The 89,017-nt window shown below is 63.8% G+C and carries 81 protein-coding genes, 1 tRNA gene and 2 pseudogenes (1 of these 84 cut by a window edge); 28 read left to right on the top strand and 56 right to left on the bottom strand.

Annotation, left to right across the window (positions count from 1 at the left end):
* The coding region (locus PEP31012_RS13835; RefSeq protein ID WP_425494961.1) for an electron transfer flavoprotein subunit beta/FixA family protein at window positions 1-218 on the bottom strand (218 nt) is incomplete at its 3' end.
* A gap of 369 nt (window positions 219-587) precedes the next feature.
* On the opposite strand from PEP31012_RS13835, the gene PEP31012_RS13830 reads away from it, so the two are divergent.
* A complete protein-coding gene (locus tag PEP31012_RS13830) occupies window positions 588-1,493 on the top strand; it encodes an alpha/beta hydrolase (RefSeq protein WP_174978237.1) in 906 nt (301 codons plus the stop codon).
* A 164-nt stretch (window positions 1,494-1,657) separates the two neighbouring features.
* Window positions 1,658-2,440: a ferredoxin--NADP reductase gene (locus PEP31012_RS13825; protein ID WP_150589894.1), complete on the top strand. Its 783-nt coding sequence runs from the start codon at window positions 1,658-1,660 to the stop codon at window positions 2,438-2,440.
* A 115-nt stretch (window positions 2,441-2,555) separates the two neighbouring features.
* Here PEP31012_RS13825 and PEP31012_RS13820 read toward each other — a convergent pair whose 3' ends face one another.
* Both PEP31012_RS13820 and PEP31012_RS13815 read right to left on the bottom strand, forming a co-directional pair.
* Entirely contained in the window at window positions 2,556-3,380 is an 825-nt protein-coding gene (locus PEP31012_RS13820) for an enoyl-CoA hydratase (RefSeq protein WP_150589893.1), read from the bottom strand.
* A gap of 59 nt (window positions 3,381-3,439) precedes the next feature.
* A complete protein-coding gene (locus PEP31012_RS13815) occupies window positions 3,440-4,363 on the bottom strand; it encodes a histone deacetylase family protein (protein ID WP_150589892.1) in 924 nt (307 codons plus the stop codon).
* 429 nt (window positions 4,364-4,792) lie between these two features.
* On the opposite strand from PEP31012_RS13815, the gene mltB reads away from it, so the two are divergent.
* Window positions 4,793-6,022, top strand: a complete 1,230-nt coding sequence (gene mltB / locus PEP31012_RS13810) for a lytic murein transglycosylase B (RefSeq protein WP_246171286.1) — start codon at window positions 4,793-4,795, stop codon at window positions 6,020-6,022.
* A 102-nt stretch (window positions 6,023-6,124) separates the two neighbouring features.
* Here the strand turns inward: mltB and cysM are convergent, their stop codons facing one another.
* The 23 genes and pseudogenes from cysM to gyrA form a co-directional block, all read right to left on the bottom strand.
* Complete coding sequence (cysM, locus tag PEP31012_RS13805) at window positions 6,125-7,027, bottom strand: cysteine synthase CysM (protein WP_150589891.1); 903 nt, start codon at window positions 7,025-7,027, stop codon at window positions 6,125-6,127.
* Between the two features lie 224 nt (window positions 7,028-7,251).
* A pseudogene (locus tag PEP31012_RS13800) lies at window positions 7,252-7,941 on the bottom strand (ComEA family DNA-binding protein); the annotation flags it as partial.
* Window positions 7,942-8,156: 215 nt separating this feature from the next.
* Entirely contained in the window at window positions 8,157-9,161 is a 1,005-nt protein-coding gene (gene rfaD, locus PEP31012_RS13795) for an ADP-glyceromanno-heptose 6-epimerase (protein ID WP_150589889.1), read from the bottom strand.
* Window positions 9,158-10,147, bottom strand: coding sequence for a D-glycero-beta-D-manno-heptose-7-phosphate kinase (rfaE1, locus tag PEP31012_RS13790; RefSeq protein WP_150589888.1), 990 nt, complete (start codon window positions 10,145-10,147; stop codon window positions 9,158-9,160). Before rfaE1 ends, rfaD begins: the two co-directional genes overlap by 4 nt.
* A gap of 17 nt (window positions 10,148-10,164) precedes the next feature.
* Window positions 10,165-11,538, bottom strand: coding sequence for a UDP-glucose dehydrogenase family protein (locus PEP31012_RS13785; protein WP_150589887.1), 1,374 nt, complete (start codon window positions 11,536-11,538; stop codon window positions 10,165-10,167).
* Between the two features lie 21 nt (window positions 11,539-11,559).
* A complete protein-coding gene (gene lapB, locus PEP31012_RS13780) occupies window positions 11,560-12,735 on the bottom strand; it encodes a lipopolysaccharide assembly protein LapB (RefSeq protein WP_150589886.1) in 1,176 nt (391 codons plus the stop codon).
* A 64-nt stretch (window positions 12,736-12,799) separates the two neighbouring features.
* Window positions 12,800-13,093 (bottom strand): LapA family protein, encoded by a 294-nt coding sequence (locus PEP31012_RS13775; RefSeq protein ID WP_017232086.1) that lies wholly within the window; start codon window positions 13,091-13,093, stop codon window positions 12,800-12,802.
* A gap of 243 nt (window positions 13,094-13,336) precedes the next feature.
* Window positions 13,337-13,630: an integration host factor subunit beta gene (locus tag PEP31012_RS13770; protein ID WP_017232087.1), complete on the bottom strand. Its 294-nt coding sequence runs from the start codon at window positions 13,628-13,630 to the stop codon at window positions 13,337-13,339.
* Between the two features lie 12 nt (window positions 13,631-13,642).
* A complete protein-coding gene (gene rpsA, locus PEP31012_RS13765) occupies window positions 13,643-15,346 on the bottom strand; it encodes a 30S ribosomal protein S1 (protein ID WP_150589885.1) in 1,704 nt (567 codons plus the stop codon).
* Between the two features lie 114 nt (window positions 15,347-15,460).
* Window positions 15,461-16,141, bottom strand: a complete 681-nt coding sequence (gene cmk / locus PEP31012_RS13760) for a (d)CMP kinase (protein ID WP_217427133.1) — start codon at window positions 16,139-16,141, stop codon at window positions 15,461-15,463.
* A 569-nt stretch (window positions 16,142-16,710) separates the two neighbouring features.
* Entirely contained in the window at window positions 16,711-18,048 is a 1,338-nt protein-coding gene (locus PEP31012_RS13755) for a sigma-54-dependent transcriptional regulator (RefSeq protein WP_217427136.1), read from the bottom strand.
* The gene (locus PEP31012_RS13750) at window positions 18,048-19,943 is read right to left on the bottom strand and encodes a sensor histidine kinase (RefSeq protein WP_150589882.1); all 1,896 of its coding nucleotides are present in this window, start codon (window positions 19,941-19,943) and stop codon (window positions 18,048-18,050) included. The genes PEP31012_RS13755 and PEP31012_RS13750 overlap by 1 nt, the downstream gene beginning before the upstream one ends.
* Before the next feature lie 126 nt (window positions 19,944-20,069).
* Window positions 20,070-20,777 carry an ABC transporter ATP-binding protein gene (locus PEP31012_RS13745; protein WP_246171285.1) on the bottom strand — a complete coding sequence of 236 codons (708 nt, stop codon included), beginning with the start codon at window positions 20,775-20,777 and terminating at the stop codon, window positions 20,070-20,072.
* Window positions 20,774-21,481 (bottom strand): ABC transporter ATP-binding protein, encoded by a 708-nt coding sequence (locus tag PEP31012_RS13740; protein ID WP_150589881.1) that lies wholly within the window; start codon window positions 21,479-21,481, stop codon window positions 20,774-20,776. The genes PEP31012_RS13745 and PEP31012_RS13740 overlap by 4 nt, the downstream gene beginning before the upstream one ends.
* On the bottom strand, window positions 21,471-22,427 hold the full coding sequence (locus PEP31012_RS13735; RefSeq protein ID WP_217427132.1) for a branched-chain amino acid ABC transporter permease: 957 nt from the start codon (window positions 22,425-22,427) through the stop codon (window positions 21,471-21,473). Before PEP31012_RS13735 ends, PEP31012_RS13740 begins: the two co-directional genes overlap by 11 nt.
* Window positions 22,420-23,301 (bottom strand): branched-chain amino acid ABC transporter permease, encoded by an 882-nt coding sequence (locus tag PEP31012_RS13730; protein ID WP_150589880.1) that lies wholly within the window; start codon window positions 23,299-23,301, stop codon window positions 22,420-22,422. Before PEP31012_RS13730 ends, PEP31012_RS13735 begins: the two co-directional genes overlap by 8 nt.
* An 84-nt stretch (window positions 23,302-23,385) precedes the next feature.
* Window positions 23,386-24,645 (bottom strand): amino acid ABC transporter substrate-binding protein, encoded by a 1,260-nt coding sequence (locus tag PEP31012_RS13725; protein WP_150589879.1) that lies wholly within the window; start codon window positions 24,643-24,645, stop codon window positions 23,386-23,388.
* Between the two features lie 856 nt (window positions 24,646-25,501).
* Complete coding sequence (gene aroA, locus PEP31012_RS13720; protein ID WP_150589878.1) at window positions 25,502-26,824, bottom strand: 3-phosphoshikimate 1-carboxyvinyltransferase; 1,323 nt, start codon at window positions 26,822-26,824, stop codon at window positions 25,502-25,504.
* Window positions 26,824-27,696, bottom strand: coding sequence for a prephenate dehydrogenase (locus tag PEP31012_RS13715; protein ID WP_150589877.1), 873 nt, complete (start codon window positions 27,694-27,696; stop codon window positions 26,824-26,826). The genes aroA and PEP31012_RS13715 overlap by 1 nt, the downstream gene beginning before the upstream one ends.
* Window positions 27,697-27,717: 21 nt before the next feature.
* Window positions 27,718-28,800, bottom strand: coding sequence for a prephenate dehydratase (pheA, locus tag PEP31012_RS13710; protein ID WP_150589876.1), 1,083 nt, complete (start codon window positions 28,798-28,800; stop codon window positions 27,718-27,720).
* 68 nt (window positions 28,801-28,868) lie between these two features.
* Window positions 28,869-29,984, bottom strand: coding sequence for a 3-phosphoserine/phosphohydroxythreonine transaminase (serC, locus tag PEP31012_RS13705; RefSeq protein WP_246171284.1), 1,116 nt, complete (start codon window positions 29,982-29,984; stop codon window positions 28,869-28,871).
* 284 nt (window positions 29,985-30,268) lie between these two features.
* Window positions 30,269-30,856, bottom strand: coding sequence for a DUF2059 domain-containing protein (locus PEP31012_RS13700; protein WP_150589875.1), 588 nt, complete (start codon window positions 30,854-30,856; stop codon window positions 30,269-30,271).
* A gap of 139 nt (window positions 30,857-30,995) precedes the next feature.
* Entirely contained in the window at window positions 30,996-33,623 is a 2,628-nt protein-coding gene (gyrA, locus tag PEP31012_RS13695; protein WP_150589874.1) for a DNA gyrase subunit A, read from the bottom strand.
* 411 nt (window positions 33,624-34,034) lie between these two features.
* On the opposite strand from gyrA, the gene ompA reads away from it, so the two are divergent.
* The gene (gene ompA / locus PEP31012_RS13690) at window positions 34,035-34,700 is read left to right on the top strand and encodes an outer membrane protein OmpA (RefSeq protein WP_150589873.1); all 666 of its coding nucleotides are present in this window, start codon (window positions 34,035-34,037) and stop codon (window positions 34,698-34,700) included.
* A gap of 98 nt (window positions 34,701-34,798) precedes the next feature.
* Here the strand turns inward: ompA and PEP31012_RS13685 are convergent, their stop codons facing one another.
* Window positions 34,799-35,587 (bottom strand): hypothetical protein, encoded by a 789-nt coding sequence (locus PEP31012_RS13685; protein ID WP_150589872.1) that lies wholly within the window; start codon window positions 35,585-35,587, stop codon window positions 34,799-34,801.
* 287 nt (window positions 35,588-35,874) lie between these two features.
* Between PEP31012_RS13685 and PEP31012_RS13680 the strand changes: the two genes are divergently transcribed.
* Window positions 35,875-36,345, top strand: coding sequence for an EVE domain-containing protein (locus PEP31012_RS13680; RefSeq protein WP_150589871.1), 471 nt, complete (start codon window positions 35,875-35,877; stop codon window positions 36,343-36,345).
* Window positions 36,346-36,531: 186 nt separating this feature from the next.
* A complete protein-coding gene (locus PEP31012_RS13675; protein WP_150589870.1) occupies window positions 36,532-37,239 on the top strand; it encodes an SIMPL domain-containing protein in 708 nt (235 codons plus the stop codon).
* Between the two features lie 147 nt (window positions 37,240-37,386).
* Here the strand turns inward: PEP31012_RS13675 and PEP31012_RS13670 are convergent, their stop codons facing one another.
* The 6 genes from PEP31012_RS13670 to dctP form a co-directional block, all read right to left on the bottom strand.
* Entirely contained in the window at window positions 37,387-38,919 is a 1,533-nt protein-coding gene (locus PEP31012_RS13670; protein WP_150589869.1) for a malonate--CoA ligase, read from the bottom strand.
* Between the two features lie 76 nt (window positions 38,920-38,995).
* Window positions 38,996-39,775 carry an enoyl-CoA hydratase/isomerase family protein gene (locus PEP31012_RS13665; RefSeq protein ID WP_150589919.1) on the bottom strand — a complete coding sequence of 260 codons (780 nt, stop codon included), beginning with the start codon at window positions 39,773-39,775 and terminating at the stop codon, window positions 38,996-38,998.
* Window positions 39,776-39,845: 70 nt separating this feature from the next.
* A complete protein-coding gene (locus PEP31012_RS13660; RefSeq protein WP_246171283.1) occupies window positions 39,846-41,426 on the bottom strand; it encodes a malonyl-CoA decarboxylase domain-containing protein in 1,581 nt (526 codons plus the stop codon).
* 114 nt (window positions 41,427-41,540) lie between these two features.
* The gene (locus tag PEP31012_RS13655; RefSeq protein WP_150589868.1) at window positions 41,541-42,884 is read right to left on the bottom strand and encodes a TRAP transporter large permease; all 1,344 of its coding nucleotides are present in this window, start codon (window positions 42,882-42,884) and stop codon (window positions 41,541-41,543) included.
* The gene (locus tag PEP31012_RS13650) at window positions 42,881-43,471 is read right to left on the bottom strand and encodes a TRAP transporter small permease (RefSeq protein ID WP_150589867.1); all 591 of its coding nucleotides are present in this window, start codon (window positions 43,469-43,471) and stop codon (window positions 42,881-42,883) included. Before PEP31012_RS13650 ends, PEP31012_RS13655 begins: the two co-directional genes overlap by 4 nt.
* Window positions 43,468-44,514: a TRAP transporter substrate-binding protein DctP gene (gene dctP, locus PEP31012_RS13645; protein WP_425494960.1), complete on the bottom strand. Its 1,047-nt coding sequence runs from the start codon at window positions 44,512-44,514 to the stop codon at window positions 43,468-43,470. The genes PEP31012_RS13650 and dctP overlap by 4 nt, the downstream gene beginning before the upstream one ends.
* A 340-nt stretch (window positions 44,515-44,854) precedes the next feature.
* On the opposite strand from dctP, the gene PEP31012_RS13640 reads away from it, so the two are divergent.
* Complete coding sequence (locus tag PEP31012_RS13640) at window positions 44,855-45,526, top strand: GntR family transcriptional regulator (protein WP_150589866.1); 672 nt, start codon at window positions 44,855-44,857, stop codon at window positions 45,524-45,526.
* A gap of 114 nt (window positions 45,527-45,640) precedes the next feature.
* Here PEP31012_RS13640 and lgt read toward each other — a convergent pair whose 3' ends face one another.
* Together lgt and PEP31012_RS13630 are read right to left on the bottom strand one after the other, a co-directional pair.
* The gene (lgt, locus tag PEP31012_RS13635; RefSeq protein ID WP_150589865.1) at window positions 45,641-46,531 is read right to left on the bottom strand and encodes a prolipoprotein diacylglyceryl transferase; all 891 of its coding nucleotides are present in this window, start codon (window positions 46,529-46,531) and stop codon (window positions 45,641-45,643) included.
* Between the two features lie 199 nt (window positions 46,532-46,730).
* Window positions 46,731-47,678: a LysR family transcriptional regulator gene (locus PEP31012_RS13630; RefSeq protein ID WP_150589864.1), complete on the bottom strand. Its 948-nt coding sequence runs from the start codon at window positions 47,676-47,678 to the stop codon at window positions 46,731-46,733.
* Window positions 47,679-47,906: 228 nt separating this feature from the next.
* On the opposite strand from PEP31012_RS13630, the gene ilvD (PEP31012_RS13625) reads away from it, so the two are divergent.
* From ilvD (PEP31012_RS13625) to PEP31012_RS13615, 3 genes are all read left to right on the top strand, one after another.
* The gene (ilvD, locus tag PEP31012_RS13625; RefSeq protein WP_150589863.1) at window positions 47,907-49,775 is read left to right on the top strand and encodes a dihydroxy-acid dehydratase; all 1,869 of its coding nucleotides are present in this window, start codon (window positions 47,907-47,909) and stop codon (window positions 49,773-49,775) included.
* 257 nt (window positions 49,776-50,032) lie between these two features.
* Window positions 50,033-51,706: a dihydroxy-acid dehydratase gene (gene ilvD / locus PEP31012_RS13620; protein ID WP_150589862.1), complete on the top strand. Its 1,674-nt coding sequence runs from the start codon at window positions 50,033-50,035 to the stop codon at window positions 51,704-51,706.
* Between the two features lie 198 nt (window positions 51,707-51,904).
* Window positions 51,905-52,285: a c-type cytochrome gene (locus PEP31012_RS13615; protein WP_246171282.1), complete on the top strand. Its 381-nt coding sequence runs from the start codon at window positions 51,905-51,907 to the stop codon at window positions 52,283-52,285.
* Window positions 52,286-52,373: 88 nt separating this feature from the next.
* Here PEP31012_RS13615 and PEP31012_RS13610 read toward each other — a convergent pair whose 3' ends face one another.
* From PEP31012_RS13610 to PEP31012_RS13600, 3 genes are read right to left on the bottom strand one after another with little or no spacing between them, the layout of a single operon-like run.
* A complete protein-coding gene (locus PEP31012_RS13610; protein WP_150589861.1) occupies window positions 52,374-52,730 on the bottom strand; it encodes a DUF2486 family protein in 357 nt (118 codons plus the stop codon).
* Entirely contained in the window at window positions 52,730-53,146 is a 417-nt protein-coding gene (locus PEP31012_RS13605; RefSeq protein ID WP_150589860.1) for a DNA polymerase III subunit chi, read from the bottom strand. Before PEP31012_RS13605 ends, PEP31012_RS13610 begins: the two co-directional genes overlap by 1 nt.
* The gene (locus PEP31012_RS13600) at window positions 53,143-54,654 is read right to left on the bottom strand and encodes a leucyl aminopeptidase (RefSeq protein WP_150589859.1); all 1,512 of its coding nucleotides are present in this window, start codon (window positions 54,652-54,654) and stop codon (window positions 53,143-53,145) included. Before PEP31012_RS13600 ends, PEP31012_RS13605 begins: the two co-directional genes overlap by 4 nt.
* Window positions 54,655-54,745: 91 nt before the next feature.
* Here PEP31012_RS13600 and lptF point away from each other — a divergent pair, with 91 nt between their 5' ends.
* Genes lptF through PEP31012_RS13585 form a run of 3 tightly spaced genes read left to right on the top strand, consistent with a single transcriptional unit; the run spans window position 54,746 to window position 57,403 of the window.
* Window positions 54,746-55,873, top strand: coding sequence for an LPS export ABC transporter permease LptF (gene lptF / locus PEP31012_RS13595; protein WP_150589858.1), 1,128 nt, complete (start codon window positions 54,746-54,748; stop codon window positions 55,871-55,873).
* The gene (gene lptG, locus PEP31012_RS13590) at window positions 55,873-57,012 is read left to right on the top strand and encodes an LPS export ABC transporter permease LptG (RefSeq protein WP_150589857.1); all 1,140 of its coding nucleotides are present in this window, start codon (window positions 55,873-55,875) and stop codon (window positions 57,010-57,012) included. Before lptF ends, lptG begins: the two co-directional genes overlap by 1 nt.
* A gap of 10 nt (window positions 57,013-57,022) precedes the next feature.
* Window positions 57,023-57,403, top strand: a complete 381-nt coding sequence (locus tag PEP31012_RS13585; protein WP_150589856.1) for a sirohydrochlorin chelatase — start codon at window positions 57,023-57,025, stop codon at window positions 57,401-57,403.
* A 184-nt stretch (window positions 57,404-57,587) separates the two neighbouring features.
* Here PEP31012_RS13585 and cobA read toward each other — a convergent pair whose 3' ends face one another.
* The 5 genes from cobA to PEP31012_RS13560 form a co-directional block, all read right to left on the bottom strand.
* On the bottom strand, window positions 57,588-58,376 hold the full coding sequence (gene cobA, locus PEP31012_RS13580) for a uroporphyrinogen-III C-methyltransferase (RefSeq protein WP_150589855.1): 789 nt from the start codon (window positions 58,374-58,376) through the stop codon (window positions 57,588-57,590).
* A 91-nt stretch (window positions 58,377-58,467) separates the two neighbouring features.
* Complete coding sequence (locus PEP31012_RS13575; protein WP_150589854.1) at window positions 58,468-59,769, bottom strand: sulfate adenylyltransferase subunit 1; 1,302 nt, start codon at window positions 59,767-59,769, stop codon at window positions 58,468-58,470.
* Between the two features lie 103 nt (window positions 59,770-59,872).
* Window positions 59,873-60,820, bottom strand: coding sequence for a sulfate adenylyltransferase subunit CysD (gene cysD / locus PEP31012_RS13570; protein WP_150589853.1), 948 nt, complete (start codon window positions 60,818-60,820; stop codon window positions 59,873-59,875).
* Window positions 60,821-60,942: 122 nt separating this feature from the next.
* Window positions 60,943-61,659 carry a phosphoadenylyl-sulfate reductase gene (locus PEP31012_RS13565; protein ID WP_150589915.1) on the bottom strand — a complete coding sequence of 239 codons (717 nt, stop codon included), beginning with the start codon at window positions 61,657-61,659 and terminating at the stop codon, window positions 60,943-60,945.
* Window positions 61,660-61,765: 106 nt separating this feature from the next.
* Window positions 61,766-62,542 carry a sulfite exporter TauE/SafE family protein gene (locus PEP31012_RS13560; protein WP_150589852.1) on the bottom strand — a complete coding sequence of 259 codons (777 nt, stop codon included), beginning with the start codon at window positions 62,540-62,542 and terminating at the stop codon, window positions 61,766-61,768.
* Window positions 62,543-62,674: 132 nt separating this feature from the next.
* Between PEP31012_RS13560 and PEP31012_RS13555 the strand changes: the two genes are divergently transcribed.
* From PEP31012_RS13555 to PEP31012_RS13540, 4 genes are all read left to right on the top strand, one after another.
* Window positions 62,675-63,616, top strand: coding sequence for a CysB family HTH-type transcriptional regulator (locus tag PEP31012_RS13555; protein WP_150589851.1), 942 nt, complete (start codon window positions 62,675-62,677; stop codon window positions 63,614-63,616).
* A gap of 155 nt (window positions 63,617-63,771) precedes the next feature.
* Window positions 63,772-64,941 (top strand): ABC transporter substrate-binding protein, encoded by a 1,170-nt coding sequence (locus PEP31012_RS13550; protein ID WP_150589850.1) that lies wholly within the window; start codon window positions 63,772-63,774, stop codon window positions 64,939-64,941.
* Between the two features lie 7 nt (window positions 64,942-64,948).
* Window positions 64,949-65,833, top strand: coding sequence for an NAD(P)-dependent oxidoreductase (locus PEP31012_RS13545; protein ID WP_150589849.1), 885 nt, complete (start codon window positions 64,949-64,951; stop codon window positions 65,831-65,833).
* A 120-nt stretch (window positions 65,834-65,953) separates the two neighbouring features.
* A tRNA-Leu gene (locus PEP31012_RS13540) sits at window positions 65,954-66,038 on the top strand.
* Window positions 66,039-66,325: 287 nt separating this feature from the next.
* Here the strand turns inward: PEP31012_RS13540 and PEP31012_RS13530 are convergent.
* A complete protein-coding gene (locus PEP31012_RS13530; RefSeq protein WP_150589848.1) occupies window positions 66,326-66,634 on the bottom strand; it encodes a hypothetical protein in 309 nt (102 codons plus the stop codon).
* A gap of 274 nt (window positions 66,635-66,908) precedes the next feature.
* On the opposite strand from PEP31012_RS13530, the gene PEP31012_RS13525 reads away from it, so the two are divergent.
* From PEP31012_RS13525 to PEP31012_RS13515, 3 genes are all read left to right on the top strand, one after another.
* Window positions 66,909-67,106 (top strand): type II toxin-antitoxin system VapB family antitoxin, encoded by a 198-nt coding sequence (locus PEP31012_RS13525; RefSeq protein ID WP_150552341.1) that lies wholly within the window; start codon window positions 66,909-66,911, stop codon window positions 67,104-67,106.
* Window positions 67,103-67,474 (top strand): type II toxin-antitoxin system VapC family toxin, encoded by a 372-nt coding sequence (locus PEP31012_RS13520; protein ID WP_150589847.1) that lies wholly within the window; start codon window positions 67,103-67,105, stop codon window positions 67,472-67,474. Before PEP31012_RS13525 ends, PEP31012_RS13520 begins: the two co-directional genes overlap by 4 nt.
* Before the next feature lie 877 nt (window positions 67,475-68,351).
* Complete coding sequence (locus tag PEP31012_RS13515; protein WP_150589846.1) at window positions 68,352-68,861, top strand: DUF2726 domain-containing protein; 510 nt, start codon at window positions 68,352-68,354, stop codon at window positions 68,859-68,861.
* 327 nt (window positions 68,862-69,188) lie between these two features.
* Here PEP31012_RS13515 and PEP31012_RS13510 read toward each other — a convergent pair whose 3' ends face one another.
* Window positions 69,189-70,151 (bottom strand): 2-hydroxyacid dehydrogenase, encoded by a 963-nt coding sequence (locus PEP31012_RS13510; RefSeq protein WP_150589845.1) that lies wholly within the window; start codon window positions 70,149-70,151, stop codon window positions 69,189-69,191.
* 274 nt (window positions 70,152-70,425) lie between these two features.
* On the opposite strand from PEP31012_RS13510, the gene PEP31012_RS13505 reads away from it, so the two are divergent.
* The 4 genes from PEP31012_RS13505 (at window position 70,426) to PEP31012_RS13490 (ending at window position 74,327) form a co-directional block, all read left to right on the top strand.
* Window positions 70,426-71,184, top strand: a complete 759-nt coding sequence (locus PEP31012_RS13505) for an SDR family oxidoreductase (RefSeq protein ID WP_150589914.1) — start codon at window positions 70,426-70,428, stop codon at window positions 71,182-71,184.
* 57 nt (window positions 71,185-71,241) lie between these two features.
* Window positions 71,242-72,564 carry an MFS transporter gene (locus PEP31012_RS13500; RefSeq protein WP_150589844.1) on the top strand — a complete coding sequence of 441 codons (1,323 nt, stop codon included), beginning with the start codon at window positions 71,242-71,244 and terminating at the stop codon, window positions 72,562-72,564.
* 26 nt (window positions 72,565-72,590) lie between these two features.
* On the top strand, window positions 72,591-72,983 hold the full coding sequence (locus PEP31012_RS13495; protein ID WP_150589843.1) for a VOC family protein: 393 nt from the start codon (window positions 72,591-72,593) through the stop codon (window positions 72,981-72,983).
* Window positions 72,984-73,082: 99 nt separating this feature from the next.
* Window positions 73,083-74,327, top strand: coding sequence for a citrate synthase (locus PEP31012_RS13490; protein WP_150589842.1), 1,245 nt, complete (start codon window positions 73,083-73,085; stop codon window positions 74,325-74,327).
* A 191-nt stretch (window positions 74,328-74,518) separates the two neighbouring features.
* Here PEP31012_RS13490 and PEP31012_RS24005 read toward each other — a convergent pair whose 3' ends face one another.
* The gene (locus PEP31012_RS24005) at window positions 74,519-74,773 is read right to left on the bottom strand and encodes a hypothetical protein (protein WP_246171281.1); all 255 of its coding nucleotides are present in this window, start codon (window positions 74,771-74,773) and stop codon (window positions 74,519-74,521) included.
* Between PEP31012_RS24005 and PEP31012_RS13485 the strand changes: the two genes are divergently transcribed.
* The 3 genes from PEP31012_RS13485 (at window position 74,772) to PEP31012_RS24250 (ending at window position 77,785) form a co-directional block, all read left to right on the top strand.
* Window positions 74,772-76,700: a TonB-dependent siderophore receptor gene (locus tag PEP31012_RS13485; RefSeq protein WP_246171280.1), complete on the top strand. Its 1,929-nt coding sequence runs from the start codon at window positions 74,772-74,774 to the stop codon at window positions 76,698-76,700. The genes PEP31012_RS24005 and PEP31012_RS13485 overlap by 2 nt on opposite strands.
* A gap of 357 nt (window positions 76,701-77,057) precedes the next feature.
* Entirely contained in the window at window positions 77,058-77,333 is a 276-nt protein-coding gene (locus tag PEP31012_RS13480) for a hypothetical protein (RefSeq protein ID WP_246171279.1), read from the top strand.
* 107 nt (window positions 77,334-77,440) lie between these two features.
* Complete coding sequence (locus PEP31012_RS24250) at window positions 77,441-77,785, top strand: hypothetical protein (RefSeq protein ID WP_150589839.1); 345 nt, start codon at window positions 77,441-77,443, stop codon at window positions 77,783-77,785.
* 54 nt (window positions 77,786-77,839) lie between these two features.
* On the opposite strand, the gene PEP31012_RS13470 is transcribed toward PEP31012_RS24250, so the two are convergent.
* From PEP31012_RS13470 to PEP31012_RS13460, 4 genes and pseudogenes are all read right to left on the bottom strand, one after another.
* Window positions 77,840-78,709, bottom strand: a complete 870-nt coding sequence (locus tag PEP31012_RS13470; protein WP_150589838.1) for an alpha/beta hydrolase — start codon at window positions 78,707-78,709, stop codon at window positions 77,840-77,842.
* Window positions 78,710-78,731: 22 nt separating this feature from the next.
* A complete protein-coding gene (locus PEP31012_RS24245) occupies window positions 78,732-79,913 on the bottom strand; it encodes a tetratricopeptide repeat protein (protein ID WP_425494962.1) in 1,182 nt (393 codons plus the stop codon).
* A 249-nt stretch (window positions 79,914-80,162) separates the two neighbouring features.
* A pseudogene (locus tag PEP31012_RS24240) lies at window positions 80,163-80,834 on the bottom strand (tetratricopeptide repeat protein); the annotation flags it as partial.
* A 140-nt stretch (window positions 80,835-80,974) separates the two neighbouring features.
* Window positions 80,975-83,710 (bottom strand): autotransporter domain-containing protein, encoded by a 2,736-nt coding sequence (locus PEP31012_RS13460; protein ID WP_150589913.1) that lies wholly within the window; start codon window positions 83,708-83,710, stop codon window positions 80,975-80,977.
* A 434-nt stretch (window positions 83,711-84,144) separates the two neighbouring features.
* Between PEP31012_RS13460 and PEP31012_RS13455 the strand changes: the two genes are divergently transcribed.
* Window positions 84,145-84,690, top strand: a complete 546-nt coding sequence (locus PEP31012_RS13455) for a glutathione peroxidase (RefSeq protein ID WP_150589912.1) — start codon at window positions 84,145-84,147, stop codon at window positions 84,688-84,690.
* A 227-nt stretch (window positions 84,691-84,917) separates the two neighbouring features.
* Here PEP31012_RS13455 and PEP31012_RS13450 read toward each other — a convergent pair whose 3' ends face one another.
* The 6 genes from PEP31012_RS13450 to PEP31012_RS13425 all read right to left on the bottom strand — a co-directional run.
* Complete coding sequence (locus PEP31012_RS13450) at window positions 84,918-85,889, bottom strand: VOC family protein (protein ID WP_150589836.1); 972 nt, start codon at window positions 85,887-85,889, stop codon at window positions 84,918-84,920.
* Between the two features lie 34 nt (window positions 85,890-85,923).
* Complete coding sequence (locus PEP31012_RS13445; protein ID WP_150589835.1) at window positions 85,924-86,889, bottom strand: PDR/VanB family oxidoreductase; 966 nt, start codon at window positions 86,887-86,889, stop codon at window positions 85,924-85,926.
* A 44-nt stretch (window positions 86,890-86,933) separates the two neighbouring features.
* On the bottom strand, window positions 86,934-87,380 hold the full coding sequence (locus tag PEP31012_RS13440; RefSeq protein ID WP_150589834.1) for a Rid family hydrolase: 447 nt from the start codon (window positions 87,378-87,380) through the stop codon (window positions 86,934-86,936).
* Window positions 87,381-87,397: 17 nt separating this feature from the next.
* The gene (locus PEP31012_RS13435; protein ID WP_150589833.1) at window positions 87,398-88,429 is read right to left on the bottom strand and encodes an aromatic ring-hydroxylating oxygenase subunit alpha; all 1,032 of its coding nucleotides are present in this window, start codon (window positions 88,427-88,429) and stop codon (window positions 87,398-87,400) included.
* Window positions 88,430-88,493: 64 nt separating this feature from the next.
* Window positions 88,494-88,712: a recombinase-like helix-turn-helix domain-containing protein gene (locus PEP31012_RS13430; protein ID WP_197088135.1), complete on the bottom strand. Its 219-nt coding sequence runs from the start codon at window positions 88,710-88,712 to the stop codon at window positions 88,494-88,496.
* Window positions 88,712-89,017 carry the 3' portion of a hypothetical protein gene (locus tag PEP31012_RS13425; RefSeq protein WP_150589832.1) on the bottom strand. 48 nt of this gene lie beyond the right edge of the window, so 306 of the gene's 354 nt are visible here — the last part of the coding sequence; its start codon lies beyond the right edge, outside the window; its stop codon occupies window positions 88,712-88,714. The genes PEP31012_RS13430 and PEP31012_RS13425 overlap by 1 nt, the downstream gene beginning before the upstream one ends.

The following is an 89,017-nucleotide window of genomic DNA, read 5'->3' as shown; positions in this document are numbered from 1 at the left end:
CGCAGCGTCTCCTGCGATTGCGCCACGCCCGCCGACACCGCGATCACTTCTGTCGCCACGCCCGCTTCCTTCAGGCGCACCGCCTCTTCCACCGCGATTTCGTCGAACGGATTCATCGACATCTTCACGTTCGCGATGTCGACGCCACTGCCGTCGCTCTTCACCCGAACTTTTACGTTGTAATCCACTACCCGTTTGACCGGTACCAGGATCTTCATGAACTCGCTCCAAAGTTACGTAAACGTCAATCCGCTGTCATTATAACCACACAGCGAGTGACGTTATTTTTGCCAATTTGACGCATTTTGCGGCGCCACTGCGTCGTGTCCCGCTGATTCGTCGCCAACGCATGATTCTCTGGGTTACTGCGCCGAAACCTCTCCGGTACGCGTCTTCCCGCAAACGCCCGACCACGAACGATCGTGCTATTTTTATGTAAATCGCGACGGGCAGCCAGTCTCCGTGTGGTGCATTTCCTCTAGAGAAATCGCCCCACCGCGTGAGCGCCTATGATCGAATGGCGCACCCCACATTCGCTGCGCCATCGCATGCGCGGCGGCCATCCGGCCAACGCGCCAGGAGGAGACATGACGACGTATTCCGAATCGCGCCTGCAAGCCAGCGACGGTCTTTCCCTGCACGTCCATTGCTGGTTGCCCGATACCGGCAGGGAACGATCACGCGCGGTGGTGGCCATCGTCCACGGGATGGGCGAGCACGGCGGGCGTTACGCGCGACTGGCCGAACACTTCGCGACGCACGGCCTGGCCACCGTCGCCTACGACCTTCGCGGGCACGGCCGCTCGGGCGGCGCACGCGTCTTTGTGAAGCATTTCGACGAGTACCTCGACGATACCGAAATCGTCCTCACGCACGTGCGCACCCAGTTCGGCCCCACGCCGCTGTTCCTGCTCGGCCACAGCATGGGGGGCGCCATTGCGGCGTTGTACACCATCACCCGGGCGCCGGCGAGCGTGCGCGCGCTGATGCTGAGCAGCCCGGCACTCGCGCCGGGCGAGCCCGTTGCCCCGTGGATGATAAAAGCCGGGCGCTGGGTGTCGCGATGGCTGCCGAAGGTGCCCGTCTTCAAGATCGATCCGGCCATGATCGCGCGCGACAAGGCCGTAGTGGCTGCCGCGAAGCAGGATCCGCTCAACGCCTATCGCGGCACACCGGCACGCACCGCCGCCGAGCTGCTCGACGCGATGGCGCGCATTCACGCCAATGCCGACGCCCTGCATCTGCCGCTCTACATCTTCCATGGCACAGCCGACCGACTCACCGCCCCGTGGGCAAGCGAGCAGTTTCACGGCAACGCCGGCTCGCAGGACAAGACGCTGCGGCTCTATCCCGGGCACTTTCACGAAACGCTCAACGACCTCGATCGCGAAAAGGTCATCGACGAGCTGACGCAGTGGCTGCTGCAACACCTGCCCGAAACGCCTTCGGCACCACGGGTGCAACCGGAATTCGGCACGCACGGCAGCCTCTGAGCGTGTGAGGGTCTGAGGGTCTGAGGGTCTGAGGGTCTGAGCGTCCATGTGCTCGCCCCCAATCAGCCAAACGCCCTGAACCCTGCATGCGAGCAGGGTCTCGCCACGCTAGCTGTCACTGCGCGCTACACTGAAGACATGTGGAACTGCGAGGAGCCTCAGGCATGCAAGCGCAGACGAAATACTCACCGCAAACGGTCACCGGAATGCATTTCTGGACGCCGACGATCTTCAGCATCAAGACCACGCGACCGCCCGGCCTGCAATTTGCGGCGGGACAGTTTGTGCGAATTGGGCTTCCCGAGGGGGACAGCGAAGGGGCCGAGATGATCTGGCGACCTTTTTCGTTGGTGAGTTCCCCCGCCGAGGATACATTGGAGTTCTACGCAATCACGATTCCCGAAGGGAAGCTCACGCCGCGTCTGGCGCAGCTCAAGGTCGGTGACACGCTGTTCGTCGATCACACCGCCTACGGCTTCCTGACGCTCGACCGTTTCACCGGCGGGGAGGATCTCTGGCTGCTCGCCACCGGCACCGGCCTCGCGCCCTTCATGTCGATCCTGCGCGACCCGGCGGTATGGCATCGATTCAAACGTCTCTTTGTCGTGCACAGCGTGCGATGGGAGCACGACCTCGCTTATTACGACGAGCTGAAGCACTTCTCGCATCCCGACGTCGATCCGTCGCTGGTCGAGAAACTGCATTTCGCCATAAGCGTGACACGCGAGCAAACGCCCGGCGCGCTGCACGGACGTTTGACGTCGCTGTTGGCGTCAGGCGAACTGGAGAAGGCGATGGGCGCGACGCTCGACCCGGCCACGTCGCGCATCATGGTTTGCGGCAATCCGGACATGATCAAGGAGCTGCGCGCCTGGTTCACCGACAAGGGGTACGCCGTGAGCCGCACGGCAATGCCCGGGCCGCTCGTGCTGGAAAAGCAGTGGTGAGGCGTGAGAGACGCCAGAAGGTCTGAAGTGGGCGTTCGACGTCCGTAACTCATCGTAACCCATCGGGGAGGCTGGACGCTTCGGGCGCATCGGAGGCGTCGTTGTGCCGCCCCCGTCAGTCGAACCGCTTCGCCCAGTCAGGGACGCGCTTCTCGAGGAACGCTTGCACACCCTCGAGCGCACAGTCGTCCATCATGTTGCAGGCCATCGTCTGCCCCGCCATCTGGTACGCGGCCTCGATGCCGGTCTCGACCTGCCGGTAGAACAACCCCTTGCCCGCCGCCACCGCCGCTGCGGGCTTTGCCAGGATCGAGCCGCATAGCGCCGCCACTTCCGCGTCGAGGCGCTCCATCGGCACTACACGATTGACGAGACCGCGCTCGCGGGCCGTCTGCGCGTCGATGAAATCGCCCGTGAGCAGCATCTCCATCGCCTGCTTGCGTGAGAGGTTGCGCGAGAGTGCCACGCCCGGCGTCGCGCAGAAGAGGCCGACGTTGATGCCGGAGACCGCGAAGCGCGCCGCCGACGTCGCCACCGCCAGATCGCACATCGCGACCAACTGACATCCCGCCGCCGTCGCAAGGCCATGCACGCGAGCAATGACCGGCTGCGGCATACGCTGCATCGTCATCATCACACGCGTGCATTGATTGAACAGCGCGCGGTAACCGTCGAGCGACGGATCGGCGCGCATTTCCTTGAGATCGTGCCCGGCACAGAACGCCGGGCCGGCGGCGCCCAGCACGACCACACGCGCGTCGGCATCGCGGGCGATGTCGTCGAGCGCGCATTGCAGCGCGTCGAGCATCGCGCTCGAGAGCGCGTTGAAATGCCGCGGGCGATTCAGTGTCAGTGTGACCACACCGGCCTGTGCGCCCTCGCCTCGCGTGACGAGGACCAGCGGCTCAGGCGTTGAGGTCGTCGCATCGGATGCCGTCATGGTCGTCTCCTGTGCCGCGTCGATTCGCGCGGCATCGCACCGTTCTCAAGCGTGGAATTTCAAACGTCGGCGAGCACCTTCAGATGCGCCACGACACTGCGGCCAAGCGCCGAGAGGTTGTAGCCGCCTTCCAGGCAGCTCACGATGCGCCCCTTCGCGTGACGATCCGCCACCGCTTTGACGCGCTCGGTGATCCAGGCGAAGTCCGCCTCGGTCAGGCCGAGATTGCCGAGATCGTCTTCGCGGTGTGCATCGAAGCCCGCCGAGAAGAAGATCATTTCAGGACGGAAGGCATCGAGTTGACCCAGCCAGCCGTAGTCGATCGCCTCACGGACCTGCATGCCCGAGGTACGCGCGGCGAGCGGAATGTTGAGCATGTTCGGCGCCGGATCGACCGCACCGGAGAACGGGTAGAACGGATGCTGGAAAATGCCGCACATCAGCACGCGTTCATCGTTACCGAAGGCCGCTTCCGTGCCGTTGCCATGATGCACGTCGAAGTCGACGATCGCCACCCGCGAGAGGCCATGCACTTCGAGCGCGTGCGCGGCGGCAATCGCCACGTTGTTGAACAGACAAAAGCCCATGGCGCGCGTGGGCGTGGCGTGATGGCCCGGCGGGCGCACGCTGCAAAAGGCGTTGTCGAGTTCGCCGCGAAGCACGGCATCGGTCGCGGCGATCGCCGCCCCGGCCGCACGCGTGGCCGCGCGCCACGAATACGGATTGAGCAGCGTGTCGGGATCGATCGGGAAATAGCCCGACTCGGGGATGTTGTCGCGAATGAAGTCGATGTGATCCTGCGTGTGCACGAGTCGCAGGCTGGCCTCGTCGGCGGCCGGGGCTTCACGGCGCTCGAGCAGGCCGTCGATGCGTCCGGCAATCAATTGGTCCTCGATGGCGCGCAGCCGTTCAGGACATTCCGGATGCCACTCGCCCATTTCGTGACGGATGCAATCGGGGTGCGTATAAAACCCGGTAGCCATTCGTTGTGTCGCCTATCGCGTCAAATCGTTATCGTGGGACGGGCGGGGGATGCCCGCCGTGCCGTGCGCCTCGCGCCCGGTAGCGGCCGGACGGAGTGCGCGGCTGCGGTGCCGTACGGCACTGGCACACGCATGCCGATGGCCGGCATCCCCCATGAGTCCTGTCAGGGACAGTGCTCAGGCCTTAAGGTATCACAGGTGCACTCGGTTATACTGCCAAGCAGTCTCCCAGCAGACCCGTGTCAGCCGGCAAGCGCCGTTCCCCCAAAATTCGGGACGGCAGGAACCGGCATGAATGGTTGACGCTCTCGACAGCGGCGCGCATCGGGCACCACCGGCGCGCACTGACGCGAGCCTCAACGTGACTAACGCGACGGCGGCCCACGGGGCGGCGTTGCCTACGGACTTCATACAGGCCTGACAGACAGCATGACATCACCGGTACGGATGTACGATTCGCTCCCGACGGCGCACACGCGCCCGACCCATCGACCGGACACTGACCGCCTTTGCGCGGCTGCCCTGCGCAAACGTGCCGCCCCCCCTCCCCGCTCACGACTGTCGCGGCTCGCCCATGCGCTCGGCGTTGTGCTGTGCGTCGGCACGTTCGCGCTGACCTGCGCCGGCGCGCACGCACAGGCCCGCGCCAAAAAGGTCGCGCAGGCAGAGTTCGAGGAAGAGGTTGTGCCGCAACGCTACGCGGCGAACCCCGACGTCGATGCGTTCATCAACGACATCGCGGCACGCGACGGGTTCGATCGCACGGAACTGCAGCGGGTCTTCTCGCGCGTGCTGTTCTCGCAGACGGCTGCGCGTCTGGCCGCGCCGCCCACCACGCCCACCCAGAAGAACTGGACACGGTACGAGCGAAATTTTCTCGACAACACGCGCATCAACGGCGGCGTGCGTTTCTGGAACCAGAACGCAGCCGCACTCGCGCGCGCAGCAAAGCAATATGGGGTTCCCGAGGAGATCATCGTCGCCATCATCGGTGTCGAGACGATCTACGGGCGCCATATGGGCAACTTCCGCACCATCGACGCGCTCACCACGCTGGCGTTCGACTATCCGCCTGCCCGCAACCGATCGGAGCGCATGGCGCTGTTTCGCAATGAGCTGGAAAACCTGTTGCTCTACGCACGCGAGCGCGGCATCGATCCGTTCTCCCTCTATGGTTCGTACGCGGGCGCCATCGGTATTGCGCAGTTCATGCCGTCCTCGATCCGCAACTATGCGGTCGATTTCACCGGCGACGGCAAGATCAATCTGACGAACAATGTGGATGATGCCATCGGCAGCGTTGCCAACTTCCTCAAGCTGCACGGCTGGCAGGCGAAACAACCGATCGTCTGGAACATCGCCGGGGATCGCGGCAGTCAGGGGCTGGCCGAAGCTGGCGCCGACGGGCAACCGGAGCCACATTGGAAGCTCGGCGACTTCATCAAGGCCGGGATGCTGATGAACGAGCCGCGGCTCGACGTGGGGGCATCGCTCGACACGCCGGTGCTCATCGTCGATCTGCCCACGCCGGGACAGGCGACCGAGTACCGCATGGGTCTGACCAACTTCTACGTGCTCACACGCTACAACCGCAGCTTCTTCTACGCGATGGCGGTGTACGACCTGGCCGACGCGATCAAGGCCGCACGCGCGCCGTGAGGCGGGTGACGGCGCAGCGCTCACCATGAACAACGGGACCCAATGGGTCCCGTTGTTCATGGGGCGTGCCGTCACGGGCGCGGTGCCGGGCACCGCGGCGCGTCACGCCGGGAACACCCCGGTCGACAAATAACGGTCGCCGCGATCGCACACGACGAACACGATGGTCGCGTTCTCGACTTCACGCGCCAGATTCAACGCGATCTGGCAGGCGCCGGCGGCCGAGATGCCGCAGAAAATACCCTCTTCCGCCGCAAGACGGCGCGCCATGACTTCCGCTTCCGCCTGTGTCACGGAGATCGTGCGATCCACGCGCGCACGGTCGAAAATTTTTGGCAGATAGGCTTCCGGCCATTTCCGAATGCCCGGGATGCGCGAACCTTCGGCCGGCTCGGCACCGATAATCTGAACGGCTTCGTTCTGCTCTTTCAGGTACTGGGACACGCCCATGATCGTGCCCGTCGTGCCCATCGCGGACACAAAGTGCGTGATGCGGCCTTCGGTGTCGCGCCAGATCTCGGGGCCAGTGCTCTCGTAGTGCGCGAGCGGGTTGTCGGGGTTGGCGAACTGGTCGAGGATGATGCCGCGGCCATCGCGCTGCATCTGCTCGGCGAGGTCGCGCGCGTATTCCATGCCCCCCTTGACCGGCGTGAGGATGATCTCGGCCCCATAGGCGCCCATGCTCTGACGGCGCTCGACGGAGAGGTCTTCCGGCATGAGCAGGATCATCTTGTAGCCGCGAATGGCCGCGGCCATCGCCAGGGCGATGCCGGTATTGCCCGAGGTGGCTTCAATGAGCGTATCGCCGGGCTTGATGCGGCCCCGCAATTCCGCATGCTTGATCATCGACAGCGCCGGACGATCTTTCACCGATCCCGCCGGGTTGTTGCCCTCGAGCTTGCCGAGAATCACGTTGTTGCGCCGCCGGATGTCGTCGTCGGGCAAACGCATCAGTTGTACCAGCGGTGTATTGCCGATGGTGTCTTCGATAGTCTTGTAGGCCATTGCGCTAAGCTTTTTCGGTCGGGAATCGAAACATTCTAATCCACCGGCCATGACCGCGCTCACGCAGGGGTTTCGGCCGGGCATTGCGATAGTCAATGCCCAGCCCCCTTCCGATGTCAGCCCTTCGGTGCGCTGGCCGCTGCCGGTGTCTTGGCCTTCTTGGATTTGGACGGCTTTGCCGGCGCCGCCGTGGGGGCCGCGTTGGGGGCCGCCGTCGAGGCGGATGCTGCAGACGTTGCCGCGTCGGCCTTTGCCGCCTTGCCATGCTTCGACTTGCTCGCCTTGCCAGCCTTGTTTGACCCGGTGGCCTTCGCGTCCGAGGCGCCTGCGGACGCCGCCGCCGGGGCCGGTGGTACGGACTTGGGCGACATGGCGGCAGCACCGGCCGCCGCGGGCTTCATCATCGAGCCAGCGGCAGGTGCCGGGGCGGGGGCCTTTTGCGCAGCCGTCGACGGCACGGGTGCCGCAGGCGTCACGGGTTTGGCGGACTTGGCCGGTGTTGCGGGTGCAGCCGGCGCCGGTACCGCAGGCGCTTGCGCGGCAGGCGGCATCGGCTTGGCCGGTGACACCGGGGTCTGCGCGGCCGGCGCGGTGGCGGGCGGTGATTTTGCCGCTGGCGCGGGCGCAGGTGCCGGTGCCGCGGCCCCGCCCTGCCCGTTGATCGTCATGCCTTCGGATTGCAGCGTCGAGACGGACTTGGTGCCCAGCCCCTTGACGCGTTTGGCCACATCCGCGGCATCCTTGTAGGGGCCGTGGGCGTTACGCTCGTCGATGATGGCTTTGGATTTGACCGGCCCGATGCCCTTGAGCGACTCGAGCTGCGCCTGGTCGGCGGTATTGATGTCGACGGCGGCCATGGCCAGGCCGCACAGGGTGAAAAAGGCAACAACCGCCAGCAAGAGCTTGCGAAGCATGATGTGTTCCTTATGAAGTCACTCGGGCCGATATCGAGGATATCGTGGATCTCCTCGACACCCCCGATGATTCCTTAACGCCCAAGAACGACTACGGATGACATTGCCCGCGCTCGGCCCCCAACAAAACGGGGAGCCATCTGGCTCCCCGTCGGTCTGGCGCGACCCGTCTTCGCCAGTCCTTGTCGATCTCTGCCCGTCTCAGGCCATCGCCCTTACTGTGCGAGCAACCACCGCACATAGCGCGAGACGCCCTCGCCCACCGTGTAGAAAGGCTGCTGATAAGCGCCCGATTGGCGGAGATGATCGATGTTCGCCTGCGTAAAGCATTGATACTTGCCGCGCAGCGCGTCCGGGAAGGGGATGTACTCGACGAGTCCCTGCTTGACCAGTTCGTCGAGCGACAGCGCCGGCTCACCCGCTTCGGCGCGAAGCGTGTTGATCACGGCCACGGCGATATCGTTGAACGGCTGCGCACGACCCGTGCCCAGGTTGAAGATGCCGCTTCGCTCTGGATGATCGAAAAAGTGCAGGTTCACCTTCACCACGTCTTCCACGGACACAAAGTCCCGGCTTTGCGTACCCGCAGCGTAGCCGTTGTATTCGCCGAAAAGCTTCACACGCCCATTGGCACGGAATTCGTTGAAGTTGTGGAACGCCACCGAGGCCATGCGACCTTTGTGCGCCTCACGCGGGCCATAGACGTTGAAGTAGCGAAAACCGGCCACCTGACTCGGGAGCTTGCCGCCGGCCTCGCGCATCGCCCGGCGCACGATCTGGTCGAACAGAAACTTCGAGTAACCATAAACGTTCAGCGGCTTCTCGAATTCACGCGTCTCCACGAAGGTTTCCGACGCACCGTACGTCGCCGCGGACGACGCGTAGAGGAACGGCACGGTCTGCGCCTGGCACGCCTCGAACAACGCGCGCGTATAGCGGAAGTTGTTCTCCATCATGTAGCGGCCGTCAGTCTCCATGGTGTCGGAGCAGGCGCCTTCGTGGAAAATCGCGCGCACACGACCAAATTCGCGGCGCTGGAAGCGCGCGACGAAGTCGGTCTTGTCGAGGTAATCGCTGATCTCGCAATCGACCAGGTTTCGGAACTTGTCGGCGCGCGTAAGATTGTCGACCGCCACGATGTCGGTCTCGCCGCGCTCGTTGAGGGCCTTGACGAGGTTGGCGCCGATGAAGCCTGCGGCACCGGTCACGATGATGGTCATGTCAGTTCGGAAAAGAGTTCGGTGTAGTCCACGGTCGCCGTGCCCAGCTTGCCGACGACGATGCTGCCCGCACGGTTGGCGAGCACGACGGCCTGCGCGAGCGGCAGACCGGCGGAAAGCGAGGCGGCGAGCGTTGCGATCACGGTGTCGCCCGCGCCTGAAACATCATACACTTCGCGTGCCTGCGCCGGCACGTGCAGCGCGCCGCCCGCAGTGAAGAGCGTCATGCCTTCTTCCGAGCGCGTGAGCAGCAACGCCTCGAGACTCAGCGACTCGCGCAGGTTCTGCGCGCGGGCCGTCAGATCGTCTTCCGAGCGCCATTCGCCCACGACCTGCTGCAACTCCGAGCGGTTCGGCGTCAGGATCGTGGCGCCGCGATAGCGCTCGTAGTCGCTGCCCTTCGGATCGACGAGCACCAATTTGCCTGCGGCGCGCGCCGCTTCGATCATCGGCTGCACGTGGGTCAGACCGCCCTTGGCGTAATCCGAGAGCAGCACGACGTCGTAGCTGTCGAGCAGTTGACGATACTGATCGAGCACCGCCAGCAGCACTTCCCGCGCCGGTTGATTCTCGAAATCGATACGCAGCAATTGCTGCTGGCGCGACACGATGCGCAGCTTGATCGTCGTTGCCAGATCGGCGTCGCGCGTCACGAACGCCGTCACACCGCTCTCGTCGAGCAGGTCGACCACCCGCTCGCCCGGTTCGTCTTCCCCGAGCACGCAAAGCAGGCCCGCCTGCGCGCCCAGCGACGCGGCGCCCAGCGCCACGTTCGCCGCACCGCCCAGCCGCTCTTCGTTGCGCTTGACGTGCACCACGGGCACCGGCGCTTCCGGCGAAATGCGATTGACGTCGCCGAACCAGTAGCGATCGAGCATCACGTCGCCGACGATCAGCACGCGCGCACGGCTGAATGCCGCGCGGGGCACGGTGGGCACGCCGGGTGCCTGCACCGTGCGCGTGAGCGAAGTTGCCGTCAAAGTCATTCGTCGCTCCTCGTGACTCAGGCCGGCTCGTGCAGCCCGCGGCCGATGCCGTGGTACTCGATGCCCAGCGCCTGCATGGCGTCCGGTTCGTACAGATTCCGGCCGTCGAAAATCAGCGGCAGCGAGAGCGCCGCCTTCACGCGCGCAAAGTCCGGGCTGCGGAACGCCTTCCACTCCGTGACGATGACGAGCGCGTCGGCCCCTGTCAGCGTGTCGTTCTGCGTCGCACAGAACTCGATGCGGGCGTGCGCCTGGGCATCCTCCGCGAAGTCGAGGGCCACCACGCGGCGCGCCTCGTCCAGCGCCACCGGATCGTAAGCGCGCACGCGCGCGCCACGACGCACCAGTTCGGTGATGACACGGCGGCTCGGGGCCTCGCGCATGTCATCCGTGTTCGGCTTGAACGCCAGCCCCCACAGGGCGAACGTCTTGTCGGACAGATCGTCACCGAGGCGGCTCACGATCTTCTCGATCAACACCGTCTTCTGCGTTTCATTGACGGCTTCCACCGCGTTGAGAATCCGCAACGGCAAGCCATAGTCCTCGGCGGTACGCACGAGCGCCTGCACGTCCTTCGGGAAGCACGAACCGCCGTAGCCGCAGCCGGAATACAGGAAGTGGTAACCGATACGCGGGTCCGAACCGATGCCCCTGCGCACGTCTTCGATATCCACGCCGACGCGATCGGCCAGATTGGCCATCTCGTTCATGAACGAGATGCGCGTGGCGAGCATCGCGTTGGCCGCGTATTTGGTGAATTCCGCCGAACGCACGTCCATGTAAAGGGTGCGCTCGTGATTGCGGTTGAACGGCGAATACAGGCCCTTCATCATGGCACGCGCCTGCTGGCCGTAGGTGTCGTCGTCCACGCCGATCACAATGCGGTCCGGACGCATGAAATCGTCCACGGCCGCCCCTTCCTTCAGAAATTCGGGGTTCGAGACGACGGAGAACGCCGTGTTTTGGCCGCGCTTGGCAAGCTCGTCGGCCACGGCCGCACGCACCTTGTCGGCTGTGCCGACCGGCACCGTCGATTTGTCGACGATCACCTTGAAGCTCTTGGCATAGCGGCCGATGTTGCGTGCCGCGGCCACGACATACTGAAGGTCGGCCGAGCCGTCTTCGTCGGGGGGCGTACCCACCGCGATGAACTGGACGTCGCCGTGCGCGACCGAGGCCTCGACATCCGTCGAGAATTGCAGACGGCCGGCGGCGCGGTTGCGCGCAATGACTTCCTGCAGGCCGGGTTCGTGAATCGGCACGCCGCCGTTGTTCAGGATGTCGATCTTGCGCGGATCGACGTCGAGGCAGAACACGTCGTTGCCGACGTCCGCCAGACAAGCCCCGGTGACAAGGCCAACGTATCCGGAACCGATGATGGTGACTTTCATGATTGCGCGAACTAAGAGAAATTAGGAGGCCGCCGGCACGTCGACACGTCGCGGCGTATAGGTCTCCCAGCCGTTACAGCCGGGGCATTGCCAATAGAACAATCGCGCGCGGAAGCCGCACTGGTCGCAGACGTACCGAGGCAACGACTTGGTACGCTGCGTGATGAGCTTGCCCATGAGTTGCAGATCCGTCTGCGTGTCGCCGTGCGCGGTGGCGGCATTCGCTTCGAGCAGACGCACCATGCCGGGCGCGCTCGGCGCGCGTTGCATCTGTTCGCGCATGAGCTTGAGTGCCGCGTCCGGGCCTTCGAGGGCGGTCGTCTTCTCGTAGACGATCTCAAGCAGGTCGTCCGACGGATTCTTGCGCAGCGCGTCACGCAGCACGGCAAGGCCTTCCGGTGCCCGGCCCAATGCCTCATACGCTCGCATCAGACGCTTGGCCGCCAGACCGAGATACACCGGATTCTGCTGCTCGATGGTGCGAAGTACGCGCAACGCGCCTTCGGCGTCGCCGGCCGCAAGCAACATGTCGCCGCGCAGCAGCGGTGCACGCACATTGGCGGGATTCACGGCGAGCGCGGCGTCCAGCGCTTGCGTCACGGCGTCGGCGTCCTTGCGTTGCAGCGCTTCCTGCGCCAACTCGCAGTGGAACTGCGCGATCTCCTTGCGGTACGACACCGCGGGGTCGAGGTCACTCAGCGCCTCAGCCTCGGTCAGCGCCTTGTGCCATTCCTTCTCGATCTGGTAGATCGTGAGCTTCGCATGCTGCGCCGCCTTGGCGTAAGCGCCCGTGTGCAGTCGGCCGAACGCGTCTTCGGCACGATCCAGCAGACCGGCCTTGAGAAAATCGTGGCCGAGTTCGTAGAGCGCGCGCTCATGATCGGCTTGCGGCAGGTCGTGGCGTGAGAGCAGGTTCTGATGCACGCGAATGGCGCGCTCCGTCTCGCCACGACGGCGAAACAGACTGCCCAGCGCGAAGTGCAGCTCGGTGGTCTCGGGGTCGAGCTTGGCGACCTCGATGAAGGCGTCGATCGCCTTGTCCGGCTGCTCGTTGAGCAGGAAGTTCAGACCGCGAAAATAGGACGCCGGCAGATTGCGACTCTCGGAGAGCAGGCTGCGCAGATCCAGGCGTGCGGCTACCCAGCCGCAGCCGAATATCACGGGGATGGCCAATAGCCACCAGACCTCGAATTCCATGAATGCGTGTTGTCGTTGAAACAGTCGATGAGGATGGCGAGTGTCGCGCGCTGGGTCGCCGGACTTAGACCGGCGGCAGCATCGGTGGCTGATCGCCTGCCTCGGGGTCACGTTGCGCACGGGCCAGATCGCGCCGCGTACGGCGCAACTCCAGACGCTGACGCATCAGGCTTGGCAGCGTGGCGAGCACGCCGATGACGCCACCCACCACGAAGAACGCCAGGCCGATCATGATGAGCGGTGCCGTCCACGTATGTCCCAGAAACAGGTTCAACGTGACTTCGCCCGTGTTGGCGAGCGCGAGACACAGCAACACCACAAACACGATAAGACGAACGATCCAAACAATCAGCTTCATGCCGAAAGGCTCCCGCGGCAGGATTGCCGTATGTTTTGCGACTTGAGCGGCCCCCAGGGCAGTCGGCGTCGACGCCGTCACCACGCGCTGGGCCGGCACGTGGCCGTATTGTACCGGATGTGTTCTATCAGGCGTGATGCGCACCGCAGGCTTCACATTCGCGCCGAATGGCACACTCAGGCTCGCCAGATGCAAAAAAAGCGCCCGAAGGCGCTTTTCTTGCGTAGTAGATCCCAAAGGGCCTTATTGGTCCGACGCCTTGTGATCAACCCGCTCTCGCAACTCCTTGCCGGGCTTGAAGTGCGGCACGAATTTCTCCGGCACCATCACTTTCTCACCCGACTTCGGATTGCGGCCGACGCGCGGTGGCCGACGGTTGAGCCCAAAGCTACCGAAACCGCGGATCTCGATTCGATGACCCCGCGCAAGCGCGTCTGCCATCGCATCGAGAATGGTCTTCACCGCGAAATCGGCATCCTTGAGCACCAACTGGGGAAACCGCGCCGCCAACTGGTTGACCAATTCAGACTTGGTCATAGGCCTTGGACCTTACTGATTCTGGCTGTCCAGCTTGGCCTTGAGCAGGGCACCGAGGTTCGTGGTGCCGCTCGCTGCCGAGCTATCCGACGACATCTTGCTGATCGCCTCTTGCTGTTCCGCCGAATCCTTGGCCTTGATCGACAGGTTGATGTTGCGCGACTTGCGATCGATGTTGACGATCATCGCATTGACGGCTTCACCTTCCTTGAGCACGTTACGGGCATCTTCCACACGGTCGTGCGAGATTTCCGAAGCGCGCAGGTAGCCTTCGACGTCTTCACCCAGCGACACGACGGCACCCTTCGGGTCGACGGCCTTGATGGTACCGTCAACGATCGAGCCCTTGTCGTGGATGGCCACGAACGTGTTGAACGGATCGCCTTCGAGCTGCTTGATACCCAGCGAGATGCGTTCCTTCTCGACGTCGATACCCAGAACCACGGCTTCGACTTCATCGCCCTTCTTGTACTTGCGCACGGCGTCTTCGCCGGTTTCGCTCCACGACAGGTCCGACAGGTGAACCAGGCCGTCGATACCGCCCGGCAGACCAATGAACACGCCAAAGTCGGTGATCGACTTGATGCCGCCCTTGATCTTGTCGCCCTTCTTGAAGTTGCGCGAGAAGTCATCCCACGGGTTCGGCTTGCACTGCTTCATGCCGAGGCTGATACGACGACGATCTTCGTCGATCTCGAGCACCATGACTTCGACTTCGTCGCCCAGCTGGACAACCTTGGTCGGGGCAACGTTCTTGTTGGTCCAGTCCATTTCCGACACGTGAACCAGGCCTTCGATGCCCGATTCCACTTCGACGAATGCGCCGTAGTCGGTGATGTTGGTGACCTTGCCGAACAGGCGGGTGCCTTGCGGGTAACGGCGAGCGATGCCTTCCCACGGATCTTCGCCGAGTTGCTTGACGCCCAGCGAGACACGGCCCTTCTCTTGGTCGAACTTGAGGATCTTGGCGGTGACTTCCTGGCCAACCGACAGCACTTCGCTCGGGTGACGCACACGACGCCAGGCGATGTCGGTGATGTGCAGCAGGCCGTCGATACCGCCGAGGTCGACGAATGCGCCGTAGTCGGTGATGTTCTTGACCACGCCCTTGACGATCGCGCCTTCCTTGAGCGTCTCGAGCAGCTTGGCGCGCTCTTCACCCTGGGTGGCTTCGATCACGGCACGACGCGACAGCACAACGTTGTTGCGCTTGCGATCGAGCTTGATCACGCGGAATTCGAGGGTCTTGCCTTCGTACGGGGTCGTGTCCTTGACCGGACGCGTGTCCACCAGCGAACCCGGCAGGAATGCGCGGATGCCATTGACCATCACGGTCAGGCCGCCCTTGACCTTGCCGGTGATCGTGCCGGTGACGAGTTCGCCCGATTCGAGGGCCTTTTCCAGTTGCAGCCACGAGGCCAGACGCTTGGCCTTGTCGCGCGACAGCACGGTGTCGCCGTAGCCGTTTTCCAGGGCGTCGATCGCCACGGAAACAAAGTCGCCGGCCTGAACTTCGACCTCGCCCTGATCATTCAGGAATTCTTCGATGGGGATGTACGCTTCGGACTTGAGCCCGGCGTTGACGACCACGAAGTTGTGGTCGACCCGAACGACTTCCGCGCTGATGACTTCACCAGCACGCATGTCTTGACGGGAGAGCGACTCTTCGAAGAGCGCCGCGAATGATTCGTTAGTCGAGGTTTGCAGGTCGGACATAAATGTGGATTACGCCGCTGACGTCCGTCTCCCGAAGGGGGGCTTGACGATCACGCACAACGGTTGGGTTAAAGGTTGACAAAGCCACGACGGGTGACTGCATGAAACACCCGGTCAGGCGCCTTGCGGATACTGCACTTGCGCGAACCATTCGAGCACCTGAGCCACCGCCTGATCGACGTTGAGCCCCGATGTGTCGAGTACCCGCGCACCCTCTGCCGGCCGTAGCGGTGCTTCGGCACGGGTACGATCCCGTGCATCGCGCGCTTCAAGATCCAGCATCAGACTGTCTATGTTAGCAGAAAATCCTTTTTCTATCAATTGCTTATATCGCCTCTCGGCACGGGCCTGCGGCGTGGCCGTCAAAAACACCTTCAAATCGGCCTCCGGAAAGATCACCGTCCCCATGTCGCGACCGTCAGCAACCAGGCCCGGCGCGGTCTTGAACGCCCGCTGAAGCGCCACGAGGGCCTGGCGAACCGCCTTGTGCACGGCAATGCGCGAGGCCTGATTGCCGATCGCCTCGGCCCGGATTGCGTCAGTGACGTCCTCTCCTGCCAGCCAGATGCGCTCATCCCTGAAGCGCACATCGAGCGTCTCGGCGAGCACGGTCAACGCCCCGACATCGTCGGGATCGATCCCATGGCGGGCACTCGCCAGTGCGGTGAGCCTGTATAGCGCGCCGCTGTCGAGATAGTGATAGCCCAGCGCATCGGCCACACGGTGTGCCACCGTCCCTTTGCCGGATGCCGTCGGGCCATCCACCGTAATGACCGGAATCGAGTCGTCCACCATCGTGAAATCAGGCATCCCTTCGTCTCTGTATGTTCAAACCATCAAAAATGAAATCTTGCGCACAAATAGTCATGATTACCATTTGAAAGCAGGTGCTATCGGCAACGTCCGGCAGGTGGACGGCCATGCGAAGCCGCGATTATCCCTTAGCCCGTCCGAATGGGGGATGCCACCCGCGCGGCACGTCAACACACCGCGCCACCCGCCGCGATGAATGGCGCTCGCGAGCAGGCGCATCACAGTCGGTGACGCGGCGTCAGGCACATCATCAGGGGCGGACATCCGAACACGCTGCTGCGCGTCGTCCTACGCCCAGGCGGGATCGGGGTGTGGCGGCAACGGGTAGTTCGCGCGCGTCGGTGTGCTGAGCGGGTGCGACTTCGCGCAACGCTCACGTGACCAGTATAGCCGTCGCGCCTCGCGGGTGGCTGAGCGCCGGCCATCCATGCTGCTGCGCGGCAACGGCCGCAACGGCGGTAAACCGCGGCAAACGGAGGCAAACGGCGGTAAGCGGCGGTAAGCGGCGGTAAGCGGCCGGTCCATGGATCCTAGCGCCGGCCGTTGCGTTTTCACTTGAAATCGTCGGATGCGATGCCGAGGCGCCGCATCTTGTCGTACAAGGTCTTTCGGGGTACGCCCAGCTTCTCGCAGGCCAGCGACGCCCGTCCGGCGCACGCCCGCAACGCCTCCTCGATGAAACGCCGCTCGAACAGGTTCATCTGCGCTTCCAGCGTGAGCGGCGTGCCCTGTGGGTCGTCGTCCGGATCGCCGGTCCCAAGTCCGAGCGTATAGCGCTCGGCCACGTTGCACAGTTCGCGCACGTTACCGGGCCATGGGCGCGCCATCAGCCGATTCAGACGCTCCGTGCCGATCTCCGGCACCGGACGACCGTACGCCGCCGCCGCCCGAAGCACAAAGTGCTCAAACAGCAGGGGAATGTCTTCGCGACGCTCCCGCAGCGAGGGGATCTCGAGCACGATCACCCCGAGCCGATAGTAGAGATCGTCGCGAAACCGCTGCTGGCGTGAGAGGTCGAGCAGGTCCGACTTCGTCGCGGCGATGATCCGGCAACGCATCGGCAGCAGTTCGTTCGAGCCAATCCGCTCGAACTGGCGCTCCTGAAGCACCCGCAGGAACTTGACCTGAAGCGCCATCTGCATCGTCTCGATCTCGTCGAGAAAGAGCGTGCCGTCCTGCGCATATTCGAGCTTGCCGATGCGACGTTTCAGCGCCCCCGTGAACGAGCCCGCCTCATGGCCGAACACTTCGCTCTCGAACAGCGATTCGGGCAGGCCCGCGCAGTTCAGCGCGGCAAAGGGTTTGTCGCGTCGCGGACCGAAGTCGTGCAGACAGCGCGCCACGAGTTCCTTGCCGGTGCCCGTCTCGCCGAACACCAACACGTTCGCATCGGTATTGGCGAGTTCGAGGATCAGCTTGCGCAAACGCTCCATGGGTCGCGAATGCCCGAGAATCCGCGCATCGATGCCGTCGCGGCTCTCGAGCTGCCTGCGCACGGCCGTCAGTTCAAGTGTCAGCCGCCGTTGTTCGAGCGCACGTCGCACCAGTTCGACGATCCGCTCCGATGCAAACGGCTTTTCAACGAAATCGTAAGCGCCGAGGCGCATGGCCTGCACTGCCATCGCGATGTCGCCGTGACCGGTCACGAGAATAACCGGCATGGACGCGCTCATCACCCTCACGCGCTCGAGCAATGTCAGCCCGTCCATACCGGGCAGGCGCACATCGCTGACGACGATGCCCGGGAAATCACCGTCGATGTGTTCGAGCGCCTCCTCGGCGCTTCCAAACGCGTCGACCTCGATGTCGGCGAGCTGCAGTGCCTGGACGGTACCGAGCCTCACGGCTGCGTCGTCCTCGACGAGCAGCACGCGCAAGCTGTCTGGGATCACGGGTTGCCCTCCCTATAGGTCCGTAGATAAATACTGAACTCGGCACCGCCCTCGGATCGGTCGGCGGCCCTCAGCGAACCGCTGAACTCGCGCACGATGCCGTCAGAGATCGCCAGGCCCAGCCCCAACCCCGTGCCCTGCTCCTTCGTCGTGAAGAACGGCTCGAAGAGCCGCGCGCGGACCGACTCGGAAAGGCCCGTGCCGGTGTCGCGCACGCGAATCACGGTCGTGTCGCCCTCGGCATCAACCTTCACTTCGAGTCGGCGCACCGTCGCGTCGGCCATGGCGTCGAGCGCATTCGCAAACAGGTTCACGAGCACCTGCTCGAGCCGATTCGCGTCGGCGAGCACGCGCACACTCGCCAATTGGGGGTCGAAGGTGAGTTCGACCCGTTCCTTGCGCAGGCGCTGCCCGACCAGAAACAACGCGTTGTTGATCGCCTCCGCCGCAACGACCGGCTGCAGTTGTGTCGGCGCCTTGCGGGCGAAGCGCTTCAATTGCGACGTGATCCGGCCCATGCGCTCGATCAACTCGCCGATCATCCGCAGGTTGGCCTCGGCGTGACTCGTCCGGCCTCGTTCAAGGAAGGTCAGCGCGTTGTCAGACAGCGTACGCAACGCCGCAAGCGGCTGATTCAGCTCGTGTGTGACGCCTGCGGCCATCTGCCCGAGGGCGGCCATCTTCCCCGCCTGCACCAGTTCCTCGAATGCGGCCTTGAGCTGGGCTTCGGTTTCTCTGTGCATCGCCACCTCATGCTCCAGATTGCGGTTAGCGCGGCTCAACGCGGCCGTACGGCGCGCCACCTTGCGCTCGAGATCCTCGTTCAATTGCTGCAGCACCTCGCGCAGCGCAAGTCGTTGCGCAACGATGCGCCGCCGCTGCCACACGGTCAACGCCAGCACGGCGACGAACGCAAGGCCCAGCGCGGCCGACTGGGCCAACGAGCGCGCCACCGCTCTCGCGGGCGCGAGATTCGACAACACGACGATATGCCAGTCGGTGCCCGACACGGGCCGGGAAACGACCAGAAACTCGGTGGGGAACGGGTGTGGTGTCGGCAGGCTGGCGGCGAGCGGATTGTCGCGCGCCACCGACTCGATCCACACATTCGGCGCAAGCGTGTGATTGATCGTGAAACCTGCTGGCATCAGCGCTCCTGGCGCATCGTACTGGTGCGTGCGAAGGATCTCGGCGTGTGCATCCGCCGACAGCGGGCGCAGCGTCCGGTATTTGAGCCCCGGCACCGACGACAGCATGATCACGCCATGCGAATCGATGGCGAACACGGGCTCGGCGCCCTGCCGCCAGACGGACTCGATGCGATCGAGATTGACCTTGAGCGTCACGACGCCGAGCACACGGTGCGCGTCGTCGTCAATCCGTTCAGCCAGAAAATAGCCGGCCTGCTTGCTCACGGTGCCCAGACCGTAGAATCGGCCGTGGCCGTCACGCATGGCGCCGATAAAGTAAGGGCGGAACGAGAAGTTCGACCCGACGAACGTCATCGGCAGGTTCCAGTTGCTCGCCGCGAGCGTGTTGCCCTGCTTGTCCATCACGTAGAACGCACTGGAGCCGGCATCAGCGTTGACGGTCTGCAGATAGGCATTGACCCGCGCGACCAGGTCGCGATCGGCCGGATGGCGCAGCATCGCAAGCACGTCGGCATTCAAGCTCGCGAGCGACGGCAGATAGCTGTAGTGCCGAACCTCGCTCGTGAGCGCATTCTCGTAACCATCGAGGCGGTGTGCGGCGGTTTCGCGCAGCGTGTCGATCTCCACCTGCTCCGCGTAACGATAGGCCGCCCACGCCCCCACCACCATCAGCAAGGCGAACGCAAACACCAGCGCGAGCAGTACGCGCGTGCGACGCGACGTTGCACGTAAGAACTTCACGACCGGCACCCCGCAACCCCACGCCCCGAGGGCTTCCGAACGACCATTGCCCACCGCCCCATCGCACCGTCTCCTTCGAAGCCCTCATTCTAACGGCGTGGCACGCTGCGGCTACCGGGACGCGCCTTACAACCCGAAATAGGTCTCGCGCACCGCATCGCTCGCTTCCAGCTCTGCGCGCGAGCCCGATACGCGCACCTTGCCGTGATCGAGCAGATAGCCGCGATCGGCGAGATCGAGAAACGCAATATTCTGCTCGGCGATCAACAGGGACGTGCCGTCGCCAATCGCCGTGCGCAGCGCATCGATCACATGCTTGACGAACACCGGCGCAAGGCCCGAGGACGGCTCGTCCATCAGCAGTAGGCGCGGCTCGGCGATGAGCACCTTCGCGATGCCGAGCATCTTGCGCTGGCCGCCCGACAGACTCGCCGCGGCGGCGCGCCGCTTCGCCGCCAGCGCAGGGAAAAGCGCGAACAATACCTCCTTGCGCTGGCGAATTTTCGCGTCAGACATGAAATAGCCGCCGAGCGCGATGTTCTCGTCGATCGACAGCGTCGGAAACACGCCAAGCTCCGACATGAACGCGATGCCGCGCCGAATCCGCTGGTCAGGCCGCAGCGTGTCAATGCGCTCTCCGTCGAGCGTGATGCGCCCCCCCCCGCATGGCAACAGCCCGATCAACGTGCGCAACAGTGTCGTCTTGCCTGCGCTGTTCGCGCCGAGCAACAGCACGGTTTGTCCCGGCTCGACCTGCATATCGACGCCCCAAAGCACCTGCATGTCGCCATAGCCGGCCTCCACGCCTTCAATTACCAGGGATGCCGTCATCATGCCGCTCCAATGAATGCAGCGATCACCTCAGGGTCGCGCGAGGCTGACGCGAGCGGCCCCTCGAACAGCATGCGCCCGGCGCCGAGCACGATCACCCGTTCGGTGATGCGGTTGAGAAAGTCGAGCAAGTGCTCGACCACGATCATCGCAATGCCGCGTGCTGACAGTCGTTGCAACAGTTCGGCGATCACGTGCAATTCGGCGGGGTTGAGCCCCGCGCCAATCTCATCGACGAGCAGCAGCTTCGGCCGTGTGGCGAGCGCCCGTCCGAGATCGAGGAGTTTCTGCTGATTCACGGTCAGCGATCCCGCGACACGCGACGCCACGCTGGCAAGGCCGATATCTTCAAGAATCGGCTCGATCTCGCGCGGGTCCAGACGCACGCTGCGCGCCGCGACTTCGACGTTCTCGCGCACGGTCATGTCCCGGAACACCTTCGGCACCTGAAACGTGCGGTTGATGCCGAGGTGCACACGTTTGTACATCGGCAAGCGGTTAATCTTGTGCCCGAGGAAATCGACCGTGCCGTCGTCCGCCTGCAGCAGTCCCGAGATCACGTTGATGGTCGTCGTCTTGCCGGAGCCGTTCGGGCCGACCAGGCCAACGATCTCGCCAGGCACCACAGCAAAATTCACATCGTTGAGCACGACCTGCGCGCCAAAGCGCTTGTTGACACCCGCCAGTTGCAGCAATTCAGAAGACATGGATACCCCGACGTTGCAGCAGCGACAGGAGGCCACCCGGCAGAAACAGCACGAGCAGCACGATGAGACCGCCATAGATGAACTGGAAGTACTGCGGCGTCGAAATGCCGATCGCCGCATACAGGATGTAGAGCACTGCCGCGCCGACGATCGGCCCGATGACCGTGCCCACACCGCCGAACAACGCGAACACGATGGCGAAGACCGAGAACTGCAACGTAAATACCGCGTCCGGATAGAACACCGAGATGCCCCACGCATACGTGCCGCCCGCGAGGCCGGCGATCAGCGCCGACACCAGCCATGCGACAAGACGCGCCTTCACGACGTTGACGCCCGCCATCGCCGCGCTCACCGGATCCTGCTTGACCGCACGCAACGCCATGCCAAAGCCGGACAGTCGGAAGTACGACGCAAACGCACACGCGACGAGCAGCACGCCGAGCATGCAGGCGTAGCTCGCGCCCGGACTGTAGACCTGCTCGATCTTGAGTCCGTAAGGGCCACCGGTGATGTCGGACAGGTTAGGGTTCGACACGACGAAGTAGATGATTTGCGACGCGGCCAGATTCGCAATCGAAAAGTACGCCCCCGAGAGCCGCAGCAGCGGCCCAAGCACGAGTCCCAGCAGTGCCGCGGCAAGCCCGCCGCCCGCGACGCACACGAGGACGGGCAAGTGCGTATGCATGACGAGCAGCGATGTGGCATAGGCACCGCTGCCGAAAAACCCCACATAGCCGAATGGCAAATAGCCGGTGAAGCCGTACAGCAGGTTCAGCCCCTGCGCCAGCACGATAAACGTCATGATCGTGAACAGCAGCGACTGGTTGCTGTACAGCCGCGGGGCCACGAGGAAGATTGCCGCTACCACCACGAGCAGGATGGCCGGGGCGCGCCAGCGTCGCGGCGCCGGCAGTCCGGTTGAATTCAAAGTGGAATCAAGCAAGACGCACCGCCTTTCCGAGCAAGCCCGAGGGACGAATGAGCACGATGATCAACAGCAGCGCATACGGCACCACGTTCGACCACGACGAATAATACGTTTGCATCAGCATCGTGCCGAGACCGAACACGAGCCCGCCAGCGATCGTGCCGAGCGGATTGCCGAGTGAACCGATGACCACGATCGCGAATGCGGTCGTGGTGAGGTTGTCGCCGAGATCGGGCGACACGGAGCCGAGAAGATAGGGCACGAACACGCCAGCGATGCTCGCAAGCGCGAGGCCTGCGACGAATGCGATCGTCGACACGCGGCGCACGTCGATACCGGTGGCGACGGCCTCGTCGCGATTGGCCATCACCGCGCGGGTCGCATAGCCGAAGCGGGTGCGCGAGAAATACAGCCACAGCAAGACCAGCGCGGCAACGCTGATGCCGGCCGCCCACCACCAGCTATCGGGAAACTGCTGGCCGAACACCCCCAGACTGCCGCTGCCGAGGGCATCGTCGGGCAGCGAGCGCTGGTCTGCGCCGAACAGTAGTACCGTCAGCGCCTCGAGCATCTGGCCAATGCCGAAGAACAGGATGAACGAGAGCATCTCCGGGTCGTCGCTGCGCTGCAGTCGCGGCACGACGGCCCGATACATCGGCCAGCCGATGAGCGTTGCCCCGGCCACCGACAGGGGAATGGCCCACAAGGGATTCAGGCCGAAATGATGCGAGACCAACCAGGCGGCATAGCTGCCCAGCACGATGAACTGCCCGTGCGCGAGATTGATGATTCGCATCACGCCGAACACGAGGTTGAGCCCCAGGCCGACCAGCGTGAAGAAAATACCGTACAGAATGCCGCCCACGACGGCATAAGCAAGAAGTTCCACGTTCGTCCCTTCGCAAGCGAGGATAGCGTCGCCGGCGCCGTCTGCGGCGCCGGCCGGTTCCTGATCAGACGATGCGGCTGGCGATCAGTGCGTCGGCGCCGGAAACACCGGCTTGCCGGTCGCATGCGCTTCGGGATACACGACGACGAACTTCAGCCCCTTGTTGCCGTCCGGCACCATCTGGGCTACCGGGAACGGTTGTCCGAGCTGCGCCCCATTCGCGTTGATCTTGAACGGCCCAAGCAGCGTCGTCGTCTTTCCGGACATGTCCATCAATGCCTGGTGGAAGGCGCCTTGCGCAAACGTCGGCGCATCGCCGAGCATCTTCTCCATGACAATGCCCGTGTTGTAGCCGGCAGAGTCGAGGAAGGTCGGATCTTTGTGTTGCGCGGCCTGGAATGCCTGCGAGAACTGTGCGGTATTCATGCCGTACGTGACGGTGTCGTACTTGACCAGTGGCGGCGTGGGGTAGGTATACGTGTACGCGAGCGCGTCGACACCCGCGTTCTTCGTGAGCAGTTTCAGCAGTTGCCCCGGGAAGATCGTGAACGTCATGTCGAAGTGCAGGCCGCTTTGCGACAGCGCGCGCAGAAACGCGATGTCGTTCGGCGCATAGCCGAATTCGAGCAACGCCTGCGGATTGGCCGCCTTCGCCGTGTGCAGCAGCACGTTGTAGTTCGATTCCGTCGTGGGCACGCTGTGATAGAACACCGGCGTCACGCCCCCCTTCGCCAGTTCCGCCTTCATCGTCTCGGCTTGCGACGCATCGAAATCGTTCGCGCCGTAGACAATCGCCACGCGCTTGATCTTCTGCTTGAGGAGGAAGTTGGCAAGCGGCACCGGCCACACCGTTGACGACGGAATGCTCACGTCGGCGAGGTAATCGGTCTTTTGCGTGAAGAAGTTCGCGCCCGAGCCGGTCGGGTCGATCAGCAGCATATGGTGTTCCGCTGCAAGCGGCACGGCCACCGACGTGAGCACCGACCCGAAGTCGGCGACGAGGATGTCGACCTTGTCCTGCGTGATCAACTGGTTGTAGAGCGTAGTGGCGGTCGACGTGGAACTCTGGTCGTCGTACGCGACGATCTTCACCGGAATCTTCTTGCCGAATGCCTTGACGAATACGCCGCCCTGCTTGTTGACGGTGTCGGCCCAGAACGTCAGCCCTTCGTATTGCCCTTGGGAAGCCACCGCGAACGGTCCAGTGCTCGCGTAGAGCGTACCGATACTGATCTGTGCTGGCGCCTGTGCGGCTTGCGCCCCCAGACTGGCGAACGCGCAGGCAATCGCGGCGGCCGTCATTTTCAGCGAGCTAGCAGTTTTGCGGGTCAGTCGTGTGTGCATCGAAATCTCCTCTGGATCGTTTTGACATCAAGATCTGTCCACGCCGCACGGCGACAGCCGTAATGACGCACGTGGCCAGGGGTCTGCTACGTGGGAAGCGAATGGGAAACGACAGCGTGAGGCCGGGCCGTTTGGGCCCGGCGCGTCAGCGAGTGGGGGAACGGGTGAAGGTCATGGCATGTCTCCGGATGATTGAAATTTGATTGTTTGGAGAACGTGATGCAAATCGCGTGCCAATCGCGTCGACGCCGGCACTGGCTTGATCCATCGCGGTTCCGGCCCGTCGCGACGCGCAGGCTGCGCGAAAATCCGCACAAACGCGCCGGCGGGTGGCCGGAAAAAGTGACGCTCCGGATGGCTCAAGTCGCGAGCCGCGAGCCGCGATGCGAGCGGGTGATAACGACATTGCGTCGAGCGGCGTCGCCGCGTTGGTGAATCGTTAGGCGGGTAGGCGTATGCCCGGCGCACGTATCCCAAGCCAAGCAGCATGTGGGGTTATCGACGCAGGGGGGTATCTGACGGAAGGGGAATCCGGCGGAAGGGGAATCCGGCGGAAGGGGAATCCGGCGGAAGGGGAATCCGGCGGAAGGGGAATCTGGCGGAAGGGGAATCTGGCGGAAGGGGAATCTGGCGGAGGGGGTATTTGGCGGAGGGGGTATTTGGCGGGGGGGTGAATCTGCCAGAAAGGGGATCTGGTGGACCGGGCGAGCGGTCACAGGGCGGCGGCCCGCCCCGGTTCCGCGAGCGGCGCCGCATCGTTCCCCGAGTGCTCCGGCGATTCGGGGAACGATGCGCGTGCGAGCCGCCGGTGCGGTCCGCTCAGCAGCGGCGCGTGAGCAAAAATCCGTAATGCACGCTACGACGCAACGCGGGCGAATTCAGCGAAATACGTCGGGAACGTCTTGGCAACGCACTTCGGATCGTTGATCGTCACCGGCACGCCGCCCAGACTCACGAGCGAGAAGCACATTGCCATACGGTGATCGTCGTAGGTGTCGATGGCCGCGTTCGGTGTGAGCGCGACCGGCGGCGTGACACGCAGATAATCCGCGCCCTCTTCCACCGTTGCCCCCACCTTGCGGAGTTCGATCGCCATGGCGGCCAGGCGATCCGTCTCCTTCACGCGCCAGCTTGCGATATTGCGCAGCGTGGTCGTGCCGTCCGCGAAGAGTGCGGCCACGGCAATCGTCATGGCCGCATCGGGAATGTGATTGAAGTCCATGTCGAGCGCGCGCAGCTTGCCGCTCGGCGTGTCGACCCCCTGCACTTCGATGGCATCGTCGAGCAATGTAACGCGCGCGCCCATCGCCGCGAGCGCATCCACGAAACGCACATCGCCCTGAATGCTGTCGTGGCCAACGCCTTCCACGCGCAGCGGACCGCCGCCGATGGCCCCAGCCGCGAGAAAGTAGGACGCCGACGACGCATCGCCTTCGACCCGGATCTCGCCCGGGCTCCGATACTTCGCGCCAGCGGCGTCCGCCGCCGGCAACGTGAAGCGCGACCAGCCGTCCTGCCGCACGTCGATACCGAAGCGTCGCAGCAGGCGCAGCGTGATGTCGATATACGGCTTGGAAATCAGCTCGCCCTCGACGTCGACAACGATCTCGCCCGATGGCGAAGGCAGCAGCGGCAACGTGAGCAGCAACGCCGTGAGGAACTGGCTCGACACGTCGCCGCGCACGCGAATCGGCGAGGACGGGGCAGCGACATCGGCCGGCTTGATATGCAGCGGGGGATAGCCGGCGTTGCCCAGGTAGTCGATATGGGCGCCAAGCTGGCGCAAGCCTTCGACCAGATCGCCGATCGGGCGCTCGTGCATGCGCGCCACGCCGGAAACCTCGTAGTCGCCGTGGCTCAGCGAGAGTGCCGCCGTCAGCGGGCGAATGGCCGTACCGGCGTTGCCCATGAACAGCTTGGCCGTCTTGACGGGAAACACACCGCCGCAGCCCTCGACGATGAAATCGCGCGAGTCGCCGACTTGCGTGCATTTGACGCCAAGCGTCGACAAGGCATCGAGCATGACCTTCGTGTCGTCCGACGCCAGCAGATCGCGCACGCGGGTGGTGCCGTGCGAGAGTGCGGCGAGCAGCAGTACGCGGTTCGAGATGCTTTTTGAGCCAGGCAGGCGCAGCGTGCCTTCGGCGTGGCCGTATGGTCCGAGATCGAGCGTTTCCATTACTTTTCCTGTTGCTTGGCCCAGTCCGTGCGCGCCCGGCTGGTGCGCGCGAACACGGCCTCGAGACCGGCGCCGTCACCGGCATCGATCAATTGACGCAGCGAGCCTAGCGTCGCGATGTAACCGTCGAGTTCGGCAAGCAGCGCGTCGCGATTGGCCACACAGATATCGCGCCACATTTCGGGATTGGAGGCGGCGATGCGGGTGAAGTCACGAAAACCGCCGCCCGCAAAACCGAATTTCGACGCGGCGTCAGGGGCGTCGAGAATCTGCGCAATGAGCGCGTAGGACAGCACGTGCGGCAGGTGGCTGACCGAGGCGAATACGCGATCGTGCTGCGTCTCGGACATTTCCGACACGCGTGCCCCGGTCGCCTCCCACATGGCGCGTACCCGTGCGACGTCCGCCTGGCGATTGTTGGCCTGCGGACAAAGTACGACACGGCGGTCGCGATACAAATCGGCCTTCGCGGCATCGACACCGGACAGTTCTGCCCCCGCAATGGGGTGTCCCGGCACGAAGCGCCAGACCTCGTCGCCCAGCGCCGCCCTCGCGGCGGTCACGGCGTCGGTCTTGGTACTGCCCGCATCGGTCACGATCGTATCGCCATCAAGAAATGGACGGATCGCGGCGAGCAGCGCAGGCGTTTGCGCCACCGGCGCGGCGAGCACGACGACATCGGCCCCCGCCACGGCCTCGGCCATCGACACGGCCGCCCGGTCGATCACGCCGAGTTCGCACGCCCGCGCCAGCGACGCCTCGCTGCGCCCGACGCCGACCACTTCCTTCACGGCGCCCGCCGCCTTGAGCGCCCGCGCGAGGGAACCACCGATCAGGCCCACGCCGCAGATGACGAGTTTGTTCAGACTCATGGTGTATCGCCCGCCGCCCCGTTATGCGGCGCGCGGGTATGACCCGAGCACTTTGCAATAGGCCGCGTTCTGACGCAGCGCATCGAGCGCCTTGGCGACATTGGGATCGTCGCGATGGCCTTCGAAATCGACGTAGAAGTAGTACTCCCACGCACCGCTCTTGGCCGGACGCGACTCAAAACGGGTCATCGACACACCGTTGTTCGCGAGCGGTTCGAGCAGTGCCACCACGGCGCCGGCCCGATTCGGCACCGAGAGAATCAGCGACGTTTGATCGTGGCCGCTCGGTGCCGGGTCCTGCGTACCGACGACGACGAAACGCGTACGGTTGTGCGGGTCGTCCTGCACGTGCGCGTAGGCCACTTGCAGCCCGTACTGGGTCGCCGCAGACTCGCCGGCAATCGCGGCGAGGGTCGGATCGGCGGCCGCCATGCGCGCCGCTTCGGCATTGCTCGACACTGCCTGACGCTCCAGCCGCGGGAAGTGTGCCGTGAGCCAGTGCTGACATTGGGCGAGCGACTGCGCATGCGAGCAGATGCGCGTCACACCGTCAAGTGTGCCCGACAGCGACATCAGATTGTGATGAATCGGCAAGGCCACTTCGCCGCTGATGGTCAACGGACTTTGCAGCAACAGATCCAGCGTGCGCGACACGACGCCCTCGGTCGAATTTTCCACCGGCACGACACCGAAGTCCGCCCCTCCGGCCTCAACGGCGCGGAATACCTCGTCGAGCGACGGGCACGGCAAGCCCTTCACACTCTGGCCAAAGTAGGCAAACGCCGCTTGTTCGCTGTAGGTGCCGGCCGGCCCCAGGTAGGCGACGGTCATGACCTTCTCCAGCGCACGGCTGGCCGACATGATCTCGCGCCAGATCGACGCCAGGTTGTCGCCATACAGCGGGCCGTCGTTGGTCTGTTGCAGGCGCGAAATCACCTGCAACTCGCGCTCGGGCCGAAACACCTGCGCGCCGAAACGCTTCTTGACCTCGCCGACTTCCAGGGCGATGGCCGCGCGTTGATTGAGCAGTTTCAGAAGCTGCGCGTCGATGTCATCGATTTTCTCCCGCAGGGGGCGCAGCAATGCGTTCAGATCGTCTTCCATGGAACGTTTTGTCTTCATGCGGTGGGACAGGGCCGGACGGCGCGGCAGTGCGTAGCCGCTCGCCCGCGTCAGCCGTGGCTGCGCTCGAATTCGCGCAGATAGTCGACCAGCGCCTCGACGCCGGCCAGCGGCATCGCGTTGTAAATGGAGGCGCGCATGCCTCCCACGGACTTGTGGCCCTTGAGTTGCAGCAGGCCGCGCTCGCGAGCGCCGGTCAGGAAGGTCTCATTCAATGCCTCGTCATGCAGGAAAAACGGCACGTTCATGCGCGAGCGACAATCCTTGGCGACGGGCGTGCGGTAAAAATCGCTGCTGTCCAGATAGCCATACAGGCACTCGGCCTTGGCCTTGTTCTGCGCTTCCATGGCCACCAGGCCGCCTTGGCGCTTGAGCCACTGGAACACCAGCCCGGCGATGTAGATCGCGTAGGTCGGCGGCGTGTTGAACATCGAGTCGTTCTCGGCAACGATCTTCCAGTCGAACGCGCTGGGCGTGACCGGCAACGCGCGCCCGAGCAGGTCATCGCGTACGATCACCACCGTCAGCCCCGACGGACCGATATTCTTCTGCGCACCGCCATACATCACGCCGAACTTCGACACATCCATCGGACGCGACAGAATGTGCGACGAGACATCCGCCACGAGCGGCACATTCGGCAGGCCGGCGGCGCCCAGATCGGGCGTCCAGAAGTACTCGACGCCATGAATGGTCTCGTTCGTGCAGATATGCACGTAAGCCGGATCCTTCGACAATTGCCACTCGTCCATCGCCGGCAGCCGGGTGAACTGCTCGGCTTCGGTGCTCGCGGCGATGTTGACATCGCAATACTTGCGCGCCTCCTTCTGCGACTTCACCGACCACGAGCCGGTGACGACGTAATCCGCCGTACGACGCTCGCTCGCCCGCTCACCACCCAGCAGGTTCATCGGGATAAGGGCGTTTTCGGCAAGCGCGCCGCCCTGCATGAACAGGATGCGGTAGTTGTCAGGCACCGCAAGCAACTCACGCAGATCGGCCTGCGCCTGCGCCAGAATACTCATGAACTCACGACCGCGATGGCTCATCTCCATCACGCCCATGCCGGCCCCATGCCAATCGAGCATTTCCTCGGCAGCCTGCGCCAGCACCTCGGCTGGCAGCGCCGCCGGACCGGCGGAAAAATTGAATGCGCGCGTCATCATCGTTTTGCTGCAATAAAAGTGAAACGCAAGCCGGCGGACAGGGACCCGTGCGGCTTGCGTTTCACGTCTGGCGATGCATTCGGTTGCGCGGCGGCGGCAAAGACCCACTATACCGCCAGTTGCCCTTGACGTGCGGGTATCCACCGCAATTCCGGCGCGGGACCCTGACTTTGCCGGAAAAATCCGAGCAGAACCTGCCGATTTACGCCATCAATGCAAAATGGCCGTTTGCGATCGCTCGCAAACGGCCATTATCGGTCAATCCTGGTCGGACTGGCCGAAATTTACTTCTTGGCCGGTGCCTTCGGTGCCGACTTGGCGGCCGCGGCGATCTCGGCGTCAGCTTGCTTGCTGGTGGCTTCGATCGATTGCGGCATGTACTTCTGCATCAGGCCACCGACGACTTCCTGGCCCACCTGGTCCTGCACCTTGATGTACTTCTGGCCGACCGGGCTCTTGTAGAACGCCGTCAGACCCTTGATTTCTTCGGTGGTGTAGAACTTGCCATACGCCGCGTATTGGGCTTGGACAGCATCGTTCTTGAACGCGTCGGAAGTGAAGACCTTGCCGGCACCGTCGACGAGCTTTTGCACCGAGTTCGCCTGCAGCGTCGGCACGATGGCCTGCTTCTGCGCATCGCTCATCGTCTTGTTGGCGACCAGTTGGCGCTCAAGCACTTGCGGGGCCAATTGCTTGGCTTGCTCCTGCGCGCCGCCGCCAATGGCGGAGACGAGCTTGTTCGAGTCGATGGCGTCGAGCAGGTCCTTGATGGCGGCCTTCTTGTCGGCGTCGAGCGGGGCGCTCTGTTGAGCCATCGCCATTGCCGGCGCTGCGAGCAGCAGCCACATCCACTTCTTGACGTTATGTTGCATAGTAATAGTCACTCCAAAGTTCGCCGGCTTTGTCCGGCGATAAATAGATGCATCCTCGCCTGGGCACTTCACTGCATCGAGCCAGATTCTACTGACTTTTTGGGGCAATGCACCGGTAGCTTACATCGCGTTACGCCCGTCACGACGCCGTGACATCCGCTTCCGGCGTCTCGTCGCCATCGGGCGCGTCGCCGCCGTTCTCGGCGATTTCGACATCGGTTTCGACAATGCGTTGCAGGCCCGAAAGCGTCGTGCCTTCGTCCAGGCTGATCAGCGTCACCCCCTGCGTGGCCCGACCCATTTCGCGAATCTCCGACACGCGCGTACGGATCAGCACCCCGCCGGTCGTGATCAGCATGATCTCGTCATCCGGCTCGACCAGCGTCGCCGCGACCACCCGGCCGTTGCGCTCGCTTGTCTGGATCGCAATCATACCCTTAGTCCCACGGCCGTGGCGCGTATATTCCGTGATCGACGTACGTTTCCCGTACCCGTTCTCGGTTGCCGTAAGCACCGACTGCTGCTCGTTCTCGGCGACCAGCAGCGCGATGACCGTCTGAGCGTCTTCGAGCTGCATTCCACGCACGCCACGTGCTTCACGCCCCATCGGACGCACGTCGTTCTCATCGAAGCGCACCGCCTTGCCGGCGTCGGAGAACAGCATGACGTCATGGGCGCCGTCGGTGATGGCCGCGCCGATCAGTACGTCGCCGTCGTCGAGATTCACCGCGATGATGCCCTTCTTGAGCGGACGGCTGAAGGCGGCCAGCGGCGTCTTCTTGACCGTGCCCAGGCTCGTTGCCATGAACACGAAGCGATCTTCCGTGTACTCCTTGACCGGCAGTACCACGTTGATCTTCTCGCCGTCCTGCAGCGGGAACATATTGACGATCGGACGCCCGCGCGAGTTACGTGACCCCTGCGGTACTTCATAAACCTTGATCCAGTACACACGGCCGCGGTTCGAGAAGCAAAGAATCGTGTCGTGCGTATTGGCGATGAACAGCGTGTCGATCCAGTCGTCGTCCTTGGTCGCGGCGGCCTGCTTGCCGCGCCCGCCGCGCTTTTGCGCACGGTATTCGGACAGTGGCATCGACTTGATGTACCCGGAGTGCGAGAGCGTGACCACCATGTCCTGCGGCGTGATCAGGTCTTCCGTATCGAGTTCGGTGGCGTTGTGTTCGATGGTCGAACGACGCGCGTCGCCGAACTCGGCGCGCACGGCCGTCAGTTCTTCGCTGATGATCGCCGTCACACGTTCAGGACGCGCCAGAATGTCGAGCAGGTCGGCGATCTGCGCCATCACTTCCTTGTACTCGGAGACGATCTTGTCTTGTTCCAGACCGGTCAGGCGCTGCAGACGCATCTGCAGAATTTCCTGCGCCTGCGTCTCCGACAGCCGGTAGAGCCCGTCGGCCTGCATGCCCACGGCGGCGTCGAGCCCTTCCGGACGGTAGGCCGCGCGGCCGCCCTGCGTATCGCTCTCGGCACGCGAGAGCATGTCGCGCACGACCGACGAATCCCACGCCTTTTCCATCAACGCGGCCTTCGCGATCGGCGGCGTCGGTGCCGCCTTGATAATCGCGATGAAGTCATCGATGTTGGCGAGCGCTACCGCCAGACCCTCGAGCACATGGCCACGCTCACGGGCACGGCGCAATTCGTAGATCGTGCGGCGAGTAATCACTTCGCGGCGGTGCGCCAGGAAGTGCACCAGCATTTCACGCAGGTTCAGCAGCTTGGGCTGGCCGTCGACCAGCGCCACCATGTTCATACCGAACGTATCCTGCAGCTGCGTGTGCTTGTAGAGATTGTTGAGGACGACCTCGGGCACTTCGCCGCGCTTGAGCTCGATCACCACACGCATGCCGCTCTTGTCGGACTCGTCGCGAATGTCGGAAATGCCTTCCAGACGCTTCTCGTTGACCAGTTCCGCAATCCGCTCGAGCAGTGAGCGCTTGTTTACCTGGTACGGCAGCTCGTCGACGATGATCGCCACGCGCTGGCCGCGATCGATGTCTTCGAAGTGAGTCTTCGCTCGCATCACTACACGGCCGCGGCCGGTGCGATAGCCTTCGCGCACGCCGGAGATGCCATAGATGATGCCGGCCGTCGGGAAGTCCGGGGCCGGGATGATCTCGATGAGTTCGTCGATGGTGGCCTCCGGGTGCTTGAGCACGTGCAGGCACCCTTCGACGACTTCGTTGAGATTGTGCGGCGGGATGTTCGTGGCCATGCCGACCGCAATCCCCGACGACCCGTTGAGCAGCAGGTTCGGGATGCGCGCCGGCAGGATCAGCGGCTCTTTTTCGCTACCGTCGTAGTTCGGACCGAAGTCGACGGTTTCCTTGTCGATGTCCGCGAGCAGCTCATGGCCGATCTTGGCCATGCGCACTTCGGTGTATCGCATGGCGGCGGCGTTGTCGCCGTCGACCGAGCCGAAGTTTCCCTGCCCGTCGACCAGCATGTAACGCAGCGAAAACGGCTGCGCCATACGGACGATGGTGTCGTATACAGAGGCGTCGCCGTGCGGGTGGTACTTACCGATGACGTCACCGACGATACGTGCCGATTTCTTGTACGCACGGTTCCAGTCGTTGTTCAACTCGTGCATGGCGAACAGCGCGCGGCGGTGAACCGGCTTCAGGCCGTCGCGCACGTCCGGCAATGCGCGGCCGACGATCACGCTCATGGCGTAATCGAGATACGACCGCCGCATTTCTTCTTCAAGCGAAATCGGGAGAGTTTCTTTGGCGAACTGATCCATTATTCGTGTCTATCAAACCCTAATCGCGATAGGCGGCTGCCGGCGATATGATCGTAAGATTCTAACATGCCCGTCATTGGCATCCGAAACGAGCGTGATGCAACGCACAAGACATGTCTGGCATGCCAAAACGACGGACGACGACCACGAATGAAACGGTTGGGGAGGGGCCTCAAAAGGTGTTGCGCTCACACCACAACTGCGCCACGACGGGCGGCAAACTTGGGGTTTTGCTCACGGGTGGCGGAAGCGCTATGGCAAAATGCCGTGGCATAAGTTAGACATTATTCGAAGTGCATGGGCGGTGCTTTGTCCCAAACGCCGATGTTATACTTCGAGCGATGTAAGACTTTGGTACCGTCGTCTAGGCTCGCAGTAACCCTGCGGTAATCTCATTTCGAGAGGAGAAATATGAATAAATTCGCTAAGCTCGCGATCGTTGCAGCTACCGCAGTGATGGCTGCTTCGGCTATGGCTCAAAATTATGTCCAGACCGCTCCGGGCCCGATCGCGGCCTCGAAACAAGCAGTCAACGACAACTGGGTTAACGGCAGCGGCGAGTGGGTTTGGAAGAACGGCTCGGACGAACTGTGCTGGCGCGATGCCTACTGGACCCCGGCCACGGCCAATGCCAAGTGCGATGGCTCGATCATCGCCCAGGCACCGGCCCCGGCACCGGCTCCGGTTCCGGCAGCTCCGGTCTCGCAAAAGGTGACGTACCAAGCTGACGCCCTGTTCGATTTCGACAAGGCCATCCTGAAGCCGGAAGGCAAGGCCAAGCTGGACGACCTGGCTGGCAAGGTTCAAGCGCTGAACCTGGAAGTCGTGGTTGCCACGGGCTACACCGACCGTATCGGTTCGGACAAGTACAACGACCGTCTGTCGCTGCGTCGCGCTCAAGCTGTGAAGGCCTACCTGGTCAGCAAGGGCGTTGAAGCCAACCGTGTCTACACGGAAGGCAAGGGCAAGCGCAACCCGGTCACGACCGGTTGCAACCAGAAGAACCGCGGCCAACTGATCAAGTGCCTGGCACCGGATCGCCGCGTGGAAGTCGAAGTCGTCGGCACGAACAAGTAATACGGTTCGCCGACTACGAAAAACCCCGCCTCGGCGGGGTTTTTTTCCGCCTGTCACCGGCGCCGTCGCCGTGCGCGTGCGACCGGCAACGGGTGACGTCAGGCCTCGCTGCCCAACTGCGGATATTGCCGCCTCACCATAAAGGTCAACAGCGCCTTGACCGGACGGTCTCGCCACCAGGACCCGGTCTCCAGCGGCTTGAACATCATGCGCGTGGCCGCCTCGACGGGCATGTACTGCTTCATGACATCGCCCGACATGGCGAGGAAGGCGTCCCAGGTCATCGTCTCGAAGGGCGGCGGTGTTAACCAGAATCGATTGAGCGGCTCGAACGCGAACGCAATGTCCTCGTCGCGCACCAGCTCACTGCGCGCCACCATGGTTCGCAACCGCCGGATCACCCCGCGTCGTTCCACCGCGTTGTAGCGGTCGAATGTCTTGCGGAAATAACGATAGTGGCCGACCTCTTCATTGCTCAGCTTGTGCATCATCTGCTTGAGTTCCTCCACCGGCATATAGGACTCCAGGCAGCGATAGATCATGGCCGTTTGCGTCTCGGTAACACAGCGCGAGAGCGCCTCGAGCGCCAGCGACGGCCGCATGTACTGCACGTCGCATCGCGGCTTGTAGCGAGCGAGAAACGCATCATAAGCCGGAGCCCAGTCGAATTCGGGCCACACGCGCGCGATATAGTCCTTGGCAAGACGCCCGTGCTCGACTTCTTCGGGCAGCCAGGTATCGCGCAGCCACGTTCTCATCTCATCGTCATCGCCATACATCTCGTTGAGCGTCGCGACAAACTCAGGCACGCTGGTTTCGATGAACGACACGGTGGCGAGGGAATAAAAGATGAACGCATTGGTTCGAACAGACGGCTCTGCTGCCATGACACACTCTCCTATCGTCATAGGGATGGAACATGCATCGCTCAAGCACGTACGCGCGACCTGCATGCGTGGCGGATTGACGAACGCACGGCGCGCTGCACCCTGCGGCATCGGACAGGATCGGCATCCGACGGTTCATATCAAGCGTCACACGAAGATCACAAACGCATAGTATAGGATTTCACCAACGCTCACAGCGTGGCAACCTACGCATCGCAAACACGTCGGCCTTTGACTCACTTGAGCGATGTTTGCTACCGTTAAACCAATTTTGACAGCAAAATGGCATGACACAACGTTATTGGTTGATGAAATCCGAGCCCGAGGAGGCGAGCATCGACGATCTCGCCGGCGCGAAGCACCAGACCCTGGCCTGGACCGGCGTGCGCAACTACCAGGCGCGAAACTTCATGCGCGACGAGATGCGCATAGGCGACGGCGTGCTGTTCTATCACTCGAGCTGCGCGGTGCCCGGCATCGCCGGACTCGCGACGGTGGCGTCGACGCCCTATCCCGACCCTACCCAGTTTGACCCCAAGAGTCCCTATTTCGATCCCAAGTCGACACCGGAATCGCCGCGTTGGCTATTGGTCGACGTGAAGCTCGATCGCAAGACGCGTCTCGTGCCGCTCACGGAAATGCGCCAGACGCCGGAACTGGACGGCATGCTGGTCCTCGCACGTGGCAACCGGCTCTCGATCACCCCCGTGTCGCCCAAACACTGGGCGTTCATCACCCAACACTTACTTGAAGCCTGAAGGTCTTGGGGGAACCAACCTTGCTGCGATAGCGTCTGTAACAAGCTGCGGGCACAGGCATAGCCTGTCGCCATTAGCGCATGCGATCCCGCCCTTTCGCGGGCATCGTGTCGCGAAGGCCGTGCGGGCGACCGGGCAAACGTTCGCCCTGCACAGGCGAACTTACCTTCGAAAAAGGACAATACGATGCGCAAATCCCTCGCCGCGGCACTTCTGATCGCTACCGCCGCCAATGCGGCCTATGCCCAGTCGGGTGACGATACCAACCGCCAGCTCTCAGGTGTGCTGGGCCTCGAAGCTCATGCCACGAAGGAAGTCGAGCAGGACACCGTTCACATCACGATGTCCGCGCAGGAGCAAGGCGCCGATGCCGCCACGGTGTCGCGCAACCTCACGCAGAAGGCCAACAGCGCGATGTCCGTGGCCAAGGGCCAGAATGCCGTACAGGTCCAGACCGGTAGCGTCTCGCTCTATCCCACGACCAACCGCGACGGCAAGATCACCGCATGGCGTGGGCGCACCGAGCTGCAAATGACGTCGAAGGATTTTGGTGCCGCATCGCGTCTCGCCAGCCAGATCTCGAACCAGATGCAGATGGATGGGGTGTCGTTCTCGCTCTCGCGTGAAGCGCAGGAGAAGACCCAGGCCGAGCTGACGCAACAGGCCATCCAGGCGTTCCGCGACCAGGCGCAGAGCAACACGAAGGCCTTCGGCTACAGTAGCTACACCATCCGCCAGGTGCAGGTCGGTGCGAACGCGCCGATGATGCCGCGCCCGTATGCGATGAAGGCCATGGCCATGAGCCCGGCCGCCGATGCCGCCCCGCCGATGCAGCTCGAAGGCGGCAAAACGCAAGTGACCGTGACGGTCTCGGGCACGGTGCAGATGAAGTAAGTCGCGCCGGCCGGCACAATGCTGTCATGCCGGCCCCTGCCCCCAATGACAATGCCGCCCCATCGAGGGCGGCATTGGTTTGTGCTCGATGCCCGCAACACGGACACGCTGCCGCATCACCTCGCGCGACACCGCGCCGCAACGCGCTTACTTGAAGCGCTCGCGCAGCAGGTTCTTCTGGACCTTGCCCATCGTGTTGCGCGGCAATTCGGCGACCAGATGCACGCGCTTCGGGACTTTGAAATTGGCGATGCGCCGCTTGAGTGCGTCGATGACGGTGCGCTCGTCGGGGGCCTGTGCCCCGGCGCGCGGCACGATGACGGCCACCACCGCCTCGCCAAAATCCGGGTGCGGCACACCGATCACGGCCGACTCGGCCACGCCGTCCATCTCGTCGATGAACCCTTCGATCTCCTTCGGATAGACGTTGTAGCCGCCCGAGATGATGAGGTCCTTCGAGCGGCCGACGATGTGCACATAGCCGTCCTCGTCGAACTTGCCGACGTCGCCCGTCTTGAAGAAGCCGTCGCCGGTGAACTCTTCGGCGGTCTTCTCCGGCATGCGCCAGTAGCCGGCAAACACATTCGGCCCCTTGACCTGGATGTGGCCGATCTCGCCGGGCCGACTTGGCTGCCCGTCGTCGCCGACCACCCGGACCTTCACCTCCGGCAGCGGCACGCCGACCGTGCCCGCGCGACGCACGCTCGCGGCGTCGCCGTGATACGGGTTCGAGATCAGCATCACCGTCTCGGACATGCCGTAACGCTCCAGAATCGTGTGGCCGGTGCGCTCGCGGAAAGCGTCGAACGTCTCGCTCAACAGCGGCGCCGAGCCCGAGATGAACAAACGCATGTTGCGACACACCTCGCGATCGAGCCCCGCCTCCGCCAGCAGCCGGACGTAATACGTCGGCACGCCCATGAACACCGTGGCACGCGGCAGTTGATGCAGCACTTCGCGGGCATCGAACTTCGTCAGCCAGATCATCTTGCTGCCGGAATACAGGGCTGCATGGCTCGCGACGAACAACCCGTGCACGTGGAAAATCGGCAGCGCATGCAGCAGCACGTCGCCGCCCTCTCGCTCGCCCCATCCCCAGAATTCGTGCAGCACACGCGCGTTGCTCGCGAGGTTGCCGTGCGAGAGCATGGCGCCCTTGCTGCGCCCGGTCGTGCCCGAGGTGTACAGGATGGCGGCGAGATCGTCGGGCGCACGCGGCACCGTCGTGAAGGTGTCCTCGAACCATGCGGCGCGCTCCAGCAGCGAGCCGGTACGATCGTCGCCCAAGGTGTAGACGTGCTTCGCGCCGTGGGTGAACGCAATTTTCGAGACCCAGCCGAAGTTCGCCGGACTGCACACCACCACGTCCGGCGCGGCGTTCTCGACGAAGTACGCGATCTCGCCGTCGCGGTAGGCCGTATTGAGCGGCAGATAGACGAACCCCGCGCGCAGGGTGGCGAGATACAGCAGCAGCGCTTCGGGCGACTTCTCGACCTGCACGGCAATGCGTGCGCCGGGCGTCAGGTCGAGACTCGCGAGCAGGTTCGCCATGCGTGCGCTCGCATGCTCGATGTCGTCCCAACTGTAATAGAGCCCGTCGGGCGTCTCGATCGCGCACGCCGTTTTATCAGCGGGAAAGCGCTCGGCAAAAACTCGGTAGAGGTTGGTGTCTTGCGTCATAAACAGAAACGGATTTGAAACCGTGGAGATATCGGCTGAAAAAAGTGAAAATAGGCAAGGTGGGGCGCGGCGTCGCTCAGCGCCCCTGAAAGTCAGGTGGCCGCTTCTCCAGGAATGCCGCCACTCCTTCGCGGTGATCGTGCGAGTCCCAGTACGAGAAGGCATTTTGCCATTCTGCCTCGGACAACGGCGGCACGGTCGGCGCCAGCCGGGCGATCAACCACTTGTTCAGTTGTGCGGCGAGGGGCGCACCGGCCGCGAGACGTCGCGCACAGGCGTAGCCTTCAACTTCCACCGCTTCGTCGGCAACCACCCGCGTGAGGAGTCCCTTCTCTCGCGCCTCGGCCGCGCCGAAGACGCGTCCCTCGAGCAGGATTTCAAGCGTCGTCGAGCGTCCCGCCAAGGCGAGCACGCCGCGCAGTTCGCCAGGCGCCATCGGGAAGCCCAGCTTGTTGATCGGCACCCCGAAACGAGCGCCCTCCCCGGCAATGCGCAAATCGCAATGCGCCGCGATCTCCAGGCCGCCGCCCACGCAGACCCCCTCGATCAGCGCGACGCTCGGATGCCGGCAGTGTGCCAGTGCGTCGAGCGTCGGCCCGATGACCTCGCCGTGATAGCGACGCAGCGCGTCGTAGCTGCCGCGCTCGACGGGAAACTCCTCAATATCGGCGCCGGCCGCGAAGTGACCGTGGGCCCCGCGAATGACAATGGCTCGCACGCGCGTGTCCTCGTCGAGCGCTTGCAGATGCGTGCGCAGGGCGCGCCACATGGCGACCGAAATCGCGTTGAGCTTACCGGGATTCGACAGCGTCAAGGTCACCCATCCGTTGTCCAGCGAACCGTCGTCGCGCAGCACTTCACTCACGCGTTCCTCCCTGCGGTTGATAGGTGTGCTTAGGGGTTGGCATACCGGGACGTCCTTATGTTCATAGCAGGCGCGCCACGGCGCGTCCGAGCGCGGGTTCGCCGTCGATGAGGCGTTGCAGATTGGCGTCGAGTTCGTCGGGTTCGTAAAGATAATTCACCATCATCGCGCACGACTGCTTTGCGCCCTTCTTCGAGAGATCGGCGTGCCAGTTGATGCGCTCGACGCGCGCGCCGTTGCCCAGATGAAAACGGGCGACCGGATCTCGCGGCTGTCCGCGCACCGTTTCGCGCGCCAGATAGTGCGCGGCCAACGCTTCGCCAAGGCTGCGCTGCAATGCCTGCACGGCCTTGCGCTCGGCGCTAGACTGCAACCACATCATCATCTGCGCGCCGGAAGCATCGGACGCCAGCGACGCCTCCTGCGCCAGCAGCTTTGCCCGCTTCGGGCCAAGCACTTGCGCCAGCGCCTGCGCCGAGAGCGACTTGAGCCAGTCGTTGAAACCGGGGATCGGTGAGAGCGTCGCAAAATTGCGCAGCTTCGGAAAATCGACTTGCAGCTCGTCGATCACGCGCTTGAGCAGGAAGTTACCGAAGCTCACGCCGCGCAGCCCGGGCTGCGTGTTCGAGATCGAATAGAAGATAGCCCAGCGCACGCGGCGCAGGTCTTCGAGCGGCGCCTTCTCGTCGAGCAGCGAATGCACGTCGGCCGCCATCTCGGGCACGAACGCCACTTCGACGAAGATCAGCGGCTCGCGCGGCATGCGCGGATGGAAGAACGCGTAGCAACGGCGGTCGGAATCGAGCCGGTTGCGCAGATCGGCCCACGACGAAATCTCGTGGACCGCTTCGTAGCGCATGAGCTTTTCGAGCAGCGACGCCGGCGAATCCCACGTGATCGGATGCAACTCCAGCAGACCGACGTCGAACCATGTCGAAAACAGACTGCCGAGATCTTCCTCGAGGGCCGCAAGCCCGGGCAACGCCGCGCGGTGTTCCAGCATGTCCGCGCGCCAGCGCACCAGAAACGGCAGACCATCGGGCAATGCATTGAAGCGCTTGAGAAAGCGCACACGCGCACTGCCCAGGGCCCCCGCCAAGCCGCCGCCGGGCGCGCGCTTGGCACTCGCGCCAGCGCCGGCGCCGTCGCCGTCCTTGCCGGCCTCGGCGCCCGGATTACCGTCGCTCGCACAGGTCTCGGCGACGACCGCGAGCAATGCCAGTTGCATGTCGGGCGACGCCGCCGCGTAGCGCGTCATGAAGTCGCGCGCGGCGTCGTTAGCGGCGGAGTCCGTCAGCCGCGCCGACAGGCACTGCGTCAACTGCCGCCGCAGCGCGCTTTGCGCCCGCGGCGACAGGGTGGCCGGCGCAACCTTGGCGTCCTTGCCATCCTTTGGCCCACCGCCCGGCCCACCCGACTTGCCGGCGCCGCGGCCGAACCATTGGCCCAGCCGCGCCCCCAGCGATGGCTTGGGCGACGGTACCGGTGCGCTCACGTCGGCCACACTCTCGGGCGCACCGCGCCCGGGCGAGGAAGATGACGAGGAAGCGGAAGCGGAAGCAGACGCTGACGTCGACGCCCCGGCCATCGTCGCGTCCATCAGCGACGGACTCAACGATACGGGATCGGACATGGCTGACATGATCGGCTCATCCTTCATGGCTTCCTCGCAATGCCCCCTGACAGGCAAATAACTCCGGCTCAACAGGCATGACACATCGCCCGGCACGCAATGCCCCAGTGCATCGAAGTGCCCTCATCCCATCAATCGATCCGGCAGCCACAGCGACAGCCCGGGCAGCGCACAGATGAGGACGACGGCCAGCACCATCAGCACCACGAACGGCATCACGCCCCAGACGATGTCACGCAGCGCGATATCGGGTGCCGTGTTCTTGATGACGAAGATGTTGAGTCCTACGGGCGGATGAATCAAGCCCAATTCCATGACGATCGTCATCACCACGCCAAACCACACCAGATTGAAGCCCGCGGCCCGCAGCGGCGGCAGGATGATTGGCGCGGTCATCAGAATGATACTTACCGGTGGCAGGAAGAAGCCGAGCACGACCACCATCGCCAGAATGGCCGTGAGCAGCACCCAGCGCGACAAATGCAACCCCACGATCCATTGCGCCGCCGACTGGCTGATGTGCAGGTAGCTCATCACGTACGAATAGAGCAGCGACATGCCGATGATGAACATGAGCATGGTCGACTCGCGCAACGTGCCAGTCAGGATCGGCGCGAGCTGGCGGGGGTTCCACATTCGGTAGATCACGGCGATCAGCCCCAACGCGAGCAGACCGCCGAGGCCGGCCGTCTCCGACGGCGTGGCATACCCGCCGTAGAGCGCCGCCATCACGCCGATGAGCAGCGTCACGAACGGCAGCACTCGCGGCAGCAACGCCAGCTTCTCGCGCATCGTGGCCGGCGGCTCGCTCGGAAATGGCGACGGCGTACCGTCGCGGGCCAGTGCCACTTGCGCGTGGGCGTACTCGCGCCGGTAGCGCCAGGCGGCGTAGCACGAGAACAGCCCCACCAGCAGCAGCGCGGGCACGATCCCCGCGAGGAACAGCCGCCCCAGTGACTGCTCGGCCGCCACCGCGTAGAGAATCATCGTGATCGACGGCGGTAGCAGAATGCCTAGCGTGCCGCCCGCCGCGATGATCCCGGCGGCGAATCCGGGCGAATAACCTCGCTGGCGCATCTCCGGAATGCCGGCGCTGCCGATGGCGGAGCACGTCGCCGGGCTCGAACCCGCCATCGCGGCGAACAGCCCGCAGGCGAAGACATTGGCGATGCCCAGGCCGCCCGGAATCCGGCGCATCCACGCGTGCAGCGCCAGATACAGATCCTGCCCCGCGCGCGACTTGCCGATGGCCGCGCCCTTCAGAATGAAAAGCGGGATCGACAACAGCGTGATGCTGGCCATCTCCTCATAGACGTTCTGCGTGATCGTGTCGAGCGACGAGACAGGCATGAAGCCGAGCATGAACGCCACCGCCACGGCCCCCAGCGCAAACGCGATGGGCATGCCCGAAAACATGGCGACGAGCGTCGCGCCGCCATAGAGCAATCCGATGCCGAGCTCGCTCATGCGTGCCCTCCCGTACGATCCGATCCGAGCGGCGCCTCACGGCGCGCCGGCGTTCCCATCTCGGCTGCGCCAATCGCCACTTGCAGCAGCAATTGCACCGTGAGCAACGTCATGCCGAAGGCCATCAGGCCATACGGGATCGACAACGGCGGCCCCCACGTCGAACTGCTCGTCTGACCATCGACATAGGCTTCCCAGAACAGCGTCCACGACTTCCATGCGAAGAAGCCGCAGAACGCGAACGAGACAAGGTCGACGCACCAGCGCCGCACCCGGTTCACGCGCGGCGAGAGCAAGGTCGTGATGGCTTCGATGCCGATATGCCCGCGCAAATGTTGCACATGCGCCGCGGAGACGAAGGTCGCGCCGACCAGCAGGAACACGGCGGCTTCATCCTGCCAGTCGGTGGCGAGCTTGAGCACGTGCCGGGCGAACACGCTGTAACTGAGCACGAGTGCGGCCCCGACCAGCGCCAACATGCACACGACCATGAGCAGACGGCTCACGCCCTGTAACAGGGCGTCGAGCCGCCGCAGCAGTCGAGGGCGTGCCGCCGCCGGGTCCGCGCTCACGACGGCCCCACTCATGCAGGCACCTGCTCGGCGAGCGCGAGCAGTTTCGCGCACGTGTCGGATCGGCCTGCGTAATCCTTCCACGCGGTGCGCCTTGCGATGTCGCGCCACTTCATCACCGTCGCCTCGTCAAGGTCATAGACCTTCGCGCCGGCCTTGGTATAGACGCTGGCGATCTGCGCGTCGTCGGCCTTGGCCGCTTGCGTGCCGAACGACTCGAGTTCCGCGCCCACCTGCAGGATCGCCTGCTGCTGATCCTTGGGCAGCTTGTCGAAGACCGGCTTCGACATCAGCAGCGGTTCGAGCATGAACCAGTACGACTTGTTGCGCCCAGTGGTCAGATGCTTCGAGACCTCTTCAAGACGGAACGACATCAGGCTCGTCGACGAGGTCATCGCCGCGTCCATCGCGCCGGTCTGCATGGCGGCGTAGAGTTCGTTCGACGGCAGCGAAATGACGGCCGCACCGGCCTCCTTGAGCATCATGTCCATCTCGCGGCTACCGCCGCGCACCTTGAGGCCCTTGGCGTCGTCCGGCGAGACGAGCGGCTTGGCTCGGCTCGCGACACCGCCCGCCTGCCAGACCCAGCTCACGATCACGATGTTCTTCTGCGCGAGTACATCGGTGAGCACCTTGCCTATCTCGCCATGGCGCCAGGCGGTGCCCTGCGCGTAGGACGTTACCAGCCCCGGCATCAGGCCGATATTGAGTTCGCGGACTTCTCCGCCCGCATACGGCAGCGGATACAGTGAGAGATCAAGCGCCCCGCGACGCAGCGCCGAGAACTGCGCGTTGGTCTTCATGAGCGAGCTGCCCGGATAGACCTGAAACTTCAGCGCACCGTTGGTACGCTTCTCGACTTCCTGCGCGAATTTGCGACACAGCCGGTCGCGGAAGTCGCCTTCGGTGAGCGTGCCGCCGGGGAATTGATGGGAAATCTTGAGCGGGCCGGACTGCGCAAACGCACTGCCCCATGGGCTGGCCAGACCGCCGGTGACGAGTGCCGAGGCGGCACCGAGCATGAGTTGTCGCCGCAGCGGGGAATGATTTGTCTCCATGGCGTCTCCTGTCACTTCTGTCAGTGGTGAACCAGCGAAGCCCGGTGCCTGACATCGCCCGTTCCGGATCTCACGACGCGAAACGGGTGCACCACCGGCTTGCCGGCACTGCATGTACGGATGACTGCTTTGATTTTGAGTAAGTCGAGTGCGCGAGTTGCCGCTCTCGGGATCAAATCGTATAGTCAATCCCGCATGGCGTATACAAACTGGGCATCGAAAAAATACATTTTCGGCGTATACCCCGATCTTCAAGGCAGGCGTCAAGCGTTACTTTGGCAACCATGAACCCCATCGAACCCCGCACGACGGGACCGAAACACGACCGAGCGAGAGCGTCATGACCGTAAAACCGAAGCGATCGGAAGCGCTGCGCCAGGCGATCGAAGAGAAGATTGCCGTGGGCGAGTATCCGCCCGGCATGCGGCTCGACGAGGTCGAACTGGCGGGCGCGTTCGGCGTGTCGCGCACGCCATTGCGCGAGGCCTTGATTCAGTTGGCGTCGTCGGGGGTCATCGAGATACGGCCGCGACGGGGCGCCGTGGTCGCGCAGATCGATCCGCAGCGGTTGTGCGAAATGTTCGAAGTGATGGCAGAGCTGGAATCAATGTGCGGACGCCTCGCCGCTCGCCGCATCACGGACGACGAACTGGCCGAGTTGCGAGCGACGCACGAGGCCAGCCGGGCGGCGGCCGAGTCGCGGGACATCGACACCTATTACGAAGTCAACGCGCATTTCCATGCGTTGATCTATCAGGCCAGTCACAACGCCTATCTTCAGGAGACGGCGATGCAACTGCACCGGCGGCTGCGCGTGTACCGACGTTTGCAACTACGCGTGCGCGACCGGCCACACCAGTCGTTCTCGGAGCACGACGCCGTGTTTCGCGCCATCGAGGCGGGCGATGCCGACGCCGCTTCCGAACACCTTCGCGCTCACGTCACCGTGCAGGGCGAGCGCTTCGCCGATCTGATGGCCTCATTGCGCGCGCTGGAGCGCAAGGCGAGCTGAAACGCCAACGGGCCGCCGGAAGAAACACCCCCGACGGCCCGTTGCCTGACCCACTGTGATGCGGCGCTTGCCGTTACGCTTGCCGTTACCCTTGCGGTCGCGCTTGTCGTCGCCTTAGGCGTGCGATGCCGCCGTCCGGCGACGATACGCCCACACGAGCATGATGACGCCTGCGACGATCATCGGCATCGACAGCCATTGTCCCATCGACAGGCCGAACGACAGCAGGCCGAGGAACGCGTCGGGCTCGCGCGTGAATTCCGCGAGGAAACGAAAGACGCCATAGCCCATCAGGAACATCGCGGACACCGCGCCCACCGGACGCGCGCGTCGCGCGAAAAACCACAGCAGCAGGAACAGCGCCACGCCTTCGAGCGCGAATTCGAACAACTGCGACGGATAGCGAGGCAGTCCGTGGAACTGCGCAAACACCGCCGCCATCGCCTGATCGGCCATCGCCTGCGGATGCGCCATCGCCCACTGCACGTCTTCGCCCGCCGATTGCGGGAACAGCATCGCGAAGCGCGAATCGGGCGACGTCACACGGCCCCACAATTCCCCATTGATGAAGTTGCCCAGGCGCCCGGCCGCGAGCCCCAGCGGGATCATCGGCGCGATGAGATCGGTGCCTTCGAGCAGCGAGTGCCCGCGACGGCGCGTGAAAAGCCACATGGCGACAAGCACGCCGAGGAAGCCGCCGTGGAACGACATGCCACCTTCCCACACCTTGAAGATGTCGATCGGATTCGCCAGATAAAACGACGGCTTATAGAAGAGCACGTAACCGAGACGTCCGCCAAGAATCACACCGAGCACGCCATAGAACAGCATGTCGTCGAGATCCTGCGCCTTCCAGCCCTGTGCGGCAATGGAAGGCTGGCGCACGCGCACACGCCCCACGACGAGGAACAGAATGAAGCCGACCAGGTACATCAGGCCGTACCAGCGGATGGCGAGCGGGCCGAGATGAATCGCGACCGGGTCGAATTGAGGATGAATCAGCATGGATCAGAAGAATCGATTCGTGAACAAAAGTTCCGTCAGAGGGCGAATGACCGGCCAGGGCAACCCATTGCCGCCATCGAGCGACACGCCAGTCACCGCGCATGCCATGGACGTCGGCCCGGCAGGCTTTGGGATGGGCAGCACGATACCACGAGCGCCCCCGGTCGCGGCACGCCGGCAGACGTTGTCATTGTTACGTTCAGTTGGTCAATGTCGCCCCCGGCGGTGTATGGGCCACGCCGCGCGCCGTTTCGAGAAAACCTTCGAGCACCGGCGTGACTTCGGCCGTGCGCCAGAGCAAGCCCGTCTCGATGAGCGTGCTGGTTTCGCGCAGTGCACGATACCGCACGCCAGTGCGCCGAAGGTGGCATAGCGACTGCGGCACCAGGGCCACGCCCATGCCCGCCGACACCAGACTCACGATGGTCTGCATCTGGATCGCCTCCTGCCCCACGCGTGGCGTGAGACCGAGCGCCGCATAACAGCCCATGATGATGTCGTAGAACGCCGGCGCCACGCGACGCGGAAAAATGACGAGCGGCTCGTCGGCGAAGTCGGCCAGACTCACGGCGTCGCCCGGCAGGGCAACTCCCACGGCGTCTTCACCAGCGGCCATGCCCCGTCCAGCCGGCAGCGCCAGCATCAGCGGCTCACGCACGATCGGCAGGTAGGACAGTTCGTTGGCGTATCGAGCGGGCACCGGCGGGATGAAGAGCCCGGCGTCGATGCGGCCATCCATGAGCGCCTCGACCTGCACGTCGCTCGTCGCTTCGAGCAGTTGCAGGCGCACGCGCGGGTAACGCTTGCCGAACTCGCGCAGCAGCGGCGGCAGAATGCCGTAGTCCGCCGTCGAGACGAAACCCAGCGAGAGCGTGCCCACCTCCCCGTGCGCCAGACCCTGGGCGAACGCCGGCAGCGCATCGGCGTCCGCCAGAATGCGCCGCACCTCGGGCAGCAGTTGCCGCCCGACGGCCGTCAGTTCCACCGAGCGGTTGGTGCGCACGAACAGCGGCGCCCCGAGCGACGCCTCCAGCGCCCGGATCTGCTGCGAGAGTGGCGGCTGGGTCATCGACAGACGTTGGGCGGCGCGACCGAAATGCCGCTCTTCGGCCACGGCAACGAAGTACCGGAGTTGACGGAGATCCATGATATGTTTTTCGACTCAATCCGAGTCAAATAATATATTTGACAAGCATGCAAGGAAAGACGAATCTTGACGTCCGGCCGACACTGGCGTGCCGAGTGGCGTTGGCGGCATCGCCCCCCACTCGCGCGTCCGGACCGATTCCAGAGCGTATCCACGTATTCAGACCATATGACGCCTGGCGGCCCCGTATTTCGTTCATCCCACAAGCCCAGCGTTCCAGAGACGACCATGCCTCAATACCGTTCCCGCACCTCGACCCACGGCCGCAACATGGCCGGCGCCCGCGCCCTGTGGCGCGCCACCGGCATGAAAGACGACGACTTCGGCAAGCCGATCATCGCCGTGGTGAACTCCTTCACGCAGTTCGTGCCGGGTCACGTGCACCTGCGCGATCTGGGCGCCGTGGTGGCCAAAGAGATCGAAGCGGCCGGCGGTGTGGCCAAGGAATTCAACACCATCGCCGTGGACGACGGCATCGCCATGGGCCACGGCGGCATGCTCTATTCGCTGCCGTCGCGCGAGCTGATTGCCGACTCGGTGGAATACATGGTCAACGCGCACTGTGCCGATGCCATGGTCTGCATCTCGAATTGCGACAAGATCACGCCGGGCATGCTCATGGCCGCCATGCGCCTGAACATTCCCGTCGTGTTCGTCTCCGGCGGCCCGATGGAAGCCGGCAAGGTCAAGAATGGCGACGGCCAGGTCATCGCCAAGATCGACCTGATCGACGCCATGATCAAGGCGGCCGACCCGAAGGTCAGCGACGCCGAAGTCGCGGAGATCGAGCGCAGCGCCTGCCCGACGTGCGGCTCGTGCTCTGGCATGTTTACCGCCAACTCGATGAACTGCCTGACCGAAGCCATCGGTCTCGCGCTGCCGGGCAACGGCACCATTGTCGCCACGCACGCCTGGCGTCGCGGGCTGTTCGAGCAGGCCGGCCGCCTCGTGGTCGAGCTGTGCCGTCGCTATTACCAGGAAGACGACGCCTCGGTGCTGCCGCGCAACATCGCGACCAAGGCCGCCTTCGAAAACGCCATGGCGCTCGACGTCGCCATGGGCGGCTCGACCAACACCGTACTGCACTTGCTCGCCGCCGCGCAGGAAGCCGGTGTCGACTTCAAGATGTCCGACATCGACCGCATCTCGCGCAAGGTGCCGTGCCTGTGCAAGGCCGCCCCGGCGACCGACAAGTACCACATCGAAGACGTGCACCGTGCTGGCGGCATCATCGGCATTCTGGGTGAACTCGCACGCGGCGGGCTGCTCGATACGTCGTGCGGCAACGTGCACAGCGGCACGCTCGGCAACGCCATCGCCCAGTGGGATGTGGCCGGCGACGCGGGCGACAAGGCGCAAACGTTCTACAGCGCTGCCCCCGGCGGTGTGCCCACGACCATCGCCTTCAGCCAGTCATCGGTCTACCCGTCGCTCGACCTGAACCGCGAGACCGGGTGCATTCGCGACAAGGAACACGCCTATACGAAGGATGGTGGCTTGGCCGTGCTGTACGGCAACCTCGCCGAGAAAGGCTGTATCGTGAAGACGGCCGGCGTTGACGAATCGCAGTGGGTCTTCACGGGCCGTGCGCGCGTGTACGAAAGCCAGGACGATGCCGTCGACGGCATCCTGGGCGATCAGGTCCAGCCGGGAGACGTCGTCGTGATCCGCTACGAAGGCCCCAAGGGCGGCCCGGGCATGCAGGAAATGCTGTACCCGACGTCGTACCTGAAGTCGAAGGGGCTGGGCAAGACCTGCGCCCTGTTCACGGACGGTCGCTTCTCGGGCGGTTCGTCGGGTCTGGTGATCGGCCACGCGTCGCCGGAAGCCGCCGAAGGCGGCATCATCGGTCTGGTGGAAGATGGCGACGTGATCGAGATCGACATCACCCAGCGCAAGATGCATCTGGCCGTGTCCGACGACGAACTGGCGCGCCGCCGTGCCGCCATGGAAGCCCGTGGCGACCAGGCATGGCAGCCGGCGAATCGCGAGCGTGTGGTGTCGCAAGCACTGCAAGCGTACGCGGCGCTGGCCACCTCGGCCGACCGTGGCGCGGTGCGCGACCTGTCGCAACTGAAGCTGGGCAAGCGCGGATAATGCGACGAAAGCGCCGATTGAACTGATTGAACGGACCAAAGCCATCGGTGCGATCGGCGTGCATCACGGGAGCGGCCGCGCGCGCGGCAGCTCCCGCGCAGACGTTGACGTACAGAAACGCAGTAGTGAAGCAGCAATGACCTTGCGCGGTGCGCCCGGATGACGCGTGTGCCGCCGGCATGACAGCGTGATACAACAACGCTTGTGCGCGACGCTGCGATAGGCTGTGGCGTGGCGCATCCCCACAGGAGACCGTCATGGCATTCAACCGTCGTTCGCGCAATGTCACGCAAGGCGTGGCCCGCTCGCCCAACCGCTCGATGTACTACGCGCTGGGCTACAAGGAAGCAGACTTCGACAATCCGATGATCGGCGTGGCCAACGGCCATTCGACGATCACCCCGTGCAACGCGGGGTTGCAGCGGCTGGCAGACGCCGCCGTCGACGCCATCAAGACCCATCAGGCCAATCCGCAGACGTTCGGCACCCCCACCATTTCCGACGGGATGTCGATGGGCACGGAGGGCATGAAGTATTCGCTCGTCTCGCGCGAAGTCATTGCCGACTGCATCGAGACCGCCGTGCAGGGGCAGTGGATGGACGGCGTGGTCGTCATCGGCGGCTGCGACAAGAACATGCCGGGTGGCATGATCGCGCTGGCGCGCATCAACGTGCCGGGCATTTACGTCTATGGCGGCACGATCAAGCCGGGGCACTGGAAAGGCAAGGATCTCACCATCGTCTCGTCGTTCGAGGCCGTGGGCGAGTTCACCGCCGGGCGCATGACCGAGGCCGATTTCAAGGGCATCGAGCAGAACGCCTGTCCGTCGACCGGCTCCTGCGGCGGCATGTACACGGCCAACACGATGAGTTCGTCGTTCGAGGCGTTGGGCATGTCGTTGCTGTATTCGTCGACGATGGCCAACCCCGATCAGGAAAAGGTCGACTCGGCCGCCGAATCGGCGCGGGTGCTGATCGAAGCGGTCAAGCAGGATCTCAAGCCGCGCGACATCATCACGCGCAAGTCCATCGAGAACGCGGTGGCGCTCATCATGGCCACGGGCGGCTCCACCAATGCGGTGCTGCATTATCTTGCCATCGCGCACGCCGCCGACATCGACTGGAGCATCGACGATTTCGAGCGCATTCGCGAGCGCGTGCCGGTGCTGTGCGACCTGAAGCCGTCGGGCAAGTACGTGGCGACCGACCTGCACAAGGCGGGTGGCATTCCGCAAGTGCTCAAGATCCTGCTCGACGCCGGCCTGCTGCACGGCGATTGCATGACGATCACGGGCAGGACGATCGCCGAAGAACTGAAGGACGTGCCATCGGTGCCGCGCGCCGACCAGCACGTGATCTTCCCGATCGACAAGGCGCTCTACAAGGAAGGGCATCTTGCGATACTCAAGGGCAATCTGGCGGAAGATGGCGCCGTCGCGAAGATCACGGGCCTGAAGAATCCTGTCATCACCGGCCCGGCGCGCGTGTTCGACGACGAGCAAAGTGCGATGGACGCGATCCTCGCCGACAAGATCCAGGCCGGCGACGTGCTCGTGCTGCGCTACCTCGGTCCGAAGGGTGGGCCGGGCATGCCTGAGATGCTCGCGCCGACGTCGGCGATCATCGGCAAGGGACTCGGCGAGACGGTCGGCTTCATTACCGACGGTCGGTTCTCCGGCGGCACGTGGGGCATGGTCGTCGGGCACGTGGCACCGGAAGCGTTCGTGGGCGGCACGATTGCACTCGTGCACGAAGGCGACTCGATCACCATCGACGCGCACAAGCTCCTGCTGCAACTGAATGTGCCGGACGAGGAACTCGCCAGGCGTCGCGCCGCGTGGAAGGCACCGGCCCCGCGGTATACGCGGGGCGTCATGGCCAAGTATGCGGCGCTGGCGCAACCGGCCAACAAGGGGGCGGTGACGGGCTGATCTCGACGCCGGGAAACCCTCACGGCACCGCTAGCCTCCCTGGCAGCGGTGCCGTTTTTATGCATTGCCTCGACGCGTCGGGCGCCGGGCGCGCCACCTTATAATGGCGCGTCGATGCACCTGCCCAACGTCGTCACCCGCGGACGTCCACCTCACGCAGCCTCGCATCGGGACCTCTCAACGATCGGGGAATTTCGAATGAAGGCAATGAACGGCAAGTGGGCCGGGACGATGATCGGGGTGTGGATGCTGATCGCGGTGAGCGCCGCAGTAGCACAGACAAGCCTCCGGTCGACCACCGCCGAACAAGACCCGCCAGACACCCAAGCAATGGACAAGCTTGCCCGCCAGCGCAATTGCATGACTTGTCATGCCGTTGACCGAACGTTGCTCGCGCCGTCGTACCGGGATATCGCCAAACGCTACGCCGGACAGCCTGGCGCCGCCGACAATCTTGCGCGGACCATTGCGGACGGTAGTCGCGGTAAATGGGGGAGTATTCCGATGCCCGCCAGCCCTCAGCTCGCCCCGGGCGAGGCGGGTCGTCTGGCACGCTGGATTCTTGGCCTCGGACACTGAGCCGTCGGACACCGAGGCCTCGGACGCACGGCCGTGAGCGTTGCTGAGCGTTACGGCAAGGCCCGGGCAACCACCGCCCCCTCAAGCGCTACGAGCGAACCTGCTTCGCGACCTCTTCGATCACCGCCTGCCGGATTCGGTCCGGCAATTGCGCCTGCAAGGCATCGGCGACCTGCTTGCCGATCAGTTGCACCAACCACGACGTCTGATCGATCAGCGCGTCGTGACAGCGACGCTCCACCATCGTCGTGATTTCATCGGCCAGTTGCAGCGTAAGGCGCGCGCTCACGCGCTCGGCAAACACCGCGACATCGGCCGGCACGCCCTGCTCGGCTGGCGGTACGACCCGTTCGGCATCCGGTAACGGCGTTGCGTCGCCGGGCGCGAGCACTTCGGTCAGCGTGGGAATGCCGGGATCGGTGCGCTCGGGCTCATTCGTCACCATCAGCCTCTCTGGTCGTAATTGTTCAGGGTATAGCCCCGATCTCGGTAGAACCGATAGCGTTCGCGCGCACCGGACAATTCGTCCGGCGTGTCGCCCACGATCTCGACCACCCGTTCGAAGCGCGCGAAGTGCGTCGGCACGCTGCCCGCCAGATTCAGCAGCACCTGGTGATGCAGCGCCTGTTCGTCAGGCGCGGCCAGCACGACCGGTGTCTGCGGAGCCAGCGGGTCCTGGGTGAAGCAGTGCGGCACGAACTCCAGCGGCGAGAACGTCCAGAGCGTCTGGTCGAACGCGCGCAGCACGTCGGGCTCACCGACGACCACGAGCGTTTGCCCGGCGCCGTAGACCTTGCGCGCGAACCGGCACGCGTAGTCGAGCCGGTTCGCCACGTGCGTGTGGAAATCGACGCGTGTCACCGGGCTTCGCGATCGATCAGGAACTGCGTGAGCAACGGCACCGGACGGCCCGTCGCCCCCTTGGCCGCCCCACTCTTCCATGCCGTCCCGGCGATGTCGAGGTGAGCCCACTCATATTTTTCGGTGAACCGCGACAGGAAGCAGGCCGCGGTCACGCTACCGGCCGGGCGCCCGCCGATGTTCGCCATGTCGGCGAAGTTCGACTTGAGCTGCTCCTGATACTCCTCCTCGACCGGCAGACGCCACGCCGTATCGCCCGTCGTGCGACCGGCCGCCAGCAGTTCGTCGGCGAGCGCATCGCTCTTCGAGAAGAGGCCCGTGTTCACGTGGCCGAGCGCGATGATGCAGGCGCCCGTGAGCGTAGCGACATCGATCACGGCGGCCGGCTTGAAACGTTCGGCGTAGGTGAGCGCGTCGCACAGAATCAGACGGCCTTCGGCGTCGGTGTTGAGCACTTCGATGGTCTGGCCGGACATGCTGGTCACCACATCGCCCGGCTTCGTTGCCCGCCCGCCCGGCATGTTCTCCGTGGCCGGCACGATGGCAATGACGTTGAGCTTGAGGCCCATCTCGGCGACCGCGCGCATCGTGCCGAGCACCGAGGCCGCGCCGCACATGTCGTACTTCATCTCGTCCATACCCTCGCCGGGCTTGATCGAGATGCCGCCCGAGTCGAACGTCACGCCCTTGCCGACCAGCACGATCGGGGCCTGCTTGGCGGCGCCGCCTTCATACTTGAGCACAATGAACTGCGGCGGCTGCACCGACCCCCGGGCGACCGACAGGAACGAGCCCATCTTGAGCGCTTCGATCTGCTTCGGCCCGAGGATGTCGGCCTTGAGCTTGAACTCGCGCGCGAGCTTGCGGGCCGTATCGGCCAGGTACGTCGGCGTGCACACGTTGCCCGGCAGGTTGCCCAGGTCCTTGGTGAGCGCCATGCCGTTGGCAATCGCCTCGCCGTGCCTGGCCGCGACCTTGGCGGCCTTCAGATCGTCGGGGGCCACCGCGAAGAGCACCTTGCGCAGCGCCGTGTTGGCCGGCTCGGCCTTGCTCTTCATCTGCGTGAAACGGTAGGTCGCGTCGCGCAATGCGAGGACCGAGGCACTCACGGCCCAGGCGGTATCGCGCTTGGGCACCGCGGCTTGCGGCAACGTCCAGAGGGCATCGGTCGCGCGCGACGCCAACACGGCGCGCGCCGCGGCGCGCGAGGCTTCGTTGAAGCCCTTGGGCGAGAACTGATCTTCACGGCCCAGACCGACGAACAGCACACGCGCCTGACTCCATCCGGCAACTTCGTGCAGCATCAGTGTGCTACCGAGCTTGCCATCGAGTTCGCCGCGCTTGGCCATGCGTGCGAGCAGGCCCTTGCTCGCGACGTCCAGCGCCTTGGCGAGCCCGGCGAGCGGCTGTTGCTCGAACACGCCGACCACCAGACACTCGGTCTTTGCGTGAGCAAGCCCAGCCTGGCCGGCCTTGGTCGAATCGAAGGCTTTTATGCTAAAGTCCATCGCGCTTTCCTCGGGTAAAATTCGTACGATCCGCAATTATCCGCTTTTTTCCCCGCTCGCCCAACCGCGAGAGCACCCCAATCGCCATCACATGATTTTTCAGCGTTCCCTGCAGCGCGAGCTGAACTACACCGCCGGGGCCGTCTTCATGGTGCTGATCACCGTCATGCTCACCACGATGATGATCCGCATCCTGGGCTTCGCCGCGTCCGGGAAAGCCGACCCGCGCGACGTGCTCGTGCTCATCGGCCTGGCCGTGATCGGCTACCTGGCTGTCATTCTGATCGTGACGCTGTTCGTCTCGATCCTGTTCGTGCTCACCCGTTGGTACCGCGACTCTGAAATGGTCGTGTGGTTCGCCTCGGGCCTGTCGATCGCCCACTTCATCAAGCCGGTGCTGCGCTTTGCCGCGCCCTATCTGGCCGTGATCACGTTCTGCGCACTCGTGGCGTGGCCGTGGGCGAACCAGCAGATTGCCGCGCTCGAAGCCCGCTTCGCCCAACGCGACGATGTCTCGATGATCGCCCCGGGCCAGTTCCGCGAAAGCGCCGCCAGCCACCGGGTGTTCTTCGTCGAGACGGTCTCGCCGGACGCGACCAAGGTGCACAACGTTTTCGTCTCCGGAACCGAGAACGGCAAGGTCAGCGTGGTGGTCTCGAAAGAGGGCCACATCGAAACGGCCAAGGACGGCAATCGCTACATCGTGCTCGAAAAGGGCCGCCGCTACGACGGCGTGCCTGGCCAGCCCGATTACCGCGTGATGGAGTTCGAGCGCTATGGCGTGAAGATCGACAACCCGGCCGTCGCGCCAACCGACAACACCCCGACCAAGGGCGTGCCGACCGCGCGCCTGTTCCGTGAGATCCAGAATCCGATCTTCCGCGGCGAGATTGTCTGGCGTATCGGCCTGCCGCTGCTCGCGCTCGCGCTGGTGTTGCTCGCCGTGCCGCTGGCCTATCAGAACCCGCGCCACGGCCGCACCGTCAACCTGGTCATGGCCGTGCTCATCTATCTCGCCTACACCAACCTGTTGAGCCTGTCGCAGGCGTGGGTGGCGCAAGAGCGCATGCCGCTTGCCATCGGCGTGTGGCTGTTGCACGCGCTCGCCATGGTCATCATCGTGCTGCTTTACGTTCGCCGCGTGCGCTTCCGGGGGCTGATTGGCCGACGCCGTCAGGGCGGCGCCGGCGCAACGCCCGCATCGGGAGGGGCTCGCTGATGCGCATCTATGAGAAATACTTTGCGCGCCAGATCTATCTGGCGTTCCTGTTCGTCCTGCTGGCGTTCGTCGGCCTGTTCGTCTTCTTCGACCTGGTGAGCGAACTGGGCGACGTCGGCCGTGGGGGCTACCGCTTCCAGCACGCCCTCGCCTACGTGCTGCTGTTCGCCCCCCAGCGCATGTACGAAATCATTCCGGTCGCCTCGCTCATTGCCGCCATCTACGTCTGCGCGCAACTGGCGGGGAACTCGGAATTCACGATCTTCCGGGTCTCGGGACTTTCGACGGGACAGGCGCTGCGCTCGTTGCTGAAAATCGGCTTCCCGATCGTGCTGATCACGTTCCTCATCGGCGAGTATGTCGCGCCGAATGCCGAACAGCTCGCGCAGAAGATTCGTCTCGAAGCGCTGGGCAGTTCGGTCTCGGCAGGATTTCGCTCGGGCGTCTGGGTCAAGGACACCGTCGATCAGGACGGCTCGCGCGTCACCCGCTTCATCAACGTCGGCACGCTCAATCCCGACAACACCATCGCCAACGTTCGCATCTACGAATTCGACGACAAGCTGCGTCTGGACAGCGTGCGACTGGCCAAGCTGGGACAGTTTGCCGCACCGGACTACTGGAAGTTGACGGATGTGTCCGAGACCGTCTTCAGCGCGACGGACGACGCCACGGCCAGCACCGATCCGCTGCGCGCCCTGGTGCAGAGCAAGCAGGTGCACATCGACACGGTGCAGATGCGCTCGGAACTGACGCCGCAAATCCTCTCGGTACTGATGGTCTCGCCCGACAACATGGCTATCGGCAGCCTGTACAGCTATATCGGCCACTTGAAGGAAAACCAGCAGAACACCGACCGCTACAACCTCGCGCTATGGCAGAAGCTGCTGTATCCATTTGCCGTTTTCGTGATGATGGCGCTGGCGCTGCCGTTCGCCTACCTGCATGCACGCGCCGGGGCCATCGGCCTGAAGGTGTTTGGCGGAATCATGCTCGGCATGAGCTTCCAGTTGCTCAACACCCTGTTCTCGCACTTGGGCCTGCTCAACACCTGGCCGGCATGGTTCACGGCCGCGTTACCGTCACTCCTCTATCTGGTGCTCGCCATCGCGGCGCTGCGCTGGGTCGACAAACACTGAGCCGCCGATCATGCCCAGCCAACCCGGCATCATCCTGTTCGCCCACGGATCCCGAGACCCACGCTGGGCCGAGCCGTTCGAGCGTCTGCGCGACAAGCTCAGCGCCCGTCGCCCCGACGCCGACGTGCGGCTCGCCTTCCTGGAACTGATGACGCCGTCGCTCGGCGACGCCGTGGCAGCCATGACGTCGGCGGGGACGTCCGACATCACGTTGGTGCCCGTCTTCCTGGGCCAGGGCGGTCACGTGAGACGTGATCTGCCCGCGCTTGCCGATGCGTGCCGCGCCGCACATCCGGGCCTCGATCTGCGCGTGAGCGCCGCCATCGGCGAGGACGACACGGTGCTCGACGCGCTCGCCGACTACTGCAGCAGAATGACGGACGGCCGTTAAGGGAATTCGCCTCAAGCGCGGCAGGGCATCGCCAACATGAAAAACGGCGTCACAGTTCATACTGTGACGCCGTTTTTCGTAGACTGCTCTCGTAAACCCGTCTTCGTAGACCGGCTTTCATCGACCCGTTTTCGTAGGCCGCTACCGGCCCCCACGACACCGGCTGAGGCTCGCCAGCGCGCCCTCAGGCAGCCATCGCCGCCTGCGTCGCCCAGTCGTGCAACGACGCGGCGTCGGCATGCGCAAACGCCTCGCCGATGAGCAGCACACTCGGCTGCGACGCGTCGAACCACGCCGCCGCCCGCCCCTGGCGAACGTCGTCCAGCGTGAGGCTCACCCGTCGCTCGCGCGAGGTCGTTGCCGCTTCCACGATCGCCACCGGCGTCGATGCCGGCTTGCCTGCCGCGATCAATTCCACTGCAATTCGCTGAGCGCTGTCACGTCCCATGTAATAGACAAGCGAATCGGCCGACGCCTGCGCCGCAATCTCGGCCGAGTCGGGCGCACGGCTTTGCGTGGCGAAGGCCACACTGCGGGACACACCGCGCAACGTCAGCGAACGCCCCAGCGCTGCCGCACTGGCCAGCGCCGCCGTAATGCCGGGCACGACTTCCACTGCGATGCCCGCCGCCTCCAGCGCGCGCAATTCCTCGTCCGCACGGCCGAACAGCATCGGATCGCCGCCCTTCAGGCGCACGACCAGCGCGTGCGTGCGCGCATGATCGATCAATTGCTTGTTGATGAAGTGCTGCGCGCTCGATTGCTTGCCGCAACGCTTGCCGACCGCGATTTGCTTGGCCTGCGGGCACAGCGCGAGCATCTCGGGCTCGACGAGCGCGTCGTGCAGCACCACGTCGGCCTGCGCCAACAGTCGTGCGCCGCGCACCGTGATCAGATCGGCCGCCCCGGGGCCCGCCCCGACGAGATAGACCTTGCCGGGTGCCGTACCGGGTTGCGAAGAAGTCACCGTCATGATGTCGCCATGGTTCGTGAGGATTGGCGCCGGTCCCATCCGGGAGACCGTGCGCCGGGTATTACGGGTATTGCAATGCTTACGCCGCTCGTTATGCGGCGAGGCTGCGGATCATGCCCGCTGCCACCGTGTGGTGCGTGGCTTCGTCGATCAGCACAAACGCGCCCGTGGCCGGGTTCGCGTCGTACGTGTCGGCAGCCACCGGCTTCTGCAAGCTCAACTGTACGCGCCCGATGTCGTTCATGGCGAGCGTGGACTTGTCCGTGCCGTGCGAGAGCGTGCTGACGTCGAGCACCGTGTCCACGCTGCCGACCTTCACGTACACCGTGCTGGTCGCCTGCTTGAGCAGATACTTGCGCTGCGGTGCGAGGGCATCCTCGTCGAACCAGCACACGTCGGCGGCCAGTTTGCGCGACGGTTCCAGCGTCGAGGCGGCGGCAACGAACGTATCGCCGCGCGACACATCCACGTCCTCGGTCAGACGAATCGTCACGCACTGCCCGGCGAACGCTTCCTCCAGCAAGCCGCGCGGCCCGACAATCTCGGCGACGCTCGCCGTGCGGCCGGCCGGCAGCACGCGCAACGTTTGACCGACACGCACCGAGCCCGATTCCACACGGCCCATGTAGCCGCGGAAGTCATCGGCATGCGCGCCGTCCTGGCGCGCCACCAGTTGCACCGGGAAGCGCAGTTCACCGCCCGTCTGCGTGACCGGCAGCGATTCGAGCACGTCCAGCAGCGGTTCGTCCTGATACCAGGGCATGCGGTCGCTCGCATACACGATGTTATCGCCCTTGAGCGCGGAGACCGGCACGAAGCGCACATCCTCCAGGCCCAGGCGCTGCGACAGCTCGAGATAGGCGGCGCGAATGGCGTTGAACGCCGTCTCGCTGTAGTCGATCAGGTCCATCTTGTTGATGGCGACGATAACGTGCTGCAGGCCGAGCAGTTTGACGATGGCGCTGTGACGCTTGGTCTGGGCGAGCAACTCGGTGCGCCCGTCAACCTCGGTCACGCGCGTGGCATCGACCAGAATGATCGCGGCGTGCGCCGTCGATGCGCCGGTGACCATGTTGCGCGTGTACTGCTCGTGGCCCGGCGTGTCGGCAATGATGAACTTGCGACGCGCGGTCGTGAAGTAGCGATAGGCGACGTCGATGGTAATGCCCTGCTCGCGCTCGGCTTCGAGGCCGTCGGTGAGCAGCGAGAAGTCGATGTCTTCGCCGGCGGTGCGCTTGTGCTTGGCGCGCGCGATGGCGGAGAGCTGGTCGGTCAGCACCGATTTGCTGTCATACAGCAGACGGCCGATCAACGTGCTTTTGCCGTCGTCGACGCTGCCTGCCGTAATGAAACGCAGCACGCCGAGGTCTTCCTGATGCGGGGTGAGGCTCATGATCTTTTCAACTCGATTGCGTGGCCCGTGGCGCGGTGAATCTGCGCGCCCGGCGGGCCAATGTGTCTGTACTTGAGGGCGGATGGCGGCGGTTCGCGGCGCCTTAGAAATAGCCCTGCTTCTTGCGCTGTTCCATCGCGGCTTCCGAGGCCTGATCGTCCATGCGGGTGGCACCACGCTCGGTGATGTCGGTCACGGCCGTCTCGGCAATGATCTCCACCGGGCTGGCGGCAACGCTGGCGACCGGGCACGTGCAACTGATGTCTCCGACGGTACGGAAACGCACCGACGCCAGCTCGCTCGACTCGCCGTCCTGCTTCGGCGTGAGCGGCGTGACCGGCACGAGCAACCCGTTGCGACGCACGATTTCGCGCTCGTGGGCATAGTAGATCGACGGCAGGTCGAGGTTCTCACGGGCGATGTATTGCCACACGTCCAGCTCGGTCCAGTTCGAGATCGGGAAGACGCGCAGGTGCTCACCCTTGTGCAGGCGTGCATTGAACAGATGCCACAGTTCCGGGCGCTGGGCCTTCGGATCCCACTGACCGAATTCGTCGCGGAACGAGAAGATGCGCTCTTTCGCGCGGGCCTTCTCTTCGTCGCGGCGCGCACCGCCGATCATGGCGTCGTAGCCGTGTTCGGCGATGGTTTCGAGCAGCGTCACGGCCTGGGCCGCGTTGCGCGAATCGCTCTCGCGACGCAGACGAACCGTGCCGCGCTCGATCGAATCTTCCACATGACCCACGACCAGCTCGGCGCCAAGGGCCTTGGCATGGCGGTCGCGGAACTCGATCACTTCCGGATAGTTGTGGCCCGTGTCGATATGGACGAGCGGGAACGGCAGCACGGTCTTGCGGTTCGGGCCCAGGCCGAAGGCCTTGAGCGCCAGGTGCAGCACCACGACCGAATCCTTGCCGCCCGAGAACAGCAGCGCGGGTTTGCGGCACTCCGCCACGACCTCGCGCAGGATGTACATCGATTCGGCTTCGAGCCAGTCCAGATGATCCATACGCGAGCCATTGGCTTGCGCGACTTCGTGCATCGCACCCATAGTGTTCCCTTCCTTGATGATTCCGAAATTTCCGTGATTCGATTCGTCACGATGTGCCGCCTGGGGCTGTCACATCGTCATGCGTCTTGTTTGCCGGATCTGCCGGCGCCGCGCCCGATGTCTCAGTTCGACTGAACGGCCACCGGGATCTGGCTCAGGTTGCTCGCGTGCAGCCCACACTCCTTGCTGTCGCGCGACTCCCACCACCAGCGCCCGGCGCGGCTGTCTTCGCCCGGGCGAATGGCGCGCGTACACGGCTCGCAGCCGATGCTCGGATAGCCGCGCGCATGCAGCGGGTTGACCGGCACGTCACGCGCCGTCAGGTAAGCCCACACTTGCGCTTCGGTCCAGTCGAAGAGCGGGTTGTACTTGGCGATGCCGCGCGCGTCGTCGTGCTCGGCGAACGCCAGTTCGCCGCGCGTGACCGACTGCTCGCGCCGCTGGCCGGTGAGCCAGGCGTCGGCGTCGGCGAGCGCGCGGCCGAGCGGCTCGACCTTGCGAATCTGGCAGCACGCCTTGCGCAGGTCCACGCTTTCGTAGAACGCATTCGCGCCATGCTCGGCCACATAGGCCTCGACGGCATCGGCCTGCGGCGCGTACTGCGCGACGTCGTAGCCATAGCGGGTCTTGATCTGGTCGAGCATGCCCAGCGTCTCGGCGTGCAAACGCCCGGTATTGAGCGTGAACACCGTGATCGGCAGTTGCTGGCGCAGAATCACGTGCGTAATGAGCATGTCTTCGGCGGCCAGGCTGCTGGCAAACTTCACGTTGCGATGCGAACCCGCGATGCGGGCGAGGCGCTCGGCCAGCACGGCTTCCATCTCGTCGAGCAGCGCCATGTCCTGATGTTCGGCATCGGCCCCGTTCGACGGTGTGGCAGCTTGCGTGGGTTCCCAGCGGGATTCGTTTCGCATGTCGCGAACTCCTTGTTGTCTGTGGGGAGGGTCAGCCGACCAGCTTCACTGCCGCGAGCGTGAGCGTTGCCGCCAGCGCCCCGCGCACCACGCGCTCGGGCAGATGACGGGTGAGCTTCGCACCCAGCCAGATCCCGGGCAGGGAGCCAATCAACAGACTGCCGAGCAGTGCCCAGTGCACCGTCTCGAGCCAAATATGACCCAGCGCCGCGATGGCCGTCAGCGGCACCGCGTACGCGATATCGGTACCGGCGACTTCGGCCGGTTCCAACTGCGGGTACAGCATCAGGATCAGCGTGGCGCCAACGGCACCCGCGCCAATCGAGGAAATCGTCACGAGCACGCCGATCACGGCGCCCACCAGCACGGTGGCCACGGCCTGCTTGCGGCCCGTCAACTGCCAGTTCGGGTGGGTGCGCAACGCTGCCAGCAGCTTGGCGCGGAACAGCAGGGAGAGCACCGTGAGCAGCACCGACGCGGCAATCGACAGCTTGATGACGTGCAGCGCTGCGTCGTCGATGCCCCCGAGGCGCTTCAGGAAAACGATCGTCACCAGCGCCGCCGGCAGCGCGCCGAGCGTGAGCCGGCGCACGATGTGCCACTTCACGTGGCCGTGCGAGCGATGCGCGACCGTGCCGAAGCTCTTGGTCACCGCCGCAAACGCCAGATCGGTACCGACAGCCACCGGGGCCGCGTAGCCAAGCACCAGCGTAAGCAGGGGCGTCATCAGCGAGCCCCCGCCGACGCCGGTCAGACCGACCAGCAGGCCGACGCCAAATCCGGAGAGGGGTTCGAGCCACAGCGACATGTATGACGTTCCTGTTGGTGCTTAATGCCTGGCGGGAATAACGTTATCGAAACAGTGGCACCCACTGTAATGAAAACGCTATATACTTCAAACGAATTAAAAATTGTTTGTATATTTTCGAAAGTTATACAAATGAACCTGCACCAGTTCCGTTTCGTGCGCGAGGCCGTTCGCCAGAATTTCAACCTGACGGAGGCCGCCAAGGCACTGTTCACCTCCCAACCGGGCGTTTCGAAGGCCATCATCGAGCTGGAAGAAGAGCTTGGCGTGGACATCTTTGCCCGCCATGGCAAGCGCATCCGTAATCTGACGGAGCCCGGGCGCATCATTTTCGAGTCCGTCGAGCGCATCCTTCTTGAGGTGGAAAGCCTCAAGCGGATCGGCAAGGACTACGCTGCCCAGGATCAGGGCAGCCTGACGATTGCCACGACGCACACGCAGGCGCGCTATTCACTGCCGCATGCGGTGGCCGAGTTCAAGAAGCGGTATCCGAAGGTGCGGCTCTCGATCCTGCAGGGCAGCCCGACGCAGATCGCCGAAATGGTGCTGCACGATCAGGCGGATCTGGCCATCGCGACCGAAGCGATCGCCGGCTACAAGGATCTGGTGTCGCTGCCTTGCTATCAGTGGCAGCACGTGGCGGTGGTGCCGCCGGATCACCCGCTGCTGCAACTCCCGTCCGTGGGCATCGAGGATCTGGCGAAATATCCGCTGATTACTTATGACCCCCAATTCGCCGGACGCGCCAAGATCGACCAGGCCTTCGCGCTGCGCCATGTCCAGCCGGACATCGTGCTCGAGGCGATTGACGCCGACGTCATCAAGACCTATGTCGAATTGGGGCTTGGCGTGGGGATTCTGGCGGGGGTGGCATTCGATCCCGAGCGCGACCGTAACCTCCGGGCGCTCCAGGTCGGGCACCTCTTCGGCACGAACGTGACGCGCGTCGCCCTCAAACAGGGCGCGTATCTGCGCGGTTACGTGTTTACGATGGTCGAACTGCTCTCGCCGATCCTGACCCGCAAGCTGGTCGAGCAAGCCTTGCGCGGCGAACACGAGAGTTACGAGCTTTAAGCCTTCCGAGGGCTTTGGGGGAACGAGTGCGCCGACGCCCGAGCGCCGGGGCTAGCGGTGCCCCGTATTCCGGGGCGGGTCTCGCACTATTTTTCTTCGGTGGCCGAACGCAAGCGGTGCGGTATGCTTACGCGATTCGATCAACAGGAGACCCCATGCGCTCACCTCTTCGCGGCATCCGCCTGTCGGGCGTGCTGCTTGCCATGACCCTTGCCGGTGTTGTGACCGCGGCTCGCGCCGACATCACCGTCGGCATCGATCTGTCGTCGACCGGCCCGGCGGCCGCCATCGGTATCGCCAGCAAGAACGCCATGCAGCTTTGGCCCGACCATATCGGTGGGCAAAAGGCGCATTACCTCTTTCTCGACGACGGCTCCGATCCAGGCACGGCCGTGAAGAACGCGCGCAAGTTCATCAGCGAAAACAAGGTCGACGTCATTGTTGGCCCGAACATCACGCCAAGCGCGCTCGCTATGCTCGACCCGATTTCCGAAGCCGAGACGCCGATGATCACCCTGATCGGTTCGGCGGTCGCCGTGGAGCCGCAAGATGCCAAGCGCCGTTGGGCCTTCAAGATGGCCGCCAACGATTCGGCGATGGCCGACGTCATGACGCGCTATATGGCCAACCACGGTATCAAGACAGTGGGCTTCATCGGCTTTGCCGACGCCTACGGCGAGAGCTGGTGGAAAGAATTCTCGAAGTTTGCCGAACTGCGCAAGCTCAAGCTCGTGGCGCAGGAGCGCTTCAATCGCACGGACACGAGCGTCACGGGCCAGGTCCTGAAGCTGATGGCGGCCAAGCCCGACGCGATTCTGGTGGCCGGATCGGGCACGCCTGCCGCGCTGCCGCAGCGCACTTTGCAGGAGCGCGGGTACGCTGGGAAGATCTACCAGACGCACGGCATCGCCACGTACGACTTCGTTCGCGTGGGGGGCAAGGACGTGGAAGGCACGCTGTTCCCGACGCAGCCGGGCGTCGTCGCCAAGACGTTGCCGGCCGGGCATCCGGCGCGCACGGCGGCGTTGGCGTTCACGAAGCGATACGAGGCCAAGTACGGCCCCGATACGGTTACGCAGTTCGCCGCGGACGCCTATGGCGTATGGGATCTGCTCAACGACGCCGTGCCGCGCGCCGTGAAGGTGGCGGCACCGGGCACGCCGGCATTCCGCGCGGCGCTGCGCGATGCGCTCGAATCCACGCACAACCTCGCCATTCCGAACGGCATCATGAATCTCAGCCCGAAGGATCACGTGGGGCTGGACCAGCGCGCCGGGGTGATGGGGCAGATCAAGAACGGCAAGTTCGTCTACGTCTCGAATTGATCCCGGCATGACGACATACACCATCGCGTTTATCGGACTGGGCGCCATGGGCGGCCAGATGGTTCGTCATCTGATGGCGGCGGGGCATCGGTTGCAACTTTACGCGCGCCGGCCGGAGGCTGCGGCCCCGTTCGTCGCGCAGGGCGCACAAGTGTTTGCAACGCCCGCGCAGGCCGCCGCCGATGTCGACTTCGTCATCACCAACGTCACGACGACAGAGGACGTGGAGGCGGTGTTGCTCGGCACGGACGGCGTGGTGCATGGCGCGCGCGCGGGCACGATCTGCGTGGATCACAGCACGATTTCGGCGGAAGCGACGCGGCGCATGGCAGCGCGTCTGGCGCGTCACGAGATTGCGCTGGTGGATGCGCCGGTGTCGGGCGGGCCGTCCCGCGCGGCCGACGCATCGCTGTCGATCATGGTCGGCGCGCCGCGCGACGTCTTCGAGAAGGTGAAGCCGCTGTTGTCGGTACTGGGCACGACGATCACGCATGTGGGCGACGTGGGGGCGGGTCAGGTGGCGAAGGCGTGCAATCAGATCGTGCAGGTGATCAATATCCAGGGCATTGCGGAGGCGATGTTGTTCGCGGCTCGCAACGGCGTGGACCAGGACAAGGTCATCGAGGCGATTTCGCAGGGTCTGGCGGGCAGTCGAATGCTCGACATGATGGGGCCGAAGATGGCCCATCGCGACTTTGCGGCAGGCATTGAAGCGCGCTTGCACGACAAGGATTTCGCGATGATTCTGGACGCCGTGGCCGACGCGGGGCTGTCGCTGCCGGCGCTGTCGCTGGTGAAGGGCCAGTTGACGGCGTTGATGGAGCACGGTTGGGGGCACGACGACACGTCGTCGCTGCTGCGCGTGCTCGAGAGCCAGCAGCAGGTGCATTGAATGCCGACGGGGCGGGCTTGTGGCCGGGAGAAATTTCGGTCATAATCTCGCCTTCGTCCGGTGAGCCCTCGGGTTCGTTGAACGAGTCACGCTGCGACACCGCTCGGTGAACGCACACCTGCCCAGGTGGTGAAATTGGTAGACGCAGGGGACTCAAAATCCCCCGCCGCAAGGCGTGCCGGTTCGATTCCGGCCCTGGGCACCACAGATATTCCAAGGCATTCGGCGATTCCGCCCTTTTCTGCCCTGCCCCGCGATTCATATTTTGCTCCGCAAAACCGGTTATCTGGTCGGCTCGACCTTGTCGCCCAGTCAGTCACGCACGTAGTGTTCGGTCAGCGCAAGCGACCTGTGCCCCAACTGCTTTTGCGCTTTATGAATGTCCCCGGTCGCCTCCGCTTTCGACGTCGTACTTAGCGCGACAGTGCAATCGACATTCGTCAGCCAATGTTGCGGTGGAACGGCCCACCGAATAGGATGGGCCGCACCCAACTACCGCACCAATCGCGGTTTCTCGCCCCGCTTCGCCGCGTGAAGAATGACGTGAGAGCCCATCAACATGTCTGTCGCTACCATCGCTTCCGCGAACGTCTCGAAGTAAATCGCGTGCTCAGGGTCGGACACATGCGCTCGCCTGATTTCTCCTGCTGTCTCGTCCCAGGCGTAACCGAGGTATTTCTTGTATTCATGGAACCAGACAACGTGCCCTTCACGCGTCAACCACGTGGGGAGATCGAGCCCGCCGTCGCATTGAACGCCGTTTCCTTCGTCCTTCCCGCCGCTCTTGTTTGAATCACTCATCAAAGCCTCCTGAGATGTGGATGAATTTAGCCGCGCCAACGACTGAATTCATCATCGCAGGAGTGCCGAACCTTGCGTTTCAGCAACTTCCGAATATCCGAGCCTATGCGTCGACACTCGAAAAGTTTCGACGCGCTGCGAAAACGTTTGTGACGTATAAGAGGCGAAAGGAAGGCGTGCTGACGGAATGCACGGTGAACCAACGAACCGAAGGCACAAATTCCGACATCATTCGATGCTATAATTATGCTACTCACATCGATGGAGGTGGCATATGCGCACTACTTTGGCGTTGGACGATGAGCTTCTCGCGAAAGCGCAAGCATTCACGGGCTTGCAGGAGAAGTCGGCCTTGATCCGTGAAGCGCTCAAGGCTTTGATCGAGCGCGAAAGCGCCCGCCGTTTGGCTCGTCTGGGTGGAACAGAGGCAGACCTCACCGATATCCCGCGCCGCCAAACGGAGCCCGCATGATTCTGGTCGACACCTCGATTTGGATCGACCATCTAAGAGCCGGTGACGCCACACTTGTCCGGTTGCTAGAGACTGGGAGAGTGCTGGCTCATCCCTACGTGATTGGCGAACTTGCGCTTGGCAGCCTCAAGAATCGCGATGTCGTCATTTCAACGCTGCGCGATCTTCCACGCGTTGCCGTTGCAACAGATGACGAGGTCTTGCGTTTCATTGGGGAGCAAACGCTTTTCGGGTTGGGTATCGGCTACGTTGATGCCCATCTACTTGCGGCGACACGCCTCACGCCGGGGGCTGCCATTTGGACACGAGATAAGCGTCTGGCCGCGACGGCCGAGCGACTATCTCTCGCTGCAAAGATTCTTCACTAAGAGAAATCAGTGTTCGTCGAAACTCGCGAACACCAGCCCTCACGCGCTCCGCAACGCGCGCTGCCGCCCCAGTAATCAAGCGATTTTCCACGATTGCCTTTTTTGCTTTGCGCAGCGCAACCGAACCCTCCGTACTTGATCTCGCCATCTACAGCCACACCCTCAAAATCCCCCGCCGCAAGGCGTGCCAGTTCGATTCCAGCCCTGGCACCACACATTTCTCAAGGCATTCGGCGATTCAGCCCGTCTCTGCCGCGCTCCACCATTCGTCCTTTGCTCCGCAAACCGAGTATTTGATCGCTTCGAACTCGTCGCCTAGTCGGTCGCGCGCGTCGTGTCGTGACATCGCCGACAAGCTTTGCCCGAGTTGCTTTTGTGCGTCGTGCGAATGCTTCCGGCTCCCGCGTCGTTTCGGTTCTGGCCCTGGCAGGACGCTTTCGACACTGCAACCGCGCTTCAGAAATACCGGCCGCGTCACGACCTCCGCCAAATCGCCGACTTAGTCCTCGTTGCGCTTGGTCGCGCACTACTTGCGTATGGCTGCAAGGCTACAATGCGCGGAACAGGTGCGCCGTCCATCGATTGCGCCATCGAGAATTCTGTGAAGCGCCCCCTTTGGTGGTTTCTTTGGCAACGCCGGGCAGAGCACGGGCGCCAACGCTCCCCAATCTACGTCGCTCGTCATTTGCCGTAGAACACATGGTGCAGCGAACGTCTAATGGGCGGCCAGTCTTGCTTGATGTGCCCTCGCCTCTGATTATGTTGAGGATGGTGAACGCTTACCGCCCTTTACATCGATGGCATCCGGCGCAAAGGTTTCCCGCAGGAAAAATCAAAAAAGTGCCCCCCACTTATCCTTGAACTTCGGAGGTTTCGTATGGGTGTGGCATTGCTTTCACTGACCGTGCTTGTTGTCATGGTGCTGATATTGGAGAAGGTTCGACCTCGCAAACGCGGGTCGGGCATCGCCATCGACTCGACCGCCTACTACGCCGTGAAACCGCTCACGAAGACCGAGCAAGCGTTCTATCGGCTGTTGGTCAGCAGCTTGCCCGGATACATCGTTCTGGCACAGGTCGATATCAAGCGAATTGTCCGAACCAAGCGTGGCAAAAACCATTTGCACTTCAACCGAATCGCGCAACTGTCGGTGGACTTCCTCATCTGCACCCCTGATTTTTCAGTCGCTGCCGCAGTTGAGCTGGATGATCCGTCGCATGAGGGAAAGCAACAGCGAGCGCGGGACGCAAAGAAGGATGACGTGTTGAAGGCGGTCAATGTTCGCCTCGTGCGATTTGACGTCAGGCACTACCCTTCAGAATCGGCCATTCGACAATCGATTCTGGAAAGCACCAACGGCGCCGGCGATCTGAAATTCGCCGCATGACCCGCGACCCGAATGGGGCGTCTAGATCCGCCCCGCCTTTGCCAACGGCATCCACGACTACGATCACGGCCGCATCAGGCTCGAGCCAGAAGGGCTGAGTTACGCGCAGTACAGAACCCGGCGCTTACCGCCATCACGTCCCCGTCCAACTTTACGGGGTCAGTTCACCGTCACCGGCCTGCCGCGGCGTCGCCGCGACGTGTGATTTGCCAACGCTGCGCCGCGGCGTTGAAAACGCCAGGCGTCATCCCTGCTACGACGCTACGCCGCTTCGCCGCCACACGTCGGTGCAAACGCCATATGAGTGTCTTGCGAAGTCAAACCCCATCAGACCGGGTTCAGCACGCTACGCCCCGCTAGCACAGCCGCCACATTGTCCAACGCGGTGAACCCCATCTGGTCGCGCGTCTCTTTCGTCGCGCTCGCCATGTGAGGCGTAAGAAATACGTTGTCCAGCGATGCGAAGCGGGCATCGACATTGGGCTCGTTTCGATACACGTCGAGACCCGCGCCGAAAAGGTGCCCCGACGTCAATGCGCCGTAAAGCGCATCTTCATCTACCAGATCGCCACGCGCCGCATTCACAAATACGGCCCCCTTCGGCATGAGATCGAACTGCGCCTTCGTCATGAGCGGCGATCCGCCACCGGGAACGTGCAGCGAGAGCACCTGGCAATGCGGAAGCAGTTCCGTCAGGCTGGGATAAAACATTGCCCCGTTCTCCAGCGCCGGCGATGCCCGCTGAATGTCGGTGTAGGCCACCGTCATGCCAAACGCCTGCGCGCGCTTCGCCACCGCTCGCCCAATACGTCCGAAGCCCACGATGCCAATCGTTTTCCCGTTGACGCGCGTGCCCAGCATGTCCGTCATGCCGAACGATTTCCCCCAACCGGCGCGCATGATTTTTTCGTATTCCGCCGCACGCCGACTCGCCGCCAGCACCAGCAACATCGCGAAGTCCGCCGTGCATTCGGTCAAGGCATCGGGCGCGTTCGTCACGACAATGCCTCGCTCGCGGGCGAACGCCACGTTCATGTGATCAACGCCAGCGCTGGCATTGGCAATGATCTTCACCGTGGATGGCAACGCCGCAATGTGCGCTTCCTGCAAGCCGGATTTCTTCCCGACCAGAACGGCTGGCACCTCGCGCGCCTTGCAGAATTCCACCACCGCCCATGCATCCATATCCGATTCGGTCACGTAGGCGTTGAATTCCGACACTGCGCGGCTCGCCACGGCTTGCGGCACTTTTCGCGCGATCAACAGTTGGGTGCGCGTGCTTTCCGACATGATCTTTTCTCCAAGTAGACGGTCGCACACAGACTACGGAACCCGTCAGCCCACGGTCAATGTTGATTGAATCAATCAACCCCTGACCACCGCCAACGCGCGCTCGTCGATCGCATCCCACCATGGGATGCCCTCCACCCTTCGTTCATCAGGAAAACCCTGACGCGCCACCGACTGGGTGCGCGTCCAGATGTTGATTGAACGAATCAAGATTGCCCGGCCGACGCAGCCGATGCCATTCTCGGTTCATGCCCCACTGAGAAAAGGTAATGTCATGTCGACTTCGAAGCAGTTCGCCGCCGTCACGGGTGCCGGTTCCGGCATCGGTCGAGCGGCCGCCATCGCGCTTGCCGCATCCGGATTCACCGTCGCGCTGATCGGACGGCGGGATGCGCCCCTCCAGGAAACCCAAGCAGCCATCGATGACGCAGGCGGCGACGCGTATGTCGTCGCGGCCGATGTCGCCGATGAACGCTCCGTGGACGCGGCATTCGCTCAAATCCTGAGCGAATTCGGGCGTCTGGACGTCCTCTTCAACAACGCCGGACGCAACGCCGGCGCCGTACCGCTGGACGAATATCAGCTCGATTTCTGGAACGACGTCGTCGCCACCAACCTGACGGGTGTGTTCCTGTGTGCGAGGGCGGCCTGGCGCATCATGAAAAATCAAACGCCGCAAGGCGGGCGAATCATCAACAACGGATCCCTCTCGGCGCACTCTCCCCGCCCCAACACCATCGCCTACACCGCCACCAAGCACGCCGTGTCGGGCATCACCAAATCGTTGGCGCTGGACGGCCGCCCGTATCGCATCGCCTGCAGCCAGATCGATATCGGCAATGCGGCAACGTCGCTCACGGAGCGAATGACACGTGGCGTGCTTCAGGCCGACGGCAGCATGGCCCCGGAAGCTCGAATCGACGTCGCTCATGTCGCGAACGCTGTCGTTCACATCGCCAGCCTCCCGCTCGAAGCCAACGTGCTCAACATGACCCTCATGGCCACCACCATGCCTTTCGTAGGCCGCGGATAACCCCCTCGCCCGCCCCACATAAAAAGCAACGGGCAGGCCACCGATCAGGAGACATCGATGAAATTTGCAGAGGAACAACACCTGTCAGCACTCGATACGGCATCACGCGATATCACGGCAAGACCATCGAAGGTCAGATACGTCGTGCTGTCGATGTTGCTGATCGCGACCATTCTTAACTACGTCGACCGATCCGCCCTCGGCATCGTCGCCCCAAGCCTTTCGAAAGACCTCGCATTGAACAAGATGCAGATGGGCGAGCTGTTCGCCGCATTCGGTCTCGCGTACTCTCTCGCCTTGCTGCCCAGCGGCATCCTTGCCGACGTGCTTGGCTCGCGCATCGCCTACGCACTGTCGCTGGTGGGATGGTCGCTCGCGACGCTCACGCAGGGACTGGCCAACGGTTATCACATGCTGCTTGGCTCACGCCTGACGATGGGCGCGCTCGAGGCCCCCGCGTTTCCATCGAATGCACGCGCGGTGACGCTGTGGTTTCCCACGCAGGAGCGCGGATTCGCGACCAGCGTCTACGTGATGGGACAGTACATCGGAACACCCATCTTTACGGGCCTTCTGCTGTGGATATCGGCCGCCGCGGGATGGCGTTCGGTGTTCTTCGTGACGGGCGGCTTCGGCATTCTTTTCAGCGTGATCTGGTTCTGTGCCTACCGGGATCCGTCGCGACATCGCTGGGTGAACAAGGCCGAACTCGACTACATCAACGAATCGCGCGCCCCGTCCGCGCAGAAGTCGCGGGAAAAATTCAACTGGCGCATGGCACTCAAACTGCTCGGGTACCGCCAGATTCTGGCCATTTGCCTCGGCAAGTTCTGCAACAACACGATTCTGGTCTTTTTCACCACGTGGTTCATGACGTATCTGGCCGAGGCGCGCCATATGTCGATGATCAAGGTTGGGATCTTTCAGGCACTCCCCTTCCTGGGCGCGACGCTCGGCATTCTCGTCGCCGGTTGTCTCTCGGACTTCTTCATTCGCCGTGGCGTCTCCCTCTCCGCCGCACGCAAAGCGCCGCTGGTCATCGGAACGCTGCTCGGCTCGTCCATCGTCCTGGTGAACTTTGTTGAATCCAACGCGATGGTCATCGCCATTCTGACCATCGCCTTCTTCGCGCAAGGTGTCGGCTCGATGTCCTGGGCCGCCGTCTCCGAGATCGCGCCGCGCCAGTATGTCGGTCTCACCAGCAGCATCACGAGCCTCGCGGCGAATATTGCTGCCGTGACCACGCCGCTGATGATCGGTTACGTCATCCAGCGCTCGGGGCAGTTTTACTGGGCGCTGAATCTGATGGGCGCCATCTGCCTGCTCGGTACGTTCTCGTACTCCGTGCTCCTGGGCAAGCTCTCTCGGATCGAGCTTTGACCTCCCCCGACTATCGATGAGACAACATGATTGAATTTACATGGGATCACCTTCAGCTCTGTTCGGCAGACGCGGAAGTCACGGCGGCCTGGTTTGCCCGGTGCCTGAATGCGGAAGTGGTTCGACGCCCCGGGCGCGTGGATCTGCGCCTGGGATCCATCAACCTCTTTATCACCCAACTCACCGGCGCGCAGGCGACCGAGACGCCACGTGCCAAGCGCACGCAAGGCATCGATCATTTTGGCGTGACCGTCGACGATCTTGATGCGGCCTTCGCGCACCTCAAGGCCTGTGACGCCGACATCGTCGAGCCGATCAAGCCGGTCCGTGCCGGTGTGCGAGCGCTTTTCGTGAAATCACCTGGGGACATCCTCATTGAAGTGCTCGAGCGCAAACCCAGCGAGATGACTTTTACCTGAAGCCCCGTCAATATTGAAGCATCCCCTCGGGACTCACGCGAAACGCGTGAGTCCCGTCGCCCGTTTTGGGCGCCATGTCCCATTCCGAAGGCCCATGCCATGCGAACCTGGATCACGTTGACCGAAGCGGCCCGGCAGTTGGGCGTTCAAGCGCAGACGATCTACGCGTACGTCAGCCGTGGCAACATCGCGGTCATGCCGGACCCCGCCGATCCGCGAAAGAGCCTGTACCGTGCAGAAGACGTCGCGGTGCTTTGCAGAAAGAAGCAGGTTGGCCGCAAACGCGCAGCCCTCGCCGCAGGCACGATATTTGGTGCCGAGCCGTGCATCCACAGCGCCATCACCACGTTTTCCAAAGGGCGGGCTTATTACCGCGGGCGCGATAGCATCCGTCTGTCCCAAACGTCGACGCTCGAGGACGTTGCCGCCATCCTGTGGAATGCGCGAACGCCAATCTCCTTCGACATGGACGACACCCCGCTTCAGTGGGAAGAGCGCGGCAGACAGTGCGCGTTCATGTCCTTGGCCGCCCTGGCCGCCAACGGTCACTCGACCCACGGACGTACCGACCGGGCGCTGCATACCGAGGCAGGTCGTCTGGTCGCGCTCGTGTCCCAGGCGTTTGGGGCTCAGTGCAACGACAAGGTCAGGTTCACGCATGAGCGGCTGGCGCTCGGGTGGGGACAAGACAGCGAAGGCACCGACCTCATTCGCCGGGCGTTGGTACTCGTTGCCGACCACGAGCTGACCAGTTCCGCCTTTGCCGCGAGAATCACGGCCTCGACGGGGGCGTCGCTGCCGGGCTGCCTGCTCACCGGGCTGGCGGCCTTCTCCGGGCCGTTGCATGGCGACGCCTCGGGCCGTGTGCGCGCCGTGTTCGATCACGTGGAGAGAGTGGGCGCGGAAAGTGTGGTGGCGCATCACTTGCAGTCCGCCATCCCGATCCCGGGGTTCAATCACCATCTCTATCCTGACGGCGACCCGCGCGCCCAGGCGTTGCTGGAGCGTCTCAACCCACCGGAAGAGCTGGCGTCGTTCATCGAGAAAGTCACCCGCCTGACGGGGCTGCAACCGAACATCGATGTGGCGCTTGCCGTCCTGGCTGCGCAGCTCAAGCTTCCTCGCGACGCGTCCTTCGCCCTGTTCGCGACCGCCCGGAGCGTCGGCCTGCTTGCGCACAGCATGGAGCAACTCAAGGTCGGCAAGGTGATCCGGCCGCGAGGACGTTATACCGGTCCCGTTTTGGAGAACGCGGAGTCAGCGCCGCCCAAAGGCGATCGCAATGGCGTGCCCGACGCGGCAACCGTGGACCGGAACCGCGTATTCAAGACGATCCTCCGCTAGCCGCGATCTCGCGGGAGGCAGCAACCAGGGCGCAAACACGCCCTTTCGCCAGGCAGAGGCAATCTCGCCCCACGATCGGCATCGATACAACAGGCGTTGATTACCGACGACAACCCGTAGTAGCATTCGCAATTGAATTAATAATAATTCTCATTTAGATTCTTGTTACCTTAGATGCGCTACCGCCAGATTCACGCAGCCGTTCTGTTGGCTTGCTTCGCCACGTCGTCACCCGCCTTCGCGCAAGCCGCTTCCCAGGACGTGCCGAGTTCGGCCACCGCCAGCGCAACGAGCGCCGACATGGCCACGCCCGACGCCATGCCCGACGCCACATCCACAAGCCCGTCCGCAAGCACGTCCGCCACGGTTGCGCTGCCCGCAGTGTCTGTCAGTGCGAGCAGTGCGCCGCGCACCGCGTTCGACATGCCTGCCGCCGCGCAGGTCATGAAGTCTTCTGTGCCCTTGAACGAGACGCCGCAATCGATCAGCGTCGTCACGCGCGATCTGATGGACGCGCAGCAGGTTCAGACGCTCAACGACGCGCTGCACGACGTGCCCGGGGTGATTTCGGGCACGTATGGTCGACGAGGCTGGGACGACTTCATCATTCGCGGCCAAACGGCGTCGGATTCCGTGTATCTCGACGGCCTGCGCACAGCCATCAACAACCGCTTCGCCGAAGAAACCTTCGGCTTGCAACAGATCGAGGTGCTCAAAGGACCCGCCACGCTGCTCTCCGGGCTGGTGCTGCCGGGCGGCATGGTCAACATGGTCAGCAAGCGGCCAGAAGCCGATGCCTTCGCCAACGTCGATGCCACGGTGGGCAGTCACGGCTTTTACCAGAGCACCATCGACATGGGCACGCCGCTCTCGGAGAACGGCAAGGCCGCCTTTCGCATCAATGCGCTCGCGACGAATAGCCACGACGCCACCGACTATGTCTGGTCGCGCAATCGTTACATCGCGCCGTCGCTATCGCTTGATCTCGGCCCACGCACAGAATTCACGATCCTGACGAGCTATCAGGAACGCAGCTACCTCCGCCAACAAGGCCTGCCGTGGTCCGGCACGCTGATCCCGAACAAGAACGGCAGCCTGTCGCGCAGTACCTTCACGGGCGAGCCCGGTGAGCGGCCATACTCGGGGCACGAGGCACGTATCGGCTACCGCTTCGCCCACCATTTCGACTCGGGCTGGACCGTGAACCAGAACGCTCGCTGGCAACAGTTCGCTCTGGGCGGTCAGCTCGTCGCCAATGGAAAAGTTGCGACGAACGGCTACACGCTGAGCCGCACGGCCACCGATTCGCAATGGTCCGGCGACACCCTCTCGCTGGACAATAACGCGCAGAAGACCTTTGATACCGCGTTCGGCCGCCACGAGATCACCCTCGGCATGGACTACATGCGAGGGCGCGAAGACGTCACCACCACCACGTGCTCGGTCGGCTCGATCAATATGTACGCCCCGGTCTACACGGGCACCATCACGTGTCCCTCCACGCCGAGAACGCGCGCGTACACCACAATCCGCGATCTCGGCGTCTACGCGCGCGATCAGATCGCGCTCGGCCAACGCTGGCGTGTACTGGCGGGCATGCGCTATGACAGTGCGTCGAGCCAGGTCATGAACAAGCTGACCGACGCCACGAGCGGCAACCCGTCGAACGCCACCACGGGTTCGCTTGCGCTGATGTACGAACTGTTCCCTGGCGTGCGCCCCTACGTGAGCTACGCGACCTCGTTCTACCCGAACAGCGGCGCGGACGTGAGCGGCAATGCCTTCGACCCGGAAACCGGCAAACAATGGGAAGCGGGGGTGAAATTCGACATCCAGAAGGGCCACACAAGCGTGACGCTCGCAGCCTTCGACCTGCGCCGCCGCAACGTGCTGGAGAGCGATCCGAACAACGACGGCTACAGCATTGCCGTGGGCGAGGAGCATTCGCGCGGCGTCGAATTCAGCTTCAACACCTCGCCGACGAATCAGTTGAGCGTGACCGGCGGCTACGCCTACACGTCGGCCGTGATCGCCGACGATGGCGGCCAGGCACCATCGACCGACGGCGTGCGCATCAACAACGTGCCGCGTCACAGTTTCAACGTGTTCGCGCGCTACCAGTTGCCGGGCGAACTGCGTCGCTGGGAGATCAACGGTGGCGTGCGCGGCCAGAGCAATCTCTATGCGTATGGCTACACGATTCCGGGCTTCGTGGTCAGCGACGTGGGGGTGCGTTACACGGCACCCAGCTGGCACGCCGCACTGAAGCTGAGCAACGTCTTCAACAAGCACTACTACACGGGCGGTCTGAGCAATGCCGTGGCGCTGGGCGACGATCGCTCGGTGATGCTCACGCTGGGATACCGTTATTGAAGCCCGCGAGGTGCTGAATGCCAGATGAACAACCGACGCTCGCCTGCCGCTTGCCTGCCGCTCAAATCACCCCCGTATCGTCTCGAACATCGACATCCCCTAACCGGAACGGCATCCACGCCTGACGCACTCGCTCAACACGGGAGGCACCAAGTGGCGCGCCCCGCGCATCGATTTGGGAAATACGTAGAAGCTTTCGCGTGGCGACGTCCCGAGCCGATAATTCGGACGTTGCTGAAACTCAAGTCACTTCACCGCTGCGATGATGGAAGGCCCTCCATCTGAACGGGGGGAAACTTCTGGGAGCGACCTATGAGCAATTCGAAAGATGACGACATGGCATCTCGAGCGGCGAGTATGACGAAGCGACTCGGGACGAACCCGGCACCGAACGTGCCGACATCACTGTCAAGAAAAGGCTATGTCGTGTGGTTCCACGATCATGGCGAATATCTGGGACTCGCGTGGAACGAATCGGCGGCCGAAATCGAAAGAGCCCACGTCGCCGATGCCGAGCACGCGATCTACTTCGAGACGTTTGCGCAGGCGGTCGTCGCCAGCGACAAGTTCATCAGTCCCTGCCGCGTGCTCCACTCCCCCGGGGCAGGCAAAGCGCCGAAGCTCATGCGTTAGGAAAACGTGACGGTCCGTCACCGGTGGCGGGCCGTCACCCCGCGATTTATGCGCCGCCGATTCCCTTGTGACCTTTACGGCAACGTTACTGCGTGTGAGGTGTGACCATGTACACCGTAATGGGCATCACGGTGCGAGTGGGCTGCGTACTGGGGCATGACCTTCTCAAGGCAGGTCTACCGTTGCGGGTCGTCGTCCCCGATACCGTCAAATCAAGCCGAAGGGCCGCACTCGCCCGTGCGCTCGTTCGCGACGTCTGCGCCGAGGCGGTGCCACGGGCGGGCTGGGATCCGCTTTTTCGCGCGCAAGGCATGCGCAATCCGCTGCCACGTATCCAGATGCTCGACGGATTCAACAATGGCGACTTTCGCTTCCGCGACGACGGCAAACACGCGCTGCGTGGCGGTGTCACACTCGTCGAAGCAATTGCCGCATTGGTGCGCAAAAGTTGACACCAGCGACAGGCGACAGGCGTCAGGCCATCCACTGCCGCCATCCCCAACCCGCTAGCGGTCTCTGCAAACCGGCACTTGTGCGAGCAGTTCACGCCAATGTTGCGCCCAGTGGCCATCGTGCGCGACGCCGCGCACCGTGACCGTCGTCACACAGGATCCCCCCTCGGCCGCCGCGAAGCGCCGCGCGACTTCCGGAGGCACGATCGTATCCTGCGCGCTGCTGAAATGGATTTGCGCAATGCCTGCGATTCGCCGCGCCACGTCGATAGGATTACGAGACGCCGGCATCGGCGAGACGTGATGCAGCCGATTGATGTACTCGGTGTCGAGGTTGCCCGCGACCGTGCGCAGCGCGGCGACGTCGTGGCGGCGCGCTGCGATCAGGACTGCAATGGCGCCGCCGCCCGAGTAGCCGACAAGTTCCACGGGCTGCCCAGGGGTACGGGCCACGAGCTGATCGACTGCCGCGTTCATTGATTCGATCACTTCGGTGGCGAACCGCTTGCCGGTCCAATACGCGACGGCGCAGCGGGGATTGTCCCGCATCGGCGTAAATTGGCAGGGTCGCGCCAGATAGGCGACGTTGTCGGCAGCCTTCGCGGACGAATCTGCGGCGGCCAGCGCCAGCCCCGTTGCCGCGACCGGTGTGGGATCCAGCGATGGTTCACTGCGCGAAACCCAGGCCAATCCATCGCCTTCAATGTAGATGCGCACAGGTTTGTCAGGGCGGGTAATGCGCGAGAACACGGTAAGGCGGAAATCGCCCGCCGTCAGCACTTCCCGGTGCAGTCCCGCCGGCCCGGCCAACGCGTCGGCATGCGCGTCGCGATCCACACTGGCACATCCGGACGCGAGCGATAGGGCAGCCAGTGCGGCAACGTAACGCTTACCGCGCTGCCACCCTGCAAGCATGGAGTTCATGGCGCTCCGCCGAACCCTTCGGTCAAATCGCGCCATCACGCCATTCCATCACGAAGTGCTCGAGTGCCTGCGCCATGCGTTCGACCACGGGTTGCCAGTGTGCACGGGCCTCCTGGCGAAACAGACGCATCCCCGGATACCAGGGCGAGTCGTCGCGACCGAGCAGCCAGCGCCAGTCGGGAACAAACGGCAACAGCACCCATACCGGACGTCCCATCGCGCCTGCCAGATGAACGGGCGACGAATCGACCGACACCAACAAATCCGCGAGATGCAAAATCGCCGCAGTGTCCTCGAAATCGCGGATCCCGTCGCTCAGCGACACCATCGACATGCCGTCGGGAGGCGTGCTTGCCTGCGATGCCGCCGGCCCCTTCTGAATCGAAAGGAACGTCGCGCCACTCGCCCCCAACGGGCCGAGTTGTGCGAGCGACACGGACCGGTTGCCGTCGTTGACGTGTTCGGGGCGTCCCGCCCACACCACGGCTACCCACGGGCGCGGCACGTCGGCCAATTTTTCGCGCCAATGGGCGACACGCTCTGGGTCGGCGCTCAGGTACGATTCTTCGACCGGCAGATCGGCGAGCTTCAATCCCATCGCCATTGGCAGGCTCATCAGTTCGCAATGCTGATCGAACGTCACCGGCAACGTACCGCGAGCGACGATATCGTCATCGCCCCACATGCGCCGGGCGATCGGCAATGCTTCCAGATTGATCTCCAGGATCACGCGCGCCTGACTGCGCTCACGCGCCCAGCGCGCCATGCGCAGGAACTGGAACGTGTCTCCGTAGCCCTGCTCGTCGTGAATGAGGAGCGTTTGGCCGGGAATCGGTCTGCCGTCCCAACGCGGGCGTTGCACTTTGCGCTCAATGGACTGCGTATGTTCGAGGCTATAGCGGTAACGATACTCGCACCAACCACGCTCGAAGTCGCCGAGCAGGAGCAACGTCTCGGCGAGATCGAAGCGGTTGGACAGATCGCCAGGTACCTGACGAGCAAGCCTGTCGAGTATGTCTCGTGCCTCGTGCACCTTGCCTTGCGCGCGCAAGACCATCGCAAGCAACCGCCACATCACCACGGGCGCGGTCTCGGCGCCCACGACCTCGCGCAACATCGACTCAGCCCTTTCGTACGCATGCGCACGGACACACGCCGCGATGGCGTCGTGAACCGAGGTCAAATCCGGCGGTATGGCCGGCAACTGCGGCACCGAGGGCGGGACACCGTCGACGAGTGCCGGGCGATTGCGCGTTACCCTCTGCGCCTCGACATGCGTAAGCGCATCCCGCGCATCGAGACTCTCTGGCTGGAGGGCGAGCGCATCGCGAGCACAAGCGAGTGCATCGTCCAGCCGCCCCACCAGAGGCAGAATCCGGGCACGCGTCACCAGCGTGGAGAAATGCTGCGGGGCGAACGCCGACATGATCTCCACGACCTGCAACCCCGTCGCCACGTCCCCACTGGAAACTTCAATGTCGGCGAGATTACGGTAGGCGTCGACGAACGACGGATCCAGCTCAATGGCGCGGCGCGCCAGAGTTCGCGCTTCGGTAAAGCGCTGCTGTGCGCTCAGCAGCGACGCCAGATTGCTGTGCACGTCTGCGCGTAGCGGGTCGATTTCAAGGGCTCGCAGATAGTGCGTCTCGGCGGACGCCGGACGCCCCAGCAGACGCGCGGTATTCCCGAGATTGTTGTGCGCATCGGCCGACGCGGGCAACAGTTCGCTCACGCGGGTCAGGCATGCCATGCTCTGATCGAGCTGCCCGATCTCCTGCAACACTATCCCGAGGTTGTTCCAGCCGGCAGCAAACGCCGGATCGATCTCGACGGACCGGCGCGCCGCCGCCAGCGCCTCATCGAGCCGGCCCGCCTGCCGGCACATCTCGGCAAGATCGGACCAACTGGACGCCGGCGCACCGGGCGCCCGGCACGTGGTGCGCAGATGGTCGATCGCCATGTCGCGCTTGCCATAGGCGTGGGCCATGAGGCCGAGGAGATAATGCGCGTCCGCGTGCTCGGGCGACGCTTCCAGCACGCGCCGACACAGGACTTCGGCCTGGGGCGCCTGTCCCGCCTGCCAATGCGAATGGGCTAACGCAATCGCCTGAGCGAAGGTCAGCATTCCGGGAGTCGAAGCAGCGGCAGACATCGAGAGGCGGTCGGGAGACGGTGGGCAATGCGCGATACTTCCACGGTGGTCGCAACCATGTCAATCGTTGCGGCCGCCGGACTCGTACGAACGTTTCCGAACACGCACGACGCTCAGAAGCGCCGTTGCACGCGCACAATCCCCGTGTGCGACACAAAGCCCGCCCCCGCTTGCAGGTCGTAGCGAATCGAGGCACTCAGGTTGTTCGCCTTCATCAGGGTCAGGCCCAGCGAAATATCGGCCAGGTCCGACACCGGCGTAGCGCCCACGGTCGTGAACGCCGTCTGGCCGGACGGATCCGCAGCGAAGCTCGCGCCCGTCGTTTGACGCGTACGGTTGTACTCATGCAGCCAACGCACGCTGAGTTCCGGCACCCACATACCCCTCGCGGTTTCGAATGGCAGGGCGACCTTTGCCCCCAGCGCGCTACGCACGGAACTAGCGCCGACACTGCCGACCGTAAGCGCCGAGCCATTGCCGCCAGTTTCGGTATAGCCGTTCTGGTTCAGATAGCCATATGTGACGCCCGCCAGCGGCGTGACGATGGCACGTCCCAGCGCCAGTGGCCAGCCGAATTCGGCGCCGAACACGTATTGTTGACCGTTGAAGTTGCCATGGGCCACGCCGTTGAAGCCCGGCATCGACACCGATCGCGTCGTATCGTAGTGTTGCAGCACCGCCGAGCCTGACAGGTTCACGTACCACGGCTCGCCGGTGTAAGCGGCGTACCCAATGAGGCCGTACCCGTTCACGCCGGTCGCATTGCCCGAGGTGCTACCGTCATTGTCGATCGCCGTGCGCGAGAACTGGACCGCCCCTCCCGCGCGCCAGCGCTCGCCGAACGCACGGTCAGCACCGATGACCAGTCCACCGTAGTTGGCGCTGTAGCCGTCGACGTCGTTACGCACCGACTGGCTGGCGTGACCGCCGAAGGCCTGTCCCCATACGCCCCAGTTGGCGGCGCTGTCGCCCGTCGCAATCCCGGTGCCCCCGGCCTGCGCTACGCGCAGGCTGTTGACGTGCGCACCGACCACGCCCAGCGATTCGAATGTGGCCGCGCCTGCGGCGCGCGTATTCTGCGCCGGGGCGAGTTGCTTGCCGACCCGATTGGCCGAGTCCGTCGAACCGCCGCTCAGCGACCCGAGTGCCGCGTTGTACAGATTCAGCAGTTGAGCGTCGCTCACCCCGGTGTAGCCCAGCAAGCCCCGCAGCGACGACTGCGCGTTGGGTGCCGACGCAAGCAAGGCGCTGGTGCGAGGGTCGGCGGGCGGTGTCGTACCGGTACCGCCGCCGTTGTCAGAACCGGCATTCGTATCCGAAATCAACGTCACGACCAGATCCTGCCGACTGCCGTTAGCGACCGTGGCGCCGGTCGCGCCGAGCGTCGAAGAACCGTTGACGCGATAAACCAGCGAACCTTCGTTGTAGGTGGCCGAGCCTGCCGTGTCGATCACGACATAGCGCTGACCCGCCGCAAACGAATAGCCGAGCGACTGCAACGCGATGCTCGAACCCGCTGCCAGTGTCGTGTTGCCGCTCACAACCAGGCGTCCGTAGCCGCTGTCGGTCGCCAAGTCGCCGGTCGTAACCGCATTGCCCGCAACACCGATCTGAAGCGTGGCGCCTGCCGCCTGCGCGTAATCCCCTGAGACCTGGATGGCCGTGTTGACTTGCAATACCGACGCGTCGTTGAACGCCGTTCGTGTGCCAGCGAGGTTCAGGTGGTCGTTAAGCAGGAGATTGCCGCCGTTGAAGTGTATATCGGCGAGCGAGCTGGAAAGGGTTCCGGGGATAGCACTGCCGAAACCCGTGAGGGTGCCCTGCGCTGCGCCTGACGCCCCCGCGATGGACAAGGCTTGCGTGCCGGAATGGGAAATGTTGCCCGCAATGATGCCGGCGTTATTGATCTGTCCGATCGTCGCCGCTGCGGAGGCGTTCGCGATGGCCTCGCCGGCGCTGGAAATGAGCCCGCCCGCGAGATTGTTGATGGTACCGATCGAGTCCTCGTTGTAAATGCCGTAGTTCCCGCCCGAAATCGTTCCCGCGTTGTTGATCGTGCCAATGATGCCGTGATAGGTCGTGCCACCGATCACGGTACCGCGGTTGTCGATGCCGGTGCCGGAGCCGAGCCCACTGGTGCCATCGATCAGGCCAAGGGGCAGGTTGTCGATCGTCGTGAGGGTCGCGCTTCGGTTCATCACCCCGCTTTGCGCGCCCGTAATGGTGCCGCTGTTCGTCAGCGTGCCCAACTGCGTCGCTACACTGCCCATGAACGAGGCCACGCCATAACGGCCCGAGATAGTCCCCGTATTGGTCAGCTGACCGAGATTCGACGTGTTCTCCACACCATACCCGTTGGCGGCGGAGATCGAGCCGGAATTGAATGCAGACGCCAGTGTGCCGGCGTTGTCGATGCCCGCGTTGCTCGGCGAGAAAATCAACCCGCTATTCTCGAGACGCGTCACCCTGCCCCGCGACGAAATCAGCAATGCGTTACCGCCGACCAGCGTGCCAGCGTTCGAAATTGTCCCGAACGTGTTCATGATTTCGGCGAACGTCGTGCCTGTGATCGACAGGTTCGTACCGTCATAGCGCCAATTCGTCGACGAAGTGGTGTCAGCCTGACCGGGAAGGAGAAACGTGTGACCATCCACGATGGCGGCCAGCGGGATTGCCCACACCAGTCCTGTGTTCAGCGAAGCCGCTGCAACGACGGCGGCGACCGCCGCTTTGCGCACACGGCGCTGGTCCGCCGAGCGCGACGTTCCCCCGTGACCGCCGGCCACTTCGGACGCGACCTGATGCATGCCCAGACTGGCGCTCCATACCACACGATAGATGCGATTCATTCGATTTCCCGGAATACGGCTTTCTTATTGCAACGCGTTGACTCGTGGATTCGGAATGGGCTCGCGCGCAGCGACCGACACGTAGGCGCAAGACCTCCGTCATGGCAGGGAAGTCCGGCCGTATCGGTCAGAAGGATTGGATGCGTGAGCGCCGCGGCACACGCTCGCTACGGCATGAGCGCGGTCTGATTCAAGACGATGACGTGACCTGCCTCTGGGGCAGGATCACCGATGCGGCGAGAAGCGGCACGAAACATTCGAACGACCCCGTGTTTGTTCACCTGTACGATGCGCTCCACAACGCTCGTCATTTTTTGTTCCGCGAATCCTTCCATACCATTAACCGACTGTCAATCGGCATTTTCTTCTCCGGTCGGCAGGCTCCCACAGGCTTGCGCTACACTCGGCTGACCGAACCAAGAAAGGAAATACGCATGAGCACCCTCATCGAAAACATCGCGGTGACGCGCAACGACGGCGGCGCCGCAACCTTGGGCGACTACACGGGACGCGTGCGTCTGGTGGTCAACGTCGCGTCGAAGTGCGGCCTCACACCGCAGTACGAGGGCCTTGAACGCTTGTATGAAGAAAAGCGCGCCGCCGGCCTCGAAGTTCTCGCCTTCCCCGCCAATAATTTCAAGGGCCAGGAGCCGGGCACCGACGAAGAGATTCGCGACTTCTGCACCACGCAATACAACGTCACGTTCCCGCTGTTCGCCAAGATCTCCGTGCTCGGCGACGACCGTCATCCGCTCTACACGGCCTTGGTCGACGCCCAGCCGGAAGCCACCGGCGAAGGCCCGTTTCGCGAGCGCCTGAAGGGCTTCGGCGTGGTGCGCGAAAACCCGGTCGATGTATTGTGGAATTTCGAGAAGTTTCTGATCGGACGCAACGGGCAGGTCGTGGCCCGCTTCTCACCGGACGTCAAGGCTGACGACCCGCGTCTGGTCGCCGCCATCGACGCGGAACTGGCGAAGTAATCGCCCCATGCAAAAGGGGGCAGCGCAAACGCATGCCCCCTCGTGCCGCAAGCGTCGGCAAGACGGTTGCCGGCGCGCCATGAACGCCTTCCGTCTCTGCCCCACGTCTGGGCAAGGCAGATCCGGGCCTCATGACGCCACATCGCGCGCCGGTTCCCGCTTCTCGCGACAACTCGCGAAACGCGGCGCGTCATCCCCCCGGATTGACGCGCCCGCGATGACTGAACTCAGCGCTTGGCCGTATCAGTCATGAACTTGCCGGTCGGCGCTTCGCCGCCCTTCTTCTGACGGCGTGAGTTGCCGTCGAGCCCGCCGTCCACCGCCCATTCCGCGAACACCGTCGGTCCCGGTTCGAAGTCGCGCGGCTGCCATTCCGGCGTGAGGACGTCTTCGTCGGCGTAGTACTCGATGAGTGCGCCGCACGGGTTCTTGAAGTACCAGAAATAGGCCGACGAAATCGGGTGACGCCCCGGTCCCAACTGCGTTTCCCAGCCACAGCGGTCGATATGCATGCCGCCGCCGAACACTTCATGGATGTCGCGCACGGTGAACGCCACGTGGTTCAGGCCACGCTTGCCGTTCGGCAACGCCAGCAGGAACAGATCGTGATGGCCGCCGTGCGGCGCGCAGCGCATGAATGCGCCGCGCTCCGGATAGCGATCCGACAACTCGAAGCCGAGCTTGGTCTCGTAGAACGCCTGCGTGGCGGCGAGCGCGTTGGTGAAGAACACGACGTGCCCGACTTCGATCGGCTGCGCACGCTCGTACACCGGGCTCGGCGTGTTCACACGCTGTGCCGCGATCCCCCACGGATTGCTCAGCGCGCCTTTCACGTCCACGGCCCGCTTCGCGCTCACCTCCACCCGCACAGCCAAACCGTTGGGATCGATGCAGCCCGTCGCTCCGTCCTTGAAGTAATAGCCGGGCTGGTCGGCGAAGCGGTCGGCGACAGCGGCCACCTCTTCGGCCGTCGTCACGCCCCATGTCACTTCGCGCAGCGTCGGCCCGTCTTCCATCGCCGGCGGCAGCGACGGATCGTCGTGACGCACGGCCAGCACTCGGCATCCGTTCAGCGTTTCGAAGCGCGCGCCGTTTGCGTCGGCGGACACCTCGGTCAGGCCCCAGTCGCCCAGGAAGCGACGGCAGGTGTCGAGGTCGGTGACCCCGTAGGTAATTTGTTCGATGCCCAGAATCGTCATGACAGTCTCGGGTAGGGGTTCAGGGTGGGAACGGTCACAGATCCAGCGTCAGGCGGTCGCCCTTGCAACCGGACACGCAAATCATCATGACCTTGTTCCCGGCGCGCTCGGACGCGCTCAGCACCGAGTCGCGGTGATCGGGGCAGCCTTCGAGCACACGCGTCTCGCAAGCGCCGCAAACGCCTTCCATGCAGCTATGCTCCGCGTCGATGCCGGCGGCGAGCAACGTCTCGAGCAGCGTCGCCCCGGCCGGCACAGTCAACTCCTTGCCGGACTTCGCGAGCTTCACGACATAGCCCTCGGACGTCGCGGGCGGCGGCGCATCCGGCGCCGCGGCGAAGCGCTCGATGTGCACGTTGGCGATACCGGCCTCGGCACACGCCGCTTCAAAGGCGTCGAGCATCACGCCAGGTCCGCAGCAGTACGCGTGCGTGCCCGCCGGTTGCCCGGACAGAAACGCGGTGAGCGACGCCGGCTTGCCACCGTGCTGGTCGTCGAAGTGATAGGTGATGTCGCCACCCAGCGCATTCAGTTCGTCGACGAAAGCGGCTTGCGGCGCCGTGCGCGCGCAGTACATCAGCTTGACGTGGCGACCGAGCGCACGCAGGCGTCGATACATGCAGAGAATCGGCGTCACGCCAATCCCGCCGGCGACGAGCACCGTATGCTCGGCGGCGGCGTCGAGCTCGAAGTGATTGCGCGGCGCGGAAATCTCCAGCGTCATCCCCACGCGGAAATTGTCGTGGATGAAGCGCGAGCCGCCACGGCTCTTCGGATCGGCAAGAATGCCCAGCACGTATCGGTTCGCCTCGCCCGGTGCATTGACGAGCGAATAGCTGCGCACCAGCCCGCTCGGCAGATGCAGATCGATATGCGCGCCCGGCGTGAAGTCGGGAAACGGGGTGCCGCTGCCCGCCGCAGGCACGAGTTCGATGCTCATGATGCCCGCAGCTTCAAAACGAAGCGTGCGCACCATTGCCGACAGGGTTGACTTGCTCATAACGCCGCTCTCTGATGTTGCTGATACTCTTGACGTCCGCCGGCTCAGCCCGCGGCGGACAAATCGATGTCGAGACGTGCAAACGCCTCGATCTCCACGCGCAGCTCCGGAAACACCAGGCCGCTCACTTCCACGAGCGTCGAACACGGATACGCCCCGCCGTTCGCCGCCACGTCCGCAAAAAACTCTCGCCGGGCCCGGCCGACCTCGTCCTTGTCGGCAATGTCGGTCACGTACACCACGAGCTTGTAGATGTTGGCCAGACGCCCGCCGCCGGCCTCGACCAGCGCACGGATCTTGCCCAGCACCACCCGCGTCTGCTCATAGGTCGTGAGCGGCTCGGCGGCGTCGCGCGTGGCCGGGTGCGCGGTCATGCCCGAGAGCAGGATGTCGTTGCCGACACGAATGCCGTTGCTCCAGGTCGCCGTGCCCAGATCGGGCACGGCCTGGGCGCGGATTCGCTCGGCCTTGAGAGGTGAGTCGATTGGCATGGAGCGTCTCGCGCGGCTTACGCCTTGCCCTGCGCAATGCGCTCGAGTTCCGCCTTCGCCAGGTTCTTCAGATGGCGACGCAGACGCACGATACCCATGTCGTGTTGATACAGATGCTCATTCTGGTTGGCGTCCGCCTCCATGTCCTCGAGCATCACGCGATCCTGCTCGAGCACCGCCCAGTGACGCGCCTCGAGGCGGTTGCGATACAGGAAGCGCCACGTGTCGCGCTGCCAGCCGTCGAGCTTGCGGCAACGCCAGTGGAACACGGCGGCCAGCGTCGGCGAGACCGGCGTGTAGCTGCCCACGATCACGAAGTTGCCGCCGGGGCCGCCCGTCTTCGGGTACGGAATCTCCAGACGCATCCAGTGCGTGCCGGTGTCGGCCCACTCGGTCCAGTCGAAATTCACGTCGCGCTGGCCTTCCTTCTCGAACACAAAGCCGCGGTCGGTGTCGCGAATGCGGAAGGCTGCCGTGTTGTCGCCTTCGGCCATCGAGTGCGACTGCTTGTGGAGATACGTGCCGTGCATCGGATCCATCACGTTGTCGAGCACGTACCGGTAGTCGCCCTTCCACTCCGTGTAGCACAGGAACGACGAGTATTCGCCGTCAACGTCGAGTTCCTCGGGCAGCACGAGCGGCGGCGGCGTGTCGATGTTCTCGGTGGCGTTGTACAGCCAGATCGCGTCGTTACGCTCGACGATGTGATACGCCTGCGTCGGACGCGATCCTTCGAGCTTGCAGCCCGGGCTGCCCGGCACACGCATCACGGTGCCGTCGCAGCGCACTTGCACGCCGTGATAACCGCAGGCGATGCGATCGCCCATCACGATGCCCTTGGAGAGCGGTGCGCCACGGTGCGGGCAATGATCGTCGAGGGCATGCACCTGGTTGTCCTGGTCGCGCCAGAACACCAGCTTCTTGCCCAGGCGGCGCAGCGAGACCGGCTCGCGGCCGACCATCTGCGACGGGCAAATCGGATACCAGAGATTCTTCAGGCCGCGCTCGAGAATGGCGTCGGCGGTGAGGATAGGCTGTTGCGTAGTCATGGGGACGTCTCCATCGCGGTCGCTGCGCATCTGCGGCGCTCAGCGATCGCACTCTGTGATGTTGTTACTCTTCGGCCATTCGGGCGATCTGCGCGGTGTAGACCGCCTCGGTCCACACGTCGCCTTCCTGCGGGCCGGGACCCGTGCGATTCAGGTAGGCGACCAGCCCGGCCAGGTCGTGCGTGCCGGCGGCGTAGGCGCGCTCGATGGCGTCGCCCAGCAGGCTTTCGTATTGCGTCGGCTCGTGGCGACGCGCTTGATGCGGTTCGAGATAACGGTCCATCATTTCCCTCCATTGCGAACCCGTTCGCGAATGCGTGCGTGCACGGGTACAAAATCGTAAGTCGGATAGCATTCGGTGCGAAACACCCCCCAGGCCGAGCGCTCCAGCTCGACGTTGACCGTCGGCAGCAAGTGCGGCGGCAGTTCGAGCGTGACGATCTGGCCAAAGCCCATCGCCACCGTCCACGACACCACCTTCACACCGGCCGGCGGGAAACGCTCCCACCATTCGGCCGCCTTCAGGCGCTCCTGGAAATCGTCGAGATTGTTCGACTGATCGTGACGCAGGAACACCGTCAGCAACAT

This window comes from Pandoraea eparura (assembly GCF_902459725.1).
In the GTDB taxonomy this organism is placed as follows: domain Bacteria; phylum Pseudomonadota; class Gammaproteobacteria; order Burkholderiales; family Burkholderiaceae; genus Pandoraea; species Pandoraea eparura.
This window is presented reverse-complemented; position numbering and strand designations above follow the sequence as displayed.

Coding starts and splice junctions, on each gene's coding strand:
- PEP31012_RS13830 (WP_174978237.1), top strand. CDS start 588: ATGACGACGTATTCCGAATCGCGCCTGCAAGCCAGCGACGGTCTTTCC.
- PEP31012_RS13825 (WP_150589894.1), top strand. CDS start 1,658: ATGCAAGCGCAGACGAAATACTCACCGCAAACGGTCACCGGAATGCAT.
- PEP31012_RS13820 (WP_150589893.1), bottom strand. CDS start 3,380: ATGACGGCATCCGATGCGACGACCTCAACGCCTGAGCCGCTGGTCCTC.
- PEP31012_RS13815 (WP_150589892.1), bottom strand. CDS start 4,363: ATGGCTACCGGGTTTTATACGCACCCCGATTGCATCCGTCACGAAATG.
- mltB (WP_246171286.1), top strand. CDS start 4,793: ATGACATCACCGGTACGGATGTACGATTCGCTCCCGACGGCGCACACG.
- cysM (WP_150589891.1), bottom strand. CDS start 7,027: ATGGCCTACAAGACTATCGAAGACACCATCGGCAATACACCGCTGGTA.
- rfaD (WP_150589889.1), bottom strand. CDS start 9,161: ATGACCATCATCGTGACCGGTGCCGCAGGCTTCATCGGCGCCAACCTC.
- rfaE1 (WP_150589888.1), bottom strand. CDS start 10,147: ATGACTTTGACGGCAACTTCGCTCACGCGCACGGTGCAGGCACCCGGC.
- PEP31012_RS13785 (WP_150589887.1), bottom strand. CDS start 11,538: ATGAAAGTCACCATCATCGGTTCCGGATACGTTGGCCTTGTCACCGGG.
- lapB (WP_150589886.1), bottom strand. CDS start 12,735: ATGGAATTCGAGGTCTGGTGGCTATTGGCCATCCCCGTGATATTCGGC.
- PEP31012_RS13775 (WP_017232086.1), bottom strand. CDS start 13,093: ATGAAGCTGATTGTTTGGATCGTTCGTCTTATCGTGTTTGTGGTGTTG.
- PEP31012_RS13770 (WP_017232087.1), bottom strand. CDS start 13,630: ATGACCAAGTCTGAATTGGTCAACCAGTTGGCGGCGCGGTTTCCCCAG.
- rpsA (WP_150589885.1), bottom strand. CDS start 15,346: ATGTCCGACCTGCAAACCTCGACTAACGAATCATTCGCGGCGCTCTTC.
- cmk (WP_217427133.1), bottom strand. CDS start 16,141: ATGGTGGACGACTCGATTCCGGTCATTACGGTGGATGGCCCGACGGCA.
- PEP31012_RS13745 (WP_246171285.1), bottom strand. CDS start 20,777: ATGATGACGGCATCCCTGGTAATTGAAGGCGTGGAGGCCGGCTATGGC.
- PEP31012_RS13740 (WP_150589881.1), bottom strand. CDS start 21,481: ATGTCTTCTGAATTGCTGCAACTGGCGGGTGTCAACAAGCGCTTTGGC.
- PEP31012_RS13725 (WP_150589879.1), bottom strand. CDS start 24,645: ATGCACACACGACTGACCCGCAAAACTGCTAGCTCGCTGAAAATGACG.
- aroA (WP_150589878.1), bottom strand. CDS start 26,824: ATGGAAACGCTCGATCTCGGACCATACGGCCACGCCGAAGGCACGCTG.
- PEP31012_RS13715 (WP_150589877.1), bottom strand. CDS start 27,696: ATGAGTCTGAACAAACTCGTCATCTGCGGCGTGGGCCTGATCGGTGGT.
- pheA (WP_150589876.1), bottom strand. CDS start 28,800: ATGGAAGACGATCTGAACGCATTGCTGCGCCCCCTGCGGGAGAAAATC.
- serC (WP_246171284.1), bottom strand. CDS start 29,984: ATGATGACGCGCGCATTCAATTTTTCCGCCGGTCCGGCGGCGCTGCCA.
- PEP31012_RS13700 (WP_150589875.1), bottom strand. CDS start 30,856: ATGCAACATAACGTCAAGAAGTGGATGTGGCTGCTGCTCGCAGCGCCG.
- gyrA (WP_150589874.1), bottom strand. CDS start 33,623: ATGGATCAGTTCGCCAAAGAAACTCTCCCGATTTCGCTTGAAGAAGAA.
- ompA (WP_150589873.1), top strand. CDS start 34,035: ATGAATAAATTCGCTAAGCTCGCGATCGTTGCAGCTACCGCAGTGATG.
- PEP31012_RS13685 (WP_150589872.1), bottom strand. CDS start 35,587: ATGGCAGCAGAGCCGTCTGTTCGAACCAATGCGTTCATCTTTTATTCC.
- PEP31012_RS13680 (WP_150589871.1), top strand. CDS start 35,875: ATGACACAACGTTATTGGTTGATGAAATCCGAGCCCGAGGAGGCGAGC.
- PEP31012_RS13675 (WP_150589870.1), top strand. CDS start 36,532: ATGCGCAAATCCCTCGCCGCGGCACTTCTGATCGCTACCGCCGCCAAT.
- PEP31012_RS13670 (WP_150589869.1), bottom strand. CDS start 38,919: ATGACGCAAGACACCAACCTCTACCGAGTTTTTGCCGAGCGCTTTCCC.
- PEP31012_RS13660 (WP_246171283.1), bottom strand. CDS start 41,426: ATGTCAGCCATGTCCGATCCCGTATCGTTGAGTCCGTCGCTGATGGAC.
- PEP31012_RS13655 (WP_150589868.1), bottom strand. CDS start 42,884: ATGAGCGAGCTCGGCATCGGATTGCTCTATGGCGGCGCGACGCTCGTC.
- PEP31012_RS13650 (WP_150589867.1), bottom strand. CDS start 43,471: ATGAGTGGGGCCGTCGTGAGCGCGGACCCGGCGGCGGCACGCCCTCGA.
- dctP (WP_425494960.1), bottom strand. CDS start 44,514: ATGGAGACAAATCATTCCCCGCTGCGGCGACAACTCATGCTCGGTGCC.
- PEP31012_RS13640 (WP_150589866.1), top strand. CDS start 44,855: ATGACCGTAAAACCGAAGCGATCGGAAGCGCTGCGCCAGGCGATCGAA.
- lgt (WP_150589865.1), bottom strand. CDS start 46,531: ATGCTGATTCATCCTCAATTCGACCCGGTCGCGATTCATCTCGGCCCG.
- PEP31012_RS13630 (WP_150589864.1), bottom strand. CDS start 47,678: ATGGATCTCCGTCAACTCCGGTACTTCGTTGCCGTGGCCGAAGAGCGG.
- ilvD (WP_150589863.1), top strand. CDS start 47,907: ATGCCTCAATACCGTTCCCGCACCTCGACCCACGGCCGCAACATGGCC.
- ilvD (WP_150589862.1), top strand. CDS start 50,033: ATGGCATTCAACCGTCGTTCGCGCAATGTCACGCAAGGCGTGGCCCGC.
- PEP31012_RS13615 (WP_246171282.1), top strand. CDS start 51,905: ATGAAGGCAATGAACGGCAAGTGGGCCGGGACGATGATCGGGGTGTGG.
- PEP31012_RS13610 (WP_150589861.1), bottom strand. CDS start 52,730: ATGGTGACGAATGAGCCCGAGCGCACCGATCCCGGCATTCCCACGCTG.
- PEP31012_RS13600 (WP_150589859.1), bottom strand. CDS start 54,654: ATGGACTTTAGCATAAAAGCCTTCGATTCGACCAAGGCCGGCCAGGCT.
- lptF (WP_150589858.1), top strand. CDS start 54,746: ATGATTTTTCAGCGTTCCCTGCAGCGCGAGCTGAACTACACCGCCGGG.
- lptG (WP_150589857.1), top strand. CDS start 55,873: ATGCGCATCTATGAGAAATACTTTGCGCGCCAGATCTATCTGGCGTTC.
- PEP31012_RS13585 (WP_150589856.1), top strand. CDS start 57,023: ATGCCCAGCCAACCCGGCATCATCCTGTTCGCCCACGGATCCCGAGAC.
- cobA (WP_150589855.1), bottom strand. CDS start 58,376: ATGACGGTGACTTCTTCGCAACCCGGTACGGCACCCGGCAAGGTCTAT.
- PEP31012_RS13575 (WP_150589854.1), bottom strand. CDS start 59,769: ATGAGCCTCACCCCGCATCAGGAAGACCTCGGCGTGCTGCGTTTCATT.
- cysD (WP_150589853.1), bottom strand. CDS start 60,820: ATGGGTGCGATGCACGAAGTCGCGCAAGCCAATGGCTCGCGTATGGAT.
- PEP31012_RS13565 (WP_150589915.1), bottom strand. CDS start 61,659: ATGGCGCTGCTCGACGAGATGGAAGCCGTGCTGGCCGAGCGCCTCGCC.
- PEP31012_RS13560 (WP_150589852.1), bottom strand. CDS start 62,542: ATGTCGCTGTGGCTCGAACCCCTCTCCGGATTTGGCGTCGGCCTGCTG.
- PEP31012_RS13555 (WP_150589851.1), top strand. CDS start 62,675: ATGAACCTGCACCAGTTCCGTTTCGTGCGCGAGGCCGTTCGCCAGAAT.
- PEP31012_RS13550 (WP_150589850.1), top strand. CDS start 63,772: ATGCGCTCACCTCTTCGCGGCATCCGCCTGTCGGGCGTGCTGCTTGCC.
- PEP31012_RS13545 (WP_150589849.1), top strand. CDS start 64,949: ATGACGACATACACCATCGCGTTTATCGGACTGGGCGCCATGGGCGGC.
- PEP31012_RS13530 (WP_150589848.1), bottom strand. CDS start 66,634: ATGAGTGATTCAAACAAGAGCGGCGGGAAGGACGAAGGAAACGGCGTT.
- PEP31012_RS13525 (WP_150552341.1), top strand. CDS start 66,909: ATGCGCACTACTTTGGCGTTGGACGATGAGCTTCTCGCGAAAGCGCAA.
- PEP31012_RS13520 (WP_150589847.1), top strand. CDS start 67,103: ATGATTCTGGTCGACACCTCGATTTGGATCGACCATCTAAGAGCCGGT.
- PEP31012_RS13515 (WP_150589846.1), top strand. CDS start 68,352: ATGGGTGTGGCATTGCTTTCACTGACCGTGCTTGTTGTCATGGTGCTG.
- PEP31012_RS13510 (WP_150589845.1), bottom strand. CDS start 70,151: ATGTCGGAAAGCACGCGCACCCAACTGTTGATCGCGCGAAAAGTGCCG.
- PEP31012_RS13505 (WP_150589914.1), top strand. CDS start 70,426: ATGTCGACTTCGAAGCAGTTCGCCGCCGTCACGGGTGCCGGTTCCGGC.
- PEP31012_RS13500 (WP_150589844.1), top strand. CDS start 71,242: ATGAAATTTGCAGAGGAACAACACCTGTCAGCACTCGATACGGCATCA.
- PEP31012_RS13495 (WP_150589843.1), top strand. CDS start 72,591: ATGATTGAATTTACATGGGATCACCTTCAGCTCTGTTCGGCAGACGCG.
- PEP31012_RS13490 (WP_150589842.1), top strand. CDS start 73,083: ATGCGAACCTGGATCACGTTGACCGAAGCGGCCCGGCAGTTGGGCGTT.
- PEP31012_RS13485 (WP_246171280.1), top strand. CDS start 74,772: ATGAAGTCTTCTGTGCCCTTGAACGAGACGCCGCAATCGATCAGCGTC.
- PEP31012_RS24005 (WP_246171281.1), bottom strand. CDS start 74,773: ATGACCTGCGCGGCGGCAGGCATGTCGAACGCGGTGCGCGGCGCACTG.
- PEP31012_RS13480 (WP_246171279.1), top strand. CDS start 77,058: ATGACGAAGCGACTCGGGACGAACCCGGCACCGAACGTGCCGACATCA.
- PEP31012_RS24250 (WP_150589839.1), top strand. CDS start 77,441: ATGTACACCGTAATGGGCATCACGGTGCGAGTGGGCTGCGTACTGGGG.
- PEP31012_RS13470 (WP_150589838.1), bottom strand. CDS start 78,709: ATGAACTCCATGCTTGCAGGGTGGCAGCGCGGTAAGCGTTACGTTGCC.
- PEP31012_RS13460 (WP_150589913.1), bottom strand. CDS start 83,710: ATGAATCGCATCTATCGTGTGGTATGGAGCGCCAGTCTGGGCATGCAT.
- PEP31012_RS13455 (WP_150589912.1), top strand. CDS start 84,145: ATGAGCACCCTCATCGAAAACATCGCGGTGACGCGCAACGACGGCGGC.
- PEP31012_RS13450 (WP_150589836.1), bottom strand. CDS start 85,889: ATGACGATTCTGGGCATCGAACAAATTACCTACGGGGTCACCGACCTC.
- PEP31012_RS13445 (WP_150589835.1), bottom strand. CDS start 86,889: ATGAGCAAGTCAACCCTGTCGGCAATGGTGCGCACGCTTCGTTTTGAA.
- PEP31012_RS13440 (WP_150589834.1), bottom strand. CDS start 87,380: ATGCCAATCGACTCACCTCTCAAGGCCGAGCGAATCCGCGCCCAGGCC.
- PEP31012_RS13435 (WP_150589833.1), bottom strand. CDS start 88,429: ATGACTACGCAACAGCCTATCCTCACCGCCGACGCCATTCTCGAGCGC.
- PEP31012_RS13430 (WP_197088135.1), bottom strand. CDS start 88,712: ATGGACCGTTATCTCGAACCGCATCAAGCGCGTCGCCACGAGCCGACG.